General features: G+C 44.0%; 115 protein-coding genes, 7 tRNA genes, 13 pseudogenes and 1 riboswitch (2 of these 136 cut by a window edge). Of the genes and pseudogenes, 102 read left to right on the top strand and 33 right to left on the bottom strand.

What is annotated here, in order from left to right; all coding sequences use genetic code 11:
* From AC2CGA_RS15685 to AC2CGA_RS15650, 8 genes are all read left to right on the top strand, one after another.
* Positions 1–171, top strand: the final stretch of a protein-coding gene (locus tag AC2CGA_RS15685; RefSeq protein WP_484480224.1) for a 5-oxoprolinase subunit PxpA. The gene continues 594 nt to the left of window position 1, outside the view; only the last 171 of its 765 coding nucleotides appear in the window; its start codon lies beyond the left edge, outside the window; the stop codon is at positions 169–171.
* Positions 172–193: 22 nt separating this feature from the next.
* Complete coding sequence (locus tag AC2CGA_RS15680; protein WP_003156289.1) at positions 194–1,408, top strand: NRAMP family divalent metal transporter; 1,215 nt, start codon at positions 194–196, stop codon at positions 1,406–1,408.
* A 4-nt stretch (positions 1,409–1,412) separates the two neighbouring features.
* Positions 1,413–2,207, top strand: a complete 795-nt coding sequence (locus AC2CGA_RS15675; RefSeq protein ID WP_079005219.1) for a putative hydro-lyase — start codon at positions 1,413–1,415, stop codon at positions 2,205–2,207.
* 29 nt (positions 2,208–2,236) lie between these two features.
* Positions 2,237–2,968, top strand: coding sequence for a 5-oxoprolinase subunit PxpB (gene pxpB / locus AC2CGA_RS15670; protein ID WP_024084894.1), 732 nt, complete (start codon positions 2,237–2,239; stop codon positions 2,966–2,968).
* Between the two features lie 2 nt (positions 2,969–2,970).
* Positions 2,971–3,978, top strand: coding sequence for a 5-oxoprolinase subunit C family protein (locus tag AC2CGA_RS15665; RefSeq protein WP_088005481.1), 1,008 nt, complete (start codon positions 2,971–2,973; stop codon positions 3,976–3,978).
* A gap of 17 nt (positions 3,979–3,995) precedes the next feature.
* On the top strand, positions 3,996–4,745 hold the full coding sequence (locus tag AC2CGA_RS15660) for an IclR family transcriptional regulator (protein WP_349686288.1): 750 nt from the start codon (positions 3,996–3,998) through the stop codon (positions 4,743–4,745).
* Positions 4,746–4,809: 64 nt separating this feature from the next.
* The gene (gene lipC, locus AC2CGA_RS15655) at positions 4,810–5,451 is read left to right on the top strand and encodes a spore germination lipase LipC (protein WP_072588295.1); all 642 of its coding nucleotides are present in this window, start codon (positions 4,810–4,812) and stop codon (positions 5,449–5,451) included.
* A 196-nt stretch (positions 5,452–5,647) separates the two neighbouring features.
* Positions 5,648–5,863: a YczI family protein gene (locus tag AC2CGA_RS15650; protein WP_369719110.1), complete on the top strand. Its 216-nt coding sequence runs from the start codon at positions 5,648–5,650 to the stop codon at positions 5,861–5,863.
* Here the strand turns inward: AC2CGA_RS15650 and AC2CGA_RS15645 are convergent.
* Complete coding sequence (locus AC2CGA_RS15645) at positions 5,834–6,154, bottom strand: antibiotic biosynthesis monooxygenase family protein (RefSeq protein WP_003156282.1); 321 nt, start codon at positions 6,152–6,154, stop codon at positions 5,834–5,836. The two genes, AC2CGA_RS15650 and AC2CGA_RS15645, sit on opposite strands and share 30 nt — an antisense overlap.
* 156 nt (positions 6,155–6,310) lie before the next feature.
* Here AC2CGA_RS15645 and AC2CGA_RS15640 point away from each other — a divergent pair, with 156 nt between their 5' ends.
* From AC2CGA_RS15640 to amj, 9 genes are all read left to right on the top strand, one after another.
* Positions 6,311–8,314, top strand: coding sequence for a penicillin-binding transpeptidase domain-containing protein (locus tag AC2CGA_RS15640; protein ID WP_072588294.1), 2,004 nt, complete (start codon positions 6,311–6,313; stop codon positions 8,312–8,314).
* 113 nt (positions 8,315–8,427) lie between these two features.
* Positions 8,428–9,330, top strand: a complete 903-nt coding sequence (locus tag AC2CGA_RS15635; RefSeq protein WP_043866837.1) for an aldo/keto reductase — start codon at positions 8,428–8,430, stop codon at positions 9,328–9,330.
* A gap of 299 nt (positions 9,331–9,629) precedes the next feature.
* On the top strand, positions 9,630–11,714 hold the full coding sequence (locus AC2CGA_RS15630; RefSeq protein WP_003156277.1) for a BglG family transcription antiterminator: 2,085 nt from the start codon (positions 9,630–9,632) through the stop codon (positions 11,712–11,714).
* Positions 11,715–11,935: 221 nt separating this feature from the next.
* Entirely contained in the window at positions 11,936–13,450 is a 1,515-nt protein-coding gene (locus AC2CGA_RS15625; RefSeq protein WP_015388698.1) for a class I adenylate-forming enzyme family protein, read from the top strand.
* Positions 13,451–13,608: 158 nt separating this feature from the next.
* On the top strand, positions 13,609–14,469 hold the full coding sequence (locus AC2CGA_RS15620) for an SDR family oxidoreductase (protein WP_015388697.1): 861 nt from the start codon (positions 13,609–13,611) through the stop codon (positions 14,467–14,469).
* Between the two features lie 12 nt (positions 14,470–14,481).
* Positions 14,482–14,985: a D-lyxose/D-mannose family sugar isomerase gene (locus tag AC2CGA_RS15615; protein ID WP_057080613.1), complete on the top strand. Its 504-nt coding sequence runs from the start codon at positions 14,482–14,484 to the stop codon at positions 14,983–14,985.
* Between the two features lie 86 nt (positions 14,986–15,071).
* Positions 15,072–15,695 (top strand): GNAT family N-acetyltransferase, encoded by a 624-nt coding sequence (locus AC2CGA_RS15610; protein ID WP_117614492.1) that lies wholly within the window; start codon positions 15,072–15,074, stop codon positions 15,693–15,695.
* 6 nt (positions 15,696–15,701) lie between these two features.
* The gene (locus tag AC2CGA_RS15605) at positions 15,702–16,124 is read left to right on the top strand and encodes a pyridoxamine 5'-phosphate oxidase family protein (RefSeq protein ID WP_003156270.1); all 423 of its coding nucleotides are present in this window, start codon (positions 15,702–15,704) and stop codon (positions 16,122–16,124) included.
* A gap of 498 nt (positions 16,125–16,622) precedes the next feature.
* Positions 16,623–17,432 (top strand): lipid II flippase Amj, encoded by an 810-nt coding sequence (gene amj, locus AC2CGA_RS15600; RefSeq protein WP_014304362.1) that lies wholly within the window; start codon positions 16,623–16,625, stop codon positions 17,430–17,432.
* Positions 17,433–17,469: 37 nt separating this feature from the next.
* Here amj and AC2CGA_RS15595 read toward each other — a convergent pair whose 3' ends face one another.
* Positions 17,470–17,760, bottom strand: a complete 291-nt coding sequence (locus tag AC2CGA_RS15595; RefSeq protein ID WP_003156265.1) for a DUF3817 domain-containing protein — start codon at positions 17,758–17,760, stop codon at positions 17,470–17,472.
* A gap of 176 nt (positions 17,761–17,936) precedes the next feature.
* Here AC2CGA_RS15595 and lrpC point away from each other — a divergent pair, with 176 nt between their 5' ends.
* The 10 genes and pseudogenes from lrpC (at position 17,937) to AC2CGA_RS15545 (ending at position 32,390) form a co-directional block, all read left to right on the top strand.
* Positions 17,937–18,371, top strand: a complete 435-nt coding sequence (lrpC, locus tag AC2CGA_RS15590; RefSeq protein ID WP_003156263.1) for a transcriptional regulator LrpC — start codon at positions 17,937–17,939, stop codon at positions 18,369–18,371.
* A gap of 63 nt (positions 18,372–18,434) precedes the next feature.
* Positions 18,435–20,621, top strand: coding sequence for a DNA topoisomerase III (locus tag AC2CGA_RS15585; protein ID WP_058906724.1), 2,187 nt, complete (start codon positions 18,435–18,437; stop codon positions 20,619–20,621).
* A gap of 232 nt (positions 20,622–20,853) precedes the next feature.
* Entirely contained in the window at positions 20,854–21,939 is a 1,086-nt protein-coding gene (locus AC2CGA_RS15580; RefSeq protein WP_046559351.1) for a hypothetical protein, read from the top strand.
* Positions 21,920–22,768 carry a diguanylate cyclase domain-containing protein gene (locus AC2CGA_RS15575; protein WP_014304365.1) on the top strand — a complete coding sequence of 283 codons (849 nt, stop codon included), beginning with the start codon at positions 21,920–21,922 and terminating at the stop codon, positions 22,766–22,768. Before AC2CGA_RS15580 ends, AC2CGA_RS15575 begins: the two co-directional genes overlap by 20 nt.
* On the top strand, positions 22,758–24,485 hold the full coding sequence (locus tag AC2CGA_RS15570; protein ID WP_117614493.1) for a DUF2334 domain-containing protein: 1,728 nt from the start codon (positions 22,758–22,760) through the stop codon (positions 24,483–24,485). The genes AC2CGA_RS15575 and AC2CGA_RS15570 overlap by 11 nt, the downstream gene beginning before the upstream one ends.
* Entirely contained in the window at positions 24,478–25,740 is a 1,263-nt protein-coding gene (locus tag AC2CGA_RS15565) for a glycosyltransferase family 2 protein (RefSeq protein WP_003156256.1), read from the top strand. Before AC2CGA_RS15570 ends, AC2CGA_RS15565 begins: the two co-directional genes overlap by 8 nt.
* A gap of 5 nt (positions 25,741–25,745) precedes the next feature.
* The gene (locus tag AC2CGA_RS15560) at positions 25,746–27,851 is read left to right on the top strand and encodes a cellulose biosynthesis cyclic di-GMP-binding regulatory protein BcsB (protein ID WP_484480223.1); all 2,106 of its coding nucleotides are present in this window, start codon (positions 25,746–25,748) and stop codon (positions 27,849–27,851) included.
* Positions 27,852–27,985: 134 nt separating this feature from the next.
* Positions 27,986–28,132: riboswitch (cyclic di-AMP (ydaO/yuaA leader) on the top strand.
* 156 nt (positions 28,133–28,288) lie between these two features.
* Positions 28,289–30,109 carry an APC family permease gene (locus AC2CGA_RS15555; RefSeq protein ID WP_003156252.1) on the top strand — a complete coding sequence of 607 codons (1,821 nt, stop codon included), beginning with the start codon at positions 28,289–28,291 and terminating at the stop codon, positions 30,107–30,109.
* A 53-nt stretch (positions 30,110–30,162) separates the two neighbouring features.
* Positions 30,163–30,611: pseudogene (locus AC2CGA_RS15550) on the top strand (NUDIX hydrolase).
* Between the two features lie 57 nt (positions 30,612–30,668).
* Positions 30,669–32,390: a pyruvate oxidase gene (locus tag AC2CGA_RS15545; protein ID WP_117614494.1), complete on the top strand. Its 1,722-nt coding sequence runs from the start codon at positions 30,669–30,671 to the stop codon at positions 32,388–32,390.
* A 259-nt stretch (positions 32,391–32,649) separates the two neighbouring features.
* Here AC2CGA_RS15545 and AC2CGA_RS15540 read toward each other — a convergent pair whose 3' ends face one another.
* The 5 genes from AC2CGA_RS15540 to AC2CGA_RS15520 form a co-directional block, all read right to left on the bottom strand.
* Entirely contained in the window at positions 32,650–32,880 is a 231-nt protein-coding gene (locus AC2CGA_RS15540; RefSeq protein WP_044053284.1) for a hypothetical protein, read from the bottom strand.
* 379 nt (positions 32,881–33,259) lie between these two features.
* Positions 33,260–33,817, bottom strand: coding sequence for a hypothetical protein (locus tag AC2CGA_RS15535; protein ID WP_484480222.1), 558 nt, complete (start codon positions 33,815–33,817; stop codon positions 33,260–33,262).
* A gap of 95 nt (positions 33,818–33,912) precedes the next feature.
* Positions 33,913–34,548: a hypothetical protein gene (locus AC2CGA_RS15530; RefSeq protein WP_225630094.1), complete on the bottom strand. Its 636-nt coding sequence runs from the start codon at positions 34,546–34,548 to the stop codon at positions 33,913–33,915.
* A 161-nt stretch (positions 34,549–34,709) separates the two neighbouring features.
* Positions 34,710–34,976, bottom strand: coding sequence for a hypothetical protein (locus AC2CGA_RS15525; protein WP_003156241.1), 267 nt, complete (start codon positions 34,974–34,976; stop codon positions 34,710–34,712).
* 106 nt (positions 34,977–35,082) lie between these two features.
* The gene (locus AC2CGA_RS15520; RefSeq protein WP_088037511.1) at positions 35,083–36,360 is read right to left on the bottom strand and encodes an Nramp family divalent metal transporter; all 1,278 of its coding nucleotides are present in this window, start codon (positions 36,358–36,360) and stop codon (positions 35,083–35,085) included.
* 657 nt (positions 36,361–37,017) lie between these two features.
* Here AC2CGA_RS15520 and AC2CGA_RS15515 point away from each other — a divergent pair.
* Positions 37,018–37,371 carry a hypothetical protein gene (locus tag AC2CGA_RS15515; RefSeq protein WP_007410203.1) on the top strand — a complete coding sequence of 118 codons (354 nt, stop codon included), beginning with the start codon at positions 37,018–37,020 and terminating at the stop codon, positions 37,369–37,371.
* Between the two features lie 57 nt (positions 37,372–37,428).
* Here AC2CGA_RS15515 and AC2CGA_RS15510 read toward each other — a convergent pair.
* The 3 genes and pseudogenes from AC2CGA_RS15510 to AC2CGA_RS15500 form a co-directional block, all read right to left on the bottom strand.
* Positions 37,429–37,644: pseudogene (locus AC2CGA_RS15510) on the bottom strand (DUF2188 domain-containing protein); the annotation flags it as partial.
* A 57-nt stretch (positions 37,645–37,701) separates the two neighbouring features.
* Positions 37,702–38,109 (bottom strand): DUF5360 family protein, encoded by a 408-nt coding sequence (locus AC2CGA_RS15505; RefSeq protein ID WP_349686284.1) that lies wholly within the window; start codon positions 38,107–38,109, stop codon positions 37,702–37,704.
* Positions 38,106–38,471 (bottom strand): DMT family transporter, encoded by a 366-nt coding sequence (locus tag AC2CGA_RS15500; protein WP_015388683.1) that lies wholly within the window; start codon positions 38,469–38,471, stop codon positions 38,106–38,108. The genes AC2CGA_RS15505 and AC2CGA_RS15500 overlap by 4 nt, the downstream gene beginning before the upstream one ends.
* A 166-nt stretch (positions 38,472–38,637) precedes the next feature.
* On the opposite strand from AC2CGA_RS15500, the gene AC2CGA_RS15495 reads away from it, so the two are divergent.
* From AC2CGA_RS15495 to AC2CGA_RS15480, 4 genes and pseudogenes are all read left to right on the top strand, one after another.
* Complete coding sequence (locus AC2CGA_RS15495; protein WP_003156231.1) at positions 38,638–39,444, top strand: EcsC family protein; 807 nt, start codon at positions 38,638–38,640, stop codon at positions 39,442–39,444.
* A 100-nt stretch (positions 39,445–39,544) separates the two neighbouring features.
* A pseudogene (gsiB, locus tag AC2CGA_RS15490) lies at positions 39,545–39,850 on the top strand (glucose starvation-inducible protein GsiB); the annotation flags it as partial.
* Positions 39,851–39,990: 140 nt separating this feature from the next.
* Positions 39,991–40,332 carry a cupin domain-containing protein gene (locus AC2CGA_RS15485; protein WP_014304387.1) on the top strand — a complete coding sequence of 114 codons (342 nt, stop codon included), beginning with the start codon at positions 39,991–39,993 and terminating at the stop codon, positions 40,330–40,332.
* Complete coding sequence (locus AC2CGA_RS15480) at positions 40,326–40,685, top strand: DUF4937 domain-containing protein (RefSeq protein WP_327937960.1); 360 nt, start codon at positions 40,326–40,328, stop codon at positions 40,683–40,685. Before AC2CGA_RS15485 ends, AC2CGA_RS15480 begins: the two co-directional genes overlap by 7 nt.
* Before the next feature lie 23 nt (positions 40,686–40,708).
* Here AC2CGA_RS15480 and AC2CGA_RS15475 read toward each other — a convergent pair whose 3' ends face one another.
* Together AC2CGA_RS15475 and AC2CGA_RS15470 are read right to left on the bottom strand one after the other, a co-directional pair.
* The gene (locus AC2CGA_RS15475) at positions 40,709–41,530 is read right to left on the bottom strand and encodes a manganese catalase (RefSeq protein ID WP_003156225.1); all 822 of its coding nucleotides are present in this window, start codon (positions 41,528–41,530) and stop codon (positions 40,709–40,711) included.
* An 83-nt stretch (positions 41,531–41,613) separates the two neighbouring features.
* Positions 41,614–42,666 (bottom strand): TRAP transporter substrate-binding protein, encoded by a 1,053-nt coding sequence (locus AC2CGA_RS15470; RefSeq protein ID WP_014304390.1) that lies wholly within the window; start codon positions 42,664–42,666, stop codon positions 41,614–41,616.
* 80 nt (positions 42,667–42,746) lie between these two features.
* Between AC2CGA_RS15470 and dctS the strand changes: the two genes are divergently transcribed.
* The 8 genes from dctS to AC2CGA_RS15430 all read left to right on the top strand — a co-directional run bounded on the left by dctS (position 42,747) and on the right by AC2CGA_RS15430 (position 51,093).
* Positions 42,747–44,369: a two-component system sensor histidine kinase DctS gene (dctS, locus tag AC2CGA_RS15465; protein ID WP_014304391.1), complete on the top strand. Its 1,623-nt coding sequence runs from the start codon at positions 42,747–42,749 to the stop codon at positions 44,367–44,369.
* Positions 44,344–45,015 (top strand): two-component system response regulator DctR, encoded by a 672-nt coding sequence (dctR, locus tag AC2CGA_RS15460; protein WP_003156219.1) that lies wholly within the window; start codon positions 44,344–44,346, stop codon positions 45,013–45,015. The genes dctS and dctR overlap by 26 nt, the downstream gene beginning before the upstream one ends.
* 108 nt (positions 45,016–45,123) lie before the next feature.
* On the top strand, positions 45,124–46,380 hold the full coding sequence (dctP, locus tag AC2CGA_RS15455; protein ID WP_012116859.1) for a C4-dicarboxylate transporter DctP: 1,257 nt from the start codon (positions 45,124–45,126) through the stop codon (positions 46,378–46,380).
* A 185-nt stretch (positions 46,381–46,565) separates the two neighbouring features.
* Positions 46,566–47,615, top strand: coding sequence for an AI-2E family transporter (locus tag AC2CGA_RS15450; protein WP_003156215.1), 1,050 nt, complete (start codon positions 46,566–46,568; stop codon positions 47,613–47,615).
* A 101-nt stretch (positions 47,616–47,716) separates the two neighbouring features.
* Positions 47,717–48,643 carry an ABC transporter ATP-binding protein gene (locus AC2CGA_RS15445; RefSeq protein ID WP_349686283.1) on the top strand — a complete coding sequence of 309 codons (927 nt, stop codon included), beginning with the start codon at positions 47,717–47,719 and terminating at the stop codon, positions 48,641–48,643.
* Positions 48,644–48,662: 19 nt separating this feature from the next.
* The gene (locus tag AC2CGA_RS15440) at positions 48,663–49,403 is read left to right on the top strand and encodes an ABC transporter permease (protein WP_088005483.1); all 741 of its coding nucleotides are present in this window, start codon (positions 48,663–48,665) and stop codon (positions 49,401–49,403) included.
* A 94-nt stretch (positions 49,404–49,497) separates the two neighbouring features.
* Entirely contained in the window at positions 49,498–49,833 is a 336-nt protein-coding gene (locus AC2CGA_RS15435) for a hypothetical protein (protein WP_003156210.1), read from the top strand.
* 114 nt (positions 49,834–49,947) lie between these two features.
* Positions 49,948–51,093: an acyl-CoA dehydrogenase family protein gene (locus tag AC2CGA_RS15430; RefSeq protein ID WP_048367693.1), complete on the top strand. Its 1,146-nt coding sequence runs from the start codon at positions 49,948–49,950 to the stop codon at positions 51,091–51,093.
* Between the two features lie 26 nt (positions 51,094–51,119).
* Here the strand turns inward: AC2CGA_RS15430 and fbpB are convergent, their stop codons facing one another.
* Positions 51,120–51,266, bottom strand: coding sequence for a Fur-regulated basic protein FbpB (fbpB, locus tag AC2CGA_RS15425; RefSeq protein ID WP_003156206.1), 147 nt, complete (start codon positions 51,264–51,266; stop codon positions 51,120–51,122).
* Entirely contained in the window at positions 51,253–51,432 is a 180-nt protein-coding gene (locus AC2CGA_RS15420; RefSeq protein WP_003156203.1) for a Fur-regulated basic protein FbpA, read from the bottom strand. Before AC2CGA_RS15420 ends, fbpB begins: the two co-directional genes overlap by 14 nt.
* A gap of 213 nt (positions 51,433–51,645) precedes the next feature.
* Between AC2CGA_RS15420 and AC2CGA_RS15415 the strand changes: the two genes are divergently transcribed.
* The gene (locus AC2CGA_RS15415) at positions 51,646–52,539 is read left to right on the top strand and encodes a cation diffusion facilitator family transporter (RefSeq protein WP_103695301.1); all 894 of its coding nucleotides are present in this window, start codon (positions 51,646–51,648) and stop codon (positions 52,537–52,539) included.
* Here the strand turns inward: AC2CGA_RS15415 and AC2CGA_RS15410 are convergent.
* Positions 52,536–52,853 (bottom strand): thioredoxin family protein, encoded by a 318-nt coding sequence (locus AC2CGA_RS15410; RefSeq protein ID WP_003156200.1) that lies wholly within the window; start codon positions 52,851–52,853, stop codon positions 52,536–52,538. The genes AC2CGA_RS15415 and AC2CGA_RS15410 overlap by 4 nt on opposite strands.
* A gap of 153 nt (positions 52,854–53,006) precedes the next feature.
* Between AC2CGA_RS15410 and AC2CGA_RS15405 the strand changes: the two genes are divergently transcribed.
* The 5 genes from AC2CGA_RS15405 to AC2CGA_RS15385 all read left to right on the top strand — a co-directional run bounded on the left by AC2CGA_RS15405 (position 53,007) and on the right by AC2CGA_RS15385 (position 59,405).
* Entirely contained in the window at positions 53,007–54,092 is a 1,086-nt protein-coding gene (locus AC2CGA_RS15405; protein ID WP_119891452.1) for a D-alanine--D-alanine ligase, read from the top strand.
* A gap of 76 nt (positions 54,093–54,168) precedes the next feature.
* Positions 54,169–55,539, top strand: a complete 1,371-nt coding sequence (locus AC2CGA_RS15400; protein ID WP_058906582.1) for a UDP-N-acetylmuramoyl-tripeptide--D-alanyl-D-alanine ligase — start codon at positions 54,169–54,171, stop codon at positions 55,537–55,539.
* Positions 55,540–55,869: 330 nt separating this feature from the next.
* The gene (gene cshA / locus AC2CGA_RS15395) at positions 55,870–57,354 is read left to right on the top strand and encodes a degradosome RNA helicase CshA (protein WP_003156196.1); all 1,485 of its coding nucleotides are present in this window, start codon (positions 55,870–55,872) and stop codon (positions 57,352–57,354) included.
* Between the two features lie 115 nt (positions 57,355–57,469).
* Positions 57,470–57,949: a PH domain-containing protein gene (locus tag AC2CGA_RS15390; RefSeq protein WP_003156195.1), complete on the top strand. Its 480-nt coding sequence runs from the start codon at positions 57,470–57,472 to the stop codon at positions 57,947–57,949.
* A complete protein-coding gene (locus AC2CGA_RS15385) occupies positions 57,939–59,405 on the top strand; it encodes a PH domain-containing protein (protein ID WP_003156194.1) in 1,467 nt (488 codons plus the stop codon). Before AC2CGA_RS15390 ends, AC2CGA_RS15385 begins: the two co-directional genes overlap by 11 nt.
* On the opposite strand, the gene AC2CGA_RS15380 is transcribed toward AC2CGA_RS15385, so the two are convergent.
* Positions 59,402–60,001, bottom strand: a complete 600-nt coding sequence (locus tag AC2CGA_RS15380) for a rhomboid family intramembrane serine protease (RefSeq protein ID WP_003156193.1) — start codon at positions 59,999–60,001, stop codon at positions 59,402–59,404. The two genes, AC2CGA_RS15385 and AC2CGA_RS15380, sit on opposite strands and share 4 nt — an antisense overlap.
* Positions 60,002–60,093: 92 nt before the next feature.
* On the opposite strand from AC2CGA_RS15380, the gene acpS reads away from it, so the two are divergent.
* The 14 genes from acpS to AC2CGA_RS15310 all read left to right on the top strand — a co-directional run bounded on the left by acpS (position 60,094) and on the right by AC2CGA_RS15310 (position 70,866).
* Positions 60,094–60,459: a holo-ACP synthase gene (gene acpS / locus AC2CGA_RS15375; protein WP_014304402.1), complete on the top strand. Its 366-nt coding sequence runs from the start codon at positions 60,094–60,096 to the stop codon at positions 60,457–60,459.
* A 164-nt stretch (positions 60,460–60,623) separates the two neighbouring features.
* Complete coding sequence (locus tag AC2CGA_RS15370; protein WP_003156191.1) at positions 60,624–61,631, top strand: LolA family protein; 1,008 nt, start codon at positions 60,624–60,626, stop codon at positions 61,629–61,631.
* Between the two features lie 116 nt (positions 61,632–61,747).
* Complete coding sequence (alr, locus tag AC2CGA_RS15365; RefSeq protein ID WP_003156189.1) at positions 61,748–62,917, top strand: alanine racemase; 1,170 nt, start codon at positions 61,748–61,750, stop codon at positions 62,915–62,917.
* Between the two features lie 119 nt (positions 62,918–63,036).
* Positions 63,037–63,318, top strand: coding sequence for a type II toxin-antitoxin system antitoxin EndoAI (gene endB, locus AC2CGA_RS15360; RefSeq protein ID WP_003156188.1), 282 nt, complete (start codon positions 63,037–63,039; stop codon positions 63,316–63,318).
* Between the two features lie 5 nt (positions 63,319–63,323).
* Complete coding sequence (gene ndoA / locus AC2CGA_RS15355) at positions 63,324–63,674, top strand: type II toxin-antitoxin system endoribonuclease NdoA (RefSeq protein ID WP_003156187.1); 351 nt, start codon at positions 63,324–63,326, stop codon at positions 63,672–63,674.
* 117 nt (positions 63,675–63,791) lie between these two features.
* Positions 63,792–64,613: an STAS domain-containing protein gene (locus AC2CGA_RS15350; protein WP_003156182.1), complete on the top strand. Its 822-nt coding sequence runs from the start codon at positions 63,792–63,794 to the stop codon at positions 64,611–64,613.
* Positions 64,614–64,617: 4 nt separating this feature from the next.
* Positions 64,618–64,983: an RsbT antagonist protein RsbS gene (gene rsbS, locus AC2CGA_RS15345; RefSeq protein ID WP_003156180.1), complete on the top strand. Its 366-nt coding sequence runs from the start codon at positions 64,618–64,620 to the stop codon at positions 64,981–64,983.
* 2 nt (positions 64,984–64,985) lie between these two features.
* Positions 64,986–65,387: an anti-sigma regulatory factor gene (locus AC2CGA_RS15340; protein ID WP_003156178.1), complete on the top strand. Its 402-nt coding sequence runs from the start codon at positions 64,986–64,988 to the stop codon at positions 65,385–65,387.
* An 11-nt stretch (positions 65,388–65,398) separates the two neighbouring features.
* Entirely contained in the window at positions 65,399–66,406 is a 1,008-nt protein-coding gene (locus AC2CGA_RS15335; RefSeq protein WP_003156177.1) for a PP2C family protein-serine/threonine phosphatase, read from the top strand.
* A 63-nt stretch (positions 66,407–66,469) separates the two neighbouring features.
* A complete protein-coding gene (rsbV, locus tag AC2CGA_RS15330; RefSeq protein WP_003156176.1) occupies positions 66,470–66,799 on the top strand; it encodes an anti-sigma factor antagonist RsbV in 330 nt (109 codons plus the stop codon).
* Positions 66,796–67,278, top strand: a complete 483-nt coding sequence (gene rsbW / locus AC2CGA_RS15325; RefSeq protein WP_003156173.1) for an anti-sigma B factor RsbW — start codon at positions 66,796–66,798, stop codon at positions 67,276–67,278. Before rsbV ends, rsbW begins: the two co-directional genes overlap by 4 nt.
* Positions 67,244–68,032: an RNA polymerase sigma factor SigB gene (sigB, locus tag AC2CGA_RS15320; RefSeq protein ID WP_003156171.1), complete on the top strand. Its 789-nt coding sequence runs from the start codon at positions 67,244–67,246 to the stop codon at positions 68,030–68,032. Before rsbW ends, sigB begins: the two co-directional genes overlap by 35 nt.
* Positions 68,032–68,634 (top strand): phosphoserine phosphatase RsbX, encoded by a 603-nt coding sequence (gene rsbX / locus AC2CGA_RS15315; protein ID WP_003156170.1) that lies wholly within the window; start codon positions 68,032–68,034, stop codon positions 68,632–68,634. The genes sigB and rsbX overlap by 1 nt, the downstream gene beginning before the upstream one ends.
* A gap of 72 nt (positions 68,635–68,706) precedes the next feature.
* On the top strand, positions 68,707–70,866 hold the full coding sequence (locus AC2CGA_RS15310; protein WP_139885530.1) for a Tex family protein: 2,160 nt from the start codon (positions 68,707–68,709) through the stop codon (positions 70,864–70,866).
* A 9-nt stretch (positions 70,867–70,875) separates the two neighbouring features.
* Here the strand turns inward: AC2CGA_RS15310 and cmpA are convergent, their stop codons facing one another.
* Positions 70,876–70,989, bottom strand: a complete 114-nt coding sequence (cmpA, locus tag AC2CGA_RS15305; RefSeq protein WP_003156164.1) for a cortex morphogenetic protein CmpA — start codon at positions 70,987–70,989, stop codon at positions 70,876–70,878.
* 99 nt (positions 70,990–71,088) lie between these two features.
* Between cmpA and AC2CGA_RS15300 the strand changes: the two genes are divergently transcribed.
* From AC2CGA_RS15300 to AC2CGA_RS15265, 8 genes are all read left to right on the top strand, one after another.
* A complete protein-coding gene (locus AC2CGA_RS15300) occupies positions 71,089–71,538 on the top strand; it encodes a SprT family protein (protein ID WP_024084913.1) in 450 nt (149 codons plus the stop codon).
* Between the two features lie 135 nt (positions 71,539–71,673).
* A tRNA-Asn gene (locus AC2CGA_RS15295) sits at positions 71,674–71,748 on the top strand.
* Between the two features lie 4 nt (positions 71,749–71,752).
* A tRNA-Ser gene (locus AC2CGA_RS15290) sits at positions 71,753–71,843 on the top strand.
* A 19-nt stretch (positions 71,844–71,862) separates the two neighbouring features.
* Positions 71,863–71,937: transfer RNA gene (locus AC2CGA_RS15285), tRNA-Glu, on the top strand.
* 11 nt (positions 71,938–71,948) lie between these two features.
* Positions 71,949–72,023, top strand: a tRNA-Gln gene (locus AC2CGA_RS15280).
* Between the two features lie 33 nt (positions 72,024–72,056).
* Positions 72,057–72,132, top strand: a tRNA-Lys gene (locus AC2CGA_RS15275).
* 8 nt (positions 72,133–72,140) lie between these two features.
* Positions 72,141–72,222 (top strand) — tRNA-Leu (locus AC2CGA_RS15270).
* A gap of 68 nt (positions 72,223–72,290) precedes the next feature.
* Positions 72,291–72,374, top strand: a tRNA-Leu gene (locus AC2CGA_RS15265).
* A gap of 86 nt (positions 72,375–72,460) precedes the next feature.
* On the opposite strand, the pseudogene AC2CGA_RS15260 reads toward AC2CGA_RS15265, so the two are convergent.
* A pseudogene (locus AC2CGA_RS15260) lies at positions 72,461–72,808 on the bottom strand (ATP-binding protein); the annotation flags it as partial.
* A 32-nt stretch (positions 72,809–72,840) separates the two neighbouring features.
* On the opposite strand from AC2CGA_RS15260, the gene AC2CGA_RS15255 reads away from it, so the two are divergent.
* On the top strand, positions 72,841–73,209 hold the full coding sequence (locus tag AC2CGA_RS15255) for a hypothetical protein (protein ID WP_015388672.1): 369 nt from the start codon (positions 72,841–72,843) through the stop codon (positions 73,207–73,209).
* Between the two features lie 213 nt (positions 73,210–73,422).
* Here AC2CGA_RS15255 and AC2CGA_RS15250 read toward each other — a convergent pair whose 3' ends face one another.
* Positions 73,423–74,145, bottom strand: coding sequence for a hypothetical protein (locus AC2CGA_RS15250; RefSeq protein WP_015388671.1), 723 nt, complete (start codon positions 74,143–74,145; stop codon positions 73,423–73,425).
* Positions 74,146–74,890: 745 nt separating this feature from the next.
* On the opposite strand from AC2CGA_RS15250, the pseudogene AC2CGA_RS15245 reads away from it, so the two are divergent.
* The 3 genes and pseudogenes from AC2CGA_RS15245 (at position 74,891) to AC2CGA_RS15235 (ending at position 77,354) form a co-directional block, all read left to right on the top strand.
* Positions 74,891–76,049 (top strand): annotated as a pseudogene (locus AC2CGA_RS15245) (response regulator aspartate phosphatase).
* The gene (gene phrI, locus AC2CGA_RS15240; protein WP_076983188.1) at positions 76,006–76,125 is read left to right on the top strand and encodes a phosphatase RapI inhibitor PhrI; all 120 of its coding nucleotides are present in this window, start codon (positions 76,006–76,008) and stop codon (positions 76,123–76,125) included. The pseudogene AC2CGA_RS15245 and the gene phrI overlap by 44 nt, the downstream one beginning before the upstream one ends.
* 86 nt (positions 76,126–76,211) lie before the next feature.
* Positions 76,212–77,354 (top strand): FRG domain-containing protein, encoded by a 1,143-nt coding sequence (locus tag AC2CGA_RS15235; RefSeq protein ID WP_015388670.1) that lies wholly within the window; start codon positions 76,212–76,214, stop codon positions 77,352–77,354.
* A gap of 218 nt (positions 77,355–77,572) precedes the next feature.
* Here the strand turns inward: AC2CGA_RS15235 and AC2CGA_RS15230 are convergent, their stop codons facing one another.
* Positions 77,573–78,031 (bottom strand): SMI1/KNR4 family protein, encoded by a 459-nt coding sequence (locus tag AC2CGA_RS15230; protein WP_015388669.1) that lies wholly within the window; start codon positions 78,029–78,031, stop codon positions 77,573–77,575.
* A gap of 12 nt (positions 78,032–78,043) precedes the next feature.
* Positions 78,044–79,840 (bottom strand): T7SS effector LXG polymorphic toxin, encoded by a 1,797-nt coding sequence (locus AC2CGA_RS15225; RefSeq protein WP_015388668.1) that lies wholly within the window; start codon positions 79,838–79,840, stop codon positions 78,044–78,046.
* A gap of 416 nt (positions 79,841–80,256) precedes the next feature.
* On the opposite strand from AC2CGA_RS15225, the pseudogene AC2CGA_RS15220 reads away from it, so the two are divergent.
* The 4 genes and pseudogenes from AC2CGA_RS15220 to AC2CGA_RS15205 form a co-directional block, all read left to right on the top strand.
* Positions 80,257–80,395, top strand: a pseudogene (locus AC2CGA_RS15220) (IS1595 family transposase); the annotation flags it as partial.
* Between the two features lie 115 nt (positions 80,396–80,510).
* A complete protein-coding gene (locus AC2CGA_RS15215) occupies positions 80,511–81,314 on the top strand; it encodes an alpha/beta fold hydrolase (RefSeq protein ID WP_014304407.1) in 804 nt (267 codons plus the stop codon).
* A gap of 624 nt (positions 81,315–81,938) precedes the next feature.
* Positions 81,939–82,305 (top strand): annotated as a pseudogene (locus AC2CGA_RS15210) (BCCT family transporter); the annotation flags it as partial.
* Positions 82,306–82,343: 38 nt separating this feature from the next.
* The gene (locus tag AC2CGA_RS15205; protein WP_015388666.1) at positions 82,344–83,747 is read left to right on the top strand and encodes an MFS transporter; all 1,404 of its coding nucleotides are present in this window, start codon (positions 82,344–82,346) and stop codon (positions 83,745–83,747) included.
* Positions 83,748–84,312: 565 nt separating this feature from the next.
* On the opposite strand, the gene AC2CGA_RS15200 is transcribed toward AC2CGA_RS15205, so the two are convergent.
* Together AC2CGA_RS15200 and AC2CGA_RS15195 are read right to left on the bottom strand one after the other, a co-directional pair.
* On the bottom strand, positions 84,313–85,260 hold the full coding sequence (locus AC2CGA_RS15200; RefSeq protein ID WP_043866855.1) for an alpha/beta hydrolase: 948 nt from the start codon (positions 85,258–85,260) through the stop codon (positions 84,313–84,315).
* An 81-nt stretch (positions 85,261–85,341) separates the two neighbouring features.
* The gene (locus tag AC2CGA_RS15195) at positions 85,342–85,761 is read right to left on the bottom strand and encodes an organic hydroperoxide resistance protein (protein ID WP_024084916.1); all 420 of its coding nucleotides are present in this window, start codon (positions 85,759–85,761) and stop codon (positions 85,342–85,344) included.
* A 411-nt stretch (positions 85,762–86,172) separates the two neighbouring features.
* On the opposite strand from AC2CGA_RS15195, the gene AC2CGA_RS15190 reads away from it, so the two are divergent.
* The 3 genes and pseudogenes from AC2CGA_RS15190 to AC2CGA_RS15180 all read left to right on the top strand — a co-directional run bounded on the left by AC2CGA_RS15190 (position 86,173) and on the right by AC2CGA_RS15180 (position 87,655).
* Positions 86,173–86,610: a MarR family winged helix-turn-helix transcriptional regulator gene (locus tag AC2CGA_RS15190; RefSeq protein WP_003156155.1), complete on the top strand. Its 438-nt coding sequence runs from the start codon at positions 86,173–86,175 to the stop codon at positions 86,608–86,610.
* A gap of 140 nt (positions 86,611–86,750) precedes the next feature.
* Positions 86,751–87,104 (top strand): annotated as a pseudogene (locus AC2CGA_RS15185) (cystatin-like fold lipoprotein); the annotation flags it as partial.
* A gap of 125 nt (positions 87,105–87,229) precedes the next feature.
* Positions 87,230–87,655: a MaoC family dehydratase gene (locus AC2CGA_RS15180; RefSeq protein WP_003156152.1), complete on the top strand. Its 426-nt coding sequence runs from the start codon at positions 87,230–87,232 to the stop codon at positions 87,653–87,655.
* A gap of 264 nt (positions 87,656–87,919) precedes the next feature.
* Here the strand turns inward: AC2CGA_RS15180 and AC2CGA_RS15175 are convergent, their stop codons facing one another.
* The 3 genes from AC2CGA_RS15175 to AC2CGA_RS15165 all read right to left on the bottom strand — a co-directional run bounded on the left by AC2CGA_RS15175 (position 87,920) and on the right by AC2CGA_RS15165 (position 89,037).
* A complete protein-coding gene (locus tag AC2CGA_RS15175) occupies positions 87,920–88,261 on the bottom strand; it encodes an MmcQ/YjbR family DNA-binding protein (RefSeq protein ID WP_278269457.1) in 342 nt (113 codons plus the stop codon).
* A gap of 54 nt (positions 88,262–88,315) precedes the next feature.
* Positions 88,316–88,498, bottom strand: a complete 183-nt coding sequence (locus AC2CGA_RS15170; RefSeq protein ID WP_278269458.1) for an AAA family ATPase — start codon at positions 88,496–88,498, stop codon at positions 88,316–88,318.
* Positions 88,499–88,593: 95 nt separating this feature from the next.
* The gene (locus AC2CGA_RS15165; protein ID WP_052587164.1) at positions 88,594–89,037 is read right to left on the bottom strand and encodes an Rrf2 family transcriptional regulator; all 444 of its coding nucleotides are present in this window, start codon (positions 89,035–89,037) and stop codon (positions 88,594–88,596) included.
* A 198-nt stretch (positions 89,038–89,235) separates the two neighbouring features.
* Here AC2CGA_RS15165 and AC2CGA_RS15160 point away from each other — a divergent pair, with 198 nt between their 5' ends.
* Both AC2CGA_RS15160 and cspC read left to right on the top strand, forming a co-directional pair.
* A complete protein-coding gene (locus AC2CGA_RS15160; protein WP_083058734.1) occupies positions 89,236–89,874 on the top strand; it encodes an NAD(P)-dependent oxidoreductase in 639 nt (212 codons plus the stop codon).
* A gap of 556 nt (positions 89,875–90,430) precedes the next feature.
* Complete coding sequence (cspC, locus tag AC2CGA_RS15155; protein WP_003156143.1) at positions 90,431–90,634, top strand: cold shock protein CspC; 204 nt, start codon at positions 90,431–90,433, stop codon at positions 90,632–90,634.
* Positions 90,635–91,235: 601 nt separating this feature from the next.
* Here cspC and AC2CGA_RS15150 read toward each other — a convergent pair.
* Positions 91,236–91,397: pseudogene (locus AC2CGA_RS15150) on the bottom strand (CarD family transcriptional regulator); the annotation flags it as partial.
* A 195-nt stretch (positions 91,398–91,592) separates the two neighbouring features.
* Here AC2CGA_RS15150 and AC2CGA_RS15145 point away from each other — a divergent pair.
* The 8 genes and pseudogenes from AC2CGA_RS15145 (at position 91,593) to AC2CGA_RS15110 (ending at position 97,118) form a co-directional block, all read left to right on the top strand.
* A complete protein-coding gene (locus AC2CGA_RS15145; protein WP_003156141.1) occupies positions 91,593–91,853 on the top strand; it encodes a metal-sensitive transcriptional regulator in 261 nt (86 codons plus the stop codon).
* A gap of 167 nt (positions 91,854–92,020) precedes the next feature.
* Positions 92,021–92,503, top strand: a complete 483-nt coding sequence (locus tag AC2CGA_RS15140) for a DsrE/DsrF/DrsH-like family protein (protein WP_003156140.1) — start codon at positions 92,021–92,023, stop codon at positions 92,501–92,503.
* A 45-nt stretch (positions 92,504–92,548) separates the two neighbouring features.
* Positions 92,549–92,917 (top strand): annotated as a pseudogene (locus AC2CGA_RS15135) (rhodanese-like domain-containing protein).
* 114 nt (positions 92,918–93,031) lie between these two features.
* Positions 93,032–93,552: pseudogene (locus tag AC2CGA_RS15130) on the top strand (rhodanese-like domain-containing protein).
* Positions 93,553–93,574: 22 nt separating this feature from the next.
* Positions 93,575–94,682: pseudogene (locus tag AC2CGA_RS15125) on the top strand (MBL fold metallo-hydrolase); the annotation flags it as partial.
* A 33-nt stretch (positions 94,683–94,715) separates the two neighbouring features.
* Positions 94,716–94,943, top strand: a complete 228-nt coding sequence (locus AC2CGA_RS15120) for a sulfurtransferase TusA family protein (protein ID WP_003156135.1) — start codon at positions 94,716–94,718, stop codon at positions 94,941–94,943.
* 59 nt (positions 94,944–95,002) lie between these two features.
* Positions 95,003–95,779 (top strand): sulfite exporter TauE/SafE family protein, encoded by a 777-nt coding sequence (locus AC2CGA_RS15115; protein WP_015388660.1) that lies wholly within the window; start codon positions 95,003–95,005, stop codon positions 95,777–95,779.
* A 658-nt stretch (positions 95,780–96,437) separates the two neighbouring features.
* Positions 96,438–97,118 carry an aspartate/glutamate racemase family protein gene (locus tag AC2CGA_RS15110; protein WP_103695294.1) on the top strand — a complete coding sequence of 227 codons (681 nt, stop codon included), beginning with the start codon at positions 96,438–96,440 and terminating at the stop codon, positions 97,116–97,118.
* A 106-nt stretch (positions 97,119–97,224) separates the two neighbouring features.
* On the opposite strand, the gene AC2CGA_RS15105 is transcribed toward AC2CGA_RS15110, so the two are convergent.
* The 3 genes from AC2CGA_RS15105 to cotR form a co-directional block, all read right to left on the bottom strand.
* Complete coding sequence (locus tag AC2CGA_RS15105) at positions 97,225–97,794, bottom strand: DUF2812 domain-containing protein (RefSeq protein WP_003156130.1); 570 nt, start codon at positions 97,792–97,794, stop codon at positions 97,225–97,227.
* A complete protein-coding gene (locus AC2CGA_RS15100; protein WP_014416988.1) occupies positions 97,781–98,098 on the bottom strand; it encodes a PadR family transcriptional regulator in 318 nt (105 codons plus the stop codon). The genes AC2CGA_RS15105 and AC2CGA_RS15100 overlap by 14 nt, the downstream gene beginning before the upstream one ends.
* Positions 98,099–98,348: 250 nt before the next feature.
* Complete coding sequence (gene cotR, locus AC2CGA_RS15095; protein ID WP_165625877.1) at positions 98,349–99,317, bottom strand: sporulation hydrolase CotR; 969 nt, start codon at positions 99,315–99,317, stop codon at positions 98,349–98,351.
* Positions 99,318–99,520: 203 nt separating this feature from the next.
* Here cotR and AC2CGA_RS15090 point away from each other — a divergent pair, with 203 nt between their 5' ends.
* Complete coding sequence (locus AC2CGA_RS15090; protein ID WP_024084927.1) at positions 99,521–99,997, top strand: DinB family protein; 477 nt, start codon at positions 99,521–99,523, stop codon at positions 99,995–99,997.
* A 105-nt stretch (positions 99,998–100,102) separates the two neighbouring features.
* Here AC2CGA_RS15090 and AC2CGA_RS15085 read toward each other — a convergent pair whose 3' ends face one another.
* Positions 100,103–101,299 (bottom strand): diaminopropionate ammonia-lyase, encoded by a 1,197-nt coding sequence (locus AC2CGA_RS15085; protein WP_014304418.1) that lies wholly within the window; start codon positions 101,297–101,299, stop codon positions 100,103–100,105.
* 141 nt (positions 101,300–101,440) lie between these two features.
* On the opposite strand from AC2CGA_RS15085, the gene AC2CGA_RS15080 reads away from it, so the two are divergent.
* The 4 genes from AC2CGA_RS15080 to AC2CGA_RS15065 all read left to right on the top strand — a co-directional run bounded on the left by AC2CGA_RS15080 (position 101,441) and on the right by AC2CGA_RS15065 (position 105,221).
* A complete protein-coding gene (locus AC2CGA_RS15080) occupies positions 101,441–102,106 on the top strand; it encodes a GntR family transcriptional regulator (RefSeq protein ID WP_003156122.1) in 666 nt (221 codons plus the stop codon).
* A 138-nt stretch (positions 102,107–102,244) separates the two neighbouring features.
* Positions 102,245–102,622, top strand: coding sequence for a RidA family protein (locus AC2CGA_RS15075; RefSeq protein WP_003156121.1), 378 nt, complete (start codon positions 102,245–102,247; stop codon positions 102,620–102,622).
* 77 nt (positions 102,623–102,699) lie between these two features.
* Positions 102,700–104,010 (top strand): SLC5/6 family protein, encoded by a 1,311-nt coding sequence (locus tag AC2CGA_RS15070; protein ID WP_024084930.1) that lies wholly within the window; start codon positions 102,700–102,702, stop codon positions 104,008–104,010.
* Positions 104,011–104,060: 50 nt separating this feature from the next.
* A complete protein-coding gene (locus AC2CGA_RS15065) occupies positions 104,061–105,221 on the top strand; it encodes a M20 aminoacylase family protein (protein WP_072588288.1) in 1,161 nt (386 codons plus the stop codon).
* Between the two features lie 39 nt (positions 105,222–105,260).
* Here AC2CGA_RS15065 and AC2CGA_RS15060 read toward each other — a convergent pair whose 3' ends face one another.
* Positions 105,261–106,157 (bottom strand): AraC family transcriptional regulator, encoded by an 897-nt coding sequence (locus AC2CGA_RS15060; RefSeq protein ID WP_003156118.1) that lies wholly within the window; start codon positions 106,155–106,157, stop codon positions 105,261–105,263.
* Between the two features lie 126 nt (positions 106,158–106,283).
* Here AC2CGA_RS15060 and AC2CGA_RS15055 point away from each other — a divergent pair, with 126 nt between their 5' ends.
* The 7 genes from AC2CGA_RS15055 (at position 106,284) to AC2CGA_RS15025 (ending at position 114,038) form a co-directional block, all read left to right on the top strand.
* On the top strand, positions 106,284–107,531 hold the full coding sequence (locus AC2CGA_RS15055; protein ID WP_484480221.1) for an allantoate amidohydrolase: 1,248 nt from the start codon (positions 106,284–106,286) through the stop codon (positions 107,529–107,531).
* Between the two features lie 233 nt (positions 107,532–107,764).
* Positions 107,765–109,153: an aminotransferase-like domain-containing protein gene (locus AC2CGA_RS15050; RefSeq protein WP_003156116.1), complete on the top strand. Its 1,389-nt coding sequence runs from the start codon at positions 107,765–107,767 to the stop codon at positions 109,151–109,153.
* A 92-nt stretch (positions 109,154–109,245) separates the two neighbouring features.
* The gene (locus AC2CGA_RS15045; protein ID WP_349686294.1) at positions 109,246–110,544 is read left to right on the top strand and encodes an MFS transporter; all 1,299 of its coding nucleotides are present in this window, start codon (positions 109,246–109,248) and stop codon (positions 110,542–110,544) included.
* 331 nt (positions 110,545–110,875) lie between these two features.
* A complete protein-coding gene (locus AC2CGA_RS15040) occupies positions 110,876–111,124 on the top strand; it encodes an NUDIX hydrolase (RefSeq protein ID WP_095324161.1) in 249 nt (82 codons plus the stop codon).
* Between the two features lie 363 nt (positions 111,125–111,487).
* The gene (locus AC2CGA_RS15035; RefSeq protein ID WP_094247208.1) at positions 111,488–111,673 is read left to right on the top strand and encodes a hypothetical protein; all 186 of its coding nucleotides are present in this window, start codon (positions 111,488–111,490) and stop codon (positions 111,671–111,673) included.
* A gap of 312 nt (positions 111,674–111,985) precedes the next feature.
* The gene (locus AC2CGA_RS15030) at positions 111,986–112,312 is read left to right on the top strand and encodes a hypothetical protein (RefSeq protein WP_014304424.1); all 327 of its coding nucleotides are present in this window, start codon (positions 111,986–111,988) and stop codon (positions 112,310–112,312) included.
* 379 nt (positions 112,313–112,691) lie between these two features.
* Positions 112,692–114,038: an FAD-binding oxidoreductase gene (locus AC2CGA_RS15025; RefSeq protein WP_003156110.1), complete on the top strand. Its 1,347-nt coding sequence runs from the start codon at positions 112,692–112,694 to the stop codon at positions 114,036–114,038.
* 81 nt (positions 114,039–114,119) lie between these two features.
* Here AC2CGA_RS15025 and AC2CGA_RS15020 read toward each other — a convergent pair.
* Positions 114,120–114,423 (bottom strand): annotated as a pseudogene (locus tag AC2CGA_RS15020) (VOC family protein).
* A 194-nt stretch (positions 114,424–114,617) separates the two neighbouring features.
* Here AC2CGA_RS15020 and AC2CGA_RS15015 point away from each other — a divergent pair.
* Positions 114,618–115,343, top strand: partial view of a cation diffusion facilitator family transporter gene (locus tag AC2CGA_RS15015; protein WP_043866859.1) — the 5' portion only. It continues 216 nt past the right edge of the window; the window shows 726 of its 942 coding nt (coding positions 1–726); the start codon lies at positions 114,618–114,620; its stop codon lies off the right edge, out of view.

Here is a 115,343-nt window from a genome sequence, read left to right as displayed (position 1 = left end):
CAAATGGTGAAAGACAGCACGGTGACATCACGTAAGGGACAAGCTGTAAACCTGAAAGCGGACACGGTCTGCATTCACGGAGACGGCGCCCACGCGCTGACATTCGCAAAAACAATCAAAAAAGAATTAAAAGCGGCAGACATTCAAATCAGCGCGCTTGCAAAAGACTGAGCAGCAGAGGGAGGAAGACAGCATGGAGCAAAAGAAAAAAACAGCCGGAAAGGCTTCCGGCAAATGGTCGCTTCTTTTAGGCGCGACATTTTTGATGGCGACATCATCAATCGGGCCCGGCTTTCTGACGCAAACGGCCACGTTTACCAATACATTGGCGGCAAGCTTCGGCTTTATCATTTTAATTTCTATTATTTTGGACATTTTCGCGCAAACCAATGTATGGCGGATTATCGCGGTTTCCGGAAAGCGCGGCCAAGAGATTGCCAATATGGTGCTTCCGGGCGCCGGTTATGCCATTGCTTTTCTGGTCGTGCTCGGCGGACTTGCGTTTAATATCGGAAACATCGGCGGCGCGGGTCTCGGTCTTCAAGTATTATTCGGAATCAAACCGGAGATCGGCGCTTTAATCAGCGCAGCGGTCGCGGTGCTGATTTTTGTCATAAAGGAAGCCGGAAAAGTCATGGACCGTTTTATGCAGATCGCCGGAATCGTCATGATCGTATTGACGGTGTATGTTGCCGTAACGACGGGTCCGCCGGTCGGACACGCGGTTGTAAAAACTTTTATGCCTGATCATATCAGTGTGCTGGCAATCGTGACGCTTGTCGGCGGCACGGTCGGCGGATACATTACATTTGCCGGAGGCCATCGCTTGCTTGATTCAGGCATCCAAGGGAAGGAAGTCATTCCTCAGGTGACGAAAAGCTCCGTCACAGGCGTCTTGATTACATCTGTTATGCGGATTGCCCTGTTTCTCGCCGTGCTCGGCGTCGTTTCAAAGGGCCTGCGCATCGATCCTGATAATCCCGCGGCTTCTGTATTCCGGCTTGCGGCGGGAAATGTCGGCTATAAAATTTTCGGCGTCATCATGTGGTCTGCCGCTATCACGTCTGTCATCGGCGCCGCCTATACATCGGTGTCATTCTTCAAATCGTTTTCGGCAAAAATCGAAAAGCACTCACATGGCGTAATTATCGGTTTTATTATTGTATCCACTCTTATTTTTGTCACGATCGGCCAGCCTGCCAAAATTCTGGTCGCGGTCGGTTCGCTTAACGGCTTAATTCTGCCGCTTGCATTAGCGATGATTCTGTTGGGCGCCTATAAGAAAAAAATCGTCGGCGATTACAAGCATCCGATCTGGCTCACGATTGCAGGGGCGATCGTAGTGGTTGTCATGGCGGTTATGGGCATCTATACATTATTCTCGCAAATGCCGCAGCTATGGAGCTGATGATATGAAAAACCATATGAGTGATATGAGTCCCGAAGAAGTCAGACAGCTTATCAGGAAAGGGCAGATGACCGGGCCGACGGCGGGGTTGGCCGCTTCTTACGCACAAGCCAATCTCGTCGTTTTGCAAAAGGATCTTGCCTTTGATTTTCTCTTATTCTGCCAGCGCAATCAAAAGCCTTGTCCGGTGCTTGATGTGACGGATGCGGGTTCACCCGTTCCGGCAATAGCGGCGCCGGGAGCTGATATCCGGACGGACTTTCCGAAATACAGGATTTATCGGCATGGCGTGCTTACTGAAGAGGTAACGGATATTACGCCGTATTGGAAGGATAATTATGTCGGGTTTTTGATCGGCTGCAGTTTTTCATTCGAGCAGGCCCTTATTAATCAGCACATCCCGATCAGGCACATCGATGAAGGCGTGAACGTTCCCATGTATAAAACAAATATTGACTGTATTCCGGCGGGCCCGTTTTCAGGAAAAATGGTCGTCAGCATGAGACCGATTCCGGAAAGGCTGGCAGTCCGCGCGGCGCAGGTCACGTCACGTTTTCCCGCCGTGCACGGCGCCCCCGTCCGCATCGGAAATCCGCAAAGCATCGGCATCAGCGATTTGCATCAGCCGGATTTCGGAGATGCCGTAACGGTGCGGGAAGGTGAAGTTCCCGTATTCTGGGCTTGCGGCGTTACACCCCAGGCGGTGATCATGGAAGCAAAGCCTGATATCGTAATAACACATTCACCGGGGCACATGCTGATCACCGATATACAAAATGAATCGCTTGCTGTCCTGTAAGTGAGAAAGAATACAACGAGGTGATGACAATGATGCAGTATAGCGGAAATACAGCGCTTGATATACAGCCGTACGGTGATTCCGCCGTTATCATCCGCTTTGGCGGGCACATCAGCGAAGAGGTCAACAGCCGGGTGCAGGCGGCGGCAGCCTGTATGGAAGAACGGCCGTTTCCGGGCTTCGTTGAATGTATTCCGGCATTCACAAGCTTAACGGTCTTTTATGACGTGTCTGCCGTCTCAAACATAAAAAAAGGCGTCTCTCCTTTTGCCCTGGTCAAGAAAGAAGTGACAGAACGTCTCAGCCATATAATGACCGGCCGCAAAAAAGAGCGCCGGGTGATGGAAATCCCCGTTTGCTACGGCGGAGATTTCGGTCCCGATTTAGAAGAGGTCGCTGAAATGAACGATCTGACCCCGGAAGACGTCATCCGCATTCATACTGAAGGCGAATATCTCGTTTATATGCTTGGATTTGCGCCGGGATTTCCGTTTTTAGGTGGAATGTCTGAGCGGATCAGAGCGCCGAGAAAGGCGTCGCCAAGGCCGTCCATCCCGGCCGGTTCAGTAGGAATCGCGGGAATGCAGACCGGTGTGTATCCGATATCCACTCCCGGCGGCTGGCAGCTGATCGGCAGCACCCCGCTCCGGCTTTTCAGGCCGGAAGAACATCCGCCGAGTCTATTGAGAGCGGGTGATACGGTGAAATTCGTCCGGATCACAGCAGAGGAGTACAGCCGCATCAAGGAGGGAGCCGAATGAGTATGAAAGTGGTAAAACCCGGTCTCTTGACGACGGTTCAGGACACGGGGCGGACGGGATATCAGAAATACGGTGTGCTGGGAAGCGGCGCAATGGATACGATCTCTCTGCGCATCGCCAATCTTCTTGCCGGAAATCAAGAAAAAGAGGCGGGGCTTGAAGTTACGCTTATGGGGCCAGGGCCTTCCTTTGAGTTCTCAGAACCCGCGGTTATTGCCGTTACGGGGGCGGATTTCGCCTTTCATATTAATGGGGAGCCCGCCCCTCTGTGGAAACCGGTTTTGATAAAGGAAAACAGCGTCGTCTCATTCGGGCCGTGCAAGATGGGGAGCCGCGCTTATCTCGCCGTCGCGGGGGGATTTGATGTGCCCGCCGTCATGGAAAGCAAAAGCACGTATGTCAGAGCGGGGATCGGCGGCTTTTGCGGAAGAGCGCTGCAAAAAGATGATGAGCTGCCGCTCGGCCGTATGACGCCATGTTCGGAATCAATCGCGTACCGTCTGAGCGATTCTTTCGGACAGTATGGTTTCTCAGCGCCTGATTGGTCTGTCAGCAGCAGAGGGTTTCTGCCGCTGAAAAAAAATCCGGTCATACGAGTGCTTGAAGGCGCTCAATTTCACGCTTTTACAGAAGAAGCAAAATTACGTTTTTATCAAGAGTCATATACGGTCACGCCTCAATCCGACCGAATGGGCTACCGGCTGAAGGGCGCTCCGCTTGAATTGCGGGAGCCGCTGGAAATGGTATCTGAGGCTGTGACGTTCGGAACGGTGCAGGTGCCGCCGGACGGCAATCCGATTATTCTGCTGGCTGACAGACAGACGACGGGGGGCTATCCGCGAATGGCGCATATCATATCCGCCGATCTTCCTCTCGTCGCCCAAACGATGCCGGGGGAACATATTACGTTCCGGGCCGTTTCGCTGGAGGAAGCGGAAATGCTGCTTTTGGAGAAGGAACAGCAGCTGAAGGAGCTGAAAGCAAGGCTCAAAATGGAATGGCTGATCTGACAAAGGGGCTAAAGACCATGGAAAACAAAAACAAAACCGTCATCAAATCAATGGAACTGCTTCATTTGTTTCTCACTGAACCGAGCCTGAGCTTAAATGAACTGGTTTCTCTATCGGAAATGCCGAAGACTTCGGTTCACCGGATGGCAAGCTCACTGGAGGAAACGGGGTTTCTCACCCGGGCGGCGGACGGCCGTTATCAGCTTGGTCTGATCTTTTTACAATTCGGCCAGCTCGTCTCTGAACGTCTGGATATCAGGGAAATAGCCAAACCGATTATGGAAGAGCTGTGCAGCGAAGTGGATGAGGCCGTTCAGCTGATCATGAGGGACGGGGATGAAGCCATTTACGTCGAAAAAATTGAAGGCACCCAAACCGTCCGCCTGTATACGGCAATCGGCCGCCGGTCGCCGCTGTACGCGGGAGCGTGCGCCAGGAGCATTTTATCGTTTCTGCCGGAAGAGGAGATTGACACATACATTCAGAAGACAAAGCTTACCGCAATCGCCTCAGGCACGATGACGGATCGGGCTGAACTGCTTCACTCCATTGAAAGATCCTTGCAATCAGGTTATACGATCAGCTATTCGGAATTAGAAGATTATACGGCGGCGATCGGGGCGCCGATTTTCAATCACGAAGGTAAGGTGGCTGCCGGAATCAGCATCGCCGGCTTCGAAGCCCGGTTTTCAGAGGACAGGCTGCCGTATTTAACCGAAAAGGTCAAAAACGCCGCACAGCATATTTCTGAGAAATTAGGTTATTGACCGAGCCAATTTTTCTTCACTCGCGTACATTACAATATCGATAGTAACGAGTGGAGGAAAGTAAATGGGACTTGTTTATACGGCGCTGGGGGATTCTTTGACGACGGGGAGGGGATCCGGGCCGTTTTCCGCCGGTTTTGTCCAGCGGTTCGGGCGCATGATGGCAGAAGATTTACAGACAAGAACCGACGTATCCATCTTTGCCAAATCAGGCCTTGAGACGGGAGAAATTCTCGGGCTTATGTCCTTCCCGTACATTCAGAGGCGGATTCAGGCTGCTGATATGATTACGATTACAGGCTGCGGCAACGATTTGATCGATTCGGTTCAGGCATATCAGCAAACATCGGACGCTTCGGTATTCACCAGCGTGTCCAGTCACTGCCATGAGAACTTTGAAAAGATGATAACCAAGATTGCTGCCTTAAAAGGGCCGCACCCGTCTCCTTATGAGATCCGCGTCTTCAATTTATACAATCCTTTCCCGGGCATCTCCATTGCAGAAAAATGGATATCCTCTTATAATGCGCACCTCAGCACACTCGCATCGGCGCCGCACGTCAAAATTGCCGACGTCCACAGCGCTTTCAAAGGAAAAATGAATGAATATCTTTCTTATGACCGCGTACACCCCAACAGCAAGGGGTATGAAGTCATGGCATGCGTCCTGCGGGGGCTCGGATACGGAAGCCTCGCCCGCTCATAAACCGCGCGCTCCTTTTCATGGGGAGCGCGCTTTTCGTGCTCCTTAAAACAAACTTAAAATTGTCCGACTTTCGTTCTATCCGCGCAAAAAGTACGCTAGAATAATGGGGGATAAAGACAGAAATAGAATTGTGTTCAAAAAATGATAACAGAAAGGATGGATTGCTTTGCTGCGCGCCTTAAAACTGTCACTCGCGATGCTGATTATTATACTTGCGGCCGCCGCATTTACGTATGCGGAACATACCTCCGTCATACAGCCGGTTATGCTCGTGTTTCTCGGTGCGGTCATGTTCATTCAGGGGCTGGAGGAAAAACGGAAAGAAAACGACGGCTCCGGGAAATTCAATATCTATACCGCCGTTTTTGTATGGTCGATCTCCTTAATCGGTTTTACGCTTCACGCGATCTGAGTCTGATAGATCCTGAAAATGCTCCACAACGGGAAATGGTGAATAAAAACGGTGCAGTAAGGCTTTCCACTCCTGATATTCCGGCGATCCGCGAAAGCCTTTTGTATGATCTTCTAATGTCTCCCATTCCACAAGCAGCAAATATTTATGCGTCTTTTCCATACATTTGGACAAGGAATGGGACAGATAACCTTTCATGCCCGCGATAATCGGCTCCGCCCGGCGGAATGCCTCTTCGAATTCCCCCTCAAGACCTTCTTTTACATACAGCATGGCTGCTTCTCTGATCATCTGAAATTCCTCCTTTTTTTAATAGATACATTGTATAAAAATATGGGCCGTGACGGCCGGAAAAACAAAAAAATTTTAAACGCTATGAGAAAAAAATCCTTGCCAGCCTGATTTGGTTTAGGAGAAAATAACAGTTGGAAGGCAGGGGAATTGACAGTGAAAAAAGGGTTATACCTATTACTTTTACTCGCAGGAATCATAGGTTTGATCGGCTGCTCGAAAACGGAATCGGCCGAAGACAGAATGAAAGATTTCGTAAAAGACTGGAACGGCGGTCATTACGATAAGATGTACCAAAGCCTCACCCAGGATGAAAAGAAAAAACGATCCAAAAAGGATTTTGTAAAACGATATGAAACCATTTATGAACAAGCAGGGGTCAAAAATCTGAAAGTTACTGCCGAAAAACAGGACGAAGACGATAAGAAAAAAGATGACCTCCAGCACATCGATTATAAAGTCAGCATGGATACAAAAGCAGGGAAGGTCGCTTTTGAAAACACGGCCGTCCTGAAAAAAGAGAAAACAGACGATGGAGAATCATGGAACATTGACTGGAATCCTTCTTTTATTTTCAAACAGCTTTCCGATGACAAAACCGTGCAGATCGCAAATGAGGAACCGAAGCGCGGACAAATTTACGACAAAGACGGAAAAGGTCTCGCCGTGAATACCGAGGTGCCGGAAATCGGCATTATCCCTGGAAAACTCGGCAGGGATAAAGACAGCGTGATCAAAAAACTGTCTGAAAAACTGGACCTTTCTGAAGACGATATCAAAAGCAAACTGAACCAGGGCTGGGTAAAAGACGACTCCTATGTCCCGATTCAAAAAATCAGACCGGATGATGAAAGCAAGGTCAAAAGCCTGCTTGCATTAGACGGCGTGACGAAAACGAAAGTCAGCTCCCGCTACTATCCGTACGGCGAAAAAGCGGCCCATCTGACCGGCTATATTAAAACCATCACAGCGGAGCAGCTGAAAAAAGCGAAAGACGGCCAATACAGCGATACTTCCAAAATCGGCATCGCCGGCCTTGAGAATGTATATGAAGACAAGCTGCGCGGCAAGACCGGCTGGAAAATTTACGTCCCGCAAACAGGTGAGGTCATTGCTGAAAAGAAAGCCGAAAGCGGGCAGGATATTCATGTAACGATTGACATGAAAACGCAGACGAAGCTGTATGATTCTATGAAAGATGACAGCGGAGCGGCAGTCGCCCTCGAACCGCAAACGGGAGAGACACTCGCGCTCGTCAGCGCACCGTCTTATGACCCGAACGGCTTTCTTTTCGGCTGGAGCGGAAAAGAGTGGAAAAAGCTGAATGAAGATAAAAACAATCCGTTTTCAGCGAAATTCAACAAACTTTATGCGCCGGGATCAACGATTAAACCGATTGCCGCGGCAGTCGGCCTGACAAACGGCACATTGAAAGCATCGGAAAAGAAAAAAATCACCGGAAAAGAGTGGCAGAAAGATTCGAGCTGGGGCGGTTACCATGTCACACGCGTATCAGAGCGCCTGAATGAAGTGGATCTCGAAAACGCGCTGATCACATCGGACAACATCTACTTTGCGCAAAATGCCATAGATGCCGGAGCGGACGCGTTTACAAAAGGATTAAAAACATTTGGCTTTGATGAAGAGATTCCGTACCAATTTCCGATTGAAAAGTCCTCAATCGCTAACGGCAAGCTTGATTCCGAGATCCTTCTCGGAGATACGGGCTACGGCCAGGGGCAGATGCTGATGTCTCCGCTGCACTTAGCGGCTGACTATACCGCATTTGTAACAGACGGAAATCTCGTCAAACCGACATTGATCAAAGACGGAGAAAAAACACCGCAAATCTGGCATAAGCAAGTGGTGTCGAAAGCCAATGCCGAAGAAATCACGAAAGGGCTGAGAGGCGTCGTTGAAGATCCGCGCGGCTCTGCATATCAGCCGGCCGTAAGCGGCATTACCGTAGCCGGAAAAACCGGTACAGCCGAGCTGAAAACGTCTAAAGAAGATAAAGACGGCAAAGAAAACGGCTGGTTTGTCGGTTACGATTATAAAAAGAAAGACCTCTTGATCGCGATGATGATTCAAGACGTCAAAAAACGCGGCGGAAGCCATTACGTCGTTGAAAAAGCGAAAAAGCAGTTTCAGAATCATTAAATGACGATTTTTGCGGGCTGAAAGGAAAATCGGCCGCCGAAGCAGAATGAAACAGCATGGGCAATTCCTGAAAACAGAGATACAAGAGGCTCTAAGAAAAAGGGGGATTTCACATGCAGCGCATTCAATTGGCTGAAGACCTGGAATTTTCAAGAGTGATACACGGGCTTTGGCGTCTGAACGAATGGAATGTTTCAGACGGAGAGCTGCTGAATCTGATTGAATGGTGTATCAGCCAAGGCATCACCACCTTCGATCATGCCGATATATACGGCGGTTATACGTGTGAAAAGCTGTTCGGCGGCGCTTTGTCCCTTTCGCCTTCAATAAGGGAGCGAATCGAAATCGTCACAAAATGCGGGATTGTCATTGAATCACCGGAGCGGCCAGGAAACAAGTCGCATCATTATAATACGTCGAAGTCTCACATCTTAGCGTCGGCGGAGCAGTCGCTTTTGAATCTGAATACGGATTATCTGGATGTGCTGCTCATTCACAGACCGGACCCGCTTATGGATCCGGAGGCTGTGGCTGAAGCGTTTCACGCGCTGAAAAGCTCGGGCAAGGTCAGATATTTCGGGGTATCGAACTTTAAAGCGCACCAGTACAGAATGCTCGAATCTTATTTGGATGATCCGCTCATCACAAACCAAATTGAAATCTCGGCGTACAAGCTGGAAAATATTCATGACGGCACGCTGGATTTCTGTCTGGAAAAACGCATTCCGCCGATGGCGTGGTCACCGCTTGCGGGCGGGAGCGTCTTTACAGGACAATCAGATAAGGCCCTCCGAATCCGTGCCGCGCTTCGTTCCGTACAGGAAGAAATCGGCGCCGCTTCCATTGACGAAGTCATGTACGCATGGCTGTTCACCCACCCGGCAGACATCATGCCGATTGTCGGCAGCGGAAAAGAGAACCGCATTTCCGCCGCGGTGCGTGCATCCGCGTACAAACTCAGCCATGATCAGTGGTTCAGGATTTATACCGGTGTCCAAGGCTGCGATATTCCATAAACAGAACAAACGCCCGGAAGGTATCTTCCGGGCGTTTGTTTATGTGGTGTGCAATGTCTAAAAACAAGTAAGGTCACTTTGAAGTATAGCCGTGCGGATCAAGAGTAACAAGCGTCATGGCATATTATCTGACACATTTTTCTTTTTCAATACTGTCACACGGCCCAGTGCCAAATTGCCATTTGAAAATGGTTGAATAATCATTGAAAGCGTTTTATATTATAATTTACATCACTTTCCCCGGCAGCACTCCCCATATGCCATACTTCTCACAACTAGAAAATCTGGAGGCGCGTTTCATGTATATGACAGCGAGAGAACAAAAATTAATGAAACATCTATTACTGCAGAACCGTTACGAGACAGTGCATGAACTGGCAGAAGCTTTACAAGTCAGCACAAGAACCGTTCACCGCGAGTTAAAAACAATCAAACCGATGATGGAATCATTCGGTCTGGCACTTGATAAACAGCCCGGCAAAGGACTGAAAGCGGTAGGGAACCCGGAGGACAAACAAAAACTCCTGTCAGACCTGTCCTATGAACAGCATGAATACAGCGCTGAGGAGCGGAAACTTTTAATTCTATGTTCACTATTAGAGTCGCAAGAGCCGATCAAGCTCTACAGTCTGGCGAACGAACTGCAAGTGACAAACGCGACAATCAGTTATGATCTGGATGAGCTGGAGACCTGGATCGCGCCCTTCGGCTTGACGCTGATCCGAAAAAGGGGCTTCGGCATACAGCTGACGGGTCCGGAAAATGCGAAACGGAAAATCGTCGGCAATCTCATCGTCAACCGGCTTGATATTCAGAGCTTTTTGGAAGCGGTTGAATTCAATATTAAAGGAAAACCTGACGATGCTGAAAAAATGTTCGGCGTCGTAAATAAAGCGGAACTTTTGAAAATGGACCGGCTCTTGATTCAGCTCAAGGAAAAAATCGCGATCGCCTTATCTGACAGCTCATACATGGCGCTTGCGGTTCATTTAACCTTTGCGATGGACCGAATCAGACTCGGAGAAACCATCACGATGGAGGCTTCGGAACTAAAAGCGCTGCAGCAGACGAAGGAGTACGGCTCTGCGATGGAAATGGCAAAAGAGCTTGAAAAAGCGTTCGGCGTTTCAATTCCGGAAGCTGAGATCGGTTATATCACCATTCATTTGCGGAGCGCCAACCGCCAATACAAAACGGAATTCAAACCGGAAAACATTGAAGTTGAAACGGCCTTGCAAACGAAGCAGCTGATCGGCTTCATTTCTGAAAAAATCAAAATTGATCTGACGGAAAACGGTTCTTTATACGACGGTTTAATCGCCCATCTGGAGCCTGCGATCAACCGGGTGAAAGAAAATATCGACATGTACAACCCGATGACCGAGCAAATTAAACGCGACTACTTTCTGCTGTACATGGCCGTAGAAGAAGGAATGGAAAAATTCTTTCCGGGGCTTCTTTTCTCTGATGATGAGATCGCTTTCATCGTTCTTCACTTCGGCTCCGCTCTGGAAATCAAACGGGAAGAAGCGAAGATCAAAGCGCTGATCGTCTGTTCCAGCGGCATCGGGTCGTCCAAAATGCTCGCATCCAGACTGAAAAAGGAGCTTCCGGAAATCCGTTCCTTTGATATGTCTTCCCTCATCGAACTGAAGGACCGAGACATCACCGCGTATGACATGATCGTATCCACCGTTCCGATCCCGTATGGAAACATTGATTACGTCATGGTCAGTCCGCTTTTAAACGAAGAAGACGCTGATCAGGTGAAGCAGTACATCAAAAGAAAAATTCCGCTGATTCTTGACAAAAAAAGAAACGGTAAAAGAGAAGAGAAGCAGCCGGAGACGCCTGATATGCTGGAAGCGGCCGGCCGTATGGCACATTATGCGGCGGTTATCCAAAGCGTGCTGCGGAACTTTTCGATCAAATCCATTGAGTCAAACACGGCGTACGAACTGTTTTTGAATCGTTTGTTTGCCATGCTTGAGCAAGAAGGATTTGTCCGTAATGCCAAACAAACCGCACAGCGCCTTGCAGAGCGTGAACGACAGGGCGGACTCGGCATTCCGGGAACGGCGATGGCGCTGTACCATCTCAAAAATGAAGAAATTGTCACGCCTTTTTTCAAAATTTATGATTTGACAGCTCCATGCAGTGTCAAAGGCATGGACGGAAATTCCCTGACCGTCGGCCGCGCTTTGGTGATGATGGCGCCGGCTGATATGCCCGCTGAAGGGTCGGAAATACTAAGTGCGGTCAGCTCCGCCATCATCGAGTCCGAAGACAGTATAAAAGCCTTCCAGACAGAGGATGAAGCCGATTTATACAAACGTTTAAACAAGCTGTTTTATCATTTCATTCAGGAGAAAGGACAGCGGTAAACAGAAAGCGCACACCTCATATGGGGTGTGTTTTTTTCTGCATGTATGAGGGTAAGGGGAAGGGAAGAAACTAAAAACATGGGACTATTGTATCATTCATGAATGGAATAGTTCTAAAACAAAATTGTTTTACAAGTTATATTTTTTGGTTTAAAATGGGTTGCGTGAGGAAGAAAATCTGACAGAGTTTTTTGTGATTTATGATTATGGGAGATGAAAATATGGAGACATTACAGCATATGATTCTGCATGACATTTCAAATAGCGAAGAGATCGAAGCTGTAAAAAGCGGTGCGCATACCCTGACCTACGCGGAATATCGAAAACGAATCAACCAGCTTGCACAAGCGCTTCTTGATAAAGGAATAAAAAAAGGCGACAGAGTGGCGATGCTTTGCAAAAACGGCCACGCGTCATCCATTGTCATGTTTGCGGCACTCGAAATCGGCGCGGTTGTTGTGCCGGTCAGCTGGCAATTAACACCTTACGAAATGAAAGGCATTTTAGCAGCCTGTGAACCGAAAGCTGTCTTTTTCGGCACTGAATTTAAAGAGATTATGGAAGAAGTTCTTCCTGCGCTGGTATCTTCTCTTAAACTGAAGATCGAGACAGGAACAGCTGCGGAGACAACGCCTGAGTTTGACGCTTTATTGACAGGCTCCGGTGATACACCGGATGTCGAAACGGTGTCTGAAAACGATACGGCATTGCTGATGTTTACCTCAGGTACAACCGGCAATCCGAAACGCTGCATGATCACTCACGGCGGCATATACAACTACGTAAACGCGACATTGGCTTACACGGGGAGAATGCAGCATGTCCGCTTCTTAGCATGCCATCCGAATTACCATACGAGCGCGATTATCTGCCAGATGGTCGGCACGATGAGCGGAACGACATTCATTATGACAGACAATCAGGACCCTGTGGAAAACTTGAAGCTCATCGAAAAAGAAAAAATTCAAACCATCATGGCGCTGCCAGTCTATTTCACATACCTGCTGAAAGCATGGGAAACGCACCAGACTGACATGTCTTCTATCGTTTATATGATGACGGGAGGCACAAAGGTGCCAAGCAGCCTGATCCAGCAGTATCTCGACATCGGCATCCCGCTCATGCACGGATACGGAAGCACGGAAGCGTGGGGCATCAGCTCTTGGAATCCGCAAATGGGAATGGATAAAGCCGCTTCCGCGGGTAAACCGATGGAAGAAGTGGACGTCCGCGTTGTAGATCCGGAAACAGGTGAAGTCCTTCCGCAAGGCTCAATTGGAGAAGTCGTTGTGACAAGTCCGTTTTTATTCAAAGGCTACGAAGGTAACGAAGAAGCGACACGAAAAGTGCTGAAAGACGGCTGGTTCCATACCGGCGATTCCGGCTATGTGGATGAAGACGGATTTATCTTTATCACCGGACGTTATAAAGATGTCATCATCTACGGCGGCGATAATATTTATCCTGACCAGATTGAAGAAGTCATTCAGCAAGTGCCGGGAATTCTCGAAACAGCGGTTGTCGGTATCCCTGATCCGCTCTACGGCGAAAAGCCGAAAGCGTTCATCGTGACAAACGGCAGAGAAGACCTGACAGAAGAAGAAGTGACCCGATTCCTTCAAGAACGTCTTGCTGCCTTTAAAATTCCGGACATTGAGTTCGTCAGCGAACTTCCGAAAAACAACCTTGGAAAAGTGAGAAAAGACGTGCTCCGCAAACAAGCGGTACGTTCATAATAGAGAACAAAAACCCGGCTGCCAGCCGGGTTTTTTTCTTGCGTTCCATGTGAAACATTTTTCTCCGAAAACGTTTTGAACTGTCTCAATCATGTTTATCCGGAAGACAGCAGAGGTAGACAAGAAATATGACAACGAACCAGAAGGAGGAACTTGACATGGAAAACTATCCGAAGGAATTCCCGGCGGAATCACAAAACCGCCAGCCGGGCATTGAAAGCGAAATGAATCCGGCGCCTGTTTACGAATACAAAGAATATAAAGGCGCTGACAAATTAAAAGGGAAAACCGCGCTCATCACAGGGGGCGACAGCGGTATCGGACGCGCCGTTGCGGTTGCTTACGCGAAGGAAGGCGCAAATGTCGCGATCGTCTATTTTGATGAACACGATGATGCGGAAGATACAAAAAAACGAGTGGAAGAAGAAGGAGTAAAATGTCTGTTAATCCCCGGCGATGTCGGTGAGGAAGACTTTTGCAATGAAGCCGTTGAAAAAACGGTTGAAGAATTCGGGCGTCTTGATATTCTCGTGAATAACGCCGCGGAACAGCATCCGAAAGAAAGCATTAAAGACATCACAAGCGAGCAGCTTCACAGAACCTTTAAGACAAACTTTTACTCACAATTTTATTTGACTAAAAAAGCGATTGATTACATGAAGCCGGGCAGCGCGATCATCAATACGACATCCATTAATCCTTACACAGGCAACCCGCAGCTGATTGACTACACGGCTACGAAAGGCGCGATTAACGGTTTTACGAGATCCATGGCGCAAGCGCTCGTCAACGATGGTATCCGTGTCAACGCCGTGGCGCCGGGGCCGATCTGGACACCGCTTATTCCGGCGACATTCTCAGAAGAAACAGTCGCTTCCTTCGGTCAGGATACGCCGATGGGCCGGGCAGGCCAGCCTGTTGAGCATGTCGGCTGCTATGTGCTCTTGGCCTCAGACGAATCCTCTTATATGACCGGACAGACGCTGCATGTCAACGGCGGCAGATTTGTGACCACATAAGGAGGCTGACCGATGACGATATCGAAACATGACGTGAATGCATACTATCAAAAAGCGGGAATCGTTCTGACTGATGATGAAGTCGAAGACATTCAAATCATGGATTACGGCTTAGGCAAGCTTGAGGAAACCGGGCTTCAGCTGTTTATTTACGTGAATACCGACCGCTACTGTTCGAAAGAATTGGTGCTCTTCCCGCGCCAGACGTGTCCGGAACACCGCCATCCGCCGGTCGGCGGCAAGAAGGGAAAACAAGAGACATTCCGCTGCCGCTGGGGGAAGGTGTATCTCTACGTGGAAGGCGAAAAGACAGAGAACCCAAGCGTCCTCCCGCCGGAAGAAGACAAGGAATACTACACCGTCTGGCATGAGATTGTGCTTGAGCCGGGCGGACAATACACCATTCCGCCGGATACGAAGCATTGGTTTCAAGCGGGAGAAGAAGGGGCGGTCGTTACGGAAATGTCATCGACAAGCACGGATGATCACGATGTTTTCACCGACCCGCGCATTTAAGGATGAGGCTGCACGCCTCATCTTTTTTGTATGGAAAAAAATAAATTTATCTGTATAATGGCTAATAAAGGAAAGAAGGTGCGGTCGTGTTTTCCTGTCAAATCCGGGAACATCTGACGATCAGATTGCTTGCCAAAGAAGATACGGACGAATTGTATTCTGTTATGAAGCGAAATCAAAACCATCTCAGCGAATGGCTCAGCTGGGCGGAAGAACTGGCTGACATTGATACGTACCGCGATGTGATCATCCCCGAATGGCGTTATAAATATGCGGAAGAGAATGGGTTTGACGCCGGAATTTTTGTGAAGGGCCGGTTTTGCGGCATGATCAGCATCCATAATGTCGATACAGTCAATCAAAAAGCAGAGATCGGCTACTGGCTGGATCGAGAGCATGAAGGATTCGGCATTATCACCGCAAGCTGCCGGGCGGTCATCACCCATGCATTTCAGGACCTCGGGCTGAACCGCATCATGATCAGCGCTGCTGAAAAAAACACGAAAAGCAGGGCGGTGGCGGAACGGCTCGGATTTCAGAGAGAAGGACTGACGAGAGAAGGCATTTTCGTACAGGGCGCCTATCATGACACAGTGAACTACAGCATGCTGAAGCGGGAATGGAGCGAAGATCGGCAGAAGAGCACATTTCTTGGTTTAAATGTCTCCCCAATGTGGAAAAGTAACAGCGGAGACGTTAAAAAGGAGTGATTCTTCATGAATCAAAATGAAATCAAAGAAAAAGTGCTTGAAGTACTGGATCATCATAAAGTCGGTTCGCTTGCGACGGTAGAGCAAGGCAAACCGCATTCACGCTACATGACATTTTTCCATGACGGCTTAACGATTTACACGCCGACGAGCAAAGACACTCATAAAGCGGAAGAAATTGAAAACAATCCGAATGTTCATATTCTGTTAGGGTATGACTGTGAAGGATTCGGTGACGCTTATGTGGAAGTGGCCGGAACCGCCAAACTGAACAACTCAGCAGATTTAAAAGAAAAGCTGTGGGATCCGAAACTGGAACGCTGGTTTGACGGAAAAGACGATCCGAACCTGGTGATTCTCGAAATTGAACCGAAGCAGATCAAGCTCATGAACGCGGGTGAAAAAACGCCGGCCGAGCTGGAACTTTAATAAATCATTTGATTATTCAGGGGCAATCTGTTATACTTAACTGCTAAGTGACAACATGCAAATAAAAAAGAAAGTAAACTTCTTTTTTCTGTTTTGATATAGAAGCTTCAGGCTTCAACGGACAGCTTGAAAAAAAGCTGAGCTTATTCTTTTCCTTCTGATATTCGCCCCTAACGAAGAGATGGAAAAAAGACTTTTTGTTTTACAATTCACACCGGCGCGGCTTCGGAGCCGCAGTGACGATTGAGAGGTAGGGCTTTCGTTGTCTTGTGTTCAAGAACTTCCATGGTGTTTACTTTCGAAGAATGATTCTGTCGGAACTGTTAATACGAATCACCCGCAGGCTAAGGCGGGCAACCATATATTATTTATTTGCGTAAGAAAAGAATAAGACAAAACCGCGCCGGACATCCGGGCGGTTTTTTTATGTAAACGGCCGAAACCTTGCCGCAGTCTGCAGAGTCTAATCAGTATGAAAAGATTTGGAGGAATCATACATTGCACGTTATTACTTCACAAGTACTGTTTATCTTCTGTTTTCTGCTGCTGATACATTCGATTGAAACGCTTGCCTATGCAACACGGCTTTCCGGCGCGAGAGTCGGATTTATCGCGTCCGCGCTGTCATTATTTAATGTCATGGTTATTGTGTCGCGCATGTCAAACATGGTTCAGCAGCCGTTTACCGGACATCTGATTGATGCCGCCGGATCAAACGCTCTGTCTGTTGTGGGCGCTCAGTTTCGATTTTTAATATTCGGCTCCACGGTCGGAACGATGCTCGGCATCTGTCTTTTGCCGACATTCGTCGCGTTATTCTCCAGGGCAATTATACACTTGGCGGACGGAGGAGGCTCCGTCATGCAGGTATTTAAAAAAGGATTTTCACTGAACGGGCTGAAGCATGCGCGTTCTTATATCAGACTGCCGTCAGTCTCCTATTTAAAGGGGCTTCAATTCCGAATGATCCCGAAACGCTTGTTTGTCATTAATATGGTCATTACGTCTATTTACACGATCGGTGTTCTGTCCGCTCTGTACGCCGGCCTTCTGGCGCCTGAGCACAGCACGACGGCCGTTATGGCATCAGGCTTAATCAACGGCGTTGCGACTATGCTGCTGGCCGTGTTTGTTGACCCGAAAGTCTCCGTACTGGCAGACGATGTGGCGAAGGGCAAGCGCAGCTACGTCTCCTTAAAATGGACCTCATTGACGATGGTCACATCAAGGGTCGCGGGCACGCTTCTCGCCCAGCTTGTATTTATCCCCGGCGCTTATTATATCGCCTGGGTGACGAAATGGATGTAACGCATGAAAAAAGCTCCTCTGCAGAAGAGGAGCTTTTTTATTGATAATTTCTCAGGCCGCGATCATAAATAAAATTACCGAACGGAATAAAGGCCGCGATAAAACCGGCGGCTGACCATTTCACATGCCATTTGACAGTAAACGCCGCATACGCCAGCACCGCCAGATAAATGATAAACAAACCGCCGTGAATGGAACCGGCAATGGTGACGGCGAGCGGATGATGAGCCCAATACTTCAGCGGCATCGCGATAAACAGCAGCACCAAAAGCGACATTCCTTCAATAAACCCCATCGTGCGAAGTCTGCCGATCGGCGTGTGTAACATACAGCTCCCTCCTGTCGGACATCTTTTTTCCTCTATACTATAAGCAAAGGGCAGTCCTAATATGACCATTTCGCGTCAGTTCCTGAAAAAACCTTCATGATTTCAGCCTGTTGTTCTTGTCATTTTTCGGATTTCTCTTGATAATATAGCCAAAAGGGTAAGGAAGGACTACAGTCATGAAACTAGATAATGTGGATCTGAGCATCATTAAAGAGCTGCAGCGGGACAGCCGCCTGTCCATGCGGGAGCTGGGCAGAAAAATCAAATTGTCAGCCCCGTCCGTCACAGAGCGTGTCAGACAGCTTGAATCCTTCGGCGTTATTAAGCGCTATACATTGGACATTGATCAAAAAAAGATCGGGCTCCCCGTCTCCTGCATTGTCGAAGCGACGGTGAAAAACGGAAAATACGATCAATTCAAAACCTACATTCAATCCATTCCCAACATTGAATTTTGTTTTCGGGTCGCCGGGGCGGCGTGTTATATGCTGAAGATTAACGCGGACAGTCTGGAAACGATCGAACACTTCATCAACCGCACCTCTCCGTATGCCCAAACCGTGACCCACGTCATTTTCTCAGAAATTGACACAAAAAACGTCCTCGATTAGAGAGAGCGTGAGGAAGTCTGTTATAATAACAGGATGAGTGTGAAAGAAAGAGAAGTGAAAAGCATGTCAAAAACAGTTGTATTAGCTGAAAAACCTTCAGTCGGCCGGGACTTGGCCCGTGTTCTGAAGTGTCATAAAAAAGGAAACGGATATCTTGAAGGCGACCGCTACATCGTCACATGGGCGCTCGGGCATCTGGTAACGCTCGCTGACCCCGAAGGATACGGCAAAGAATTTCAATCATGGCGGCTTGAGGATCTTCCGATTATTCCGGAGCCTTTAAAGCTCGTCGTCATTAAAAAAACAGGAAAACAGTTCAATGCGGTCAAAGCTCAGCTTGTCCGGAAAGACGTCAGCCAGATCGTAATCGCTACAGACGCAGGACGGGAAGGGGAACTTGTGGCCCGCTGGATTATCGAAAAGGCAAACGTCCGCAAACCGATTAAGCGGCTGTGGATTTCCTCTGTGACGGATAAGGCGATTAAAGAAGGATTTCAAAAGCTCCGCAGCGGCAAAGAGTACGAAAACCTGTATCATTCCGCTGTTGCCAGAGCGGAAGCGGATTGGATCGTCGGCATCAACGCGACCCGCGCCCTGACCACGAAATTTAACGCGCAGCTGTCATGCGGACGCGTCCAGACTCCGACACTGGCGATGATCGCCAAACGCGAAGCGGATATTCAGGCGTTCAAACCCGTTCCTTATTACGGTCTCCGCGCGGCGGCTGATCAGATGACGCTGACATGGCAGGATAAAAAAACAAAACAGACAAGAACGTTTGATCAGACGGTGACCGGCCGTTTGGCAAAAGACCTGCAAGGAAAGCCGGCAGTCATTTCAGAATTGAAAAAAACGGCGAAAAAAAGCTTCGCTCCCGGTCTTTACGACTTGACGGAATTGCAGCGGGACGCTCATAAGCGCTTCGGTTTCTCCGCAAAAGAGACGCTGTCCGTGCTTCAAAAGCTGTATGAACAGCATAAGCTTGTCACTTACCCGCGGACGGATTCCAGATTCCTTTCCGCAGACATCGTGCCGACTTTAAAAGACCGTTTAAACGGTATGGAAGTTAAGCCGTACGCCCAGTACGTCAATCAAATACTGAAGCGGGGCGTCAAAGCGCATAAAGGATTCGTCAATGATGCGAAAGTATCGGATCACCATGCCATCATTCCGACAGAGGAGCCGCTGATCCTTTCAAGCCTCAGCGACAAAGAACGAAAGCTTTACGATCTGATTGCCAAACGTTTTCTCGCCGTGTTAATGCCGGCGTTCGAATACGAAGAAACAAAGGTCACAGCCGATATCGGCGGCGAAACATTTACCGCAAAAGGGAAAACGGTTCAATCGCCTGGCTGGAAAGCCGTGTATGATATGTACGAGGATGACGACGATCATGAGGAAGACAAAGACCAGACGCTCCCGGATCTTCATCAGGGTCAGCGCCTCACTGTCTCATCATTGAAAGAAACGAGCGGTCAGACGAAACCGCCGGCGCGCTTTAATGAAGGCACGCTGTTATCCGCGATGGAGAACCCAAGCGCCTTTATGCAGGGAGAAGAGAAGAACCTTGTGAAAACATTGGGTGAAACCGGCGGACTCGGAACAGTCGCCACCCGCGCTGATATCATTGAAAAACTGTTCAACAGTTTCTTGATCGAGAAAAAAGAAAAAGATATTTTCATTACGTCAAAAGGGAAGCAGCTCTTACAGCTCGTCCCGGAAGATTTAAAATCGCCGGCCTTAACCGCTGAGTGGGAGCAAAAGCTCTCCGCCATCGCAGCGGGCAAACTGAAATCCGCCGTGTTCATTAAAGACATGAAAACATATGCGGGCAAAACGGTGAAGGAGATCAAAAACAGCAGCCAGACTTTCAGACATGACAACATTTCAGGCACCGCCTGCCCTGATTGCGGCAAAATGATGCTTAAAGTCAACGGCAAACGCGGCACGATGCTCGTATGTCAGGATCGTGAGTGCGGCAGCCGGAAAACGCTGGCAAGAAAAACAAACGCCCGCTGTCCGAACTGTCATAAGAAAATGGAGCTTCGCGGCCAGGGCGAAGGCCAAACCTTCGCATGTGTATGCGGCCACCGGGAGAAACTGTCCGTCTTTGAAAAGCGGAAGGCGAAAGATAAATCCGGACGCGCATCCAAGCGGGACATTAACTCTTATATGAAAAGCCAAAACAAAGAGGAGCCGATGAACAACGCGCTGGCAGAACAGCTGAAAAAACTCGGCCTGGATAAATAGATCAGAGAAAGGCAGCATTTGTAAAGAAATGCTGCCTTTTGTTGTGTTTTTTACTGTAATGGGAATACGATCCATGTGAAGAGGGAAAAGGTGAGAGGCGGCGCTTCCATTTAAAATTTTCCAATGTGAAAAAATGCTAGTATTCTTTTATCGTTTCCTTTATAGTAAAAATACTTTGTGAAAAAATAAGATATGGGTCTAAAAAAGGGTTTGTAAAATAGGAGGATGGACTGTGAAGCAATTCGTTTTTCGTCTGATGATCCTTTTGATTTCGATCGTTCTGACGGCGGGGTGCGCGGAGGCCGGACCTGAAAAACAGACGGCGGCCGAACCGTCCGGACCGCTTCAGCCCGCAGAGCATTTTATTTATCATAAATTGATGAACGGGCGGGGGATGATCCGGACGAACATATCCGGTGAGCCGGAATATTTATCTGAGTCTCTCGGACTATGGATGGCATTTTTGCTGAACAGGAAAGATGAACGGCAGTTTCAAGCGCAATATCAGCTTCTCACCGATTCGTTTCTGACGAAAAACGGGCTCGTGTCGTGGAAGATTGACGGGAATAAAGCGAGCGGCACCAATGCCTTAATTGACGATTTCAGAATCATGAACTGTCTGAATGAGGCCGGAACCCTGTGGGGAAACAGTGAATACGGGAAAACAGCGGTGCAGATCGGGAAGGCGCTGGAAAAATACAATACAAATGACGGGTATTTTACGGATTATTATGATGCCGCTTCAAATGCCGCATCAAAGACCGTGACCTTGTCCTATGTTGACCCCGGCGCCTTACAGATGCTCAGAGAAAAAGGGATTATCGATGAGAAAACGGAAAACCGGAACCTTGATGTTCTCAATCTTGCTCCCCTGAAAAATGGTTTTCTGCCGAAATCATTCAATACCGAAACAAAGGAATACAAATATGACAGCGAAGTGAATGTCATCGACCAGCTGTACGCCGCCGTGAATCTGAAGCGGGGCGATGGCAAGGCTGCCGCGCTGTCAAAATGGATGATAGAGGAATTTAAGTCGCGCGGACAGCTGTACGGACGATACAGCGCAGACACGAAGGAGCCGGCGGTTCAGTACGAATCACCGTCCGTTTACGCCCTGGCCGTTCTTTTTTTAGCAGAACAAAAAGCTGATCCGGCTGTCATCAAGCCGCTTTATGAAAGAATGACTTCATTTGAAACACTGGACACGCTGAAACCCGATTACGGCGGCTATATGAGCGGGAGCGATACACATTCTTTCGATAACCTGCTGCCGCTTCTGGCTGAAAGGAAATTGTTTAATGAAAATATCATTCAATGAATCACAAAAACTGTGCAGCTACACAGCAGTTATGCTGGTGCTGCTGTCTTTTTTTATTTACTATGCGTCTCAGCAATCCGCAGGGCTTCTGATAACCTGCATCACATTGCTTGTTGCGGGAGCCGGTATATGGTTCGGGGCAATCTACGCGCTCGTCATGACCTTACTCGTCTTATTTGTTCTCGGCAGCCTGCTCCTGTGGTTTCAGACCGGGAGCTTTATGGCGTCTGCCGATGCCGAAAGTCTGCAGGTGCTGGTCATTTGGGGGATTGCGCTGCTGCTCTTTTCTTACATAGCGGGAAGGATTCACGAGTTGGCGAAGGGGCTTGAACGCTCAGTGAAACAGCTGCGTGAAGAGATTACGAGCTTTGTCGCCGTCGACAGGGTGACCGGCTTTGACAACCATCTGCGGATGAAGCTGGAGCTTTCCGAGGAAATCAAGCGGGCGGAACGCTACGGCAATTCCTTCGTCTTTTTGCTGCTGCACATGCATTATTTCAAGGAATTCAAATCCCTGTACGGAGAAAAAGAGACCGATCGGCTGCTGGCGTTTATCAGCCGCCAAATCCGGTCAAGCGTTCGGGAAACAGACAAAAAATTCAGGCCGTCCGCCGAACGGTTCGGCATCGTGCTGACCCATACGCCTGAAGAAAACATGCCGGCCGTTCTGGCGAAGCTGAAAAAGGAATTGGATACGTACCGGCTGCAAAACGGTAAATACGTCTCCATCACCTTCCGTGTATGTTACTTGGCGTACCGAAAGGATTTACAAACGGCCGAGCAATTTTTAAATGAACTGGAAAACGAGATGATGATGAATGAACTCTAAATGGATACGTCTCTTACTCTCGGCGCTTTTCATGATTTCGGCCGTTTATGTTCCCCGTCCGGCGGAAGCAAAAGACAAAAAGGACGGTATTCTCATTATTTATACAAGCACGGACGGCAAAGAAACCGCTGAGGTCAAAATGCTTGATCTGACCGCGGGCCATTTCTCATCCGCCGTCACCGTGAAAAGCGACGGAGACATCACAGCCGCGGACTTCAAAAAGAATCGGCGCGTCATCTATTACGGCGTCACGAAAAAAAAGCTCAGCACATCATTTGTGTCACTGATCAGCAGCATGCCGCAGCAGCTTATCAGCATCGGCTATAACGCCGGACAGTTCCGCCAATTTGCGGGGTTGTCCCTGACAGAAAAAGAAACGGTATACCGCATTTACGGCAAAAAAGAAAAAACAGACATGCCGCTTGAAAAAGGGATGTCCGTGCTCGGCGTATCGGGAGTAAAAGGGGAGTCCCTTTATACATACCGGTCCGGTGACGGCACCACCCGCCCTTTTATGTGGAAAACGGCGCGCTCTGACTATTATTTCGGTGTGACGAGCCTGTTAAATGATTCGTTTCTGACGGCGAAAGCGCTGCGCAGCGCATTCGGAGAATCACAGGGCGGCACCCTCCTTTACTTGCGGCTTGAAGACATCAGTCCGATGTCAGATGAAAGATTGCTTTACGAAGCGGGCGCTTACCTGCATAAAAGACACATTCCGTTTATTCTGGCGGTCATTCCGGTCTATCTCAATCCGGAAAACGGAGAAAAAGTATACCTGGCGGACAAGCCGAAAATGGTCCGCGTCCTGAAAAAACTTCAGCAAATGGGCGGAAGCATCATTATTCACGGCTACACGCACGCTTACCGATACAGCGAAACGGGAGAAGGCTTTGAATTTTGGGATGCCAAAGCGGATCAGCCGATTACGTCAGAAAATGCGGATGATACTCCGGTCAAGCTTGAAAAGGAACAGGATTTTCCGAATGAAAAAGCGTACCGGGCGTATGTGAAGCCTTTCCGTGAAAAAGAAAACATCTACACGAGAACGAAGCTGGAGCAGGCGATTGACGATCTGACAGAGCTCGGCCTTTACCCGCTGTCATTCGAAGCGCCGCACTACACGATGTCTGAAGAAGGCTACAAAATCGCATCTTCTTATTTCTCCAGCATTTTCGGACAAGTGCAGCTCAGCGGCGCGACGTGGAAAACCTCGGGCGCCCCTCCGTTCGTCTCAAAGCCGGCTATGCTGGACGGGATGACGCTGTACCCTGAAACAATCGGTTATGCCGATAACTCAAAGGAAAATCCGCTCGGAGATATGGAAAATCATATTTCTCAGATGATTGATTTCGGCGGCGGAACGGCGGGCGGTTTCTACCATCCGTATCTCGGCATGAAATACCTTCCCGAGCTCGTCAATCAGATGGAGCGGATTCCCGGCGGCGAGTGGCTCGATCTGAAGAAAACGAAGCAAACGGTAACGTCGGACAGCGTCAGGATCAAAACGGACGGAGACGGAACCATTCATGTGGAAAACAAGATTCATCCGGTAACGGCCTTTTTCAATCATCACCAGCAGACGCCTCTTGAAAAAGCGCTTTGGATTCTCTCCGGCGTGGTGTTATTGTTTATCATCATGTTCGCCTGCTACGTCCTTTATTTGCGCGCCACATTAAAAAAACGAATCTTTAAGGAGAGAAGAAGCCTTGAGTAACATTCTGTTTTTTATCTCATTAAGTTTAATATGGGTGATGCTTCTCTATCACATGTTTCTGATGCAGGGCGGATTCAGGCATTATATGACCTTCGAACGGAACATTCCGAAATGGCGCGCAAAGATGGGGGAGCTCCCGAAGGTCAGCGTGCTCATCCCCGCGCATAACGAGGAGGTCGTGATCAGGCAGACGCTGAAGGCGATGGTGAACCTGTATTATCCGAAAGACAGGCTTGAGATCATTGTCGTTAATGATAATTCCTCCGACCGGACGGGAGACATCGTCAATGAATTTTCCCGTCAGTATGACTTCATTAAAATGGTCATCACAAAGCCCCCGAACGCTGGAAAAGGAAAATCTTCGGCGCTGAACTCAGGGTTCGCGGAATCGAACGGAGACGTGATCTGCGTGTATGATGCGGACAACACGCCGGAAAAAATGGCGGTATACTACCTGGTTCTCGGTCTGATGAATGATGAGAAAGCAGGAGCGGTTGTCGGGAAATTCCGTGTCATCAACGCGGCCAAAACGATCCTGACGAAGTTTATCAATATTGAAACCATCTGCTTTCAGTGGATGGCGCAGGGCGGCAGATGGAAATGGTTCAAAATCGCCACCATCCCGGGAACGAACTTCGCGATCAGGCGGAGCATCATCGAACAGCTCGGCGGCTGGGATGATAAGGCGCTGGCGGAGGATACCGAGCTGACCATCCGCGTGTATAATCTCGGCTATCATATCCGCTTTTTCCCGGCGGCTGTGACATGGGAGCAGGAGCCTGAGACATGGAAGGTCTGGTGGCGTCAGCGGACAAGATGGGCGCGCGGCAACCAGTACGTCGTTCTTAAGTTTTTATCCCAATTTTTCAAGCTGAAACGCAAGCGGATCATCTTCGATCTGTTTTATTTCTTTTTTACGTATTTTTTGTTTTTCTTCGGTGTGATCATGTCAAACACGATTTTTATCATCAATCTTTTTTACGACCTGCATCTGACAGTCGGGTTTTTGGCGATGATTTTGTGGATACTGGCCTTTTTCCTGTTTATGACTGAGGTCATGATTACTTTAAGCATTGAAAAAACAGAAATGAACAAACAAAACTTCTTTATCGTATTTCTGATGTACTTTACATACTCTCAGGCTTGGATCGTGCTCGTCATCTGGTCATTATTCACAGAGATCAAGCACCGATTGTTCAAGCAGGAAGTCAAGTGGTACAAAACGGAGCGATACAATCAAAATAAAAGCGGGTGACCTTTTTGAAAAAAGCGATCATATTGATAACTGGCCTTTTGCTATTGATGTATAACGGGCAGGCGGCCGCGGCCCGGGAGCTGAAAACGGACGGTTCCGCTCTCGGAACAAGCGCCGGCGCAAAAGAGCAGCAGGCGCTGACTGGCGATCTGATGACACTGTACGGGGCGAAAGACAGCTCAGAGCTGACCTATCAGATTCCTGCGGGAGCTTCGAATGCCGATCAGTCGCTTCTGATTGATTACGAGGCGTCAAACTTATTAATTGCCCCGTCTTCTTTAACCATCGCCATTGATGATGAACCCGTCAAATCCATAAAGCTTGACGGCAGCTCCAAGCGGAAAACGGTGAAGCTCAATCTCAGCAAAAGCCAATCCGCCCAAGGCTATCACAATGTATCATTACGATTTTACGGCGTATTAAAAGAGGGCGTCTGCGTCAGGCAGGATACGTCAGGCAACTGGATAAAAATTTATCCGGACAGCCGCCTTGTGCTTTCAGAAGCAAGCAAGTCAAAGGGAGCGGATCTCGGCCATTTCCCGTATCCGTTTGCCCAATCAGGCAATACGGGTGAAGAAACCGATATTATCCTTCCTGACAAACCGACCTCGGCGGAAGCTGAAGCCGCAGTCAAAACAGAAGGATTTCTGAAAACGGCAGACAGCAGGCTGAAGGTATCCTATGTAAAAGAATCCGATGCCGGCAAAATCAGCAATCCGTCAATTGTCATCGGCGCTGATCAGCATTGGAACGGGAAAATAAAAGAGCTTTTCGAACGGGGGAACTTCAAAGCGGAAGACAACAAACTTCTTCTCGCCGAACGGGTTCTGACATCAGGGGACAAACGGCAGCCCGTCCTGTTTGTCACGGCGCACTCAGACAAAACGCTGGCGGATAAAATCCGCGTCATCACAGACAGCGCTTATTCAAGCCAGCTGGGCGGAGATACTTTGACAATCGGCCGCCTTCAGCCCGCTGCGGAAAAGACAGGCAATAAACTGACATTAGAGGACTTCGGCGCGGGAAATGTAACGGTCGGATCAAACAAAACGGCGTCAGAGCACTTCTTTTACCCTGCGGCGGCCGCTGTTGATAAAGACGGTAAGGTCAAGCTTTCACTTACATTAAAGACGTCGGAATCGATCCGGACGAAGGCGGATTCAGATGATGACGCCGAGAGAGCGGAGCTGAACGTCATGGTCAACGGACAGCCGAATGCGGTGCGTCTTGATGATCTCGGCAATCAAGATAAAGATGGCTTTTACCACGTCTCAATCCCGATTGATCCGAAGCTTTTGCGAAGCAGCAGGTACATTGATCTGCAATTTGTCACATCAGGTTTGAAACATAACAACCCGTGTATCGACCGTGACGAAAATAAATGGGTCTATATTGATAAAAGCAGCATGCTGACGTATCCGGTAAGTGATGCGGCGCAGAAAGCGGATTTCGGGCAATGGCCGCTCCCGTTTGCGGGCGGCGTGAAAGAGAAAACAGTAATCGTCATCCCGGATGACGTAAACATACAGACACTGAAAGAACTTTCTCTGGTGGCGGATTCATTCGGAAACGGCTTTACCGTAAAGACGGCATCAGACATGAAGGAAGCGGATGCCAAAGGCCGGAATGTTGTGTTTATCGGAGGCCTGCCGCAAATTCCGCTTTTGAAATCAAACGCCTCTAAGCTTCTCGTGCCGTCAGACCGCAGCGGCGCGTACGATGTTTCTTCGTTTCAGATGCTGAATGAGACAACGAAACAAGTCGCGTTTACCCAGGAATCACCTTGGGACTCCGGCCGAAGCATCGCTGTTTTTGCTCCGTTATCAGGCAGCGGCGCGTCTGTCACAAAAGAGCTGATCAGCTTTTTAGACAGCACAAGCGATGCCGCAACCGTCGTCAACGAAACGGCCGGCAAGCAGCTGTTTTCAAACCATCAGCAAATCAAATCCGACGACAGCAGTCCATCGCCTGATACGAAAAGCCGTTCCGCAGCACTGAACGTCACGTATATCGCTGTTTTCGCTGCGCTTATAATTATTGCGGCCGGTCTGATCTGGCTGACGGCAAGAAGGAAAAAAAGAAAAGCGGACAATGAAAAAAGTGAAGAGTAATGAAGGAAAAAGAGGCCGTTAACAGGCCTCTTTTTTTGTATTTTTATTTCCATTTTTGGCGGTGATTTTTTTATTTTTGAAACAGCATAAAAGCCCCTTTACAACTGAACGGGACGGGAGTATGATCTCTTTTATAATCTATATCGCTTAATCTGTAATCAGAGCGGGGGAACCAATTTGCGGCGCGTCATGCCGCTTGGGGTGAATCCTTTTTCAGGTAGGGCCAACTCTCATCAGCCCGAATCCGACAGCTAACCTCGTAAGCGTTCATGAGAGGAGATGAATGAAACCTGTGCACGATTATGGCGCAGGGGCATCCGTTTGCCTCTGTGTCTTTTTGCTGTGCTGAAATATGGCATGCAATCAGCATTCGGAGACATCATAGCAGTAAGGGTTTGTAAATCAAACGGAAAATGAAAAAAAGGGGAAAACAACAAATGTACCATTCAATCAAAAGATTTTTGATTGGGAAACCGCTGAAATCACAGGCGGCCGGAGAGCAGAAACTCACGAAACTCAAGGCGCTCGCCATGCTTTCTTCAGACGCGCTGTCATCAGTTGCTTACGGAACGGAACAGATTCTGATCATTTTGGCTGCGGTAAGCGCGGCCGCGTTTTGGTATTCCATTCCGATCGCAGCGGGTGTTCTCATTTTGCTGCTTGCTTTGATTCTGTCCTACAGACAGATTATTTACGCTTATCCGCAAGGCGGGGGCGCTTATATGGTGTCAAAAGAAAACCTTGGTGAGAAGCCGGGCCTGATTGCGGGGGGCTCATTGCTTGTTGATTATATTCTGACTGTTGCGGTAAGCATTTCTGCCGGAACTGATGCGATTACATCGGCATTTCCGGCTTTGCACCCGTATCATTTGCTCATTGCTGTTTTGCTTGTGATTCTGATTATGATTTTAAATTTGAGAGGGCTGTCAGAGTCGGCGTCCATTTTGGCGTATCCCGTCTATCTGTTTGTGGCGGCGCTTGTCCTTTTGATCGTCGTCGGACTGTTTAAGCTCATGACGGGGCAGGTTCATCCGGCCGAGCATACACCGATCGGCACGCCCGTAGCGGGCATCACGCTGTTTTTGCTGCTGAAGGCCTTTTCATCCGGCTGCTCGGCACTGACCGGTGTGGAAGCCATTTCAAACGCGATCCCGGCCTTTAAAAATCCTCCGGCGAAAAACGCGGCCCGCACTTTGGCCATGATGGGGATTCTGCTGGCGATCTTATTTACGGGGATTACGGTGCTGGCGTACGGCTACGGCACGGGTCCGAAGCCTAACGAGACCGTTATTTCACAAATCGCCGCGGAAACTTTCGGACGCCATACGGTGTATTATTTCATTCAAGGCGTTACATCATTGATTCTCGTGCTTGCGGCGAATACGGGCTTTTCCGCATTTCCGCAGCTGGCGTTTAATTTAGCGCGCGATCAGTATATGCCGAGAATGTTTACGGTACGAGGCGACCGGTTAGGCTTTTCAAACGGCATCATCTTTCTCGGTATCGCGTCCATCCTGCTCATTCTTTTATTCGGCGGCCGCACGGAACATTTAATTCCGCTTTATGCCGTCGGCGTGTTCATTCCGTTTACGCTGTCGCAGACGGGAATGTGCATCAAGTGGATCAGGCAGAAGCCGAAGGGCTGGGCGGTAAAAATGCTGATCAACTCATGCGGCGCCGCCATTTCATTTATGGTGCTGTGTATTTTATTCGCGACGAAGTTCAATCTTGTCTGGCCGGTGCTGTTATTCATGCCTGCTGTCGTCATGCTGTTTTTCGTCATTAAAAATCACTACACCGCGGTCGGCGAACAGCTGCGGGTCGTTGATCAGCAGCCTGAGGAAATCAAGGGAACCGTCGTCATCGTGCCTGTCGCCGGTGTCACCACCGTCGTCCAAAAATCGATTCAGTATGCGAAATCATTATCGGATCAGGTCATTGCGGTTCATGTTTCCTTTGACAGAGAACACGAAAAAAAGGTGGAAAAGCGCTGGGAAGAGCTTCATAACGGCGTCCGCCTCGTCACCCTGCATTCCTCATACCGCAGTCTGGTTCACCCGTTTGATAAGTTTTTGGAAACGGTCGAACAAAAAGCGAAAAAAGAACAGTTCTCCGTGATGGTGCTGTTTCCGCAATTTATTACGAAAAAACGCTGGCAGACCATCCTTCACAACCAATCAGCCTTCTTGCTCCGCGTCCGGCTGTTTTGGAAGAAGGACATCATTGTCGCCACCCTGCCGTATCATTTTAAAAAGTAACGGCAAAGACCGCAGGCTGAAATGCCGCGGTCTTTTTTGTAAAGGAGGACGACATGGCACAAGGCGCTTTTGTCATCATACAAAATGACGGGCGGGACATATTGCTCGTAAAACGAAAAGACGTTCCACTATGGGATTTGCCCGGGGGCGGGATTGAAGAAGGTGAAACACCTGAAGCCGCAGCCGTCAGAGAGGCCTTTGAAGAAACAGGGTATAACGTGACCATCCTGCAAAAATCCGGTGAGTATGAAAGGCCGGCATTTGAAGATACACAGCACGTTTTCATCGGAGCCATTACCGGAGGAACACCGCTGATGAACGGATCGGAAACCGCGCCGATTTACGCTGGTTTTCCCAAAACCGGCTGCCGCTGTTCATGGTGCCGAACAGAAAACGGCAAATAAAAGACGGACTCAATGGGGCGGCAAATCGTAAGGCAGTCCTTAAAGACCGAAATCTGTTATCCATCCTTGATCTGCTGAGAAAAAAGCTGAGAGTATAGCCCGTGTTTCAACCCGTATGAAAAAGGGGATGAATACAGGTAAAAGGAGGATGCAGTATGCCAAGTAAAACAGCAGGACACGTAATGACGGAGCTGCTTGAACAATGGGGAGTCGGTCATATATACGGCATTCCCGGAGACAGCATTAATGAATTTATCGAAGAACTGAGACATGAACGAAATAACCTGACATTCATCCAAACCCGGCACGAAGAAGTCGCAGCCCTGGCTGCCGCGGCTGAGGCAAAACTGACCGGGCAGATCGGTGTCTGCCTTTCAATCGCAGGACCGGGGGCCGTTCATCTGCTGAACGGTTTATACGACGCCAAAGCGGACGGCGTTCCGGTGCTGGCGATTGCGGGACAGGTGGCTTCCGATGAAATCGGCCGTGACAGCTTTCAGGAAATCAAATTAGAGCAGATGTTTGAGGACGTGGCGGTATTCAACCAGCAGGTACATACGGCAGAAGCGCTGCCCGATCTTCTGAATCAGGCGATCCGCACGGCTTACAGCAAAAAAGGCGTTGCCGTTTTAACCGTTTCTGATGATTTATTCGCGCAAAAAATCAAACGGGAGCCGGTTTACACATCGCCGATATACCTCAAAGCCGATATAGAGCCGAAAAAAGAACATCTCGTCACATGCGCGCAATATATTAACAACGCAAAAAAACCGGTCATTCTTGCCGGCCAAGGGTTAAAATCGGCAAAAGAGGAGCTGCTCGCATTCGCCGATAAAGCGGCCGCTCCGATTGTGATTACTCTTCCGGCAAAAGGCGTCGTGCCTGACAGCCATCCCCACTTTCTCGGGAATCTCGGGCAAATCGGCACAAAGCCCGCCTACGAAGCCATGGAGGAATGCGATCTGCTGATCATGCTCGGCACATCGTTCCCGTACAGGGATTATCTCCCGGATGATACGCCCGCCATTCAGCTTGATTCGGATCCGGCGAAAATCGGCAAGCGCTATCCCGTCAATGCGGGAATCGTCAGTGATGCGGCTCTGGGGCTGAAAGAGCTGACGGAATACATTGAATATAAAGAAGACAGAAGATTTTTGGACGCCTGCACCGAGCACATGAAGCATTGGTGGAAGGAAATCGAAAAGGATGAAACCGAAGCGACTCATCCGCTCAAGCCGCAGCAGGTCATTGCCCGGCTTCAGGATGCGGCCGCAGAGGACGCCGTCCTGTCAGTGGATGTCGGAACGGTTACAGTGTGGATGGCCCGCCATTTTAAAATGAAGAAGCAGGACTTTATCGTCTCAAGCTGGCTCGCCACAATGGGATGCGGGCTTCCGGGAGCGATTGCCGCAAGCCTTGCCGAACCTGAGCGGCAGTGCATCGCCATTTGCGGAGACGGCGGATTTTCAATGGTGATGCAGGATCTGCCGACGGCTGTTAAATATAAACTGCCGATTACGGTTGTCGTTTTAAACAACGAAAATCTAGGCATGATTGAATATGAACAGCGGGTCAAAGGCAACATTGACTACGTCACCCAGCTGCAAAATATGGATTACGCCGCTTTTGCAGAAAGCTGCGGAGCAAAAGGCATCAAAGTGACGAAACACGAGGAATTGGCTCCCGCTTTTCATGAAGCGCTCAACTCAAATGAGCCGGTCGTCATCGACGCCGTCATCGGCGACGAGCCGCCGCTTCCGGGAAAAATCACTTACGGCCAAGCGAAGGGCTTCAGCAAATACATGCTGAAAAACTTCTTTGAAAACCAAAAAATCGAAATGCCGTCACTCAAGAAAAGCTTAAAACGGCTGTTTTAAGAAGCCGGCGCTTATAAAAAATAAACAGGCAGCATGCCTGTTTATTTTTTTAGGCTTTCTAATTGATGATTCTTTCTTTAATGACCTCTTCCATGGTAAGGAAGTGGTCAGCGGTTTGAACCCGCTTAGAAGCTTAGAGGACGGGGACCGTAACCGAAAGTATATCGTATTAAAATCTGCGGAAACGGTAAAGGAGATCGTAAATTTCGCAGCTGGCGAGCGATGGCTGATCAAAAACTCGTGATGGATCAGCGCGGTTTCATCTGAAGAACAGCCAGAGAGCGGTCACAACAGCGATCATAAAGTAATCTCCATCATTCAGTTTAGTTCCATTTTTGATAAACACATGTGCCGTCCGGTTCGTCTTTGTCCCTTTCGGAGTTTTAAGCGCAATGTTCTTCCCTATATTGTAATAAACAACTTTAAACAAATAATATGCCAGCGAACAGAATAAAAAGAGCAACATGAACTTGCCAATAAACAATATCATGTTTCATTACTCCTTTTTGCCGTTTTTTCGTTTTAATATATGACGGAAAAGTCAGGATGTTATATAAAAGGAGAAGTATTTTACCGAGGCTGGTGTTAAACATTAATGAACGGTTCGCCGCAACATCCCCAGATCCGGAACAATTTCAAAACGAAAGAGAAGCCCGGGGATTATTAAAAACAGACCCTAATTTGTCCGCTTTTTTTTGAAAACTTGATCCAAGATGAACATAAAGAGAGTGAATAAGAAGGACACCGTAATCATATCTATCAGAGATAGATTAGAGGTTTCTTTTATTAGTAGCAGCCATACCACCTGCAAAACTAAAGAAATAGAAAAATAAGATATATATTTCATGATCCTCATATTTGTTACCCCCTTAGCCTAATTTCTCTTTTGTGATCTTATCCAAATTAGTAAAAAGGATATCCAATCCCGAAAATAAGAAAGTGATGAACAATGAAAGAAGCACTTCTCCGCCTTGAAATATAGATATGTTCTCAATGATATGATTGGAAACGTATTGGATTGAGAAGTAAACAGCAGCCCATGCAAAAATGAATTCAAGGATATAGGCTGACCAAGCAGGTAATGTAAAAACATGAGTCATTCCTTTTACAATTGCCGTAAAAATCAGCATATAAACTAAAGCTAAGATACTGACGACGACAGAAAATATGTATAAGTCTGAAAGTGAACCATATATGATGTAATCTCCGAAAAAATGATGTATTGTTACAGCTGCAAAACAAATAATCAGGCTGGGGACAGTCACAGCGAAGAACAGGGAGAATCCAATAAGTAAGATGAATGCTGCATGAGCTAAGCGGTTGGGCGGTGTATCCACGATCTCTTTTTTTAATAGAATCATAAAAATAAGAGATGAAATCACAAGGCAGCATAAGAAAGTGAGCAAAACAGTAAAAAAGACAGTCATGTGACATCTCCAATGAAAAAGTGCTATTAGAGTGAATCTAACAGCACTTTGCATTACTTTATACGTATTTTCCTGACGATCATTTATGAATGATTTTAAAATGCTTTCATTGCTAAAGTTGTCAAATGAGCGAGGTTTTTAGCCTGGCTGTCAGAAAGTCCGGACTTTTTAAGTGAAAGATAAAGATTCTTTTCCACGTCAGTCCAGCTTAAGGCGACATACTCGTTCAGCATTTTCTTTAAAACCGGTTCGATGTGTTCATTGAAAACGGATTCGAGTTCATTTCTTATTTTCTTTCCTGCTAATTTTTCAACAAGATTGAATAATTTTGTTTTATTTTTCAGCACTTCTCTGATTACATCTTTGACTGGTTTTGACACAGATGCATCGCTTTGTGCTTTAAGTCCGTAGGAAAATTGCGTATCAGTCTGATAAAAAAATGATTTTGTCGTTCCAGTGGCATTGGCAGTATTATGATGATTTTCTTTAGCTAAGGATGCGGGGACAAAAGCAGTAGTTACAAGGGCTAAAGATGCGGCAAACAGAATGCCTTTAGCTGCGTGTCTAATGGGAAATCCTCCTTTAGAAATGTAGTGTAGAGAGAAATGAAAGACTATGTATTTAGGCGGGACCTGTATGATCCGCTTTGAACATTTTTCCCTCTCAGATACCATTCTATCAATAGGTATTTTTTGGGTAAATAGGATTTTAATACGATATTTTTCTCGCAATTCAAAATTTTTTTTTGGCAGGATTTATTTTAGCTGCAGTTTCGTGAAATGAACATGGGCTGGAGCCTGCATGTATAGGCTGATTGAGGCGGAATCACATTATCGGAGCGGTTTTTATAATGCAGGCTTAGGTAAAAAAAATAAACAGGCGGCATGCCTGTTTATTTTCGTTTGCGTGAGAGAGCGAAGAAAAACGGGAAGGCGGAACCGGCCAAAAACGTACCGAATAAAAACATGCCTCCGATGAACACATGATAGTTCACCCCGCCGATCCAAAGCCCCGTGATTAAGGAAACGATACTTAATGCGATCATCACAAAGCCGGGAATCAGACGTTTCTTACCCGTTGTCCGATAAGCAAAAAGAGAACAGAAGATACCGATGACAATCGGCACAATCCACAGATAAAAAAGGATAAATACTGACATAAGCAAAACTCCGATTTTTCTTCTATCATACCAAAAACGCCCGGAAAAAGATACGAACGGCACCCGGCGTCAAAAGAAAAACCGGCCGCTGACGGCCGGTTTTTTTCTAACGGAATGAATCGTAGATCACAAACAGATTAAGCGCGATCACCAAAACCGCAATCAGCCAGGCGAGAGCCGTCACCCATTTTCGGTTCGTCAGGGCGCCCATCAGGCGTTTGTTGCTTGTAAACATAATCAGCGGCACGAGCGCAAAGGAGATGCCGAATGAAAGAACGACCTGGCTCCATACGAGCGCTTCTGTGGCGTTGACCCCCGAGATAATGATGATCATCGGCGGAATGATGGTAATGAAACGCCGCAAATAAAGCGGGATACGGTAACGGATGAAGCCCTGCATGATAATATCGCCTGACAATGTGCCGACAGAAGAGCTTGAAAGCCCTGCGGCCAGCAGCCCGATCCCGAAGAGAATGGCTGAAGCCGGTCCGATATAGTGGCCGAATTGCTGATAAGCCACGTCTAAATCTTCTACATACAGCCCGTTCTTGAAGAAAAGCGCGGCGGCGACGATGAGCATGCTTGCGTTAATCGCCCCGGCGATCACCATCGCGATGAGAATGTCAATCGTCTCGAATCTAAAAATCTTTTTCCGCTCATTATCCGTTTTTCCGACGACACGGCGCTGTGTCAGTGCGGAATGTAAGTAAATGGCATGCGGCATCACGGTTGCGCCGAGTATCCCGGTTGCCAAGAGCACACTGTCCATTCCGTCAATTTTCGGGATAAACAGCCCTTCGAGAACAGAGCCGGCGTCAGGTTTGGCAAAGAAGGTCTGCAGAGCGAAGGCGATCACCACGACGAACAGAAGTCCGGCGATGCCCGCTTCCAGCGCCCGGTAACCCCGGCGCTGCAGCTCTAAAATCGCGAATGATCCGATCGCCGCAATAATGGCCGCTTCAACCATCGGTATGCCGAACAGCAGGTTGAGCCCGAGCGCCGCCCCGATAAATTCTGCCAGATCAGTTGCCATAATCACCAGTTCACCCTGTATCCACAGCCCGGCTGATACCCATTTCGGATACCGGTCTCTGGCGATTTCCGGAAGGTTTTTACCCGTGGCAATGCCGAGCTTCGCGGAAAGAACTTGAATTAAAAAAGCCATCAAGTTTGAAAAGAGGATGACCCACAGCAGCATATACCCAAATTTCGAACCAGCTGAGATATTCGTAGCGAAGTTTCCCGGATCAATGTAGGCAATCGCCGCGATAAAGGCTGGGCCTAAGAAAGGCAGAAGCCGCTTGAATCCCTTGCTTTTGCCGTCAAGTGCATCCTGCACGGCTTTTGCTTGCAGTGATTGTGCTGAGATGTCTTTGCTCATTATGTCTCACCTAAATTCCGATAGATTTTTAGCTAAATAACAAAAAGTTTCCTAGATGCAAATTATTTTATCTACATCATAAATCCGCTATTATGAGATGTCAAGTTCTTTATGTTCAATAAACCGGCACATTGATGCCCTGTTTTATCTATGATATGTATCCCGCCGAAGAAAGGTCCGAAAATGAAAACGGCATCGTTCCGGGAAAGAAGCGATGCCGTTCGCAAAGCGTGTTTCCGCCTCCAATCATGCACGGATGCGTGGAGCGTTCTTTTAAAAAGGTGAAAAGAGGACACTTGCCTATATAACTTCACAACTTTCTGTCCGGTGCAACTGATCCTGAGAAAAAGACGCAGTATTTCCTCCGTTTTCCCGGGTAAATAGAATAATAATGTTTCTTTCCATTGGAAGATAAAACCTTTCTGTACCATTCAAATGACCTCCGGAAAAACTCCGGCCGCTCTGAATAAACGTTTGAATCAACGATATATCAGTGATTCCAGTCCAATAAACGGCTGTTATCTATCAAAAAAAGAATCGGAATGGTCACTTGCGAAGAAAAGAAGTTGGAGCATTAGACTTATTTCAGTCTTCCGGGCAAAAAAGTATAATAACGTCAGGAAAGCTTTCCGGCCATATGATAAAAGAGGGGGAATTTTCTTGGTACGTCGTTTGTCGATCATTTCTTTAGCCATGATTTTTGCTGTTTCTTTATTCGCTTTTGGCGGCTCTGCATCAGCAGCAGCTTTCAAACCTAAAGCTGAACCGGACGTTTCCATTTTAGCCAGCGGGGGCACAGTCGGTATTTACGGTGCTAATATGCGCTCATGCTCTAAGGTCAGCTGTTCAACGATCACAACATTCTCAAGCGGTAAAAAAATTACAGGTTCTTGGGTCACCGGAGAATATGTTCAAGGCCACTACACCAATTCCAATAAATGGCTGAAAGTCACGTATGCAGGAGCGACAGGCTACGTTTCAGTCACCACACTATCTTATTATTACGGTTTATAAGCAGAAAAACCTCGTTCTCTTGAGAGCGGGGTTTTTCTATATTCCGATTCAATTTCCGCGTTTCGTTTCATCATCGTGTTTCATCAGCTGATCGATTTCTTCTTTAGAAGCGTTTTTTTTCCACTCTTTCGCCTGACTTGTCGCAATGGGAATAGCCCGTCCTTCTTCATAACCCTCATCTACCATCGCATTCGCGATTTCGATCGCTTTTTTCTTCACAGGTTCCTCGAGATTCTTCAATGATTGCGGATAATCCTTCATAGACCAAGGCATGTCTATCACTCCTTTATGAAAAGTGTTTCCCGCCTGAAGAAAAAGAAAACCGCCTCATCAAAAAGAATGACAGCTATTTTTACGAGAGACCAGCAATTTCCGAATAAAATATAAAGGATAAAGAAGCAAGTACAGATTGAATGCCCGCCACATGAGATCAAAATCACCGATAAATACCCAAAAGGCAATCGCTTGCAGGCCTGAACAAAAGGTCAGCACAAGTGATATTAATGCGAAATGGCGCCATAACGAATGTTTCCGTTTATAAAGAAACAAGCTGTACAGCCCGGTCAATGAAATGAAAATATCTAGGGGAAAGAATGACCAGTTCCAGGCCATTATCATGGCGTTATCATAATCTTTAAACGCCATGTTTTTTGGAATCCACTCAAAAAAAGTAACAATCCAATAAATGATAAATCCAATATCTGTAATGAGGAAGAGAACCTTTAACCCTTTCATCATCTGTTTCTGTCCGTATGAACGCTGATGCCGTTTGATGACGTTTCACTTTCGGAAATAAAGTTTAAGGAAACGACACCGATGATGATCAGAAGAACAGAGACAGCTTTTATAACAGAGAACTGTTCATGAAAGAAAAAAATTCCGATCGCGGAAATCAGTACGATCCCCATTCCCGACCAGACCGCATACGCGATGGAGACACTTATATATTTCAAAGTCAAAGTAAGAAAACAAAGGATGCCGATATAAAACAATAACAATAAAATACTTGGAACAAGTTTTGTAAATCCATTTGATAATTTCATGCTGACCGTACCCAATACTTCAAAAATGATCGCTAAACTTAAATAAATCCATTGCATACAGCATTCTCCTTCAATCGTATTATTCAAAATTATACAATATATAGAATTTGAAGAAAATTAATCAATGGAATGTTTTCCGGATAAAAAGTCCGGCCGGGTGTAAAAAGAAAACGCCATAAAGGTATACTATGTAGAAAGAAATCAGAAAGGACGTGCAGGACGGGTGACAGAAGAGCGGACAGACCTGGAAAGACAACTGAGAGACATTCAAAAATGGGAAAAGGCGCAGCAGAGGGCGATGTTCTGGCAAACATTCACCCGCTTGCCGTTTCAGCTTTTGGACAAGCTGACACCGCAATTTATTCAGAGGAAAATCGGACTCATTCTCGATGAAACGGGAACGTTTATTCAGTCAGGCGGACAGTACCTTACATCAGAAAAGCGCATCATGAAAAAGTTTCAAAAACGGCTGCCGCACGGTACATGTCAAACGCTTCACGACATCCGCAATGCGCCGCTTGCCGTCATGGACGAAATCGCAGAAGCCATAGCGCGTACAAGCGTAAAGGCCGCGACGGTGCAGGGAGCCGCAACGGGAGTCGGCGGCGTGTTTACGCTTGCGGCAGACATTCCGGCGATGCTCGGCCTGTCCTTAAAGACGCTGCAAGATATCGCGGTTGCTTACGGCTTTGATCCGAAAGACAAAAAAGAACGCGTGTTTATCGTCAAATTGCTTCAGCTTGCATCCAGTGACGTCATCGGAAAAAAAGCGATCCTGCAAGATTTACGGCAATATGATCAAAACGACCAAACCTATCAGCGCGTCGCCTCGCAAATCCAAGGCTGGCGGGAAGTCGTTTACAGCTACCGCGATACGTTCGCCGCGAAAAAACTGCTGCAAATGGTTCCGGCCGCAGGCATCATCTTCGGCGCGTCCGCCAACCGTTCAGCTTTAGAAAGCATCGCGGAAACAGGCATCATGCTTTATAAAAAACGCCGGATTCTAAAACGCATGAACGATACAGAATGATAAAAAACCACCCGAAAACACATTCAATGTGTTTTCTTTGTTTAGCAGTTCTGAAATCGGGAAACCAACAACCAACACCAATTAAAGGAGGAATTCAAAAATGGCACAAGATAATAACAAAATGAGCAGAGAAGAAGCAGGTAAAAAAGGCGGAGAAGCTACAAGCAATAACCATGACAAAGAATTCTATCAGGAAATTGGTCAAAAAGGCGGAGAAGCCACAAGCAAAAATCACGACAAAGAATTCTATCAGGAAATCGGTGAAAAAGGCGGAGAAGCCACAAGCAATAACCATGACAAGGAATTCTATCAGGAAATCGGCCAAAAAGGCGGAGAAGCTACAAGTAAAAATCATGACAAAGAGTTTTATAAAGAAATCGGCCAAAAAGGCGGAAATAGACGAAGCAGCTAATAAAAGCATAAAAGGCAGACAACCTGCAGATCAAAAGCGATCCGGCACATCAGCCGGATCGCGTTTGATTTTGGGAAAATCTTGATCTGAGCCGCAAAACCGATACAATAAAATGAAAAAGGGGTTTTTCACTCGTGTCTGACATGCTGAATTTGCTCGCAATCGCCAATAAAGTCAAAGAAAAACACGACAATTTTTCAATCGCGGAGATCAATGACCACTGTGTGCGCCTCGCAGTGTTTACGGGAGAATATGACTGGCACCATCACCCTGACTCAGATGAATGGTTCATCGTTCTGGAAGGTGAGCTGCTGATCGATTTTAAGGACAAAGAAACCGCAGTGCTCAAAGCAAATGACAGCCTGCTCATCCCGAAAGGCACGATTCACCGCACCCGCTCTTACGTCAGAACCGTGAATCTCTGTGTCGAGCATACGCATGCGAAAACAGTCATCACAGAGGAACGGTCATGCTGATCAAAAAGATTGTATGTGAAACAGACGCTGCAAACGCTGAAGCATTTGCGCAAGCACAGTCAAGGTGGGGAGCATTATCATGTGTAAATGGCTTCGTCAGACAGGCCGGCGGCTGGCGGAAAAACGCAGACGGCCTGTTCATCGCAGAGATCATCAGCGTTTGGGAGAACAGACAGGCCTATGATGATTTTATGGAGAACGAACATGACCGCATATACGAAGAAAATGAGCAGAAGGCTGCGATTCTATCAATGGAAGTGATGCTGTACGAGGGGGATGAACCTTTCATTCACGAGCTGTTACATCACCTGGACATCCGATACGAACCGGATTGGACAGTTGTGCGCACATAAAAAAAGCCCCTTTAGAGGCTTTTTTATTTTCGTCCGGGAAGCGTGTTGTGGACATACGGCGGGACGGGGTCCAGCTTAGCTATTTCGCCGTGCGCTTTCGGTTCCTTTTCGTATTCAAATGGTTCTCCGTCCGGCGCTGTTTCCTTCAGCCAATTTTGTTCAGCGCTTTCTGCTCCATCTGAGAAATGAATAAGCTTATGGGAGAATGACTGTTTTTCCAGCGCCTTCGGGAATGTCGAAGGAACGATCGGACCTTCCTGTTCTTCTAATTCTTTAATGGCCGCAAGCCATTGGTTTTGATGCATGGTATCGCGGGCCAATAAAAAGCTGAGCATATCTTTCACGCCTTTATCATCGGTCATTTCATACAGGCGTGCGACTTGAAGCCTTCCTTGTGATTCGGCGTTCAGATTGGCGCGGAAGTCTGCCAGAAGGTTTCCGCTTGCGACGATATAGCCTGCGCTCCACGGAACGCCCGTGCTGCTCTCCGGCATGGCGCCGAGTCCTGAGACAATGGCATGATGCGGGTTCATCCCGCCTAAAATGGACCCGATGACCGGATCATCAGCCGCTTTTTCCTGCTCTGCCAGCGGGGCGTCTTCTAACAGTCTCGCAATCATCGTCGCGATCATTTCGACATGGCCGATTTCTTCCGTCGCGGTATCCATCAGAAGATCCTTATATTTTTCATTGCCCCGTGTATTCCATCCTTGGAACAAATATTGCATGGCGACGGATATTTCCCCGTATTGTCCCCCTAAAATTTCCTGCATCTTTTTTGCGAACAGCGGGTCAGGACGATCCGGTTTAGCCGGATGCTGCAGTTTTTTCGTATGTGTAAACATGTCTCCATCTCCTTTTTTGCTCTGTCCCTATTTACTTCCCCGGCGGGAAAAGGGATGAAACGGAGATGGGCGTATTGGTCCTGCTAAGGCTCGCGGCGCAAGGATAACAAATCCTGCACAAGCCCGCGGCCGATCACCTGTTCATATTGTCCGTAAATCGGGTCGAGGCGTTTCATCCATGTGTTCTTTTCCGCTTTGCTCAGCACATGAATATGAATGGATGAATTCTTCTTTATCTCTTCAAGCTGGTCTTTATTCATTTTCTCAGCGGAGGCTTCGTTCCATTCCGTCGTTTCTCTCATCGCCTCCGTTAAGATGGTTCTCGTTTTTTCTGTCTGTGAATTCCAGAAATGCTCGTCGGTCATCACGGCATAACCGAGGTACCCGTGATTGCTGATTGTCAAATAATCTTGAACATTATAAAATTTTTTAGAATAGATATTTGAAATCGTATTTTCCTCTCCGTCTACGAGATTGCTTTCCAAGAGCTGAAACGTGGAATTAAAGGAATCCTGCCGCGGGTGCGCGCCGAGCAGGCGGTACTGGTCTTCGATCACGCTGCTCGGCATGATCCTGAGCGCCTGCCCTTTCAAATCGTCCGGAGTGAAGATCGGCCCTTTATTTGACGTGAGCTGCTTAAACCCGTTCGTCCAGTACGCCAGTCCTTTCAAATGATGCTTTTCTAAAGAAGCGAACAGGCGCGTGCCGATTTTGCCGTTGAGGCCTTCTTGCACGGCTTTATAGTTTGTAAACGCGTACGGCAGATCCAAAACACCCCATTCGGGAGACAGTGATCCGAGCTTTGAGGTGGAGGGAGCGATGAATTGCACGTCCCCGTTTTGGAGGGCGTTTATTTCTTCATTATCTGAATAGAGGCTCCCGTTTGGAAATACCTCTACTTTAATGGTACCGCCGGACTTTTGATAGACCAGGTCGGCAAATTTATTCGCCGCCCGCCCTTTAGGCGTGTTTTCAGCCACGACATGGCTGAATTTGAAAACCATTTGATCTTTCAGGCCTTCCTGTTCGTCATCATAATACGGTTCTTCCGTTGAGAAACGATCATGAAAGCCGATGAATAAAGCGGTTCCGATACCGAGTACCATCAGGCTGAGACAAGTCAGCAAGCTTTTCATCGAAAACCCCCTCCGCCATTTTCTATAACAAGCATAATCGGGCGGGCCGTTTTCGTAAAGAGACGGAAAGGAAGAGGCCAATGACGAAAAAAAAGCTTACCATCCGCTGGAAAATCACCATACTTTCTTATATCGTCGTGCTTTTTACCTTTTTGATCGTCGGCATCGTGCTGGTCGGCAATATCCAGCATACAGAGGAGCGCGAGCTGAAAAAACGGCTGATGAATACCGCGCGGACGGTATCTGAGATGACCGATGTCAAACGCGCCCTGGAGCAGAAAAAACAAAGGGAAGACGTGCGCCATGCGGTCGAAGAAATAAGGATCATCAATGAAGCGGACTACATCGTCGTCATGGATATGGATCATATCCGCTATTCACATCCCGTCAGCACAATGATCGGAAAGCGTTCAAGGGGTGAGGACGAAGCCGCGGCGTTCGCCGAGCACATTTATTTTTCCGAAGCAAAGGGAGAGATCGGCACCGCCGTCCGCGCTTTTTATCCCATCAAAGACCGGGATTTGAATCAGATCGGCGTTGTCCTTGCCGGTAAAACGCTGCCCGGATTCGGTGAAATTCTTCTTCAGCTGAAACATGAAATACTGTTTATCGTTCTGCTGGCGCTCGGGTTCGGACTGGCCGGCTCCTTTTTGCTGGCCCGCCACATCAAAAAACAAATGTTTTGGCTCGAGCCCCATGAGATCGTGAGAATGTATGAGGAACGGACCGCTACGTTTCATTCGATGAATGAGGGCGTCATTGCGATCGATAATCAGCATCACATCACCATTTTTAATGAAAAAGCGAAGCAGATATTCAATGTCAGACAAGAGACCGACGGCAGGCTGATCTGGGACGTGTTAAAAGATTCGCGGCTCCCTGAAATCGTCGAGCGGAACCGAGCCGTATATAATGAAGAAATCCAAGTCAGCGGAAAGGTGATCATGAGCAGCAGAATTCCGATTGTCATGAAAAAGAAGGTCATCGGAGCCGTCGCCATTTTTCAGGACAGGACGGAAGCGGCGAAAATGGCGGAAGAACTGACAGGTGTGAAAAATTTTGTCGATGCGCTCAGAGTCCAAAATCATGAACATATGAACAAGCTTCACACCATCGCGGGGCTGATTCAGCTCGGAAAATCAGAAAAAGCGCTCCGGCTTGCTTTTAAGGAATCATCAGAACAAGAAAGCGTCACTGATTTTCTTCATCAGGCCATTCAGAATGACGCCGCGGCGGGACTGCTGTTAAGCAAAATCAAAAGAGGAAAAGAGCTTGGCATTTCTGTGAAAATTGATGAAAACAGCAGTTTCTCGGCATTTCCGGAGCATGTCGACCAGCATGACATCGTCGTCCTGCTCGGCAATTTAATTGAAAATGCGTTCGGCGCATTCGAAACAGCGGACACGGAGGACAAACATATTGACATCAGTATCGAGCAAAATGATGAAGTGCTTGCTATATTAATAGAAGACAACGGAAGCGGGATTTCCGATCAGCACATCCCGCGCCTTTATGACAAAGGGTTTACCGTCAATAAAACGGGAGGAACGGGATACGGCTTGTACCTCGTCAAACAAATCGTCGACAAAGGGATGGGCGTTATTGAAGTCGACACACGGCAGGGACAGGGAACGGCATTTTCTATATTATTTCCGATGAAGGGAGAGAAATCATTCGATGGACATCAAGGTGCTGCTTATTGAAGATGACCCGATGGTGCAGGAGGTGAATAAAGAATTTATCACCGGTGTTTCAGGGTTCAGCGTCATCGCCACGGCCGCTGACGGAGACGAGGGAATCAGGCTTATAAAAGATCTGCGGCCCGGGCTCGTGGTATTAGACGTATACATGCCGAAAAAAGACGGAATTAAAACGCTCCAGGAAATCAGAAAACAAAAGCTCGAAGTGGACGTCATCATCGTCTCGGCCGCAAAAGACAAAGAAACAATCCAGCTTATGCTGCAAAACGGTGCGGCCGACTATATTTTGAAGCCGTTTAAGCTGGAGCGGATGAGACAGGCGCTCGAAAACTATAAACAATATAAACGGAAAATTGAAGAGCATGACACGATGTCGCAAGAGCAGCTTGACATGCTGCTGAAAATTCCGCAAAATCCGTCCCGGGATCTGCCGAAGGGGTTAAACCATTTTACGATGAATGAAATTTTGACCTATATGAAACAGCAGACGGAGCCGCTTTCAGCTGAAGAAGCCGCCAAAGCGCTCGGAATCGCAAGGGTGACGGCGCGGCGTTATCTTGATTTTCTTGAGAAGGACGGCCAGATTAAGCTCGACATTCAATACGGGGGAGTGGGACGGCCGGTTAACCGCTACAAATTCGTCCGCTAGCCGAGACCAAAAAGACCAAAATGTCCGTTATGATCATAAGCTTCCCCTCTTCGTATGAAAACGCTATCATTTTTGTATAGACGCAGCGAGAGGCAAGGGGGAGTAGGAATGAAAATTTTCAAAAATCTTACGGTGCAGGTCATCACGGCGGTGATCATCGGCGTCATTGTCGGACTCGTTTGGCCTGAGGCCGGGAAGCAGATGAAGCCGCTCGGCGATACATTTATCAATGCGGTAAAAATGATTATCGCACCGATCATATTCCTGACGATCGTGCTTGGCATCGCCAAGATGGGAGACATGAAAAAAGTCGGCAAAGTCGGGGGAAAAGCATTTATTTATTTTGAAGTCGTGACCACCATCGCCCTTATTATCGGACTTCTGGTCGTCAATATCATGAAACCCGGTGAGGGCCTTGATTACAGCAAGCTTGAAAAAGGGGATGTCTCTCAGTACACCCAAAACGGGGGACAGGGGATTGACTGGATTGAATTTATCACTCACATCGTTCCGTCAAATATGGTTGACGCTTTCGCAAAAGGCGACATTCTTCAGGTCTTATTCTTTTCTGTTTTATTCGGTGTCGGCCTGGCGGCGCTCGGTGAAAGAGGCAAAAGCATTATTGATTTCTTTGATAAACTGTCGCACGTTTTTTTCAAAATCATCGGCTACATCATGCGCGCGGCGCCGATCGGCGCATTCGGGGCCATGGCCTATACGATCGGGCACTTCGGCCTTGATTCCATCAAGCCGCTGGCGAGTCTGATGCTGTCTGTATACGTTACGATGTTCCTGTTTGTATTTGTCGCTTTGAATATCATTTGCAAACTATTCGGTTTCAGCTTGTGGAACTATCTCCGTTTTATTAAAGATGAATTGCTCATCGTTCTCGGCACAAGCTCTTCTGAGTCCGTCCTTCCGCGGATGATGGATAAAATGGAGCGTTACGGCTGTTCCAAATCGGTTGTCGGCCTTGTCATTCCGACGGGATATTCTTTTAACCTGGACGGCACCTCGATCTATCTGTCCATGGCGACGGTTTTTCTGGCGCAGGTGTTCGGCGTTGATCTTACCATCGGCCAGCAGGTTACGATCATTCTCGTGCTGATGCTGACATCAAAAGGCGCGGCGGGGGTAACCGGAAGCGGATTTATCGTGCTCGCCTCCACTTTATCGGCGCTTCAGGTTATTCCGCTGGAGGGACTGGCGCTGCTCCTCGGCGTTGACCGCTTTATGAGTGAAGGAAGGGCGATCGTCAACCTGATCGGAAACGGAATCGCCACCATCATCGTAGCCAAGAGCGAAAATGAGTTTGACGAAGCGAAAAGCACACAGGCCGTAAAAGAAATGAAAACGGCGGTATAAAAGGAAAGGAACGGCATGCATCCGGCATGCCGTTCTTTTTTTCGGCCGCCATGAGTAAAAAAGATAAATTTGTTTAAATTTATTAAGAGGTGGACAAAGACCTTAGCGTCATTTTGTTATATAATTTACAATTAGAGAGTGAAAGATGAAATCTAAGGGCTTTTTGTCCTAGCAGGAGTGTATAAATGGCGGCTATTTTTAAATTTTTTCAGCATCCGGGTGTCAGACGTTTTTCCGTTTTTCTTGTTTTGACTGGGGTGTTAGTTGTATTCCGAAGTATGATTAATTTGATTTTGCTTACGTTTATTTTTACTTTTCTGATGGATCGGCTGGAGACTGTCATCCGGCATGTGTTGAACCATTTTTTCCGGATCAGCCAGAGGGTGGTCATCACCATTTTATATATTGCGCTGGCTGTCGGGGCGACTGTCGGAGGCTTTGTCTTTTACCCGATTGTTGCCAAGCAGATTGAACAGCTGATTAAGCAGATCAAGCACATCGCGTATCATCCCGATGTCATTCCGTTTTATGATGAGATATCGAGCGTGTTCGGCGATATCAATATCGGTTCCTATGTAAAAGAAGGTTTTAATGTACTGTATACATACTTGGCCGATATCAGCACTTTCGGTTTGCAGGTCGTGATGTCACTGATTCTCAGCATGTTTTTCCTGTTCGAGAAAAAGCGGCTCACGGAGTTTATGAAAAAATTTCAGCACAGCAAGCTGTCTGTTTTTTACTACGAACTTGCTTATTTCGGCAGCAAATTTGCGAGAACATTCGGCAAAGTGCTTGAAGCCCAATTTATTATCGCGCTGGTGAACTGTATCCTCACCTTGATCGCATTGGCGATTCTGCATTTTCCGCAGCTGTTCGGCCTGTCCATCATGGTCTTTTTCCTCGGGCTCATTCCCGTGGCGGGTGTGGTGATTTCGCTCATTCCGCTCAGCATCATTGCGTATACGACGGGCGGCGCTGCGTACGTCATCTACATCGTGCTGGTCATTTTCGTCATTCATGCGATTGAGACGTACTTCCTTAATCCGAAACTGATGTCAGCAAAAACGGAACTGCCGATCTTTTTTACCTTTACGGTTCTGATTTTCTCAGAACATTTCTTCGGCATTTGGGGCTTGATTATCGGAATTCCGATTTTTGTGTTCCTGCTTGATATTCTGGATGTCGTCAATAATGAGGAGAAGGAAAAAAACGGACCGGTCCCGGATAAGACATAACGACGGCTCCGGCTCTTCACGAATATATGACTAATGTTATAATGCAGACAGTGCCTATGTACGGGCACTGTTTATTTTTTGTGAAAAAGGAGGAAGGCTGTATGACTGAGCCGATTTTACATATTGAAGGCCTTGACAAAACACTAGGCAAAAAGCACATTTTAAAAAACATCAGCATGGATGTCAGGCAGGGCGAGATCATCGGTTTGCTCGGTCCGAACGGGTCGGGAAAAACCACACTTATCCGAATCATCGTCGGCCTTTTAAAGAAAAACAGCGGCACGATTACAATTAACGGCTTTCAGCACGATGCTGATTTCGAAAAAGCGCTTGAATCCGTCGGAGCGATCGTGGAAAATCCTGAATTCTACCCGTACCTGACGGGGTGGGAAAATCTGAAGCACTTTGCCAACATGCACAAAAACATCAAAGAGGACAGGCTTCAGGAAGTCATCGAGCGGGTCGGGCTCACAAATGCCGTTCATGACAAAGTTAAAACGTATTCCCTTGGCATGCGTCAGCGTCTCGGGATTGCACAGGCCATTCTTCACCGTCCGAATCTGCTCATTTTAGATGAACCGACAAACGGGCTTGATCCCGGCGGAATGAAGGATTTCCGCAATCACTTAAAGGAACTCGCGGAGCTTGAAGGGACGAGCATCCTTTTTGCGACGCATTTATTGCGTGAAGTGGAAGACCTTTGCGACCGTGTCATCATCATTCAAAAAGGTGAGATCAAAACAGAGGTTGTTCTGCGCGGCGCTGCGGAAAAAGAAGAAAAAGCCATCCTCGACATTCAGCCGGCTGACGAAGCCTTCGAATGGCTGTCCCAGCAGCAATTCGTTCCGGAGAAAAACGGCGGGAGCATTACCGTCACCGTAGCGAAGAAGGACATCCCGGCATTAAACCGTGCGCTCGTCGGACAAGACTTTCTCGTGTATTCCATCATGCCGTATGCGGAATCGCTGGAGGATGAATTCATGAAAGTGACGACGGCGCTTCAAGAGGAGGGGGAGACGAATGTTTAAATTGACAGCGAATGAGCATATGAAACTCTTTAACCGAAAAGTCTCATTAGTGGCGCTGATTCTGATGGCTGTTCTCCAATTTATTATGGCGCTTGTCATTAAACGGCTTGTCATCAGTTCCGGAACGGATGAGAATTTCATCGGCTATATGGCGTACGCCCCCGGGCTGAATATTCTGCTTGAGGCATTAACGATCGTGATCGCGGCAACGATCATTTCCGCTGAATTTGATAAGAAAACGATCAAATTTTTGTTAATCCGCCCGGTAAAGCGGGAGCGGATTTTTGTATCTAAACTCATTACCGTATTTTTGGTCAGCTTGTACCTGTATGCGGCGTACTATATTCTGTCTCTGCTGTTCGGCATGGCTTTCTTCGGAGTGTCGGTGACATCTGAATCAGGGACGCTTCTTGTGAACACCCTGAAAGTAATCGGCACGAACTGGGTCGAGGCGTTTGCGATGGCATGCTTTGGCTTGTTGTGTTCTTCTGTATTCCGAAACAGCGCAACGGCCGTCATTTTGTCATTTATCGTGCTGTACGGCGCAAAATCACTTGTGACGATTATGTCGCTCTTCCAAAATAAATGGGGTAGTTTTCTGCTGTTCGCAAATACTGACCTGACGCAATATATGAGCGGGGCGAAGCCGCTGTTTGCGGGAATGACGCCGTTATTTTCCGCAGGCATTATCATTATCCATATCGTATTCTTCTTAGCCGTCGCTTGGTGGAGCTTTTGCAAACGCGATGTTCGGGTATAAAGTAAAGGAATGACATTTTTGTGAAAAAGATCACGATAAATCAATAATTTATGCTATTTTGATTTATAATAAAGGTAATGACGGAGGTGCTCACTTGAGAAATTTTATTACCGCATTACCGATTGTGTTATTGCTTGGTTTTTCCTTTGTGTCATTCATGTTTCAATTCGAACATCTTGTTTATTTCAGGCTTGCGCTGGGTTTGTTTTCTACAGTGGGGCTGTTTCTCTTATATAAAATGAAGACGGGATTCCGTTATTTCATCATCTACCTGTATGCAAGCTGGATCGTGCTTGCGGCGGTTACCGCGTTTGAAGAGCCGATTTTTTCAAGCTTTTTCTTTGGCGGGCTTGTGATGACGATGGGTTATCTCACATATATGCTGATTTATCTCGGGCTCAAGCAGGACCGCGGCCCGGAAGCAGTCTGAACGCGCTATTCTATGGAATAGCGTGTTTTTTTGTACAGCCTTACAGTTGCGAAACGAGACTTGAATCTCTATAATACTTATTAACTTTATCGGAATTATAATGGGGGGATTCTAGTGTCTTTATGGATACAGAATGAACGGCAGCGGGAATGGATGGAAAAAATCGGCCTGCTTGCAGACGAATTTCAAAAAACAGCCGCGCTTGATGATGAGGCGGGCCGTTTTCCCGCGGAGAAAATTCAAAGACTGCGCGACGCGGGATATACGGCGTTAACGGTACCTGAGGCCTTCGGCGGTGCAGGCATTTCCGTTTATGAGATGGTGCTGTTTCAGGAACGGCTGGCGCGGGGAGACGCGGCCGTCGCTCTCGGAATCGGCTGGCATTTATCCGTCATGGGTGAGCTCGGAGAAGGAAACAGCTGGGATGAAGGTGTCTTTTCATTTATCACAAAAGAGGTGAAAAAGGGAGCCGTCCTGAACAGGGCAGCGACGGAACGGCAGACCGGCAGTCCGACGAGGGGAGGAAGACCCGGCACTTCCGCTGTCAAAAAAGACGGAAAATGGGTGCTGAACGGCCGAAAAACCTTTACAACCCTTTCACTGACTTTGGATTATATGCTTGTGACGGCATGGATTGAAGAAAAACAAACGACCGGTGTTTTTCTCATTCATAAAGATCAGGCAGGCGTTTCAGTCGAAGAAACATGGGATATGATTGCCATGAAGGCGACCGGAAGCCATGATCTCCTTTTAGATCATGTCACGGTCAGTGACGAGCGGCTTGTGGAGCTTATCAGCGGGCCGAGAGCGGCGAAAGTGAATGGCTGGCTGCTTCACATTCCCGCTGCTTATCTGGGCATCGCTCAAGCGGCAAGGGACTATGCCGTCCGGTTTGCATCTGAATATTCGCCGAACAGCCTGAACGGACCGATTAAAGACGTGCCGGCCGTTCAGCAGCGTGTCGGGGAAATGGAGCTTGAATTGTTAAAAGCGAGACAGTTTCTCTTCACGGCGGCGCAAATGTATGATGATCCGAAACGCCGCCCTTTCATCAAAAGCGAGCTCGGCGCGGCTAAACATATTGTGACAAATGCCGTCCTTTCTGTTGTTGACAAAGCAATGAGAATCACCGGCGCAAAAAGCCTGGAGCGAAATAATCCGCTTCAGCGGTATTATCGGGATGCCCGGGCCGGCCTTCACAATCCGCCGATGGACGATGCGGTCATCGGCAAATTAGCGGCGGAAGCCTTTGAGCAATAAAAAAAAGAGCCTGAAAAAGGCTCTTTTTATGTATGGCTGTTGTGCCGGAGCAGTTTTTGATGCTTGCGGTCAATTCTGTCATAGATCACATTCATCAGCTTTTGATTATTCATAATGGCCGCCTTGTTTTCTTTTATCAGCTGTTCGTATGTTTTTATTTTACGTTTCGCCATGAGCCCGCACCTTCCTTACATATTTGTATTCGCTTTCTAATTCTCCGAGCGATAATTCATATAAATGCCGTTCCGACTTTTTGTATATTCCGTTATTGATCAGCAAATGGATCAGATGTTTTTTTCGTCCTTCAACTGATGATCTGAGCTGAGGAGAAGACCTCATGATTACCCTCCTAATCAATTGATATTGAGAATCATTATCAGTTAATGAAAGTATACAATGGACATATTCATATGTAAAGGAAAAATACCGCCAATTTTTCGACAAATAGTTTCCCGGGGAATAATGCTGTCGAATATTGCATTTGGTCAGATCAAAGCTGCTATTTTTCCGCTTTTCCATCCATACTATGAATGAGAATGGAGGAGTCCTTACATGAATGATCAAACGGCAAACTTAAAACGGGGCGAAAAAGGCGCGATTCTTAATATCGCCGCGTACCTCATCCTTGCCGCCGTCAAACTGGTGATCGGTCTTATTTATCATTCCGAAGCGCTCAGAGCGGACGGGTTAAATAATGCCACGGATATTGCCGCATCACTGGCTGTGCTGATCGGGCTCCGGATTTCCCAGCGCCCCGCGGACAGTGATCATGCCTACGGACATTATCGGGCTGAAACAATTTCTTCATTAATTGCGTCTTTTATTATGATGGCGGTCGGTATTGAAGTGCTGATCGGAGGAGCAAAGGCGATTGTCAGCGGAACGGAGGCCGAGCCGAGCTTCATTGCGGCATGGACGGCGCTCGGAAGCGCGATTGTCATGTACGGCATGTATGTATATAACAGCCGTCTTGCGGATCGGGTTAAAAGTTCTGCGCTTCATGCGGCGGCGAAAGACAGCCGTTCTGACGCCTATGTCAGTATTGGGGCGTTGATAGGCGTCTTAACGGCCCGGCTTCATCTGCCGTGGATTGATCCGGTCATTGCTTTTCTGATCGGAATTATCATCTGTAAGACGGCATGGGACATCTTCAAAGATGCTTCCCACTCATTAACGGACGGGTTTGATCTGAAAGATTTGGAGCCGTATAAACACACAGTGAAAGAAATAAAAGAGGTCAGCAGGCTGAAGGATGTGAAAGCAAGGTATTTGGGGAGCACGGTTCATGTGGAAATGGTCATTACGGTAGATCCGGGACTGTCTGTGAAAGAAGGCCATGAAGTAGCCGATGAAGTCGAATATGCAATAAAACATGAACATGATGTGACTCATGTCCATGTTCATGTAGAGCCTGAAGTCATAAACAAAGATCGTGAAACGAATTAAATATGCTGTGATAAAAACTCTGTGACTTCTTCGGGCGTTTTCGCGTTTGCGCTGTGAAGATGCGCTTTCTTTTCGCCGTTTTTAAAGATCAGAAGGCTCGGTATGCCCATTACCTGATATTTGTCAGCAAGCTCAGGGAGCTCGTCTCTGTTCAGCTCATACCAATCATTTTGATTATATTCTTCCAAAATATCGCCGATGAACATATTCATGCGCGTGCAGTCAGGGCACCAGTCAGCGAAAAATTTCACGATGATTTCCTTGTCGGATTGAATAAGTTCATTAAATTGTTCTGTTGTACTGATTTTTTTCATATGACACATCTCCTTTTCCATGCCATTTTAATATAAAATAAAAAGGAATTACATACAAATGCTTTCATATTCAGAATGCCCAAAAATAATTAGATCATTTTCTGAGGAAAGTGATAAGATAGTAAAGATGAATTGTTGTGGGGGGAATATCCATTGAAAACAAGTCTAGGATTGGTGTACGGCGGAAAGTCAGCCGAACACAATGTATCGCTGCAGACAGCATTAGCTGTAACAAAAGCGCTTAATACTGAGAAGTTTGATATACATCCGATTTACATCACTGAAAAAGGAGAATGGCAAAGAGGCCCGCTGCTGACTGAGCCGGTTTCCAACGTGAAAATGCTTCAGCTGGAACAAAACGGTGAAAGTTTCGCTCTATCAGCATTGAACCGGGAAATGTTTCCTGAAGCGTCGCCTGACGAAAAGGCGCCGATCGATGTCGTATTTCCGCTTCTGCACGGACCGAACGGTGAAGACGGCACCATTCAGGGACTGCTGGAATTGCTGAACGTTCCTTATGTCGGCAACGGAGTGCTTGCATCATCAGCCGGCATGGATAAAGTCATCATGAAGCATTTGTTCGCTCAAGCGGGGCTTCCGCAGGCGAAGTACGCCGCTTTCTTAAAAAAGGACTGGAAACAGACGCCGGACAGCTGCTTACAGCAGGTTGAAGAGAAGCTGGGATATCCGTGCTTCGTCAAACCGGCGAACCTCGGGTCAAGCGTCGGAATCAGCAAATGCCGAAACCGTGAAGAGCTTGAAAAAGCCTTCGAACTGGCTTTTGAGTATGACCGGAAAATTGTGGTGGAAGAAGGAATCGCCGGCAGAGAAATCGAAATCGGCGTACTCGGAAATGACGAACCGAAATGTTCCGCCGTCGGTGAAATCGCGCCGAAAACCGACTTTTACGATTACAAAGCGAAATATGAAGACGGCGACACGGATTTAATGATTCCCGCGCAAGTGACGGATGAACAATATGCGGAAATCAGCGAGATGGCGATTAAAGCCTTCAAAGCGATTGACGGATCAGGCCTTGTCCGCGCCGATTTCTTCCTGACCAATGACGGTCAAGTGCTCATTAACGAAGTGAACACAATGCCGGGCTTTACGCCATTCAGCATGTTCCCGCTGCTTTGGAAAGAAGCAGGCGTAGATTACAGTGATCTGATCGAACAGCTGGTTGAGCTGGCAAAAGAACGCCATGCCGAAAAACAGCTGATTAAACATACATTTTAATGAAGACGGACACTGCCTGAAGGGGCAGTGTCTTTTCCCGTAACAGACAACATTTTCAGAAAGCGAGGTGCCACCTTTGATAAAGCGAACTGTAAAACGAATCGCCGACATGGTCAAAGGCACACTGACAAACCCTGTATTTGAACAAACAATGATTGAGGGCGCCGCAACCGATACGCGGACTTTGGAAAAAAATCAGCTGTTCATTCCTTTAAAAGGCGAGCATTTTAACGGCCATACCTTTGTGCCGCAAGCATTCGAAAAAGGCGTTTCCGCGGTGTTGTGGGACCGCTCTGAACCGAATCCGCCGGAAGAGCGTGCCGTCATCCTTGTCGATGACACGCTGGAGGCGCTGCAGACATTGGCGAAAGCTTATTTGAAAGAACTCGGCACACGGGTCATCGGGGTGACCGGGAGCAACGGAAAAACGACAACGAAAGACATGCTTCACGCCGTTCTCAGCACTCAGTACCGTGTTCACAAAACCGCCGGCAATTTCAACAACCATATCGGCCTGCCGCTGACCGTGCTTGCCATGCCTGAAGATACAGAAATCGCCGTTTTAGAAATGGGAATGAGCGCGAGAGGCGAAATTGATTTTCTGAGCCGTCTTGCTGAACCGGAAGCTGCCGTCATTACCAATATCGGCGAATCCCACATGCAGGATTTAGGCTCAAGAGAAGGAATTGCGGAGGCGAAACTTGAAATTATAAACGGACTTCGGGAAGACGGCGTTCTGTTTTATTTCGGGGATGAGCCGCTGCTCCGCGAAAAGGCGTACACTTGCCGGACAACGACATACGGCGCAGGCGCTGACAATGATCTCCGCCTGAAAGAAATAAAACAGGCGGAAGAAGGCACGTACTTCAGTATCGACGGGATCGAACGTTCTTTCTTTATTCCGGTTCTCGGCAGACATAATGTGATGAATGCCATGGCCGCATACGCCGCCGGCATCTATTTCGGCATTACGCCGGAAAATGCCGATCTGGGACTGAGCCGCCTGAAGGTGACGGGGATGAGATTGGAACTGGTTAAAACGGAAAACGGCATCTCGATCGTAAACGACGCGTATAATGCGAGCCCGACGTCAATGAAAGCGGCGGTCGAATTAATCGAAACGATGAAAGGCTATCGGAAGAAAATGATCGTGCTCGGTGATATGCTTGAACTCGGTGATGAAGAAAAAGCATTCCACGAAGAATGCGGAGCTGCGATCAATCCGGCGGAAATTGACCATGTATTTACTTACGGCACACTCGGCGCATTCATCGCAGACGGAGCGCGCCGGCATTTTGAAGAAGGGCGCGTCAGCCATTATCTCGACAAAAAAGAACTGCTTCACGCCATACAGGATATGGCCGCTTCCGGCGATCTCCTTCTGTTTAAAGCATCGAGAGGTATGAAGCTCGAAGAAATCGTTAAAGATTTATTAGAGAAGAACTGAAAAAATACTGATCAGCATTATAAAAATATACAAAAATGAAGAAACTAATTCAGGGTGAAATAATTCTGTCCGTATGAAAAAGAAAGGCCGCCGGCTGGGAAATCCCGTCCGGCGCGGGGTCCGGCCTCGTTTGCGGGAAGAATCCGGTCAGGCCGCTTCCGGCCGCCTGACCATCTCGCCTTATTGAAAAACACATAGTGTAATGGTAAGATTAAACGTAAAGTAATTCGGGCTTTGTATACGTATGATCCTGTCCTTTGGATGAAAGGGCAGTTTTTAGTGGTAAATCACGACATTACTGAAACAGCAATCAGAAGGAGTTTGAATAATTTGACTATAACGTTTCAAGATTTCCAATTAAGTTCTGATCTCATGAAATCAATCAATCGTATGGGATTTGAAGAAGCAACACCGATTCAGGCACAAACGATTCCGCTCGGACTTTTAAATAAAGATGTCATCGGACAAGCGCAAACAGGTACAGGTAAAACAGCTGCGTTCGGTATACCCCTTGTTGAAAAAATGAACCCCGAGTCTCCTAATATTCAAGCAATCGTAATCGCGCCAACCCGTGAATTAGCCATTCAAGTATCTGAAGAGTTATATAAAATCGGACAAGATAAGCGTGCGAAAGTGCTGCCTATTTACGGCGGTCAGGATATCGGACGTCAGATCCGCGCATTGAAGAAAAACCCGCATATCATTGTAGGTACGCCGGGGCGTCTTCTTGACCATATCAACCGCCGCACGATCCGTTTAAACAACGTGAACACGGTTGTCATGGACGAGGCTGATGAAATGCTGAACATGGGATTCATTGATGATATTGAATCCATTCTCTCAAACGTGCCGAGCGACCACCAAACGCTCTTATTCTCAGCAACAATGCCTGCGCCGATCAAACGGATCGCAGAGCGTTTCATGACTGAGCCGGAACACGTAAAAGTAAAAGCGAAAGAAATGACTGTGTCCAACATTCAGCAGTTCTACTTGGAAGTGCAGGAGCGCAAAAAATTCGATACGCTGACTCGTCTTCTTGACATTCAGTCTCCGGAACTTGCGATTGTATTCGGCCGTACAAAACGCCGTGTTGACGAATTGACGGAAGCGCTGAACCTTCGCGGATATGCGGCTGAAGGAATTCACGGCGACTTAACGCAGGCGAAGCGTATGGTAGCGCTCCGTAAGTTTAAAGAAGGTGCGATCGAAGTGCTTGTAGCGACTGACGTTGCTGCCCGCGGACTTGATATCTCAGGTGTTACCCACGTTTACAACTTTGACGTGCCTCAAGATCCTGAAAGTTACGTTCACCGTATCGGAAGAACGGGACGCGCAGGAAAAACGGGTATGGCGATGACGTTTATCACACCGCGTGAGAAAAACATGCTTCGCGCGATCGAACAAACGACAAAACGCAAAATGGACCGCATGAAAGAGCCGACGCTTGACGAAGCATTAGAAGGTCAGCAGCAGGTGACGGTTGACCGTCTGCGCACGGCGATCAGCGAAAACAACCTGAACTTCTACATGACGGCAGCTGCGGAATTGTTAGAAGATCATGATGCAGTGACAGTTGTGGCTGCAGCCATTAAAATGGCGACAAAAGAGCCGGACAGCACGCCTGTACGCCTTACTGATGAAGCGCCGATGGTCAGCAAACGCTATAAAAACCAGCGTACTTCTAAGCGCAGAGACGGCCAAGGCGGCGGCTACCGCGGCGGCAAAGGGAAAAACAACAACCGTTCTTCCTACGATAAAAAACGCTCAAGCGACCGCCGTTCTTCAGGTGACAGACGCCAGAAAAAATCATACTAAAACACAGGAAGCGGACCCTTTTACGGGGTCCGCTTTTTTTGATATGCCGGAAAGTGAATCTTTTTTGCAAATCAGCCGTATTTGTATGTATGATAAAAAATGGGAGGTAGGTATGTTGAGAGCACAGCCAAAAAATCGAATCAGTCCAAGCGGCTTAAAAGTCTGGCGTCTTCAGGAAATCATCCTGTCCGCCTTCTGTCTTCTGGCCGTTATAGCAGCAGCTGTTTTAAGCCATTTCTTCCATTGGCCGTATTGGATCACCGGAGTCCTCGGCATCATTTGGGTCATCGGTTCAGTGATATCCGTCTATGCCATACCGAAAATCAGGCACAGGATCTGGCGCTATGAGGTCCATGAAAATGAAATTGATATTCAATCCGGCATTTTTATAGTCAAACGGGTCATTGTGCCGATGGTGAGGGTGCAGCACGTAGATACTTCACAAGGCCCGCTCCTCAGAAGGTACCGCCTGGCCTCAGTCAAAATCTCCACGGCGGCAACCGTTCATTCCATTCCGGCGCTTGATATGGAGGAAGCTGACCGGCTGAGGGATTCCATTTCCCGTCTGGCAAGGGTGACGGAAGATGATGTCTGAACCGAAACGTCTGCACCCGGCGGCCGTGATTTTGAACTTATTCCATATTATTATCGAAACCATTAAAAACATTATTCTGCCATTTTTTCTCGTCTATATTGTTAATTCCAACCACTTCATCCGCTTTTACGGAGGCATTGCGCTCGCTGTCCTGCTTATCTGGCTGATTACGGCAAGTGTGATCGAGTGGAGAAAATTTACATACCGGATTGAGGACGGAGAATTCAGAATTGAAGAAGGCTTGTTTTTTACGAAAAAGAGATACATCTCCATTGACCGGATTCAATCAATGAATACGAGTGCCGGCATCGTTCAGCAGCTTTTTAAGCTTGTTAAGCTTCAAATCGAAACGGCCGGCGACGGGAAAAACGCCGAGGCCGTCTTATCCGCCATTACTGTGGAAGAGGCGGAACGGATCAGAGCGGCTGTTTTTCAGCAAAAAGCGGAACAAGAAGAACGAGGGGAGACCGCAGCGGAGCAGGAGCCGATCCGCGGGGAAGATGTGCAATCCGTTTACCGCCTGTCTGTGGGTGAGCTGCTTATGGCCGCCTCAACATCCGGGGGGATCGGTGTCATCATCTCAGCGGTATTCGCCCTCTTTTCTCAGCTTGATGAAGTACTTCCGATGGACTGGCTCTACGACAGGTTTTCTTTTCTCAAGCATGCGAGCATCGGCATATACGCCGTGATCATTTTTATAGGATTGTTCATCGCCTGGCTGTTAAGCATCGCCGGTATGATGATCAAGCATGCCAACTTTAAGATAGAAAAAAAGGAACACGAATTGGTCATTACGAGAGGAATTATTGAAAAACATCAAGTGACCATCCCGCTCCGTAAAATCCAAGCCATTAAAATTAAAGAAAATGTAATCAGGCAGTTATTCGGATACGCGACGGTTGCGATTGTCAGCGCGGGAAGTGCGGGGAATGAGAAAGAAGGAGCTCAGACGATTCTGTTTCCGATCATCCGCAAATCAAAGCTCGTTGTGATGCTGAACGGTTTCACACCGGATTACGTACTGGAAGAAAACCGGAATCATTTGCCGAAAAGGGCGCTGCGCCGGTATTTATTCCGCTCCGTTATCTTCTCGGTTTTCGTGATCATTCCGCTTTGTATTCTGTTTAAACCGTGGGGGTATGCATCGCTCCTTGTGCTTCCCGTCGAACTGGTGCTGGGCTACGCCTCATTTAAGAGCGCGTCATGGTGCTTAAACGGAGGCCGGCTACAGCTCACCACACGGCTGATCGGGAAGACGACCACGATTATGCTGAGAAGAAGAATGCAGATGTTTGAAGTCAGCCGCTCCTTTCTGCAAAAAAGAAGGCGGCTCGCATCTGTGGCTACCGCAGTGAAATCAGCTCACCACATGGAGCATGTCATGCTGAAGGATGTCAGCGAGGAAGATGCCGAACGCATCGGGCGCTGGTATTCATATGAAAAAGCGGACGGTTAATACCGCCGCTTTTTTTGCTGCACGCATAAAAAGGAAAGCAAAAATCCGCCTGCCAGTCCGAACAAATGCGCCATAATGTTAATATTAGAATTGATAAACGTCGACAGTACCGCGATGATAAGCAGGGTCATAATCATTTTCGACTGGTCCCGGCCGATCAGCTCCTTGCGGAAAACAGTCAGAAACACATACACGCCGAAAAGTCCGAAAATCGCGCCGGATGCGCCGACATGCACATAATCAAGCGGTTCGGCAAGATATGTGCCGATATTGCCGATAATGCCCGATGCGATGTACACAATCAGAAAACGGACTTTTCCGAGCATCTGCTCCAGCGGGGGCGCGAATAAAAAGAGAGACATGGAGTTAAACAAAAGGTGAGTGAAATTCGCATGTAAAAACATCGGTGTCACCAGCCGCCACCATTCTCCCGAGGAAACGCCGTAATTATAGCCGGTCACTGCATCTGACCACATCATGACGGAATGAAGCGGCATACTGAAAAACAGCCACAAGAACGCCTGCAGCGCCAAGATACAGCTGACGGCCGGATAACGTCTGATAAAAGTCTGGAAATTTTCCGTACGTATAAACATCGCAAGCCCCTTTGCATCTGATTTGTTACATATATAGTAACACGTTTATGACATAAACCGTTTTTTAGTACGGACTTTTAGGAGGAATTCACATGATTTTCGGAATCGGAATCGACATCGTTGAACTGCACAGAATTGAAAACATGCTCAGCCGGCAGGCGAGGTTTCCGCAAAGAATATTGACGGAGGCTGAATACGCCCGTTTTACATTGCTGTCGGACAAAAGGAAAATTGAATTTCTCGCGGGAAGATTTGCGGCAAAAGAAGCCTTTTCGAAAGCATACGGAACGGGTATCGGCAAAGAGCTCAGCTTTCAGGATATCGAAACCGGAAACGACACGGCGGGCAAGCCGGTGCTGACCTGCGCCAAGCTGGACGGCGCGGCGGTTCACGTCTCCATTACCCATACAAAAGAATACGCCGCGGCACAGGTCGTGATTGAAAGGTTGTCACGCTAGTCTGCATATTAGCCGAAACCCCTTCATATATTTGATAGTGCATTAAGGGAGACAAGTTGTTTGAGGCTTTTATGGTACGCGTCCGTCCGTTCAGGGCGTACCGTTAAAGTCAAACAAGCGATTTCTTCCCTTTACATCAATTGAGAAGAAGGGGTTGAAAAAAGGTGAGAAAAAGCTTTGTTTTGCTTTTAACGGGACTGCTTGCCGTCCTTATTCTTTCGGCCTGCGGCCAAAAATCACAGGAAGATATCGTGAACGGTTTAGATAAGAAGGCGAAAGAATACACCTCGTACAAAGCGAAAGCCAAAATGACCATTCAGACGGGGAGTGATCCGCAAGTATACAATGTGGAAATCTGGCATAAAAAACCTTCCCTGTACCGGGTCTATCTGGAAAATCCGAAAAAAGACCAAAACCAAGTCATTTTACGGAACGCCAACGGAGTCTTTGTCCTTACGCCGTCTTTAAATAAGAGCTTCAGGTTCCAAAGCGACTGGCCGAATAACAGCAGCCAAGTATATTTGTTTGAGTCACTTGTAAAGGACGTGCAGCATGACAAAGACGCCGTCTATTCCGCCAAAGATAAAAAGTACACGTTTGAAACAAAAACAAACTATCAGCACAACAAAATGCTGCCGACTCAGGAAATCACTTTCAACAAAAAGGACATGAGCCCGTCGCTCGTCAAAGTGATGGATACAGACCGGAAAGTGATGGTAAAAGTCGAATTCAAAAGCTTTGAATTCAACAAGCCGTTTGATAAAGACTCTTTTGACGAGAAGAAAAATATGACGCTTTCCCAGATGGACGTCGCCACAAGCGCCAAGCCGTCTGATTCATTTGCGGTCAAAACACCGCTTCAAGTGCCGGCCGGCGTCAAAAAGCTTGAAGAGAAAGATATTTCAACGGCGGACGGCAAACGGATCGTCATGACTTACGGCGGAGAAAAATCCTTCACCCTTATTCAAGAAAAAGCCCATATCGCAAAAGCCGCCTCTGCCGTCACGCTGAAAGGCGAACCGGTTAATCTCGGCTTCACGGTGGCCGCATTATCTGATACGTCTTTAACGTGGACATATGACGGAGTGGATTATCTTCTGTCATCACAGGATCTGACAAAGGATGAAATGGTGGCCGCCGCCAAAAGCATGCAGGGACAGTCGTCAAAATAATGTCAAAAAAGAGGCCGCCGCTGTCGGTCTCTTTTTTGATTCCATTTCACTTTGCAGAATAATTTTAGTATGATAATAACAATATGAATTGAAAATAATGCTAGGAAGTGTATCGAATGAACACAGCATCCTTTTACAGAGAAACGTGGGCGGAAATCAACCTGTCCGCGATTAAAGAAAATGTCACGCATATGAAAAAACACATCGGGCAAAACGTCCATCTCATGGCGGTTGTAAAGGCGAACGCTTACGGCCACGGAGATTTGGAAGTTGGGAAAGCCGCGCTTGAAGCGGGTGCCTCTTGTCTTGCCGTAGCCATACTGGATGAAGCGATTTCATTGAGAAAACGGGGCATTACAGCGCCGATTCTTGTGCTTGGCGCCGTGCCGCCCGAATATGTACAAGCAGCTGCCGAGTATGACGTAACACTCACGGGATATTCTGTTGAATGGCTTCAGGAAGCTGCGCGCCACCTCGGAGGTGCCACATTGCCGTTTCATCTGAAAGTCGATACCGGCATGAACAGACTCGGAGTCAAAACGGAGGAAGAAATCCAAAGCGTGTTAAAAATCCTCAGCCAAAATCCCGGTTTAGTCTGTAAAGGCGTTTTCACCCACTTTGCTACCGCGGATGAGAAAAACAGAGATTATTTCCTCTTCCAGTTTGACCGCTTTAAAACATTGATCGCTCCGCTCCCTTTAAAAGAATTGATGGTGCACTGCGCGAACAGCGCCGCCGGACTTCGCCTTAAAAAAGGCTTCTTTAACGCGGTTCGTTTCGGCATCAGTATGTACGGGCTTCGTCCTTCTGCTGACATCCAAAGCGAAATTCCGTTTCAATTAAAGCCGGCTTTTGCGCTGCACTCTGTGTTATCCCATGTGAAAAAAATCCGCAAAGGGGAAAGCGTCAGCTACGGCGCAACATATACGGCAGAGAAGGATCAATGGATCGGAACGGTTCCCATCGGCTATGCAGACGGGTGGCTCCGCAAGCTGAGCGGCACGTCTGTGCTGATCGGCGGCAAACGGATGAACATCGCGGGAAGAATCTGCATGGATCAATTGATGGTCGAATTAGATCAATCTTATCCGCCGGGCACCAAAGTCACCCTGATCGGCAGCCAGAAGGAAGAAACGATCACGATGGATGAAATCGCAGGGCGGCTTGAGACGATTAATTACGAGGTCCCTTGTACCATTAGTTCCCGCGTTCCCCGTATGTTTTTGGAAAATGAGAGTATAATGGAAGTAAGAAATCCTTTACTGCAAGATAATACAAACAAGTAGCCGTCATCCGGAAAAAGAGAATTTATAAAACAGCTTTGCTTGACGTTTGAATAATGGTATCATTATGTCTGGATGGATGAATTGGTCGTATCCGTAAGTTTGGTGGAGGTGTATGTTTTTTGTCTGAATCCAGCGCAAGAACCGAAATGAAAATCAGCTTGCCCGAAAACTTAGTAGCTGAATTGGATGGTGTAGCGATGCGGGAGAAACGAAGCAGAAACGAACTGATATCACAAGCAGTGAGAGCGTATGTCAGCGAACGGACAACTCGCCATAACCGTGATTTGATGAGACGCGGGTATATGGAAATGGCGAAAATCAACTTGAATATCTCTTCTGAGGCTCACTATGCTGAGTGCGAAGCAGAAACGACCGTTGAGCGCTTAGTCAGCGGAGGATAATCATTTTGATTGTAAAGCGCGGCGATGTTTATTTTGCTGATTTATCTCCTGTTGTTGGCTCAGAGCAAGGCGGCGTACGCCCGGTTTTAGTGATCCAGAATGATATCGGAAATCGCTTTAGCCCGACTGCTATTGTTGCAGCCATAACAGCCCAAATACAGAAAGCGAAATTACCAACCCACGTCGAAATTGATGCAAAACGCTACGGTTTTGAAAGAGATTCCGTTATTTTGCTGGAGCAAATTCGGACGATTGACAAGCAAAGATTAACGGATAAAATAACTCATCTGGATGATGAAATGATGGATAAGGTTGATGAAGCCCTGCAAATCAGTTTGGCACTCATTGATTTTTAGTCATATTTTGGTTGCTCATATAGAGCAACTTTTTTTGTTTTCGAAAAACATAAGCGCTATAATAAAGAAATAATCAAACAAAATTTGTTGTTTTGTGTCGGGAGGTCAGTGAAACCCATGTCGAATCAGAAAGTGTATCAGTTCATTATTGATCAGCATGATGAACTGCTTGATACTTGGACAGCCAAACTAAAAGAAGTAGGCAATCAGGAAGACTATCAGCTTACGAATCACATATGTGAAAATATTTGTAAAGATTATATAGACATTCTTTTATTATCGACAAAAAATGACGAGGCTACGGAAGAGCAGATCAGTGAACTCGCACTGCGCGCCGTTCAGCTCGGCCTGTCGCTGAAACTTCTTTCAGCCACCCTGTCAGAGTTTTGGAAACTGCTTTACGAAACGATGGTCGACCTTAATATGGCCGATCAGGACAGAGCAGACTTGATTTTGGAAATAGACAGCTTTTTCAATCCGATCAACACGGAAATCTTAAATCAGTATTCTATCTCCTGGGAAAAAACGGTAACTTTGCAAAAAATCGCGCTTCAGGAATTGTCGGCTCCGCTGATCCCGGTATTTGAGCATGTAACGGTCATGCCGCTTGTCGGGACAATTGATACGGAGCGTGCAAAGCATATTATGGAAAATCTGTTAAACGGCGTCGTAAAGCACCGTTCACAGGTTGTATTAATTGATATCACGGGCGTGCCGGTCGTTGATACGATGGTGGCGCACCATATTATTCAGGCATCAGAAGCGGTGCGGCTTGTCGGCGCGAAATGTCTGCTCGTCGGAATCCGTCCGGAAATCGCGCAGACGATCGTTAATCTGGGAATTGATTTGTCGCAGGTTATTACGAAGAATACCCTTCAAAAAGGAATTCAAACAGCGCTTGAAATGACAAATCGAAAAATCGTTTCATTGGGGGAATAACATTGTGAGACATCCAAAAATCCCGATCCTGAAACTGTATAACTGCTTATTGGTATCCATCCAATGGGAGCTTGACGACCAGACAGCTTTGCATTTTCAAGAAGATCTGCTGAACAAAATCTATGAAACCGGCGCAAACGGGGTCGTCATTGACCTGACATCCGTTGACATGATTGATTCATTTATCGCGAAAGTGCTCGGCGATGTCATCACCATGTCTAAATTGATGGGCGCAAAGGTCGTATTGACGGGAATTCAGCCGGCTGTGGCGGTCACATTGATTGAACTCGGAATCTCACTTGAGGAAATTGAAACGGCGCTCGATTTAGAGCAAGGGCTTGAGACATTGAAGCGGGAATTGGGGGAATAGCGATGAACGACCAATCCTGTGTGAAAATCATGACAGAATGGGATATCGTAGCCGCCAGACAGCTTGGCCGCAACGTTGCGAAGGAATTAGGCTTCGGCACGGTGGACCAGGCCAGAATCACGACGGCTATCTCAGAATTGGCCAGAAACATTTACTTATATGCAGGCAAGGGCCAGGTCAGCATAGAACAAGTAAACGACAGAGGGAAAAAAGGCCTTAAAATTATAGCAGAAGACAAAGGACCCGGAATCCCCGACATCCGTAAAGTGATGGAAGACGGCTTTTCAACGTCAGGCGGACTGGGAGCGGGACTTCCGGGCGTCAAAAGGCTGATGGACGAATTCAGCCTGCAATCTGTTGCAGAGGAAGGAACAGAGATTCAAGCCGTAAAATGGCTTCGGTAGGAGGTTAGAACGTGGATTTCAGGGAGGTTATAGAGCAGCGGTATCATCAGCTGCTTAGCCGATATATAGCCGAATTAACAGAAACATCTTTATATCAAGCCCAAAAATTCAGCCGAAAAACGATTGAACATCAGGTTCCTCCGGAGGAGATCATCAGCATCCACCGAAAAGTGGTAAAGGAACTGTATCCGGATCTGCCGGAAGATGTTTTTCATTCGCTGGATTTTTTAATAGAAGTCATGATTGGCTACGGGATGGCTTATCAGGAACACCAAAGTCTGAGAGATATCCAGCAGGAGCTTCGTTCAGAAATTGAAATTGCCGCAAATGTTCAGCAGACGCTGCTGGGCACAAAAATTCCTGAAGAAGAAGAACTGGATATCGGGGCGATCAGCGTCCCCGCCAAGCAAATGAGCGGGGACTATTATCACTTTGTCAAAGACAAGGAATCGATTAACATCGCGATAGCCGATGTCATCGGAAAAGGAATACCCGCCGCATTGTGCATGTCGATGATCAAGTATGCCATGGACTCTCTTCCGGAGATCGGCATTCACCCCTCCCAAGTGCTGAAAAATCTTAACCGCGTTGTAGAACAGAACGTGGACTCAAGCATGTTTATCACCATGTTTTACGCAAACTACAATACGAAAAATCACCAATTTACATATGCTTCTGCGGGGCATGAACCGGGCTTCTACTACTCTGAAAAAGAAAAAAAGTTTTATGATCTGGAGGCAAAAGGATTGGTGCTGGGAATTTCCCAGGATTTTGATTACAGCCAATATGAACAGCACATGGACGAAGGAGACATGATCGTTCTTTTTTCTGACGGCGTCACCGAATGCCGTACCGAAAACGGTTTCTTAGAACGCAGCGACATTCAGCGCATGCTGGAAGAACATATGGACTGCTCCGCGCAGGATATGGTCAAAAATATTTACGACAGCCTGCTGAGACTTCAGGACTTTCAGCTTCATGATGATTTTACGTTAATTGTTTTGAAAAGAAAGGTTTAAAAAAACGGCAGCACGGGTAAAAAGCCATTAGCACGAGTAAGGATAACTTTCAGAGGTGATACGATGAATTTAACGGTAGATATGAAGGAGAATCTTTCAGATATACAAATCAATATCGCTGGAGAAATCGATGTATACTCAGCTCCGGTGGTTCGTGAAAAGCTGATGCCCCTGGCAAACGAGGGGAAGGACATGAGAATCTGCTTAAAAGATGTAAACTATATGGACAGTACGGGTTTAGGCGTTTTTGTAGGCGTGTTTAAAACGGTGAGCAAGGAAGGCGGCTCTCTGAAGCTTGAGAATCTTTCCGACCGGCTCGTCCGTCTGTTTGAAATTACGGGGCTTAAGGACATCATCGACATTTCGGCAAAGTCAGAAGGTGGCGTGCAATGAGTACATCAGTTGATTATATAGAGATGAAAATTCCGGCCGAACCGGAATATGTAGGAATCGTCAGGCTTACATTATCAGGAGTCGCCAGCAGAATGGGCTATACCTATGATGACATTGAAGATTTAAAAATCGCTGTCAGCGAAGCTTGTACAAACGCTGTCCAGCATGCATACAAAGATGAAAATAAGGGAGAAGTATCCGTGCGGTTCGGTGTGTTTGAGGATCGGCTGGAGGTCATTGTCGCCGATCAGGGAGACAGCTTTGATTTTGATCAGAAGCAGCAGGATCTCGGGCCGTACACACCTTCGCACACAGTCGATCAATTGTCAGAAGGAGGGCTCGGTCTGTATTTAATGGAAACGCTCATGGATGAAGTCAAAGTTCAAAGCAACTCTGGCGTAACCGTGGCGATGACAAAGTATTTAAATGGGGAGCGAGTTGATCATGGCACAACCATCAAAAACTACGAAACTAACTAAAGATGAAGTTGATCGGCTCATACGCGACTTTCAAACACATGATAATAAAGAAGCCCAGGAAACACTCGTCGAGGTGTATACCAATCTCGTCGAAATGCTGGCAAAGAAATATTCAAAAGGAAAAAGCTTTCACGAAGATCTCCGCCAGGTCGGGATGATCGGACTTCTCGGAGCCATTAAACGGTATGATCCCGAGGTCGGCAAATCCTTTGAAGCATTTGCGATTCCGACCATCATCGGCGAGATCAAACGCTTCCTCAGAGATAAAACATGGAGCGTACACGTCCCGAGACGGATTAAAGAACTCGGGCCGCGCATTAAAATGGCGGTGGATCAGCTGACGACAGAGACGCAGCGGTCGCCGAAAGTCGAAGAAATCGCAGCCTTTCTCGATGTGTCAGAAGAGGAAGTGCTTGAAACGATGGAGATGGGAAAAAGCTATCAGGCGCTTTCTGTCGATCACAGCATCGAAGCGGATGCGGACGGAAGCACCGTCACGATTTTAGATATCGTCGGGTCGCAGGAGGAAGGATACGAACGCGTCAACCAGCAGATGATGATCAAAAGCGTGCTTCATGTGCTGTCCGACCGCGAAAAACAGATTATCGATCTAACATTTGTGCAAAATAAAAGCCAAAAAGAAACAGGGGACATTCTCGGAATATCTCAAATGCACGTCTCGCGCCTGCAGCGGAAAGCGGTGAAAAAACTGAGAGAGGCCTTGATTGGAGATCCCTCCATGGAGCTAATGTAATGATTCAGGTTGAAGAAAATGAACATGTTCAAACTCTTGTATACCAATTAAATAAAGAAGGCAAGTCCATATGCGGCGACAGCTTTTTTATGAAGGCGAATGAAGAAGAATTAGTTTGTGCGGTAGCGGACGGTCTCGGCAGCGGATCTCTTGCCAATGAATCCTCGTCAGCCATTAAAGACATCGTGGAAACGTATGCGGATGAGGATGTGGAAAGCATCATTGAGCGCTGCAATCAAGCGATGAAAAACAAAAGAGGGGCGACTGCCTCCATCTTAAAAATCAATTTCATCAAAAGGGAATTGACATACTGCTCGATCGGCAACGTCCGTTTCTTCCTGCACTCCCCATCAGGCGAAGTTTTTCATCCGCTGCCGATTTCGGGTTACCTCTCAGGCAAACCGCAAAGATACAAAACGTATACGTCATCATACGAAAAAGGGGCGACATTCATCATCTACACGGATGGGCTTGAGGTTCCGCATATCCGCACCTGCTTAAAGCAGGGACACTCAATAGAAGAAATATCAAAATCACTTCATCCGTACACAACATCCAGACGTGATGATTTGACCTATATTCTCGGGCAGCTTTTATCGTAAGGCTGCTTTTTTTATGTTCCGCCGTTTTTTGATACACTAGAGAAAGAAAGAAGAGATGGAGGCTTTTGTGATATGGAAACGTTAGCCCTTTTGAAAAAACAAATTGCTGAAGAAACAGCGTTATCCCAAAAACATGTCGAAAGTGTCATCCGCCTGCTGGAAGACGGCAATACCGTCCCGTTTATTGCGCGGTACCGAAAAGAGCAGACCGGCTCAATGGACGAGGTGCAGATTCAGGCAATCTCCGAGCGGTGGCAATACATACAAAACCTGACGCAGCGGAAAGAAGAAGTCATCAGATTGATCTCCGAGCAGGACAAGCTGACAGACGGGCTGAAGCAAAAAATCGAGCAAGCGGTCAAGCTTCAGGAAGTTGAGGATTTATACCGCCCCTTCAAACAAAAACGGAAAACAAAAGCCACCGTCGCCAAAAGCAAAGGCCTTGAACCGCTTGCGGACTATATTCTTTCTCTCCCGAAAGAAAACCGCCTTCACGACGTCGCTGATCAATATATCAGTGCAGAAAAAGAAGTCGCTTCAAGAGAGGAAGCCATTGAAGGCGCGAAGCACATCATAGCCGAACAAATCTCGGATGATCCTCATTTCAGAAAGTGGATCCGCCAGGAAACGTATAAAAAAGGAATTCTCACTTCCGCGGCAGGCAAGTCAGCCGCAGATGACGAGAAAAACGTCTATGAAATGTACTACGAGTACGAAGAGCCGATCCAAAAGGTCGTTCCTCACAGAGTGCTTGCAATGAACCGCGGTGAAAAAGAAGGCATTTTAAAGGTTGCGATCGAACCGCCCGCCGATCAGATAAAAGCTTATTTAGAAAAGCAAATCATCAAACACCGTGAAACACCTGTGAAAGAAACGCTGAAAGAAGCCATTGAGGACAGTTATAAACGCCTGATCCAGCCGGCTATTGAACGCGATATCCGCAAAGAGCTGTCAGAAAAAGCAGACGCGCAGGCGATCCATATTTTCGCTGAAAACCTGCGTAAGCTCCTGCTGCAGCCGCCGATGAAGGGAAAAGTCGTGCTCGGCGTCGATCCGGCCTTCCGTACGGGGTGCAAACTTGCAGTCGTTGATGAGACGGGAAAAGTGCTGAAAATCGACGTCATTTACCCGCACGCTCCCGTCAAAAAGACAGCGGAAGCCCGGAAAAAAATCAAAGAATTGCTGGACCGGTACAAAGTCGAGGTTGTGGCGATCGGAAACGGCACGGCATCACGGGAGACAGAGCAATTCGTCGTTGATGTGCTGAAAGAAACAGAGCGGGACATTTATTATGTCATCGTCAATGAGGCCGGAGCAAGCGTGTATTCCGCGTCAGAAATCGCCCGTGAGGAATTTCCGGATTTTCAGGTCGAAGAGCGCAGCGCCGTCTCCATCGCGCGGAGATTGCAGGACCCGCTGGCCGAGCTTGTGAAAATTGATCCTAAATCCGTCGGTGTCGGGCAATACCAGCATGATGTCAGCCAAAAGCATTTAAACGAATCTCTCCGTTTTGTCGTAGAGACCGTTGTCAACCAAGTCGGGGTGAATGTCAATACAGCATCAGCCGCGCTGCTTCAATATGTAGCCGGATTATCCAAAACCGTTGCCGGCAATATCGTCAAAAAAAGGGAAGAGCTCGGAAAATTTACAAACCGCAAAGAGCTGAAAGAAATCCCGCGTCTCGGCGCAAAAACATATGAACAGTGCATCGGCTTTTTGAGAGTGCCCGGAGGACGGGAGCCGCTCGACCGCACCGGGATACACCCGGAAAGCTATAAAGAGACAAAGGCGCTGCTCAAAAAACTACAGCTCACTGCGGATCACATCGGAAGCGCGGACGTAAAAGAGAAAATCAGCGCACTGCCGCTGTCTGAAACGGCTGAGGAGCTCGGTATAGGGGAGATTACGCTTGCGGATATTTGCGGGCAGCTGACAAGGCCGGAGCGAGATCCCCGTGACGAAGTGCCGAAGCCTTTGCTGAAAAAAGACGTTCTGCAGCTTGAGGATTTAAAGGAAGGAATGGAATTGCAGGGCACCGTCCGGAACGTTGTGGACTTCGGCGCTTTCGTCGATATCGGCGTCAAGCAGGACGGGCTTGTGCACATCTCAAAACTGAGCAATCAATTCGTCAAACATCCTCTCGACGTCGTATCGGTCGGAGACATCGTCACCGTATGGGTTGAAGGGGTGGACGTGCAAAAAGGCAGAGTGTCGCTGTCTATGGTAAAATAAAAGCACTGCTTACGAGCAGTGTTTTTTTCTGTAGAAATACCAGCACTGGTTCAGCAGTTTGATTTGGTAATTGTCCTTTTCTAAAAACGCTTTTTGCATTTGTTTCATCAGCCAATTCGGCATGGCTCATTCCTCCTCAGCTTTTAGTTAGAGGTCGGTTTTAACACATTGTATGCGAACGGTGAATTGTCCCGTTCAATGTTTTTAAAGCGGGGTGCACATATGGATAACGAACAACTTCAAAAGCTGACGGAAGACATCTCTGCACAAGATTTCGGAAAGCCGTTCCGTCACCGGGCCTTTTTCAATGACCGGCTGAAAACGACAGGCGGCCGCTACATGCTGTCTTCCCATAACATTGAATTAAACCGAAAATATCTGCTCGAACACGGACGGAGCGAGCTGGTAGGCATCATCAAGCACGAGCTGTGCCATTATCATCTTCATCTTGAGGGAAAAGGGTACAAGCACAGAGACAAAGACTTCAGAAACCTGCTTCAGAAAGTCGGAGCGCCAAGATTCTGCACGCCGCTGCAAACCAAAAAGACACAAAAGAAAACATATATGTATAGATGCGAGGCCTGCGGCCAACAGTATATAAAGAAGCGGGCAATGAATCCGGAAAGATATGCCTGCGGAAAGTGCAGAGGAAAAATCAAAAGAATTTTTTAAAAAGGCTTGACTCATTTCAATGATCTGTGTTAAATTATAAAAGTCGTTGAGAGACAACGATGCTTTCTCAAAAAAATAAATGTTGCTTATTGACACAATATGTCGTATCATTTATAATAAAGAAAGTCTGATCATTCCACAGTAGCTCAGTGGTAGAGCTATCGGCTGTTAACCGATCGGTCGCAGGTTCGAATCCTGCCTGTGGAGCCATTATGGAGAAGTACTCAAGTGGCTGAAGAGGCGCCCCTGCTAAGGGTGTAGGTCGCGTAAGCGGCGCGAGGGTTCAAATCCCTCCTTCTCCGCCAGATAAGTTCTCAACCAGACGGCCCGTTGGTCAAGCGGTTAAGACACCGCCCTTTCACGGCGGTAACACGGGTTCGAATCCCGTACGGGTCACCATTTACCTTCGTTGGGCTATAGCCAAGCGGTAAGGCAACGGACTTTGACTCCGTCATGCGTTGGTTCGAATCCAGCTAGCCCAGCCATTTTATTTAAAAATTTTGAATCACTTTTAGAGCGAGCCATTAGCTCAGTTGGTAGAGCATCTGACTTTTAATCAGAGGGTCGAAGGTTCGAGTCCTTCATGGCTCACCACTTGTCACGCGGGTGTGGCGGAATTGGCAGACGCGCTAGACTTAGGATCTAGTGTCTTACGACGTGGGGGTTCGAGTCCCTTCACCCGCACTTTCTTTTCAAAGTGCTGATCATCATCACTAGCTTATATGCTTAGTGGAAAGACAGCTTCATAGCACGCGGTCGTGGCGGAATGGCAGACGCGCTAGGTTGAGGGCCTAGTGGGTGAATAACCCGTGGAGGTTCAAGTCCTCTCGGCCGCATCAATGATACCAAGGGTTTAGACGCCCTTGGTATTTTTTGTTTGCAGAAAATTTGTCTGTTACTGCCCACTTACTGCCCAGTTACCTTCTTTTTCGTAAAACTTATTAGAGAAAATCATCTTAGCAATCTTTTGCCTGTGAAGGATTTTCTTATAGCTGTCAAAGAAAAGAAAATAAGATGCAGCTATGCTTCCAACAGCAATTAACACAGAGCATAAAACGCTTTTAATAATTAAAGGCATATTCCACTCAAAGTGCTTTATTACTTGAGATAGGTCAAAATTAATCAGTTGTTCTCTCCAAAAGATGAACATAGACAATAAAAAAACAGGCACAAAGATAATTGCGCCTGCTAATTTTACGTTGTTTCTCATGTACGGGTGGATTCGTTTGCCCCTGTATTTCCAAAATCTTTTGTTTAAGAAATCACTCATATTCATCACCCGCCTGCCGATATGGTAATCACTTGATTAGTAAAATAGAGATAGATTCTTTAGTTGAGCGTTTAAAAAGCGATGCTTCAGACCGTAAAGGTGAAGATGCACATAGTTGGTGCCTTTATGATTACTTAGAACAAATTTTAAAAGATGATGTTTTAAGTCATCGAGCTGCAATTGGTTCAGTCAAACAAGCAGTTAATGAAGGTATTAATTCATTAAGCGATGCTCAGTTAAAAGCATTAGCACTCGATATGTTAGACAATGATCTATATATGGAAGAGTGTCCTAATGAATGGTGTGGTGAAAAAATAGCATGGGGAGATATGAGTGCTGCATTAGAAGAGGGGCAATGTAGCACCTGTGTATATCAACAAGAAAAAATTGAGCAAGAATAGTTCAGCAAGCCCTTAATTAAGGGCTTGACTTATTCAGCCCAATCAATTTTGATTTCACGATATTCTTTATTTCCAATAGGATGGTACCATATTATCTTTTTGATAAAAGACATCAATTCATTATTAAGTTGCGATTCATCTAATTCTGACCAATTATTGAAAAAATGATCCAAGTATTCGATGAATGATTCCTTTGTCTTCAAAACTTTATACTTAACTCCCTAACAATGCTTTAAAGATAATCTCGCCTAATTTTCTTGCGGAAATAACATGTAACCACTTTTCTCCATTTATTGGAACTATAGCAAATTCAAGTGCGTCAGTCCAACCTAAGGCATTATATCGAACTGTATGATCAAATCTTCCGAGAAGATCTCCTGGTTCCCCATTGTTGTTAGACCAAACAGTTATACAATATTTTGCCTTATTACCAAATGTCACCTCCGATGACTCCGCATAGGGAGTTTCCCCATGATTTACTTGTCTAGGTCCCCAATTTGCATCACATTTAGCTTCAATATGAATATCTATTCCAGTATGGTTAGAAAAAGTAAGTTGTGTTTTCTTTTTTGGAAGTTCAGGAGGCCATTCGTAGTTATAGCCTGTGGAGGAGTTATGTGAATTAATATAAGGATCAATGATCTTGACTTGTCGGGTAACCATATTTACTATCGCAACAAACGAAGGTTTAATTAAACAGAAAATATTAGGTGGACAGTCGAAGTCAAAGTAAACATATACCTTTTCCCAACTAGTTCGTTTTAAACATTTTAGCCCTCTATATATATACCCATTCCTGAATTTTTGCACCAACAATGATTTAACATCTGAATCTAATAAAGCGATCAGTGTTGCTTTAGTACATGGATCTGTTGAGTTTTTGGCTACCCTTCCATATGATTTAATTTGATCGTCTAAATAGTTGTCAATATTCATAAAAAATCACACCTTTTTGATATTAGGCACAATTAATGATGCCTAAGATAATGATATGTGCGGCGATGTATAATGAATAGGCAAGGACCTAGTTAACAAGCTTATTTTCCAAAATATGAAAAAAACACTTGGGGGAAATCCAAAAAAGTGACGGTTAGGTCTGAATGGTTTTTGGGAACATTACACGAATAAGAGAAACCAATTACCCACTCATTTGCCATTGGATTTTATAAAGATGATGATTACTGTTAGTCACTTGGGTATATCGAAAACGGAAATCCATAATAGGAGTATTTAAATCGTTCTTCTTATTGGTATGGGTGTGCAAACATGGAATTTGAAAAAAGCTTAACTTGAGATAAGTGAAAAAAGAGAGGCATTGAGTCTTTCTTTTTTATTTGCAAAGTGTTACTGTCAACTCCCAAAATAATTCGCAAAAGAATTGCTATGACCGCAAAAAACCGCATGAATGGCTCTATGGATATCTATGAAACACCTGACTATAACGATCAAAAGGTAAGAAACTAAGTTAGAGGAGTAAACCGTGTGTTTACTCTTCGTATAAAAGGATTGCCGTGGATGTTGGCGTCAAGTCGCAAAAGTATTGGTGTAACCGCAAAAAAACCGCAAAGGAGTAGATATAATGTACCTTTTTACAATTCATCTTTGCAAAATAAAGGGTGTTCTGACACGATACGATTAATGTAAATATTCGAACAATTTATGTAAGGATGGGGGAATTTTCTTGCGGGGTGTTTTCTTAGATAAAGATAAAATTCCGTACGACATAGTCACAAAAAAGTTAAATGATTGGTATACATTAATAAAAGATGATCAAGTTGAGCATGCAGAGATTATAAAAAAAGAAGTAGAGAAAGAATTGCTAAACATGGAAGAAAACCAAGATGCCCTGTTATATTATCAGCTATTAGAATTTAGACACGAGATAATGCTGAGTTATATGAAATCTAAGGAAATGGAAGATCTCCATAATGCTTATGAGACTATAAAAGAAATTGAAGAGCAAGGGCAATTAACTGGCATGTTGGAATACTATTTTTACTTTTTTAAAGGTATGTACGAGTTTAGGCATAAAGAATTAACTACTGCGATAAGTGCCTATCGAATAGCAGAATCAAAGTTGTTGGAAGTTGAGGACGAAATAGAAAAAGCAGAGTTTTTTTCAAAGTGTCTTATGTGTATTATTATATGAAACAAACGTATTTCTCCATGAATTATGCAAATCGCGCACTCAAAATATTTAGAGAGTATGAAGAGTACGCTGTCAATTTATTGTGGCAGGAAACCTGATCGATTCTTTAGAATATGAAAGAGCCTTGGAACAATTTTTGAACTCTTTAGAAACTGCCAAGGAAAGTAACATAGATCATTTAATTGCAATGTCACACATGAATATTGAAATTTGTTATGATGAATTGAAAGAATATAAAAAGGCTTCACAACATTTAATCTTGGCATTAGAAATTTTCGGAAAATCAAAACATAGTTTCCTAACAAAGACTTTATTCACTCTAACCTATGTAGAAGCAAAACAACAAAATTATGATGTTGCTTTGATATACTTTAGGAAAGGGCGATTTATTGCCGATAAAAGTGATGATAAGGAATACTCAGCGAAATTTAAAATATTAGAGGGATTATTTTTTTCTGATGGTGAGACTCAATTAATAAAGAATGCATTTTCATATCTGGCTTCGAGAAAAATGTTTGCTGATATTGAAAATTTTTCGATTGAAGTCGCTGATTATTTTCATGAACAAGGAAATTTAATGCTCTCTAATGAATATTATCGTATGAGTATTGAAGCAAGACGAAAAATTAAAAAAGGGGAGATTATTGATGAAAATCAGCCGGATTCTATTGGCAGCAGTGATTTTAAGTAGTGTATTTTCAATAACTTATTTGCAAAGTGATCATAGTACAGAAGTCAAAGTGGCTGCAGATAGGGTAGGGGCATAAGGGTACTGAAAAAGCTTAATCTTTATTAAAAGGTTAAGCTTTTTTGGGCTATAAATGTAAGCAACCAAAGGAGTCAATCAATAGACATGGAACAGGTTAATAATTTGTCTCAATTTAAAGAGATGGTACAAAAACATTCAACTGGAGAAACATATTATAGAGGTCAACTATCTCATTATACTGATATCAATTCAAGTATTTCGAGAGATAAGGGATATGTATTAAATGAAGATAAAATTTTCACCGAGTCAGTTTTGATAATGCCAAACGAATTCGAACACATTCATGAACCTATTGATTATTTGGCTAAAATGCAACATTATAATATTCCAACTCGTTTAATTGATATGACTGTAAACCCACTTATTGCTTTATTCTTTGCAGTAGAGAATATTGATGATGAAAATGATGGTATCGTTTATATTTTTAATAAAAATGGTGAAATGAAAGATTGTAAACATATACGTCTACTTTCATTGTTAGCTAAAATTGATGATTATACCTTCTCTGTTATACAGAAAAAATATGAAGAACATTATGACGAAATCATTACCATTCCTGAAATAACTCAATATTCAACAAAACCAGCGTTTATAAAATATAGTCAAAATGAAGATAAAACAAATATTCGAATCACAAATCAAAAAGGTACATTCGCTATTTGTTGTAACGAAATGTCTCCTAATGGTACGCTAGGACAAAATATTATGCCTTTAGTAAGTGACATTAAAGTTAAAATCCGAATCCCATATGAATATAAAAAAGTAGTTAAACAAGAGTTAGATAATGAAGGGATAAATAAAGCTTTTATATACCCTGAATTACCGTCAGTAGGGGATTATGTAAGAGAAAAATACAAATACAGAAACTATGCTAAGGAAAATATTTATACAATTGTTAATACTATGGATGTATCCACGGGTGCTGCAAAACGGCTTTCACTGATGGTAGTGTTGGAAAAGCCTCAGGACATAGAGCAAATTAAAGTTATTTGTAAAACTATATTCAATGGTTATCAACAGTCACAAGATGTTATTTGGATATACATAGCGAAAAATGGTGAAGATTACAAAAATGCAAATTGGATAATGAGAGCTCAGTGGATCAGACCTACATTAAATGAGTTGTTTAAACCTCTTCCGATTGGTAACTCAAAAGATGGGGAATACTGCTGGGATTATTCAGAGGATTATTCTGTTATATCGAATTTTTACAAAACATTCTCTTAAGTCATCGGTGAATTTTGGTGCCCAGAATTCATGAAAAATGATGAAAATAGGTATAAATAAAATAAACAGATACTTTGGTTAAAAGCTTTTGTAACCTATAATACGTTTTTACTTGGTTGAGGGTCAAGCATAGAAAACCATACCAAGATATCTTGGTATGGTTTTTTATGTTGTAATTATTCAATTCACAAAAAACTTCATTTTGAGAATTGTAAAGATTAATATTCCCAATCCTCATCTTCGTCTAAGTCCTCTTTACCTTTTTCTAATCGCTGAAGAAAAAATTCAAGAAAGGTATTTGCAGCAGTAAAACCATATCCTTCACTGTTATCCCAAAGAATAACAGGACACTCTCCATCTACCATTCTGTTTGTATCAAGACAATAAGAGAATTCATCAATATATTCTATAACAACAAGACCTGGTATAAGATCGTAAAATGTTCTGTATTCTTTTGTTTGCTCTACAACTTCAGCGCCTTCAGAGTCATAACCAAGGATCATTGTTCCGTATGCACCACCAGAACCATACTCTTTCAAAAACCATTTATAACTTTCGGGGAGAGAAACTTCAAGTTCTTCTTCTATCTCATGAATCTCTTTCTCGCTGACTCCTCCAGTGATAATAGAGAATTCTTTGTTTTCTTCTAAAAACTTTTGTATTGTTGAGTAATCCATAAAATTCACCTCTTACTGTTGTTTTTCAAATTGTTGTGCTCTCCACTTCCAATATCTCTTTCTAAAACTGTCGTATTGAGCAGAAAGTTCGGGATTGTTTCTAAAACTTTGCCCGTTTTCCTTTAAACCATGGAGAATATTGTGATATTTTTTGTGCAGGCTTTCAGGAACTTCAACCATTGTACCAGGTTCTTCTTGGATTAAATGATGTAGGTTTATTTGTGTTCCGTCCTTTGCAAAAGGTGCATTGCCAAGTTTCATTAATTGAAGATTTGTTTGGCCTTTACGATTTTTTTGATTTAGGTCTATATCTTTTAACATATACACTTTTCGGCTTACGTCTTTTATATTTCCTTTAGCTTTCACTTTTCCTTCTATTTCAGCAGCAGTATATTTTTCTTTATTTAACCAAGGAACATCAATGTATTTCCCCGTAAAAGGTTTTCGAGTTACATCAGCTACCTTCTTGGAAAAATGATGAAATGATTTTTTATAACTCTCCCCGTCAATTGTGTTGAATGGAAAAGTCCCTGAACCACCAGCCATTGCATACTGTTGTTCAAAAACATTTGGTATTTTAACGTATTCAATCCCTTTTTTTATTCCTGCTTTTGAAACTTCGAGCGTCTTAATTGCAGCAACTTTTGAACCGGCTTTTGCAACTTTGGATACTTTATCAATACCCTTTGGACCAACTATTGCAAGAACAACAGTGCTGCCGACATAGGACACCCATTTGGCTCTGCTGTAGCTATCTCCATTAATCATATCACGTTGGAAGGTGTCTTCTATGTCTTTTGCTATGATCTTATAAGTATCGATTGGATGTAAGACTGCGTTCACCGTTCCAGAAAGCGTTTCAATAGGGTGCATTGCAAGTTGATAGAGACCCATCACGGTATCTTTACCTGCTTCATACATTCCAACTGCAATACCTTTTCCGATTTCGGCTTTTTGTTGAAGTTCTTCGAGCTGGCGGAAATAAACTTTTTGGTCAGGCTCCAAATTTTCGTATCCAATTTTTTCAGCCATTTTTAAATACTCGTCAGGATCTGTTACATTTACAAGCTGTTTTTTCAAATCTTTAATTTCGCGTTTTTTAGCTTTCTCTTTTTTGATCTTTAAATAAGCTTCAGACCGCTTTTCGATATCGCCTTTTTTCTTATGTATGTCACTCTCGCGATAAGCCTTGGCATTATAATGTATGGGTGAAGCGTTTTTGCCCTTACCTGTTGATTCCTGTAACTTTTGAAAGTCTGCTTTAATAAATTGTTCGTTAGGTTCAGTCATTGCATATTCAGTTTTTAAGTTCTCGTCTGTATCGCCTATTTTCTCAATAATTTTTTTTCGTTTGTTTTCGGCGGACGAGAGCTCATCCTTAAAAGCCTCTGTTGAAAATAAATCAAGTGGAAGAATGTCATCAATATCACTCAGTATATCTTTCATTGCTTTCTTCTGCTCGGACATCATTGCTTGTGATTTTCTATATGCGTTTGCCAGTTCGTGTTCTAAGAAAGATTCTTCGATATATGCATCAGATAAGCTGGCATCTTCCAGAATACCGGAGATACTAGTAAGGAAAGCGATTTTCATATCAATGAAATCAATCCATTGATCAGCTACACCGGTGTGATCGTGAAAAAATGCTTTAATATTGTTTGCTCCCTTCCCAGAGAACTCACTATCATCAAGATCAGCAACAGCCTTAAATGCTTTTTTCAAATTAATCATTTGATTTTTCAACTCTTTATAATCGTTTGCTCGGTTTTCAGCTTCAGATAACAAAGACCTTGCTTCAAATACTTTCATTGGACAATCCTTTCAGTAAGTTTATATCTAAATATTACCATGGATAGGATGTGAAGTTCGAAAAAATTGTTGAAGAAGAGGTAATGAATTGAACGTAATGAGATTTCGAGAAGTGGGGAATTAAGGGGGTTTTTTACTCACCAATTATTAACCATAATTCATTCAAACCTATAGAAATGATGTAATGTGGTGTTAGAAAGTGCAATGAAAACAAGCTTTCATAATCAGTGATTCGGATTTACAATGTTGAGGGCCCAGCGGGTGAATAACCCGTGAAGGTTCAAGTCCTCTCGGCCGCATCTCAATGATACCAAGGGTAATAGAGAGATCCTTGGTATTTTTTTGCGCTTATTTTTAAATGATCTACTGCCCACAAACTGCCCACTTACCTAAAGTTCAAAGTGATCAAAATACTCAAAGTATCTGGACAATACTTTGCTTGGTTCTTATTTGTCGATAGTCGCAGTAACGAAAGCACTAAACAACACATTAAACAGATTCTTTTGATATGACGGACACATATGACAGTTCCGATTGTCAAAATTCAATGTATAACCCTTGTTCAACTTACCAAGTTCAGTTAAAAGTTTGTTAAAATTGTGATAAATGTATGAAAGGACTAAATGTTCATGCCGAAACATTAGGATTACAGGGAAGGGGAAACAAATACATGTCGATTTACCATAAAGTAATTGGAGATGGATATCCGATCGTTATGTTGCATGGTTGGACACTTGACCATCAGGTGATGTTAAATGCAATGGAACCGTTATTCGAGAAACGAAGCGGTTGGAAGAGAATATACATAGACTTACCAGGTATGGGACATTCTAAGCCACAACCATCTATTCAGAACTCTGATGATGTTTTAGAAGCGATATTGCGTCTTTTGGACGAGATTATTCCTGATCAACAGTTTATTGTTTGCGGTAATTCATATGGAGGGTACATTGCCAGAGGTATCGTTCGTTCACGTAAGGAAACAGTTCGTGGATTACTGCTGATGGCACCATTAACTATACCCGAATTCGATGAAAGGGTAGTACCGCAGAAGACTGTTCTAAAAAGAGACAGCGACTTGATATCACATTTGTCTTCAGAGGAGGCGGATGAATTTTGCTCTATGGGGATTGTGCAAGGTAAAACTGAATGGGAGAGGTTTCGGGATGAAATTTTACTTCCATCTAAACAAACAAATTATGAATTCGTAAACAACATTCGTCAAAATGGATATGGGTTTACCTTCGATATTTCATCTAAACTTGAGTATCCCACGCTAATTATCACAGGGCGTCAGGACAATGTAGTCGGATACCATGATGCGTGGCGGCTACTCGAAGATTACCCAAGGGCAACTTTTGCAGTACTTGATATGGCTGGTCACAACCTGCAAATCGAACAAACCGATGTATTTAATTCATTGGTTCACAACTGGTTAAACAGACTTGAGTCGGAAAATTTTCGGTTGGTATAACTTTCCATAAGTATAAGTTTACTGTTGCAATTACCAATTAGTTAAACAATAATTAAGATAAGCAATATTGGGGTTTCCTGAAATTTTAGTAATTATTAGTCTTTATTGTCATTGGGGATCATTTAATCATTGAACAAAAATAAATCCATTATTTCATACCCTGTGCTACTTATTTCTGTTGTAGTCTGTATACTGATTAATAGGTAAGGAAAGTCGAAAAGGTATACGAAATTCGTCATACAAATTAAAGTTTTGAATGAAAGAGCAGGATTACTCCTGCTCTTTTTCTTTCTAATTGGGCTAGATTAAACGCAGACGGTTATTCCTTGGGAAAACAAAAAAATTTCTTCTATCCATTGACTAGCTTGGCTTTAGCCTGGTTTCTATCACCCCGTTGGGCTTGTCAGGTTTTAAAAAGGTATGCTACGTTTATAGTGTTTTGTTTCACCTGATTGTGGGGTAATAAAGATAGAATCAGTAAATAATTCTTAGGAACGACCTCAATCTTATAATAAACATATTGGAAGACGTAATGGAAGATCTAAAATAAAGGTTTAGGCTACTTTGAAGAAATAAAAGTTTTTTTTCGATTGTGATCATATTCACAATAGAGCTGTATGAAGAGGAATCATTTCTCCAAATAGTCTGCAGAAAATACCGACCACAGCCCAAGGATATCTCACTAACCGCTTTGGCTGGTATTATCTGTTGGCTGTTTCTCTTTTTGTTGCTTCTTGTATTATTTTTAGCCCAATCGGCAAAAATAAGTTAAGGAAACCAGCGAAAACACTTAATTTCATCCTTCTTTCCTGGTTTACAATGTTATTTGGCGCTGATATGGATATTAGTCTAGTCTTTTAAGGTACAGTTGAACCAATCAGCCACTATGCCGTTAGCTCTCCATCAGGTGAAACAGAAACCCCCGGACTTTTAGAGAAGCATTACGCTATACATTCTGGGACTGCATGCTCGGACCGTTTACGCGCTTGTATAATGTGGATTTGATAATTAAGGAGTCGATATTATTAAATGAAGTTTAACAAGAAAAAAATTAACGTTGTAGACATTCAAAAAGCGAAGAAAAGCGTGTTTGCTACAGGGATAGGAAACGCGATGGAATGGTTTGATTTTGCTTTATATTCTTATTTGGCAGTTATTATTAGTAAAAACTTTTTCAGTCCAGTTCAAAACGATGAATTAAAGTTAATATTTACTTTTGCTACATTTGCAATTGCCTTCTTACTTAGACCGGTAGGCGGAATTATTTTTGGTAAAATGGGTGATAAATTTGGTCGGAAAATAGTATTAACAATTACTATTTTAATGATGGCTTTATCTACTTTAATAATTGGTGTGCTTCCTACCTATGATCAGATTGGGGTATGGGCCCCTATATTATTACTCTTTGCCCGTATTCTGCAAGGCTTTTCTGTGGGTGGAGAGTACGCTGGGGCAATGGTATATATCGCAGAATCTTCTCCAGATAATAAACGTATAAGGTTAGGCAGCGGTTTAGAAATCGGCACATTATCTGGTTATATAGTAGCTTCTGTTTTAGTTACAGTACTTTTCTGGACTTTATCTGATGTTCAAATGAATAGTTGGGGATGGAGAATTCCTTTCTTCTTAAGTATTCCAATAGGATTATTTGGTTTATATTTGAGAAGTCATCTAGATGAATCACCAATCTTTGAAAGTGACATCTCTGAAAACCAAGAACAACAACCAGGTTTATTAGAAGTCATTAGAACATATAAAAAAGATATCTTTTTATGTATCGTATTTGTGGCATTTTTCAATATAACCAATTACCTATTATTAGGGTATATGCCTTCTTATTTAGATGAGAACCTTGGTATAAGTGATAATATAAGTACACCGGTTACAGCAATTGTATTGATTATTATGGTACCGTTCGCTTTAACTTTTGGTAAACTGGGAGATAAATTAGGAAATAAAAAAGTTATAACAATTGGATTAGTATTAGGAATTGTATTTTCGATTATCTCTTTTCAATTTCTTAATATGGGGAATATAACATTCTTATTTATAGGACTTTTAATGTTAGGTATTGTATTATCTGTATACGAAGGTACTATGCCAGGATCTTTACCTACGTTGTTCCATACGGACATTAGATATCGTACATTATCCTGGACATTCAACTTATCAGTTTCTATTTTTGGCGGAACAACACCTTTAGTTGCTTCTTGGTTAACCCATGTGACAAGAAACAATTTGGCGCCGGGTTTCTATTTATTGGCAGTCAGTTTAATTGGCTTAATAGTTGTGTTAACCTTATTTAAAGATACTTCAGGTAAATCTTTAAAAGGTTCTTACCCAACAGTTGCTTCTAAAGCCGAGTTTCAAGAAGCTGTTGAAAATCCAAAAGATTCACTGTGGTGGAAAATGGAACAAACAGAAAAGGAATGAAAAAAACATCCATTTAATTGACCGACTACTCGAAATACAGACTCAGAATAAGCTGGGATTATCCGAGCAGCAATGACTGCAGCTCTTTTATATTCTGGAGGGCTTACTGCTTTGCAAATGCAGCGTTGCTATTCTCGATCGTCATTATTTTATTGGTTGTGTCCTAATAATAAAACATTGACGCAAGAACGAAGAGAAATTAAAAGGTCCGGGCAATACAGCAAAATAAGAAGCAAGAAGCTTTGTTATGCCGGTTCTTCTCCCGAAGGAGAGCTGGCTTTTTATTTTCTGTATGAGGTCCAAAGCAGAAAACGAGAACTTGTACGCTAACTAATCAACAAAGGTTTTTTGGATATGAAGAGGGTGAACTGGTGAAAAAACGGAGTTTGTTGTGGAGTTAGCTTTGCAATTAGGGACATCTCAACAACAAAATAATAACCAGCCCGATTAAAAAGCTCATCAAAAGTTCCATTATTCCAATATACGATCCACTCAATTATTTGAGTGGATCTGTTTGTTTTTTATTTATTTGCAGCAGTCTCTATGTGACGAAACAATAAATGGATTAAAACCCTTTACGCAGCCAGGTTGCGGCGAGATCAATTGCTCCGCGAGCAGCTTCAGTTTTAGCTAAGGCGTTGAGCATCACGAAATCGTGAATGATACCTTGGAAACGTACGGCAGTGACCGGAACACCAGCTTCACGAAGTTTATTGGCATATGCTTCTCCCTCGTCACGAAGTACATCAGCTTCAGCTGTGATAATCAATGCAGGTGGAAGCCCTTGAAGCTGCTCAGCAGTTGCACGCAGAGGTGATGCTGTAATTTCAGCACGCTCGTTCGAATTGGTTGTGTACTGATCCCAAAACCACATCATCGCGTCCTTGCGTAAAAAGTATCCTGCAGCAAACTGGTGATAGGATTCCGTATCGAAAGAAGCGTCTGTTACCGGATAGAAAAGTAATTGTTGCCGGATATTCAAGTCACCTCGTGCTTTGGCCATTAGCGTGACAGCAGCAGCCATATTGCCTCCAACACTATCACCTGCAATTGTTAGACTCTCGGGAATCATGCCGTTCTCACGGCCATTTTCAGATGCCCACTTCACTACTGCATAAATTTCTTCAATGGCTGTCGGATATTTTGCTTCTGGAGATAAGGTGTAATTTGGAAAGACAATAGCAGCTTGTGCGCCGACTGCTAGCTCACGGATGAGCCGATCATGTGTATGCTCATTACCAAATACCCAGCCGGCCCCATGAATGTACACGATGACAGGAAGGTGCGCAGGCGCATTCTGCGGGCGCATTATTCTTACTGATACCTGTCCGCTCGGTCCTCCTGAAATCATAACATCTTCAATATCAACTGGCAGTTTATCAATTGGGGCAGATTGAACCTCATCTACAGCTTCTCGTCCTTTCTCAGGTCCAAGGTCGAATAGATAGGGTGGGTTCGCGGTTGCTTCTGCAAATTCTTGAGCTGCTTTTTCTAATTGTACTTTCTTTAACATCAATCTCACTCCTTATTTGAAGGCTGGTCACCTATATGTTTTAATCAAATTTTTTGCCTATTGATCTTGGCATCTTTCGTCTTACATTGCTGTTGTAATGATTTGTACATCAATATTTCCGCGAGTAGCTTTAGAATATGGACATACTTGATGAGCTGCATGTGTTAATTCTTCCGCTTGCTCTTGAGATACCCCTTGAATTTCCACCTCCAGAACAACTCCGATTTTATAACCATTATCACTTTCATCTTTTAATAAACTTACTTTACCGGTAACAGCTGATTCGATTTTTAATCGTTGTCTCTGGGCTGCTAAATGAAGAGCACTGTCATAACAAGCTGAATAGCCTGCCGCAAATAATTGTTCTGGATTTGTAGCCGTGGATACTTGATTTGGTTTTGGCATAGCTAAATCCAAATCAATAATAAGATCATTAGATGTTACATGACCTTCTCTTCCGCCTTTTGTTGTAGCTTCTGCTGTAAAATATACTGTCATCATCAAACACTCCTATAAATTAAATTTAACACAATTGAATTTTAATCAATCTAATCAGCGTTGTCAATTAAATTTTTTGAAATTGAATTGCTCTCAATTGAAATTCGCAATTAAAATTCTCTAAATGAATGATTAGACTAAAATAAAGAACAGTTTTCGGCAGTTTAAAGTTAGTGTACATAATAACCATATTGAGAAGGTGGCTCAATAAATCTATGAGTCGGTCTAAACAATATAGTGGAAGTATCTATATCGGTCATAATAAGAATGTACCTCAAACACATTTTGGTTATAAATAAAGTTTCCATGTATATAAGTTATGATTAATTAAATTGTCAGTCATTCAATTTCACTTAATGTAATTCTTATGCTATTATGTGTAGTAATGAATATAAATATTGTGAGGGATTTAACATGAAGAATGATAAATTACTGTTAAGTAATCATCTATGTTTTGCGATTTATGCAGCTTCTCGTGAAATGATAAAGTTATACCATCCTCTCTTAAAAGAATTAGGAATTACGTATCCACAGTATTTGGTTCTTCTTGTTTTATGGGAGAAGGAAAAAATATCTGTTAAAGGTTTAGGCGAAGAATTATATCTGGACTCCGGAACATTAACTCCAGTTTTAAAACGACTTGAGGAGCGAGGTCTTATTATAAGAGAGCGTTCAAAAGAGGATGAACGAAGTGTAATTATTACGTTAACAACTGAAGGGAATGAGTTTAAAGAAAAAGTCACAATGATACCTAATGCAGTATTTGATAAAACCGGTTGTAATGAAGAAGAAATTAAAAGTTATAACAAGGAAATTCGTAATTTACTTCACATGCTGACAACTGAGCAATAGTTTTATGAATATAGATGGTAGGCCAAGCGGGTGAATAACCTGCGGAGGTTCAAGTCCTCTCGGCCGATCCCTATGATACCAAGGGTTTTGACACCTTTTGTATTTTTTGTTTATAGACTTACTATAGTAGGTCGTATGATTTGTCAGCCACCTTCATCCTTCTGCTGACTGCGGGCAGCGGTAGTAAATAGGATAATGCAATTAATGAAGTGATTAAGCAGGAGAAGAAAGTCAGAAAAGAAATGCGAGCAGATTCAGATGAGTACAAAAGAGATAACGCCATAATTCGTGTATATGATGACGGGAAATATATTCAACTTGCGTTTTATCAGCCAGAAGAAAGTTCTCGTAGGCTGACTGCTTATTCTTATTATGAGAAGCTTGGAGATTCTTATGAGGAAATGGCACATATGCCGGGTGATGGTGATGGCGACCGCCTTGGTCTTTATAAGAAAACACCTGATTATAAAGAGGTTAAAGGCAAGGAAACAAAAACAATGTGCTTGTTCATTCCTGATAGGGGAACAATTGTTTTACCGTTAAGTTGTTGTGTGAGAGCCAGTATGTTAAAATGCTACGTAGATTTAATAATAAAGTTTAGATTCAAGGAGATTTATTTATGAAGTTGGATGAATTTACCATCGGGCAGGTTTTTCAAACTAAATCTTTTGAATTAACAAAAGAGAATATAATGAATTTTGCAGAAGTGTATGATCCACAGTACATGCATTTAAATGAAGAAAAAGCAAAAATGGGCAGGTTTAATGGAATTATTGCTTCTGGAATACAAACGTTATCTATTACTTTTAAGCTTTGGATTGAAGAAGGGTGTCATGAAGACGATATTATTGCTGGGACAGGAATGAATAATATAAAATTCCTAGCACCCGTTTACCCTAATGATAAACTGAACACTATTGTTAAGGTTATTGATAAAAAACCAAATAAAAGCCAGACGGGGATACTTACTGTATTGTTATCTACCTATAATCAGAAAGAGGAAAAAGTGTTTGAAGGTGAGTTATCAGTATTAATTAAACGCTAAATGACCTTTGCGGCATATCATCGTCACCTTTCATTTTTTATAGGTGTCTGGATGAAATGAGCAATCATCTTAATTAATTGAGTGGACTTTGAGTCTGCTCTTTTTTTATTTGTTCAACCTATGTCGAGAAACAAAGGACTCACAATAACGAAAAAATCATCTCGTAAATACGAATTTAAAAATTGCTACCTTGAGGTTTTTTGCATATTCCTCTGTATCATTGCACCGGATGAATATCTATAATGAGCGTTCTATCCTTCGATGTTATGTTTCCTTTTTCCTTTTTGGTTTTGTCAGTTCAAAGCTGTACTTTACCATGTCATGGATTTGATGCTCTGGGAGTCCCTCATCTAAGGTAAGCGTATTCCAATGCTCCTTGTTCATATGGTATCCGGGCTTGATTTCTTCAAAAAGACCACGCAGAAAATCAGCCCTTTCAGGTTCGCATTTAAGGTTGACACATAAGTGTTCGTCGCGAGTGAAGATAAGTGCAAATATTTTCTTATTCCCTTTGTGCCGAATTGCAGTCCAACCATCTCCAAAAGGGTGGTCTTCATAAGAGTTTGGAAAGGTTAGGCAGTAATCTTTTATTTCATCATAATTCATTATCAATTCACTCCATACCTCATTATTTTTATATACAGAACATATTCGTTCAAACTAAGATTTGCGGTTTCTTTTATACCAATCCGAGATTTCCTCAAGTCTTTGTGAACCTTGGGTTGTTGGATAGTAATACTCACGCCCTATTAAAGAATCTGGCATCGTGTGCATTGTCGTTAATTTTTTCTCTTTATCATGAGCATTTTTATATCCCTTACCGTAATCTAAATCTAAAATCAATATCAATTCGGGGCTGGATTCAATATGATCCAGTCCCTTTTTGTTTTATTGATTTTTCTTATCCCCAGTCTGATAAAAGATTTTCTGTGAATCATTTAACAATTATCGGCCGATTTTTCTTTTTCGATAATATCCTTTACCACATCCTCAATTGTTATATGTCCAAGAGCTTTTTCCAAGGCAGATTGGGCGAGTTCAAATATTGGACCAATTGTACTTTGTATGTTCCGGCCTACAGGACATTGAGGATTGGGATTTTCATGTATACTAAACAATTCTTTATCTTGAACAACATTAACTGCTCTATAAACATCAAGTAAGGTGATTTCAGTTAAATCTTTCGCTAATTCAGCTCCTGCAATACCTGGCCGTACATTTACTAAACCTGCTTTTTTCAGCATCCCCATAATTTTTCTTATTAAGGCGGGATTTGTATTTACACTTCCAGCTAAAAATTCAGAAGTGCTGATTCCGTCTTCATTTATTTCAATAAGAGCCAATATATGAATTCCTACAGCAAAACGGCTGCTAATAGACATGATTTCTTCACCATCCTAATTACTTTACACTCTTTATAGTACACTTGTAACTGAATGTATTACAAGTTTATTTCACTCTAATATGCTCAATTAACAAGGTGATAAAAGTATTGACAAACAAATAAGGTGTAACTAAAATTATTACATGTAATCAATTTGGTTACATTTAAAATTTTGAATGATTAGGAGGACTTTAAATTGAAAATTGGAATCATTGGTGCAACCGGAAAAGCTGGAAGTCTTATCTTGAAAGAAGCGGTAAGCAGGGGACATGAGGTAACTGCAATTGTAAGAGATGCTGCAAAACTTAAAGAGGAAAAGGTTTCAATCATTGAAAAAAATATAATTGATCTGACATCGGATGATCTAAAAAAGTTAGATGTAATAGTTAATGCCTTCGGAGCTCCATTAGGAGAAGAACAGGCACATGTAGATGCTGGCCGGGCATTAATTAGGGCATTAAAAGGAATAGGTACAAGAGCAATAATTGTAGGCGGAGCAGGGAGTCTTTATGTAGACGAAAATAAAACTGTCAGTGTAATGGATACACCTGATTTCCCGGAGATTTTTATTCCAACAGCTAAAGGGCAAGGGCGTAACTTGCAAGAACTAAAGGAAACTTCTGATATGAACTGGACATTTATCAGTCCTTCAGCGGTATTTGACCCAGACGGGAAAAGAACTGGATTTTATCAGTCAGGAAAAGATCATCTTCTTGTGAACTCGAAAGGCGAAAGTTATATCAGCTATGCAGACTATGCAATTGCAGTATTGGATGAAATAGAAAATCCAAAACATATAAATGAACGCTTTACAGTGGTGGGAGAAGCTGAATAAGTTACTGAGTATAAACAAAGGGCGCCATTAGCGTCATCGCTAATGGTATCTTCCTTTTAAGAATGTACGGAGACATTGAAAACTTTGCAATCAGAGTAGCTGATTATTTTTATGAAAAAGGGGATTTATCACGTTCCAATGAATATTATCGAGCTGATGACAGAGTAGGAGCTTAGTGAGTTGGATCAAAAAATAAATAGCTCTGACTAAAACCTTTGCGGGTTAGTTAGAGCTTTTGTAAACCCACTCGTTTTCGTGAGTGGGCTTTTTGAAAATACACCTATCAACATGATATTTATTATTAAGTACGGTAAGGGGTCCGTCAAAACTTCTAAATTCCAAATGAAGGTTCTCACTAAAAAACCTGCCGCACGTTTAACAAATAAGACCCTGAATGAAACATGATATTAATTTGCAGTTATTTCCGTTTCGTGCTATGATAAAGGAGAATTATTTTTGTTCGTGTAAAGGATAGTATGAATATCGACTTTTCGTCTTGATGATACTTTGGGCAAGGATAGTAATACAATGTGTAATACACTAGGAGGCAACAAAAATGGAACAAGGTACAGTTAAATGGTTTAATGCAGAAAAAGGTTTTGGATTTATCGAACGTGAAAATGGAGACGATGTATTCGTACACTTTTCTGCAATCCAAAGTGACGGATTCAAATCTTTAGACGAAGGTCAAAAAGTAACGTTTGACGTTGAGCAAGGTGCTCGTGGAGCTCAAGCTGCTAACGTTCAAAAAACTGCTTAATCTTCAATCGTTTATACAAACAGGCTCTTTATATAGGGCCTGTTTTTTATGTTCTCTGTATCATACTGAATAAAAAACCCTACTCAACGTTCGAGTAGGGACAGATGCTACAAGGTAAGAAAAAGGTTTAAAACCTCAAAGGATTGTTTACAGTATAACATACCGGATTGACGATATGTGGAATATATATAGATGATTTGTTTTTATGTTCTCAAGGTAACGGTATGCTATTCTTTGTTACAATTCGCATATCTTTTTTATGAAATAAGATAAACAACTGCTATTCACTGTCGCAAGAGATGTAAGAAATTCTGAAAGATAAAGGGGAGAGTGGTTGTTTTTTCTTCCGGAAATAATCACTTAGACCTAAAACAATGAAAGCCCTGCCTCTCTTCCATCCTTACGGCTCCTTGTCCGTGCCAGGGTGAATCAGGATTACAAAAATCAAGTGACTATTTCATCGAGAATTCAAGTGTTCGTTGAAGAAAAAAATATAACAGATTAGATTGAGGAGTAATAAAAGCGGTTAATGTTTAAAAAGTAAGTTGAAGAAGTTGAACGTCTGATCGTAATACTCTGAAAAACTTATCTGTCATTAACCTTAACAGAAACTTTTTATTTGTTTTTCAGTGATTCCTTTAATGACTTCCAGTTCACTAATCAAAAATTCATATGCATTATCCAACATTTTTTTTTCGCTTGAATTAAGTGCTTTTTCTTTCTTCATACGCATTAAATCACGTACAACTTCAGCGCCTTCTTGTGATTAAACAGGGGATACTAATATTAACTCTTTAAAATCATTCTCATGCCGTCTTGAAAATTGACAGTATACCTGTAAGGGTATAATATTGATTCACAAACATTATCTAGTTAATAATGTAGTGTGATAAAGCGCAGTATGAAATGATAGTGGATAACATGCAAATATATAAATTTCAAAGAAGGAGTTCAACGCATGGAATATGATCAAAAGATTAAAAATCGCTTACGCCGGATAGAAGGACAGATAAAAGGTGTATTGACCATGATGGAACAAGGAAAAGATTGCAGAGAGGTTGTGACCCAATTAGCTGCTTCACGTAATGCGATCGATCGAGCAATGGGTTTGATTGTGAGCACAAACCTTGAACATTGTGTTCGTGAAAGTTTAGAAAAGGGAGAAGACACACAACACTTAGTAAAAGAAGCGGTCGACTTATTGGTAAAGAGCCGATAAAAAAATTCATCAACCTATCATCTTTAAGGTTGACGAATTTTTATATTTATTATAATATACCCCTGCCGGTATTTTATATATTGAATTGAATAATAGGAGATCTTTCGAAAAAATTTTTAATTTCAATATACCCCCCAGGGTAATTGTGGTTAATCAGGAGAATAAACATGACAAAACAAACAAAACGCACAACAATTGTTTTATTTAGCGGGGAATATGATAAAGCAATGGCAGCCTATATTATTGCAAATGGTGCTGCTGCCTACGATCATGAAGTGACGATCTTCCATACTTTTTGGGGATTAAACGCTTTACGTAAAGAAGAGCTGATTCCAGTGAAAAAAGGATTTCTTGAAAAAATGTTTGGAAAGATGATGCCTCGCGGTGCCGATAAGATGGGTTTATCTAAAATGAACTTTGCAGGTATGGGCCCTAAAATGATTAAAAATGTGATGAAAAAGCATAATGCACTTACGTTGCCTCAGTTGATTGAGATGGCTCAAGAACAGGGGGTAAAGCTCGTAGCTTGTACGATGACAATGGATCTTCTTGGTTTACAGGAAAAAGAACTATTAGATGATATCGACTATGCTGGTGTAGCTGCTTATTTGGCAGATGCTGAGGAAGGCAATGTCAACTTATTTATCTAATGTTATCCATTGCAAATTGAATAAGTGAAGGGGGGATATAACACTATGAATAGCGGAGTAATGTTCAATACTTTACTCATTTTATTTTTACTTTGGATCGTATTTCGACGTTTTTTCCCATTGCATGGTGTTAAACAAATAACAACTGCTGATTTAAAATCGGAGGCGGAAAACAAAGACAAACAGTTTATAGATGTGTGAACTTCTTATGAGTTCTGTACAAGGCATATTAAAGGATTCAAAAAAATTCCTTTGTCTATCTTGCCTCGTCAAACTCATCAACTTTCGAAAGACAAAGACGTCTTTGTGATCTGCCAAAGCGGAATGAGAAGTGTAAAGGCAAGTAAAATATTGAAGAAACAAGGGTTTAAAAACATCACAAATATAAAAGGCGGTATGAATACATGGTATTAACATCCAGGGAATAACTTTTTGCATATTTATATACCCCCGCCCCTATATAAGAAAAGGAGGAAAAAAACCGTGAAAGCAAATATTGTATTAGACGCTAAAGGTTTGTCATGCCCAATGCCTATCGTAAAAACAAAGAAGAAAATAAAAGAATTAAAAGCTGGTGACCTATTAGAAATTCAAGCAACAGATAAAGGATCGGCGGCAGATCTGCAAGCATGGGCAAAAAGCTCAGGCCATGAATATCTAGGTACTGAAACAGAGGGAGAAGTCCTTCGTCACTTTCTTCGAAAAGGAGGAGAGCATTCATCAGAAAATGCATCTTCCATTCCTGAGATTTCATTAGAAGCTTTCACACAGAAAGTGGATCGTGATGAGTCTCTTCACATTTTAGATGTACGAGAGATAGAGGAGTATGAAGAAGCCCATATCCCCGGAGCGGTGCATATCCCTCTTGGCGAAGTGGAAAAGCGCTTTAACGAATTAAACAAAAATGATGAAATTTATATTATTTGCCATTCAGGAAGAAGAAGTGAAATGGCAGCTCACACCATGAAAAAACAAGGTTTTAAAAGGTTATTAATGTTATTCCCGGTATGCGGGACTGGACAGGTAAAACAGAAAAAGGAGGTATGTAAACATGACCGTGCAAGCACTTACCGCAAAAGAAGTCACACAAAAAATCTTTCACAAAGAACCTTTATTTATTTTGGATGTACGTAATGAAAATGACTTTAGCGATTGGAAGATTGAAGGACATGATTTTGACCATTTAAATGTACCGTATTTCGATCTTTTAGATGGCGTAGAAGATATCTTGGAGAAAATTCCTTCTGATAAAGATGTGCTGGTCGTTTGTGCAAAAGAAGGTTCATCTGTCATGGTATCCGAAATGCTTTCTGAAGCAGGTCATTCTGTATCCTATCTTAAGGGCGGAATGAAAGCATGGAGCGAACATTTAGAGCCGGTAAAAGTCGGGGATTTAAAAGATGGCGGTGAGATGTATCAGTTTGTTCGAATCGGTAAAGGCTGCCTATCATACATGGTCATTTCCAATGGTGAAGCGGCGATTATTGATGCGACGCGTATGGTAGATTTCTTTTTGGATTTTGCGAAGGAGAAGAGTGCGACGATTACTCACGTATTTGATACACATCTTCACGCGGACCATATTTCAGGCGGCAGAGTCATTGCTGAAAAAACAAAAGCAGCCTACTGGTTACCGCCTAAAGATGCTGAAGAAGCGGTATTCGATTATCAGCCGTTGGAAGAAGGGAACGACATGACCATCGGAAATACAAAGATTAAAATTCAACCGATTTATTCTCCGGGGCACACGATTGGTTCCACTTCTTTCATTGTCGATGATCAGTATCTTCTTTCAGGTGATATCTTGTTTATTGATTCAATTGGCAGACCAGACTTAGCCGGTATGGCAGAAGATTGGGCAGGAGATTTAAGAACAACGCTTTATAGCCGTTACAACGCGTTGTCACAGGATTTAATTGTATTACCGGCACACTTTATGATCATTGACGAGCTAAATAAGGATGGAAGTGTTGGTAAAAAACTAAGTACATTATTTAGCGAGAACCATGGTTTGAACATTGCGGATGAAACAGAATTCAGACACTTAGTAACAGATCATTTGCCTCCGCAGCCAAATGCATACCAAGAGATTCGAGAAACAAACATGGGGAAAATCAGCCCAGATGAAGAAAAACAGCGTGAAATGGAGATTGGTCCAAACCGCTGTGCAATACGGTAACTCAAGTTTCTATTAAAAAGAGGAGAGATGAACATGAAATCAGATAAAGTATTAGACGCAAAAGGCCTGGCATGCCCAATGCCAATCGTCAGAACAAAGAAAGCGATGAATGAACTGGAATCAGGTCAAATATTAGAAGTGCATGCAACAGATAAGGGAGCTAAAAATGATCTTGCAGCTTGGTCTAAATCAGGCGGGCATGATCTTTTAGAGCAAACTGATGAAGGCGATGTATTAAAATTCTGGATTAAAAAAGGCTAATGAATGTGAAAGGGTATCGAATACAAAGATGCCCTTTTTCTTTGAAAGGAGGAACCAAAATGGATATTGCTTTTATCACAACTCTTTTCATTATAGGGTTTATTGGTGCCTTTATTTCCGGAATGATGGGTATTGGCGGATCAGTTATTAATTATCCAATGCTATTATACATTCCTTCTTTAGTGGGAGTGATGTCATTAACTGCCCATGAAGTTTCAGGGATAGGGGCTATTCAAGTTTTCTTTGCGACACTTGGGGGTGTTTGGGCTTATCGTAAAAGTGGTTTTTTAAATAAAGCATTAATTATGTACATGGGAAGCAGCATCCTTTTAGGGAGTGTATTGGGGAGTTACTTTTCTCATTATATATCTGAAAAAGGAATTAACTTTATATACGGAATTCTGGCTATACTAGCAGTTATTTTAATGTTTATACCTAAAAAAGGACAAGAACATAGCGAAGACGAAGAAGTGATATTTAATAAATGGTTGGCTTCGTCCCTAGCGTTTCTCATTGGCGGCGTATCAGGTATTTTAGGAGCTGGCGGCGCCTTTATCCTGGTTCCCATTATGTTATCGATTTTAAATATCCCTGTTAGAATCACAGTCGCTTCATCTCTTGCGATTACATTTCTTTCATCTATTGGCGCAACAGTTGGAAAAGTAATCACGGGCCAGGTTCTTTTTACACCGGCTCTGGTTCTTATGATTGCCAGTTTGATTGCTTCTCCTATTGGCGCATCTGTTGGGCAAAAAGCAAATACAAAATTCCTGCAATGGATTTTAGCGCTATTAATAAGTGCGACAGCTATTAAAATTTGGTTAAAGCTCCTTTGATATGAGTCAGCGGGTAAAATGAAAGATTAAAAGATTCATCACCCGTTGGTTTCTTATTAATTCTTTTTGATAATGGTGACTTGGGCAAGTCTTGACTATAGTACCGTGAAAAACATTTGACTTAGTTGCGTCCAGTATTTTTTTGCATTTAGGACAGCGTTATGGAACACTATAAACCTGTACGTTTTAAAACGAAGATGGTGATTTTAAGTAACATGGCACCCAAGACATGTCATGTAACTTTCTGGTGATGAAAAAAACGACTCCATTTTTACTCCACAATATGAATAAATCTTTGTAAAATAACATGATCAATATAAACAAACACTAATATATAAAGGTTTTGTAATAGAAAACACAGTTTCACTTTATTGATGGACCAGCGGGTGAATAACCCATGGAGGTTCAAGTCCTCTCAGCCGCATTAAATGATACCAAGGGTTCTGACACTTTTGGTATTTTTTTGTTTGCGGCTGCGCCGTTACTTAAAGCAAGTCGTCTGGTTTCCAGCTATCTTTTTTAAAGCCCTTTTTCAATTAATGAAATGATAAAATAGGAGAAGAAAGCCAGAAAAGAAATGAGAGCAGATTCAGATGAGAAACACAAGAACAACTCATCGTGATCGTATTCGTACACATTTTTACAGAGGAGGACAATTATGATTGGAATACTGGCAGGAATGGGGCCAAAATCTACTGGGCCATTTGTAGATAAAGTCGTAGACGAGTGCCAAAAAATATATGGAGCAATACATGACACGGATTTTCCACATATGATGATTTATTCCTGTCCGACACCTTTCTACATGAATAAACCTCTCAATCATACGGACATGGAAAATGCAATTATTAAGGGTGCTGTAAAGCTTGAAAAAACGGGTGTTGATTTTATTGCCATCCCATGTAATACCGCACATCTCTATTTTAATCAAATAAAAAAATCGATTTCAGTCCCTTTACTGAACATGATTGATGAAACCATAAAAAAAATACCTAAAGGCTCAAAAAAAGCAGCTCTTTTAGCCACCGTTCCTACGGTTCAATCCGGAATATTTCAAGAAGCGTTAAACAGAGAAGGTTATGATTTTTTACATCAAGATAGTTGGCAAATCTATGTCGATCAAATAATAGAAAAAATTAAACAAGGTCAAATCGATGAGGCTGGTACATTATATGATGAATTACACCATGACTTAGCAGAAAAGGCTGATACGGTTATCATTGCATGTACGGATTTAAATATGGTCACGGACCAAAAAAGAAGCAGACTTACTATTGTTGATTCATCAGCCTGTCTCGCTCAAGCCATTGTAAATAAGTATGTATCATTAACAAAATAAGTCATCTGATTTATCAGCAAATTCAGGGCGCTTTTTTTCCTTTAAAGCGCCCGGCTTCGGCAGATGCATGATCCTCAATTACTTCTTTGAATGTAACTTCCCCGTGTTATTGTTCTTTTAACATTGAATACTTTCGATACGTTTTATAGAAACTGCAGCCAAATAGAACAGCCATAAGGGCGGGAAGCGACCTCAACAGGGCAAATGGAGTTTCAAATAAAAATGCTTTCCAAAACATTGCGCTTTCCATACTCCACAGACCTTCAGTTAAATATAAACCCGAATCCTTGTAAATCAAATAAGAATAAAACAAGCACAGTAAACCAAAACAAGATGAAAACCCCATTAGTCTTTTATAATAATTACTCTTTGATTGGCGATCCGAAAAGATTTCATTTTGATCATCATTTTCTTTTTGCCAATACCGAGTTCCGCTAAGCCATGGGCTGTTTATATAAACCCAGCCGAAGTCTTCATAGATTTCTTTGTACTCTTTAAATTTTTTCTTTGATAAACAATCTTGATAATCCAGTCTCATCACATATTTTTTGTCGGTTTTTTCGAAAGTGTATATTCCTAATCCGCTGATATTTGTACAGCGATAGCCTTTTTGTAGTTGCTCGTTCAGCCATTGCTCCTCTTTTTCAATATCAAAAAACATCTTAAATTTCTTCATTCGATTCACTTCCTTCGTGCAGGGATAAAATATGCAGTAACCTGTTTTGTTCCATCTTCAAAATGGCGCTTCCTTCCGCAGTTATCATATAAACCTTTCTCCGGCCTGATTCTCCAACAGGCTCAATCCAGCCATGCTTATTCAAATTTTCAATCGCGCCGTATAATGTGCCGGCTGCTAAAATAACAGTTCCGTTACTCATCTTTTCTATCTTCTGCATGGCGGCATAGCCATGAAGCGGCTCACGCAGAGCTAATAAAATATAATGCATGGTTTCAGACAGCGGTAATAATTTATGTTTCATATCCTCATCCTCTATTCAGTTCGACTATATAGTTAAACTTAATACAGTACAACTGAATAGTCAATGGCCTTTTCAAAATTTGTAAAAGGAACTTGAAAATCAAATCTAAAAGTCGCTTTCTTTACGTAATGGGAAGCGACTTCTGGGGCAGTTCTATTCAATAAATGGCCCGATTGAACGCATTAAAAATACCAAGGGTTTGAGTCCCTTGGTATTTTTTGTTCATTGTATGATGATGTAAACTTCTTTCTTATTTAGCGCTGTCGTTCCAGTTTTTCTCTATAAATGTATTCGCAGGCTGTAAGTTGGTTTTGTTTGCAATTTCAATGACAGCGGGAACCACGGAAGGTTCTGTTTTGGAGAAGTTAGGAATCCGCGGATCTAACCGGAAAAAGCGATCTCCCAGCAGATTCGCGCTGACCATGGATTCATAGTAGCCATTTCCGCCGGAGATCATCTGAAGAAATGGCAGTAAAGGTTCATTAGGCGACCTGTCCAAAAGGACTCCCCAATTTGGAGGAAGGTTCTTCAGATTTTCGGGACGTATGTTATCCGCACTTACCATTCCCCATCCCCTCGTATCTCTTCTTAACCGAGTCGGGGCTTCACCTGTACCGATGGATAGCGCCGCAATTTGATCCAATGGCACGTTGGCTTTACCAACCGCAAACGCGATACTGGCCGTACTGGGGTTCGTTGCCACTACATATCCGTCCACGTAGTTTTGATAGGCGCGCTGTGTCGCGGGAGCACCGCTGCTCCGCAGTATGACATCACTCACTTTCTCATTTAAATAGGGAGAGCCGGGAAAGTTGTGAAATAATACGGGCGTCCAACGATCCAGTGCCGGGGAGTATAATTTGAATGAAGGGACAACAATTCGTTTTCTTACATCTTTAAGACGAAGGCCTGGCGGGAAAAAGTTTCGTACCGCTTTAATAAAACCGGAATAGGGTAATTGCTGATTAAAAACAGGTCCGCCCGGCCGGGAAGTGCTGAATGCGGGCAGGATTTCATCCTCAAAATACTGAAGTGTTTCCTTCGGAGATCTTCCGCTTGCTAATGCCAGGGCAGTAAATGAACCGATTGAATTTCCCGCAAATACATGGGTTCGGCTTATTAATGCCGGATTTTCTTCAGCCAGTCTGTTCAATAGTTGTAAACTTAAAGCACCTAAGGTACCGCCCCCGTCAAAGGTCATGATCCGATATTTTGCCAAAGCTGATTTCTCCTTTCTGATGAAAACTATCATTCAGTATATGTTCAGCCAGAGTCTATTGTATGGATGAATGAATATCTCCTTATCTTAAAAATAGTTTGATTATCAATCCGGCGAGTCGGGAAAGGATATGTTTTTTATTTGAAGAGGTTTTTTCCGGGAAGAAGGAGAATTATTATTTAAAAATAAAAGGGGGAAAATACTTGAATACAATTGACCTTATTGTTTTACATTTTGAAGAGGTAAGACGGCGAAGCATCAAGTTATGGACAGCTGTACCTGAGGAAAAAATGGACTGGCGCCCGGATTCCGAAGCCATGTCGTGCAAGGAAATGATAAGACATGTATTAGAAGCGGAATTTCTTTATCATCAGATTTTAATGAAAAATATGAGTGAGTTTTCAGAGGAAACTATTAATCCTTATGAATCAAAAACGTTTACCACAGTAAGCGAAGAATTAGAATTTGCAAAACCGTATCGGGCCGCGTTTTTGACATTCATCAAATCGTTAAGCGAAACAGATTTAACAAATATAAAGATTGACAGGTCTGATGTTGGATATATTCGCGAACTGGGAGACATGTTATTAAGAATCGCTTACCATGAGTCTGTACATACGGGTCAGCTTTTAGACTACCTCAGAACTGCTGAGGTTGACAGGCCTTTAATTTGGGACTAGTTAAATGATTGAGTTTTACACGGGAAGGGGAAATAACGGAAGCCTTAACTTCACCCAAAGTTAAGGCTTTTTATAAATTGTTAAAACAAACATGTTGCCGTTGTTTTAATGATCTGTTCCCCAAACCGCTTTCCGATAATTTTCCGGATCAGTATCACCTTCTGTATTAATGATTAACACATTAGATGACTGATCTAATTCTAATTTCTTCTTTATCTGTTCCATTGAAGTATTTCTACTTAACTCATGCAGCAAACCTAATGGTACGGAACCTGACTCACCAGAAATAATCTTTGGATCCGAATCAATAGGATTACCCAATATTCTCATCCCCAATGCGCTTATCTTGTCATTACAGGAAAAGAAATAATCACTGCTTGTTCTCAAAATGTTCCAACCGAATGGGTTGGGTTCGCCGCAGGCAAGCCCAGCCATCATTGTAGAAAGATCACCGTATACTCGGACAGGTGATCCAGAGGCGCTTTGGGCTGACTGGTACAGACAATTTGCGCTTTCGGGTTCAACTATGGAGATTATGGGCTTATTCCCGCTTTTTACATTTAATAGGGAAGCTGCCATTGAAGCAGCGAAAGATCCCACTCCAGCCTGAAGGATAACATGACTGATTGTATTGAAGAAATCTTCATTTTGTTTGTATATTTCTGCAATAATTGTTGTATATCCTTGCATGATAGAGAGAGGAATTTGCTGGTATCCTTCCCAAGCCGTATCCTGAACTAAAATCCAATGATGTTTCTCAGATAAATCTGCCGCCATTTGAACAGTGTCATCATAATTTAAATCTGTAATGTACGCATCAGCACCTAAATGTTTAATGGCTTCCAATCTCGCGGGAGAAGAACCTTTCGGCATATATACCTTTGCTTTCTGTCCAAAAAGAGAAGCCGCCCATGCCAGTCCCTTTCCGTGATTACCGTCGGTAGCTGTAGCAAATGTAGCAGAAGGAGCGCTTTTTACAAGTTCAACCAATTCGTTAAAATGAATGGAATTAAGGTCGATTTTAAGTTTTTCACAATAGTAAGAAGCAATCGCATATGAAGCACCCAAGCTTTTAAAAGCATTAAGGCTAAACCGTTTAGATTCATCTTTGACATAAAGACTGTTTATGCCGAGATATTGTGCGAGACCTCTTAACGAGTGAAGCGGTGTTGCTTGATAGCCGGGAATGCCGGAATGAAAATGAAGCGCTTTTTTTGTTTCCTCTGCAGAGAAATAGGAAGATTCCTGAGGTAACGTATCAGATCTGAAATGATTCGAAACCCAATCAATATTCGCAAACAAATTTCTTCACCCTTCCAATATGTGATATATCACATTATACATGGATCGGAATGTAAAGCAACTCTTCTTTTTCGCAAACGATATACTGAAATGTGGTATATTACATGTAAAATGATGTTTTAAAGAGGTGGAAACGTGACAATGAACCAACAGCACCAATTAAAACGAACATTTATGAAAGTTGAAGCTTATCAGTTTCTGAGAGAGTGGATTATAACAGGTAAGCTTGAGCCGGGAGAAAGACTGAGAAATCAAGATCTATCTGAGACACTCGGAATCAGCCGCACGCCGGTCCGGGAGGCGCTGCTTCAGCTTGAAAATGAAGGTCTTGTCATAACGAAAGCCAATCGGTGGACAGTGGTAGCACCTATTGACCTGGAAAATGCGAAAGAGGTTTACTCGGTCGTTTGGTCTCTCGAGTGTCTCGCTTTTGAACAGGCACTTTCAAGATTTACGCAAGATCATATAGACGAGATGGAAAAATTAAATAAGCAAATGAATGCAATCATGGAGATGGATGATAAGGTAAAAGCGCTGGAATTGGATAATGCCTTTCATCAAAAGATCATTGAAGTCTCAAATAATACTGAACTGCAGAAATTACTGCAAGGACAAAAAACGAAAATACAGAGAATTGAAATTCGGTATTTCAGTCAAAATCACGCAATGAATGCATCCTGCAGTGAACACTATCAAATATTAGACGCAATGAGGAATAAAGATCTTAAACAAGGACTGAATGCCATAAGGAGTAATTGGGAAAACAGTCTGACTCGAATCATTTTAAACAGCCAATTAAAAGCCTGACAACTCGTCAGGCTTTTTTGTATGAATTTTTCATTTGACTAATATGAGATATGTGATATATTACTCTTAACTGAAAGCAATTCAGTTTTTTATGAAGAATATTTTGAATCTTATATCAATAAGGAGAAGGTGATTATTATGTTAAAAGCAGTTTTCACAGAAAAAGCACCAAAAGCGATCGGACCTTATTCTCAAGGCATTAAAGTACAAGATTTTTTATTTTTATCAGGACAGCTTCCTGTTAATCCAAACACGGATGAAGTTCCGGCTGATATTAGGGAACAAACGATTCAAGTTTTAAAAAATATTGAATCCATTCTGAAATCAGAGGATTTAAAAATTGAAAATATAGTGAAAACGACTATTTTTCTTAAAAATTTAGGTGATTTTCAAGCTGTTAACGAGGAATATGGTAAATATCTTGGAGACCATCGTCCTGCGAGATCCACAATTGAAGTAAGCCGGTTGCCTAAAGATGTACAGATTGAAATTGAAGTCATCGCGTATTCCGGATAAATATATACGAGTGAAAAGCTGCCCGGCTTCATGGTAATTCGTGATATTCCAGAGCATGACATTCTTTTTTCGGGAGGATAAATATGTCTATAGAACAGGATGTGGATGTGCGGTGCCGGAGTTCTTCATCGAATAATGCCTCTTATGAAGATCCGGCTAAATGGTGCAGGCAAAATACAATTTGGGTCTTAGGCCTGTTTGGCACAGCAATAGGCGCGGGCGTGCTTTTTTTGCCAATTAATGCGGGAATAGGGGGCATTCTGCCTCTGATGATCATCACTGTTCTGGCTTTTCCGATTACGTACTTTTCTCACAGAGCTTTGGCCAGATTTGTTTTATCAGCAGGTTCTGCAACAGACGGGATTTTAGCGGTGACAGGAGAATACTTTGGAGCGAAAGCAAGAAGAGTATTCACTGTCATTTATTTTCTTGCGATTTACAGCATCCTGTTAATGTATTCAGTTGCCATTACAAATACAGCTCAGAGCTTTATTGTGAATCAAATGAACATGTCAGAGCCGCCAAGGGGTTTAACTGCCGGATTTCTGATAGCAGGATTACTATTTATCGTGCGTTTTGGTCAGGATGCGGTCATGAAGACTATGAGTTTGTTAGTTTATCCATTTATAGGTTCGTTATGTTTGATGGGGATCTATCTGATACCTAAATGGAATACAGCCATTTTGGATGTCACACACTTATCATTATCCGGATCAGGACAAGGGATGTTCATGACGGTATGGATGACATTCCCTGTCCTGGTGCTTTCATTTAATCATTATTCAATGATTTCACCATTCGTTGTAGCTCAAAGGCAGTGTTATGGAGACAAATTTGCTGATGATAAATGTGCTCAAATACAAAAATACAGTTATATATTGATGATACTTACTGTTTTATTTTTTGTATACAGCTGTGTATTCAGTTTGTCGCCGGCAGATCTTGCTATGGCAAAGAAACAAAACATCTCAATTCTCACTTATCTCGCCAACCATTTTCATTCAGTGTTTATTGCTTGTCTTTCCCCGATTATCGCATTTGTCGCAATTACGAAATCCTTTTTAGGACATTATATAGGAGCCTACGAGGCCATGCGGGATATCATTGTTGAGGTTTTTCCATCAAGAAATAATAAGAAAAAAACAGATTTTATCATTCTGTTTTTTATGTTTGTCACTTGCTGGCTAATAGCTTATATCAACCCAAGTATTCTAGGCATCATTGAAAGCATCAGCGGACCGATAGGGGCTGTTATTCTATTGCTGCTCCCTATGTATGCCATTCGTAAGCTGCCAGTATTAAAAATGTATCGAAATAAAATCAGTAATGTTTTTGTTACGATTATTGGTGTCATCACTGTTTCGGCAATTATTTTTGCTTTATTTTAATTATTTTTTGTAAACGCTTTCTATTTAATGTTTATATTGGAGTGGTCTTTATGAATGATATCACAATGAAAGATCAATTAATAAAATGGAGACATGACCTCCATATGATACCTGAAACAGCTTTTGAAGAACACATGACCTCAGCGTATATTGCTGAAGAATTAAAAAAAATGGGAGTAAGCGTTTGTTCGGGTCTGGGCGGAACAGGTATAGTCGCCACCTTAACAGCGGGAGAAGGATCAAAGGTTATAGGAATCAGAGCGGAACTGGACGCATTACACTTCACTGAAGCAGCAGATCATTCGTATGTGTCTAAAAATAAAGGGAAAATGCATGCCTGCGGTCATGACGGACATATGGCAATCCTTCTTGGGACAGCTAAAATATTGAGTGAAAGACAACATTTTAACGGCACCGTGTGTTTTATTTTTCAACCGGCGGAAGAACCGGGCAAGGGTGCGAGGGCTATGATTGAGGATGGACTTTTTGAACAATTTCCGCTCGATGAAATTTACGGATTGCATAATATGCCTGGATTGCCGGCGGGTACTTTTGCAACCCGCCCCGGGGGAATTATGGCCGGTGAAGATAACTTTGTCATCCGGATTAAAGGAAAAGGCGCTCATGCAGCCCGCCCTCATATGAGTATTGATCCATTGGTCATAGCGTCGCAAATTATTCTCGCCTTACAGACTATTGTGTCCAGAAATTTAGATCCAAGCGTTCCTGCCGTTATATCCTGTACGGAAATCGTAACAGACGGGGTGAGGAATGCGATTCCGACTTATGTGGAAATCAAAGGTGATACGCGGAGTTATTCTCCTGACATCCGACGTTTTCTCGAAGAAAAAATGAGGACTATCAGTGCCGGGATTTGTGAGATGCATGGTGCGGAGTGTCAGTTTGAGTATACACATGAATTTGCTCCAACGACGAATTGGGAAGAATATGTCGGGTTTACTGTTGAAGCTGCTGCCAAAACAGCCGGAAAAGAGAATGTCACTTCTAACATAAATCAGATGATGATTTCAGAAGATTTCTCGGCTTTTTTAGAGAAGGTTCCCGGTGTATTTGTTTTTCTTGGCAATGGGGATGAGCATGATCAAAAGGGCCATATTCCATTACACAGCCCGTCATATGATTTTAATGATGACATTCTTTTAACCGGTGCAGCGTATTTTGCGGAATTAGTTAAAATTCGCTTATCCTAAAACACATGAAACAAAGAAAAACAGCAATTACTGAATCAGTCAGTGCTGTCTTTCTTTGTTTTTTTGTTTTTTATAAGCCAGCGGCGTCATCTTCATGGCATGTCTGAACCTGCTGATGAAATAACTTGTGCTGTTAAAACCAACTTGATAAGAAATGTCTGTCACACTCGCATCTCTTTGCTGCAATAAATATAAGCTTTTTTGAATTCTGTAATCTATAACGTAGTGTAACGGAGAACATTTTAAAAAGCGCTTGAAATAGCGGCAGCACTCAGAACGGCTTAGCTGCCCGGCTTTCGCAATATCCTCCAATGTGATTTTTTCAGCATAATGCTGATGGATCCAGCTCAGCATATTCTTCATCCTTTGGTTCTTCAACCATTCTGTTTCGATACATTCAAGGTGGAAGCAATTGGCGATTAAGTGTTTCCAAACAGACGTAAGTTTCATCGTGATATCTATTTCATAAAAGGGTGATTTTTGCTCGATGCATTTGTGGATCTCTAATACAGCATTCAGAATATTTTTTTCTAAAGGGTCGTCTGCGTGGATATATAAGTAAGGGACATTCGTTGCGTGAATCAAAGGTTTTACATAGGTCGTGTAGAGTTCCTGTGATAAAACGAAATGCGGGGAGACATTTAAACAGATATAAAGACAATCTGAACTGCCATGCTCCTTTGTCATATGCAGGCAGCCGCTGTTAATAAACAGCCCGTCGCCTTGACGGACAACCACCCATTCCTCATTTACTTGGAACAGCGCTTCTCCTTTTATTATAAGCACGAATTGAATTTCATCATGCCAATGAAGGGGAATATATCCGTGCAAATGGTTCTTAATGGTTTTTTCATAGCAAGCAACCGGCATAACAATTGTATGGTGTTTCGTCAAATCTTGCAGACTGTCATCCATCAGAAAGTTTTGCGTTTGCATGTTAAACACCTCAATATACTTATATTTTTAAATCCAATATTGGTATTAAGATGATGAATTCTTATATATCATAACATTATTGTTATATCTATGAAGCGATTGACTCAGTACAGGGAGGAATGCAAAATGGCATCTGAACATGTGAACCTTTACATTAATTCTGAACGTTTACTCAGCCGTCTTAAGGAGCTTGGTGAAATCGGACGTGACCGCAATGACAGACTCACAAGGTTAGCTGCTTCCGATGAAGATAAGGCGGGACGGGACTTATTGGTAACATGGATGGAAGAAGCAGGCTTAGAGGTTATGATTGATAAAATCGGAAATATTTTCGGGGTATGGTACGGTTCTGATCAGAATAATGATGCGCCCATTATGATCGGCTCTCATATCGACACGGTCATCAACGCGGGTATTTACGATGGATGTTACGGGGTTATTTCGGGACTTGAAGTCATAAACGCTTTAAAGGAGTCCGGCTTCAAACCGGAGCGTCCGATTGTCATGGCGGCTTTTACCAATGAGGAAGGTGTGCGATATACTCCAGATATGATGGGATCACTCGTATTCGCCGGAGGACTTTCTTTAGAAAAGGCGCTTCAGACCCGCGGTACGGATGGGACGAAACTGGGTGAAGAACTTAAACGTATAGGATATGAGGGAACAGAAAAGCCCGGCTTTTTAACACCGCACGCCTTTATTGAGCTTCATGTTGAGCAGGGGCCGATTTTAGACAAAACAGGCATTCCGGTCGGTGCCGTTGAGAATTTGCAAGGGATTTCCTGGCAGCGTATAACGGTTCAAGGCGTTTCAAATCATGCCGGGACAACTCCGACTGATATGCGTCAGGATGCCGGGCATGCAGCCGCACAAATCATAACGTATTTGCGCAAACGTGCCAATATGTCTAACGGCCAAACTGTCGCCACGGTCGGAACAATCAGTTTTGAGCCAAATGCTATCAATGTCATTCCATCATTGGCAGCACTTACAGTTGATTTGCGAGATCCGGACGAAAAGAGACTTCAAGAAGAAGAATCAGCACTGGACGATTACCTGAAAGATTTGGAAGAGGCTGAAAACGTATCTATCACATCTGAACAATTAGTCCGTTTCAATCCCGTTGTATTTGATAAAAACATTGTTGCATTAATTGAGCGGGCTGCCAATAAACGCGGACTGGAGTCAAAACGGATGACATCCGGTGCCGGGCACGATGCACAAATGATGGCCCGCATCTGTCCGACGGCTATGATTTTCGTTCCCAGTATAGAGGGGATCAGCCGTAATCCTGAAGAATACACGAAAGATCATGACTTGGCTGCAGGTGTCAATGTATTATTAGATGTCGTTAGTGATCTTTCTTCTAACTAAGGAAACGGGAACATCAAGGAATACAAATCGAGATAAAGAGTGAAGATAGAGAGTGTCGTACAGAAAAGCCCTTCTCATCATTGATATCTCTGATGAAAGTTCAATTTTTCCCGGCGTATCAATCATGCCAAAGGTTTAACCGCCTTTGGCTTTTTTTATGTCAACTTTTGCGTCTGTTAAAATTGTTTTATAAACGGTGTGATCATATAATTGAATGAAAAAGGATGCATATCATGCCGATCAATTCTTTTGAAAACTATCCGATGAGCTGGAAGCCGGCGATTGATAAAACGGAAAAACCCATTTATAAAGCGATTGCAGAGAAATTAGAACAGGATATATTACAAGAAGTTTTATTACCCGGAACCAAACTGCCTCCTCAGAGAGAACTGGCTGATTTTTTGGATTTAAATGTAAGCACCATTTCAAAGGCTTTTAAAGTCTGCGAGTTAAAGGGTCTGCTGAGTGCCTCTGTCGGGAGCGGGACATTTGTTGCTTATGATGCGTTATCGAATGCGTATCTGCTGGAGGATACAAAGCCGAAGCATCTGATTGAAATGGGGGCGACGCTTCCGGATCAGGCTTCTTATGAGCCGCTGCTGCTCCAGCTGAAAAGTATGCTGCAAGAGGAAGATTATGAAAAGTGGTTTGGCTATGGCCGGACGGGTGAAAGTCTTTGGCATAAAGATGCGGCTGTTAAGCTGATTCGAAGAGGCGGATTTGAAACGTCCGTTGATCACATTTTATTTGCAAACGGCGGGCAAAATGCGATTGCCGCGGCATTGGCGAGTCTTTGTAAACCGGGAGACCGCATTGGAGTTGATCACCATACATACCCAGGCTTGAAAACGGCCGCTTCAATGCTGAGTGTGCAAATTGTGCCGATCAAATCAGAGAACAATGAAATGAGCCCTGTCTCATTTGAGTACGCATGTAAAAATGAAAATATTAAAGGCATCTACCTCATCCCGGATTATCATAATCCGACAGCGTCCTTTATGTCTGTTGAGAATCGAAAAATGATCGCGAAAATCGCAAAAAAATATAACCGATTCATTATTGAAGATGCCTCGTACCATCTTCTTGGCAAGAATCCGCTTCCGGCAATCGCATCATTTGCACCGGAACAGGTCATTCACATTGCCGGTTTATCAAAATCACTGGCACCAGGGTTAAGGATGGCGTATGTCGCCGTCCCGAGTCAATATAAGGAGCCGATTTCAAAGGCGCTTTACAATTTAAATATAACCGTTTCCCCGCTGTTAGCAGAACTCACTGCACGCACAATCGTATCGAATCAATTTGAAATCTTAATTGACAGTCATCGTGAACAGACTATTCGCAGAAACAAAATGGTCGATCAATATTTAAACGGCTATACGTGTGCAGGTGCTGAGACGGGAATCTTTCGATGGTTGCTGTTACCCGGAAATATGACAGGTGCTGCATTTGAAAAATCAGCCGCACAGCATGGAGTGCAAGTATACGCGGCTGAACGTTTTGTCGTCGGGAACAGTTGTCCGGAAAGGGCTGTAAGGGTGTCTGTCTGTGCACCGAAAACGCTTGGGGAGCTTGAGCAGGGACTGCTGATTCTTAAACGCCTGCTGGATGAGCTTATCTAATATTGTCCGCCATACAATTACTATATTGTATGGTTTTTTTGTGCGTGTTATGATAATCCAAATCTGTTGAAGGTTATAGAAAGGCAGGTCGGATTATGCTTCACAAAGACAGTGCAAAAGGGTCAGATACTCAATCGGCATTATTGGAGCAATTCATAGGTTCTTCTGATAAACAAAAAAGATTATATAAGCGTACTTTGTTTGTCGTCAGTCTTTCACAAATTTTCGGCGGCGCAGGGTTGGCGGCCGGAGTGACTGTCGGTGCGCTTATTGCACAGCAAATGCTTGGTACAGATGAGTTTGCCGGTGTGCCCTCTGCTTTATTTACCTTAGGATCAGCAGGCGCCGCGTTATTTGTGGGGAGGCTTTCTCAGCGTTACGGCCGCCGGACAGGTCTTTCAGCCGGATTTATGATTGGCGGACTGGGAGCGATAGGAGTCATCATTGCGGCTATTTTAAATAGTGTGTTTCTGCTGTTTGCTTCTTTGATTATTTATGGTGCGGGAACAGCGACAAATCTGCAGGCCCGTTATGCGGGTACGGACTTGGCAAATCATAAACAGCGGGCGACTGCTGTCAGTATGACTATGGTTTTTACCACATTCGGTGCCGTTGCAGGCCCGAATTTAGTGAATGTAATGGGGAACTTCGCTCGCTCCATTGGTGTTCCGTCACTGGCGGGTCCATTCATTTTAGCGGCGGCAGCATATATGTTGGCAGGTGTTACTCTTTTCATCATGCTACGTCCTGACCCTTTAGTCATAGCAAGAACAATAGAAATGGCCGGCCAAACACCTGATGATAGAGGACAAGTGACCGCCGACGAACACACAGAGAACAAAAAAGGTATTATTGCGGGTGCGGCGGTTATGATTCTTACTCAAATTGTAATGACTGCTATTATGACAATGACACCGGTCCATATGAGACATCACGGCCATGGCTTAGGAGCGGTAGGTCTTGTTATCGGTTTTCATATAGGCGCCATGTATCTCCCTTCTTTGGTGACAGGTGTGCTTGCGGATAAATTAGGCCGTACTGTAATGGCTGTATCTTCCGGAATGACGCTGCTTTTGGCAGGGCTCATATCAGCATTTGCACCGGGAGATTCTATGATTCTTATGGTCATTGCTCTGTCTTTGCTCGGGTTAGGATGGAATTTTGGTTTGATAAGCGGAACGGCACTGATTGTTGATTCAACTGAAACGTCAACACGGGCTAAAACCCAAGGTACTGTGGATGTTTTGATTGCGTTGTCCGGAGCCGCCGGCGGAGCATTGTCCGGAATGGTCGTAGCAGGTGCCGGTTACCTGACATTATCACTTGGCGGAGGGATATTATCGTTATTATTAATTCCGGTGGTGATATGGTCGCTTGGAAGTAAGGAATAGTATCTTATGTTTAAAAGCAGTGCGAGGCTCCCGTGGTTGAAAAACCCATGAAGCGTAAGTCCTCCCGGCTGCATCTCAATGATACCAAGGGTGTAACGGCCTTTGGTATTTTTTATGTTCTCTTTTATTTTTAAAGTTTACTCTTATTTGCTCTGCTCAATAGACTGTCGTTTTTAAAAAAGGTTCTAAAACGATACAAATGATGCGTTTGAACGGTTGTAAGTTTGATGTATTACAAAAAAATAGCTGTTATATCCCTTTATATTCTTTGTAGTAAATATACGGAAAATAAATAAGCGGTTAAAAAATATTTTTAGTAAAGGAGAGTCATGTGGAAGAAGTTAAAGTTGTATACGCATTGATCAGAAATGAGTTCAATCAGATAGTAATGGCAGATAATCATGAGGGGCATTGGTCACTTCCGGGCGGAAAAGTTGAGCTTAATGAAAATCTAATAGAAGCAGCTGTACGTGAGGTATATGAAGAAACAGGGCTGGAAGTTGAAATTGGGAATATACTAGCTGTTAATGAAGCGAAATTTATAAAGAGAAATCATCACGCCATATATTTTTTCATTTGAAGCAAAAGTTACAGGAGGGAAAGAAGGGATTAAAAATGCTCAAGAAATATTGAAAATAGAATGGGTTGATATTGAACAGGCAAGTCAACGATTGCCTTATTACACCGAAGGGATTAAAAAGCTTATGAAAGGAAATGCGCTGTATAACAATCAGGGAACAATATACTGATAATCCCGTACTTTGATTAATGGTTGTGGAGGGTGAAGGGGTAAGGTACTCGTTCTTCAAGGAAAAAACAAAATAGTAATAATGATTTTTACTTGAACGACACTTAAGAATAATTTAAGGTTAAATATTGAAAAAATTTGTTAATATTATAATACATTGTTTGGAAATGTAATCTTTTATAAGGAGTTTTCTAATTGCGTTGGAGTAAATGGTTCAATATTTTTTGCATAACAGCACTGGGATCAATATATGGCTATAAATTGTTTACTAATCAAGAAGTCAGTACGGCTCGTGTAAGCATAGCTGCTGCTATTATCTTGTGGAACATTGTCGGACTTTTTAGCAAAGAACCAGTAAAACAAACACAGCAAGCAAACTAAAAGTCAAAAAACACTTTCCAATCGTTCAATAAAAAGTTGGTACAGAAGGATGCTGCAGCGTGCAGCATCCTTTTTATCATTTTTACAAAAAAACCAAGGGTTTAACCCCTTGGTTTTTTCGTAGTCTCCCTTTTACGCTGCTTAAGATAATCGTCAAAATCATTCAAGTTTCATGCAGGCATCCAGATTCTGTTGCAATGATAAATGAAAATTGCCCTAAAAATGTGCCGGTTCATCAAAATATCAGTCCAAGCTGCAGTTCTTTCTTTACATAGTATGTAGAGATTAAAAAACGAGAGAAGGAGTGGCGTAATGTATTATAACGAAGGTGACGATCAACAGTACGTCCAGAAGAAAAAGCCATACAACGAGGCCTGTGACCTTGGCCATGATTTTGATATGGCGGACGACGATGCAAGAGCGGAAGCGGCAAGAGAAGCAGAAGCGAGAGCCAGAGCGGAAGAAGCCATAGCAAGAGCGGAAGAAGCAAGAGCCAGAGCGGCAGAAGCAGCAAAAGCAGCAGCTGAAGCAAAGGTAGAAGCGGCAAAATTAGCAGCCAAAGCAAAAGCGAAATGTAAAAAACGTCATAAGAAAGAGAAAAAACATGATTGCAAACGTAAGCACAAGAAGAAAAAATAAGAGCTTTTCATCATGTAAAAGATAAGATTCAATGTGTATTGATTTTATCCGTACAGGGGTGCAAAAACGATAAAGAAAAAGATTCTTGTCGGGGGATCAAACAGAAAGATTGCTCAGCAGAACCACGCATGGCAGGGCAAACATAATGTTCTATGGACTTCCATAGTTTGGTCGGGATATCACGCCAATAAATGTAAGTGCCTATCATGGCAGGAGAGACAAGAGTTTCGGCAGCTTGCCGCTCTTGTCTTTTTTTTGTTTTTTTCTCATCTTCGCGTATAGGTATCTATTTTTAAGTTTGCAGAACATCTGTCTAAGAATTTGTCCAATTCCTACATATACTGGTATCGGAATCAAATGCTTATTGGGAGTGAAATAGATGGGATCAGCACAGTTAACGGGACGCGTCATCTTCAAAGGGGACCCCGGCTATACAGAGGCGGTTAAGAATTGGAACCCTTATGTTGATGTCTGTCCGCTTGTCTTTGTTTTTGCGCAAAATTCATACGATGTAAGTAATGCTATTAAATGGGCTCGTGAGAAGAATGTGCCTTTGCGTGTCAGAAGCGGCCGCCATGCTCTGGATAAAAATCTTTCCACGGTAAGTGATGGGATTGTTATTGATGTGAGTGACATGAATAACGTTTTCTTAGATGAAAAAAACGCGGTGGCAACCGTTCAAACCGGCATTCACGTCGGCCCGCTTGTAAAAGGTTTAGCTCGGGAAGGTTTTATGGCCCCGTTCGGAGACAGTCCAACCGTCGGAATCGGAGGAATCACGATGGGAGGCGGATTTGGAGTGCTTTCACGATCGATCGGCCTGATAAGTGATAACCTTCTCGCACTGAAAATGGTAGATGCCAAAGGCAGGATCATTCAAGCAAATCATTCCCGCAATGAAGATTTACTGTGGGCTTCCAGAGGCGGCGGAGGAGGCAATTTCGGATATAACACCCAATATACGTTCAAAGTTCACCGTGCCCCTAAAACCGCAACCGTCTTTAATATTATTTGGCCGTGGGAACAGTTGGAAACGGTATTCAAAGCGTGGCAAAAATGGGCGCCGTTTACAGACGAACGATTAGGATGCTACCTTGAGATTTACAGCAAAGTAAATGGTTTGTGCCATGCGGAAGGATTGTTCCTCGGGTCAAAACCGGAGCTGATTCAATTATTAAAACCTTTATTAAATGCCGGAACGCCGGCACAAACAGTAATCAAAACACTATACTATCCGGATTGTATAGATTTCTTAGATCCTGATGAACCGATTCCCGGCAGGTCTGATCAGAGTGTTAAATTCTCCTCGGCGTGGGCGCTCAATCTTTGGCCGGAAGAACCTATTGCAGTAATGAGACAATTTTTAGAAAAAGCGACTGGGACAGAAACCAATTTCTTTTTTATCAATTGGGGCGGTGCGATAAGCAGAGTTCCAAGCAGTGAAACAGCCTTCTATTGGCGCCGTCCGTTATTTTATACGGAATGGACGGCCAGTTGGAAAAATAAATCACAAGAAGCTTCGAATCTTGCATCAGTTGAAAGAGTGCGTCAGCTGATGAAACCATATGTAACAGGTTCATATGTGAATGTTCCGGATCAAAATATTGAAAATTTCGGAAAAGCATATTACGGCTCAAACTTTGCAAGGCTTCAAAGAATAAAGGCGAAATACGATCCCGAAAATGTATTCCGTTTTCCGCAAAGCATCCCGCCATCGTATAAATAGTTTGATCGTTGTGGGAAACAAAATAAAAAACACACCAGAACATTCAGGTGTGTTTTTATTGTTGCTATAAAAGTTGATTATTCACTTATATTCCCAGTGAGGATGCCAAACAATTTCCCACAAGTGCCCGTCAGAATCTTGGAAGTGACCGGCGTATCCGCCCCAAAAAGTATCATGAGCGGGAGCAGTTATCGTAACGTTTGATTCATGTGCGATGTCTTTGCGGTCCCAGAGGGCAAGTTTCAGTCCCGTTTGCAAGTCGTCCAAATCTGTACCGGCTGTTCCTTCTGTATTCTGTAGGCAGACCCAAGCCATCCCGATAGAAGTGCAGCGATTTTTCTAAATTATCTGCGCCTAAAGTAATTACTGTAATCCGCGGCTTCATAGCAATGCAACCTCCCAAGCTAAGCTAATGATAAGAAACATTTTCATTGAAAATATTTTGACATTTCAGTAAAGAACCTATATATTCATATATGAGCACATAATCATATAAGATTATTTTTGTGTCCGTGTTAGAATGCTTCATAGCAGAAAAGAAATAATAAATACAGTGTATTAGATAAGGAGGAGATTTTTATGGGTCACAATCACAATCACGCTGGCGGATCCAATAAGAAGGTTTTATTGATCTCTTTTATCATGATTACAGGTTATATGATAATAGAAGCGATAGGCGGATTTTTAACCAATAGTTTAGCGCTTTTGTCAGATGCAGGCCATATGCTGAGTGATTCAATCTCATTAATGGTTGCTCTGATTGCTTTTAAATTGGCCGAAAAAAAGGCAAGTCATCATAAGACATTCGGCTACAAACGATTTGAGATTCTTGCAGCTGTGATCAACGGTGTTGCATTAATATTGATTTCCCTTTATATCATTTATGAAGCAATTAAACGTTTCTCTCATCCGCCGGAGGTAGCAACAACCGGCATGCTGACGATAAGTGTCATCGGGTTAGCTGTGAATATATTGGTCGCTTGGATTATGCTGAACGGCGGAGATACAAAGAATAACCTGAACATTAGAGGGGCTTACTTACATGTGATAAGTGACATGCTCGGATCTGTAGGTGCCATACTGGCTGCGATCCTTATCATCTTCTTCGGGTGGAGCTGGGCAGATCCAGTGGCCAGTGTCATTGTGGCTATTCTTGTGCTGAGAAGCGGTTACCATGTGACGAAAGACTCCATTCACGTATTAATGGAAGGAACTCCGGAAAATATCGATGTCACTGACATCATTCATACAATTGAAGAGACAGAAGGAATTCAAAGCATTCATGATTTGCACATATGGTCTATC

It is taken from the genome of Bacillus sp. SYZHCR11, from assembly GCF_057196865.1.
Note: the sequence above shows the minus strand (reverse complement) of the source record. Positions and strands in the feature narration are given on the sequence as shown.

Bases quoted from the DNA above. Each gene is read 5' to 3' on its own strand.
- AC2CGA_RS15205 (WP_015388666.1), top strand. From the start codon at position 82,344: ATGAAGTTTAACAAGAAAAAAATTAACGTTGTAGACATTCAAAAAGCG.
- AC2CGA_RS15115 (WP_015388660.1), top strand. From the start codon at position 95,003: ATGGATATTGCTTTTATCACAACTCTTTTCATTATAGGGTTTATTGGT.
- AC2CGA_RS15420 (WP_003156203.1), bottom strand. From the start codon at position 51,432: ATGAGGTCTTCTCCTCAGCTCAGATCATCAGTTGAAGGACGAAAAAAA.
- AC2CGA_RS15075 (WP_003156121.1), top strand. From the start codon at position 102,245: ATGTTAAAAGCAGTTTTCACAGAAAAAGCACCAAAAGCGATCGGACCT.
- rsbV (WP_003156176.1), top strand. From the start codon at position 66,470: ATGAATTTAACGGTAGATATGAAGGAGAATCTTTCAGATATACAAATC.
- AC2CGA_RS15500 (WP_015388683.1), bottom strand. From the start codon at position 38,471: ATGCAATGGATTTATTTAAGTTTAGCGATCATTTTTGAAGTATTGGGT.
- AC2CGA_RS15380 (WP_003156193.1), bottom strand. From the start codon at position 60,001: ATGTTTATACGTACGGAAAATTTCCAGACTTTTATCAGACGTTATCCG.
- rsbX (WP_003156170.1), top strand. From the start codon at position 68,032: ATGATTCAGGTTGAAGAAAATGAACATGTTCAAACTCTTGTATACCAA.
- AC2CGA_RS15110 (WP_103695294.1), top strand. From the start codon at position 96,438: ATGATTGGAATACTGGCAGGAATGGGGCCAAAATCTACTGGGCCATTT.
- AC2CGA_RS15625 (WP_015388698.1), top strand. From the start codon at position 11,936: ATGGAGACATTACAGCATATGATTCTGCATGACATTTCAAATAGCGAA.
- phrI (WP_076983188.1), top strand. From the start codon at position 76,006: ATGAAAATCAGCCGGATTCTATTGGCAGCAGTGATTTTAAGTAGTGTA.
- AC2CGA_RS15555 (WP_003156252.1), top strand. From the start codon at position 28,289: ATGTACCATTCAATCAAAAGATTTTTGATTGGGAAACCGCTGAAATCA.
- AC2CGA_RS15575 (WP_014304365.1), top strand. From the start codon at position 21,920: ATGAAAATATCATTCAATGAATCACAAAAACTGTGCAGCTACACAGCA.
- lipC (WP_072588295.1), top strand. From the start codon at position 4,810: ATGGGACTTGTTTATACGGCGCTGGGGGATTCTTTGACGACGGGGAGG.
- AC2CGA_RS15620 (WP_015388697.1), top strand. From the start codon at position 13,609: ATGGAAAACTATCCGAAGGAATTCCCGGCGGAATCACAAAACCGCCAG.
- AC2CGA_RS15060 (WP_003156118.1), bottom strand. From the start codon at position 106,157: ATGCAAACGCAAAACTTTCTGATGGATGACAGTCTGCAAGATTTGACG.
- AC2CGA_RS15190 (WP_003156155.1), top strand. From the start codon at position 86,173: ATGAAGAATGATAAATTACTGTTAAGTAATCATCTATGTTTTGCGATT.
- AC2CGA_RS15350 (WP_003156182.1), top strand. From the start codon at position 63,792: ATGTCGAATCAGAAAGTGTATCAGTTCATTATTGATCAGCATGATGAA.
- AC2CGA_RS15050 (WP_003156116.1), top strand. From the start codon at position 107,765: ATGCCGATCAATTCTTTTGAAAACTATCCGATGAGCTGGAAGCCGGCG.
- AC2CGA_RS15065 (WP_072588288.1), top strand. From the start codon at position 104,061: ATGAATGATATCACAATGAAAGATCAATTAATAAAATGGAGACATGAC.
- AC2CGA_RS15675 (WP_079005219.1), top strand. From the start codon at position 1,413: ATGAAAAACCATATGAGTGATATGAGTCCCGAAGAAGTCAGACAGCTT.
- AC2CGA_RS15650 (WP_369719110.1), top strand. From the start codon at position 5,648: ATGCTGATTATTATACTTGCGGCCGCCGCATTTACGTATGCGGAACAT.
- sigB (WP_003156171.1), top strand. From the start codon at position 67,244: ATGGCACAACCATCAAAAACTACGAAACTAACTAAAGATGAAGTTGAT.
- fbpB (WP_003156206.1), bottom strand. From the start codon at position 51,266: ATGGCGAAACGTAAAATAAAAACATACGAACAGCTGATAAAAGAAAAC.
- AC2CGA_RS15505 (WP_349686284.1), bottom strand. From the start codon at position 38,109: ATGATGAAAGGGTTAAAGGTTCTCTTCCTCATTACAGATATTGGATTT.
- AC2CGA_RS15230 (WP_015388669.1), bottom strand. From the start codon at position 78,031: ATGGATTACTCAACAATACAAAAGTTTTTAGAAGAAAACAAAGAATTC.
- cmpA (WP_003156164.1), bottom strand. From the start codon at position 70,989: ATGCCGAATTGGCTGATGAAACAAATGCAAAAAGCGTTTTTAGAAAAG.
- cspC (WP_003156143.1), top strand. From the start codon at position 90,431: ATGGAACAAGGTACAGTTAAATGGTTTAATGCAGAAAAAGGTTTTGGA.
- AC2CGA_RS15440 (WP_088005483.1), top strand. From the start codon at position 48,663: ATGAAACTCTTTAACCGAAAAGTCTCATTAGTGGCGCTGATTCTGATG.
- AC2CGA_RS15645 (WP_003156282.1), bottom strand. From the start codon at position 6,154: ATGATCAGAGAAGCAGCCATGCTGTATGTAAAAGAAGGTCTTGAGGGG.
- AC2CGA_RS15595 (WP_003156265.1), bottom strand. From the start codon at position 17,760: ATGTTACACACGCCGATCGGCAGACTTCGCACGATGGGGTTTATTGAA.
- dctR (WP_003156219.1), top strand. From the start codon at position 44,344: ATGGACATCAAGGTGCTGCTTATTGAAGATGACCCGATGGTGCAGGAG.
- AC2CGA_RS15175 (WP_278269457.1), bottom strand. From the start codon at position 88,261: ATGAATTATGATGAAATAAAAGATTACTGCCTAACCTTTCCAAACTCT.
- pxpB (WP_024084894.1), top strand. From the start codon at position 2,237: ATGATGCAGTATAGCGGAAATACAGCGCTTGATATACAGCCGTACGGT.
- AC2CGA_RS15665 (WP_088005481.1), top strand. From the start codon at position 2,971: ATGAAAGTGGTAAAACCCGGTCTCTTGACGACGGTTCAGGACACGGGG.
- AC2CGA_RS15540 (WP_044053284.1), bottom strand. From the start codon at position 32,880: ATGATATTGTTTATTGGCAAGTTCATGTTGCTCTTTTTATTCTGTTCG.
- AC2CGA_RS15195 (WP_024084916.1), bottom strand. From the start codon at position 85,761: ATGATGACAGTATATTTTACAGCAGAAGCTACAACAAAAGGCGGAAGA.
- AC2CGA_RS15250 (WP_015388671.1), bottom strand. From the start codon at position 74,145: ATGAATATTGACAACTATTTAGACGATCAAATTAAATCATATGGAAGG.
- AC2CGA_RS15100 (WP_014416988.1), bottom strand. From the start codon at position 98,098: ATGAAACATAAATTATTACCGCTGTCTGAAACCATGCATTATATTTTA.
- AC2CGA_RS15480 (WP_327937960.1), top strand. From the start codon at position 40,326: ATGCTGATCAAAAAGATTGTATGTGAAACAGACGCTGCAAACGCTGAA.
- AC2CGA_RS15180 (WP_003156152.1), top strand. From the start codon at position 87,230: ATGAAGTTGGATGAATTTACCATCGGGCAGGTTTTTCAAACTAAATCT.
- AC2CGA_RS15200 (WP_043866855.1), bottom strand. From the start codon at position 85,260: ATGTTAAAGAAAGTACAATTAGAAAAAGCAGCTCAAGAATTTGCAGAA.
- AC2CGA_RS15475 (WP_003156225.1), bottom strand. From the start codon at position 41,530: ATGTTTACACATACGAAAAAACTGCAGCATCCGGCTAAACCGGATCGT.
- AC2CGA_RS15145 (WP_003156141.1), top strand. From the start codon at position 91,593: ATGGAATATGATCAAAAGATTAAAAATCGCTTACGCCGGATAGAAGGA.
- AC2CGA_RS15535 (WP_484480222.1), bottom strand. From the start codon at position 33,817: ATGACTGTCTTTTTTACTGTTTTGCTCACTTTCTTATGCTGCCTTGTG.
- AC2CGA_RS15140 (WP_003156140.1), top strand. From the start codon at position 92,021: ATGACAAAACAAACAAAACGCACAACAATTGTTTTATTTAGCGGGGAA.
- AC2CGA_RS15310 (WP_139885530.1), top strand. From the start codon at position 68,707: ATGGAAACGTTAGCCCTTTTGAAAAAACAAATTGCTGAAGAAACAGCG.
- AC2CGA_RS15030 (WP_014304424.1), top strand. From the start codon at position 111,986: ATGTATTATAACGAAGGTGACGATCAACAGTACGTCCAGAAGAAAAAG.
- AC2CGA_RS15385 (WP_003156194.1), top strand. From the start codon at position 57,939: ATGATGTCTGAACCGAAACGTCTGCACCCGGCGGCCGTGATTTTGAAC.
- AC2CGA_RS15660 (WP_349686288.1), top strand. From the start codon at position 3,996: ATGGAAAACAAAAACAAAACCGTCATCAAATCAATGGAACTGCTTCAT.
- AC2CGA_RS15605 (WP_003156270.1), top strand. From the start codon at position 15,702: ATGAATCAAAATGAAATCAAAGAAAAAGTGCTTGAAGTACTGGATCAT.
- AC2CGA_RS15300 (WP_024084913.1), top strand. From the start codon at position 71,089: ATGGATAACGAACAACTTCAAAAGCTGACGGAAGACATCTCTGCACAA.
- AC2CGA_RS15415 (WP_103695301.1), top strand. From the start codon at position 51,646: ATGAATGATCAAACGGCAAACTTAAAACGGGGCGAAAAAGGCGCGATT.
- AC2CGA_RS15165 (WP_052587164.1), bottom strand. From the start codon at position 89,037: ATGTCTATTAGCAGCCGTTTTGCTGTAGGAATTCATATATTGGCTCTT.
- AC2CGA_RS15470 (WP_014304390.1), bottom strand. From the start codon at position 42,666: ATGAAAAGCTTGCTGACTTGTCTCAGCCTGATGGTACTCGGTATCGGA.
- AC2CGA_RS15410 (WP_003156200.1), bottom strand. From the start codon at position 52,853: ATGAAAAAAATCAGTACAACAGAACAATTTAATGAACTTATTCAATCC.
- dctP (WP_012116859.1), top strand. From the start codon at position 45,124: ATGAAAATTTTCAAAAATCTTACGGTGCAGGTCATCACGGCGGTGATC.
- AC2CGA_RS15585 (WP_058906724.1), top strand. From the start codon at position 18,435: ATGTCAAAAACAGTTGTATTAGCTGAAAAACCTTCAGTCGGCCGGGAC.
- AC2CGA_RS15525 (WP_003156241.1), bottom strand. From the start codon at position 34,976: ATGTCAGTATTTATCCTTTTTTATCTGTGGATTGTGCCGATTGTCATC.
- AC2CGA_RS15225 (WP_015388668.1), bottom strand. From the start codon at position 79,840: ATGAAAGTATTTGAAGCAAGGTCTTTGTTATCTGAAGCTGAAAACCGA.
- AC2CGA_RS15215 (WP_014304407.1), top strand. From the start codon at position 80,511: ATGTCGATTTACCATAAAGTAATTGGAGATGGATATCCGATCGTTATG.
- AC2CGA_RS15235 (WP_015388670.1), top strand. From the start codon at position 76,212: ATGGAACAGGTTAATAATTTGTCTCAATTTAAAGAGATGGTACAAAAA.
- AC2CGA_RS15445 (WP_349686283.1), top strand. From the start codon at position 47,717: ATGACTGAGCCGATTTTACATATTGAAGGCCTTGACAAAACACTAGGC.
- AC2CGA_RS15105 (WP_003156130.1), bottom strand. From the start codon at position 97,794: ATGAAGAAATTTAAGATGTTTTTTGATATTGAAAAAGAGGAGCAATGG.
- rsbW (WP_003156173.1), top strand. From the start codon at position 66,796: ATGAGTACATCAGTTGATTATATAGAGATGAAAATTCCGGCCGAACCG.
- AC2CGA_RS15570 (WP_117614493.1), top strand. From the start codon at position 22,758: ATGAACTCTAAATGGATACGTCTCTTACTCTCGGCGCTTTTCATGATT.
- AC2CGA_RS15635 (WP_043866837.1), top strand. From the start codon at position 8,428: ATGCAGCGCATTCAATTGGCTGAAGACCTGGAATTTTCAAGAGTGATA.
- AC2CGA_RS15025 (WP_003156110.1), top strand. From the start codon at position 112,692: ATGGGATCAGCACAGTTAACGGGACGCGTCATCTTCAAAGGGGACCCC.
- lrpC (WP_003156263.1), top strand. From the start codon at position 17,937: ATGAAACTAGATAATGTGGATCTGAGCATCATTAAAGAGCTGCAGCGG.
- AC2CGA_RS15450 (WP_003156215.1), top strand. From the start codon at position 46,566: ATGGCGGCTATTTTTAAATTTTTTCAGCATCCGGGTGTCAGACGTTTT.
- dctS (WP_014304391.1), top strand. From the start codon at position 42,747: ATGACGAAAAAAAAGCTTACCATCCGCTGGAAAATCACCATACTTTCT.
- AC2CGA_RS15080 (WP_003156122.1), top strand. From the start codon at position 101,441: ATGAACCAACAGCACCAATTAAAACGAACATTTATGAAAGTTGAAGCT.
- AC2CGA_RS15615 (WP_057080613.1), top strand. From the start codon at position 14,482: ATGACGATATCGAAACATGACGTGAATGCATACTATCAAAAAGCGGGA.
- AC2CGA_RS15340 (WP_003156178.1), top strand. From the start codon at position 64,986: ATGAACGACCAATCCTGTGTGAAAATCATGACAGAATGGGATATCGTA.
- acpS (WP_014304402.1), top strand. From the start codon at position 60,094: ATGATTTTCGGAATCGGAATCGACATCGTTGAACTGCACAGAATTGAA.
- AC2CGA_RS15680 (WP_003156289.1), top strand. From the start codon at position 194: ATGGAGCAAAAGAAAAAAACAGCCGGAAAGGCTTCCGGCAAATGGTCG.
- alr (WP_003156189.1), top strand. From the start codon at position 61,748: ATGAACACAGCATCCTTTTACAGAGAAACGTGGGCGGAAATCAACCTG.
- AC2CGA_RS15630 (WP_003156277.1), top strand. From the start codon at position 9,630: ATGTATATGACAGCGAGAGAACAAAAATTAATGAAACATCTATTACTG.
- AC2CGA_RS15120 (WP_003156135.1), top strand. From the start codon at position 94,716: ATGAAATCAGATAAAGTATTAGACGCAAAAGGCCTGGCATGCCCAATG.
- AC2CGA_RS15545 (WP_117614494.1), top strand. From the start codon at position 30,669: ATGCCAAGTAAAACAGCAGGACACGTAATGACGGAGCTGCTTGAACAA.
- AC2CGA_RS15055 (WP_484480221.1), top strand. From the start codon at position 106,284: ATGGCATCTGAACATGTGAACCTTTACATTAATTCTGAACGTTTACTC.